This is a genomic window from Priestia sp. MDV22-iso46 (assembly GCF_058629175.1).
Map to the genome: position 1 here is coordinate 1611344 of NZ_JBZVWT010000001.1, position 115343 is coordinate 1726686.

Below are 115343 nucleotides of genomic sequence, written 5' to 3' on the forward strand. Positions count from 1 at the left end.
TTTAACACCTCGCGATGCTTTTTACGCTGAAACAGAAGTGGTACCTTTTCATGAGTCGGCAGGTCGTATTATTGCGGAATTTGTGATGGTCTATCCTCCTGGTATTCCTATTTTTATTCCCGGGGAAATCATCACTGAGGAAAATTTAACCTACATTGAAACAAACTTAGAGGCAGGTTTACCAGTGCAGGGTCCGGAAGATTTTGAATTAAAAACATTTCGTGTCATTAAAGAACATAAAGCAATTCAATAAAAAAAAGGTGCGAATTTCCGCACCTTTTTTTTATTGAATTAATCTAAATCTTCATCTGCTTTTTGACATTCTCCGCTTTTACATGTTGAGTATAATCGCGTCACTTTCTCATCTTCGAAATGATCAATTGTGCAGTTACATGTTTGACATACGATTGTTCCCATTTTGTAAACTCCCCTTTAACCGTCTTTTTTTGTAAGCGTTTTACAACTCTTGATATTATATTATTATGTCACATTAAATATGTCAACAACTAATTAGTATGTCACATTAAAAATATTTTTCTCATAAATGTTATATTTGTTTTCAAAAAGCTGAACGCTTAGCATCATCTCTATTTATATGAAAAAACAATGTCTAATTTCACATCTATTTCAGCACTTTAAAATAATTACGAAAAATAAGAATTTGGGTTCTTGCCGTTTTTTCTTACTAATAGGGTAGACATTTCATACAAACTTTACTAGAATGTATAACCATGTGGTTTCATGTATAGCTAAAAAGGTTATATGAGAAAACATGTTATGTAAAATAGAATAGGAAAGAAGTGATAATCGATGAAAAAACTGACTCCTGTTTTTATCATTTCGGTTATTATTGCTGCAGTATTTATCGTATGGGGTGTTATTCCGGAATCTGTGCTAGGAAGCGCAGCGCTTACACCTGTCACATCGGCAATACATAGTTTTATCATCGAGAAATTTGGCTGGTATTACTTATTAGCAGCTACATTATTCTTAGTTTTTACGCTGTACTTAATTTTTTCAAAGTACGGAAATATTAAACTAGGTAAACCTGACGAAAAGCCTCAGTATGGTTATGTCTCATGGTTTGCCATGTTATTTAGTTCTGGTATGGGGATTTGACTTGTATTCTGGGGTGTTTCAGAACCAATCAATCATTTTCATACTCCACCTTGTGGTGAAGGCGGTACAGCAGAATCAGCTCGCGCAGCTCTACGTTATTCGTTTTTCCACTGGGGTTTACATCCTTGGGCTATTTATTCCGTTCTTGCACTGGCCCTTGCATATTTTCAATTTAGAAAAGGTTACCCGTTCATAATCAGTAATATTTTACGTCCACTATTAGGAAAACGTGTTGATGGACCTCTTGGAACGATCATAAACGTCATCGCCGTATTTGCAACTGTTTTTGGGGTGGCAACATCTCTAGGACTGGGCGCTATTCAAATTACCGGTGGAGCCTCTTACTTGTCGCCAAGTATTGATAATAATTTCACGACTCAATTAATTGTTATTATTATCGTGACGTTCTTGTTCATGCTGTCAGCACAGACGGGTTTGAACAAAGGTATTAAGTATTTGAGTAACATTAATATTGTTTTAGCTATTCTGTTAATGCTATTCTTGTTATTTGCAGGTCCAACCAACTTTATTATGGACTTATTCGTTACAACAATTGGCAGCTACATTCAAAACTTGCCGTCGATGAGTTTTCGATTGAGCCCGTTTGATAACAGTACCTGGGTTCAAGATTGGACAATTTTCTACTGGGCATGGTGGATCGCTTGGGCACCGTTTGTTGGTACGTTCATTGCTCGTATTTCACGAGGTAGAACCATTCGAGAATTTTTAATTGGTGTACTAGCTGTTCCGACCGTATTTGGTGGATTATGGTTTTCCGTATTCGGAGGTTCTGGGGTCTGCTTAGACTTTTTTAAGGATCTTCCTGTTATGGATGTTATCAACAATAAAGGAACAGAAGTTGCTTTATTCTATGTACTTGAACAGTTTCCATTTGGTACGTTCATGTCCATTGTCGCTATTTGCTTAATTGCTACATTCTTCATTACATCAGCTGACTCAGCTACATTTGTTTTAGGAATGCAGACAACAAATGGTGATCTAAATCCTTCAGGCTCTATTAAGCTTACGTGGGGCTTAATTCAATCGTTAACAGCAATCATACTGCTTTGGACAGGTGGTTTGGATGCGCTCCAAACAGCTGCGATTATAGCAGCACTTCCATTCTCAATTGTGCTGGTGCTAACGGTCTTCTCATTAATGAAAGCATTTAAAGAAGAAGGCGCATTGAAAAGAGAAAAGAAATCTGTGTAAGACAAAAAAGCGTTAGCTTATATAAGCTAACGCTTTTTTTATGCAATCTTACGCCGTGCAAAATAAAATTAGTTGATAACATGTCAAGCAGACAGCTGAAGTTGTACCCGTCATCATAAGCGCCAGTCTTTTAGATTTGACGTTCATTTCTGCTATGCCGTAAGCTAAATAAGCAAATACTAAAAATAAAATAATTTTAGATGTCAACTGATCACGTTTTGATAGCAATTCAACCAGTGAATAACCCATCCAAATAACAATGTGTAAGCTCCAAACGAAATACGTCTTCATAGCTCCTTCGCCGCCTTTTCATTCGTTATCCAAAAGAGCAATTTTTTATCTACCTATAAAAAAGCACGTCCCACTTCATATGTATGCATCTAGAGCTCATTTAAGACTGCCTCAGCGCTTTTTACACGTTTCCTCTAAAAGAGTATACTCATCAGCAACAAAAACTGTCTGACAAGCATCTGATACTTTATGAAAACCGTTTTCTTCAAAAAAAAAAGCCGATGCATACGCATCAGCTTTTTAAAAACATTATTTTACAATGTGAATTGGGCTTCCAATAGCTACTTCAGCAGCTTCCATTGTGATTTCACCTAATGTTGGGTGAGCGTGAATTGTCAATGCGATATCTTCAGCTGTTACGCCAGCTTCGATAGCAAGACCAAGCTCAGCAATCATGTCAGATGCGCTAGGTCCAGCGATTTGAGCACCAACAACTACTCCGTCTTCTTTACGAGTGATAAGCTTCAAGAAGCCTTCTGCAGCGTTAAGTGCAAGCGCACGTCCGTTAGCAGCAAATGGGAATTTAGAAGCTTTAACAGCTAATCCTTCTTCTTTCGCTTGTGCTTCAGTATAACCTACAGATGCAAGCTCAGGCTCAGAGAATACAACTGCTGGAATTCCTAAGTAGTCAATTTCAGCAGGTTCGCCAGCGATTACTTCAGCTGCGATTTTACCTTCGTAAGAAGCTTTGTGTGCAAGTGGAGGTCCAGTTACGATATCACCAATTGCAAAGATGTTGCTTACAGATGTACGAGTTTGGTTATCGATTTCGATAAGACCACGGTCAGTCATTTTAACGCCAACTTGCTCAAGACCAAGCTCATCAGTGTTAGGACGACGACCTACAGTAACTAATACGTAGTCAGCATCGATTACTTTTGACTCTCCGCCTACTTCAAACGTAACTTGTACGCCGTTAGCAGTTTCTTCAACACCTTTAGCCATTGCTTTTGTATAGATTTCAACGTTTCCTTTTTTCTTAAGGTTACGTTTAACAAGTGAACTCATTTGTTTTTCAAAACCAGCTAAGATTTCATCAGCAGCTTCTACAAATGTAACTTCTGTACCGAAGTTAGCAAAAGCAGTACCAAGCTCAGTACCGATGTAACCTCCGCCGATTACAACTAATTTTTTAGGAACTTCTTTAAGCGCTAATGCACCTGTAGAGTTGATTACACGCTCAGAGAATTTGAATCCAGGGATCTCGATTGGGCGAGAACCAGTTGCAAGGATAGCATTTTTGAATTTGTACGTTTGTGCAGAATTTTCATCCATTACACGTACAGTTTCGCTGTCAACGAAGTAAGCTTCACCTTTTACGATGTCAACTTTGTTACCTTTAAGAAGGCCTTCAACACCGCCAGTAAGTTTGTTTACAACGCCGTTTTTGAATTCTTGAACTTTAGAGAAATCAACTGTTACATTCTCAGCGATAATCCCCATGTCTTCAGAATGTTTAGCGTGTTCAAAACGGTGACCTGCAGCGATTAATGCTTTTGAAGGAATACAACCAACGTTTAAGCATACGCCTCCAAGGTTACCTTTTTCTACGATTGTAACTTTTTGACCTAATTGAGCTGCACGAATTGCTGCAACGTAGCCACCAGGGCCAGCACCAATGACAAGAGTATCAGTTTCGATTGGGAAATCTCCTACTACCATTTATTACGCCTCCATTAATAATAATTCTGGATCATTTAATAAACGCTTGATTTGGTTAAGAGCGTTTTGAGCTGTTGCGCCATCGATAATACGGTGGTCAAAGCTTAGTGATAATGCTAATACTGGAGCAATTACAATTTCACCGTCGCGTACAACTGGTTTTTCAGCGATACGTCCGATACCTAGAATTGCAACTTCTGGGTGGTTGATAACAGGAGTAAACCATTGTCCACCAGCAGAACCGATATTTGTGATTGTACAAGAAGCGCCTTTCATTTCAGCAGGAGCTAATTTACCATCACGTGCTTTTCCAGCAAGGTCGTTAATTTGATCAGAAATTTCGAACACAGATTTACGGTCAGCATTTTTCACAACTGGTACTAAAAGACCTTTTTCAGTGTCAGCAGCGATACCGATGTTGTAGTAATGTTTTTGAATTACTTCATCTGTAGAGTCATCGATTGAAGTGTTAAGAGCTGGGAACTTCTTAAGTGCTGAAGTTAACGCTTTTACCACGTAAGGTAAGAATGTTAATTTAATACCTTGATCTGCTGCAACTGTTTTGAATTTTTTACGATGAGCAACAAGAGCTGTTACATCGATTTCATCCATTAATGTTACGTGTGGAGCAGTGTGTTTAGAGTTAACCATAGCTTTTGCGATTGCACGACGGATACCGCTCATTTTCTCGCGAGTTTCTGGTAAGTCGCCTTCAGGAATAGCTTGTGCTGCTGCTGCTTTTGGTTCAGCTGAAGCAGTTTCCTCTTTAGCTGGAGCTTCAGCAGTTGCTGTAGCTGTAGAACCACCAGATAGGAAGCTATCGATGTCATCTTTAACAATACGTCCGTTTTTACCTGAACCAGGAACAGCTTTAATGTCTACACCTTTTTCACGAGCATATTTGCGCACTGAAGGCATAGCAATTACTTTACGGTTAGGATCAACATCAGCTTGTGCTGCAGGAGCTGTTGCTTCTTCAGTCACTTCTTCAGTTGAAGCTTCTTCTTTAGCTTCTTCTGCTGGTGCATCATCATGATCGTCACCTTTGAATTTTAAGTCTTCGTATCCAGGAGCATCAAAAGTAACGATAACTTGTCCTACAGTAGCTACTGTACCTTCGTCAACTTTTACTTCTAATACTTTACCTTTTACAGGAGATGGGATTTCAACAACAGCTTTGTCATTTTGTACTTCTGCTAGTACATCATCCTCATCAATTTCATCTCCAGCTTTTACGAACCATTTTACAATTTCACCTTCGTGGATACCTTCACCGATATCCGGCAGTTTAAATTCAAATGCCACGTGTCTTCACCCTCCTAGTTAGTTGCGTTCAATTTGTTAGTGTTTATTTTATCTAAGACAGAAATCAGCACAAAGCTGATTTCTATCACAGTAAAATGCTAATTAAAATTCAAGTACTTTCTTAGCTGTTTCAACGATATCTTTGTGGTCTGGTAACCATACGCCCTCAGCTTGAGAGAATGGGAACACAGTATCCGGTGCTGTTACACGTAATACTGGTGCTTCTAAGCTTAAGATTGCACGATCGTTAATTTCAGCTACAACGTTAGCTGCGATACCAGCTTGTTTTTGAGCTTCTTGAACTACTACTACGCGACCAGTTTTTTCAACTGATGCAAGAATTGTATCGATATCTAAAGGTTGAACTGTACGTAAGTCCACTACTTCAGCAGAGATACCTTCTTTTTCTAGTTCTTCAGCTGCTTTTAATGATGAGTGTACCATTGCACCGTAAGCGATAAGCGTTACGTCTGTACCTTCACGTTTCACATCAGCTGTACCTAAATCAATTGTGTATGATTCTTCAGGTACTTCTTGACGGAATGAACGGTAAAGCTTCATGTGCTCTAAGTATACAACCGGATCGTTATCACGAATTGATGAAATTAAAAGACCTTTTGCATCGTATGGAGTTGAAGGAATTACAACTTTTAAACCAGGTTGAGATGCTACGATACCTTCTAAGCTATCAGCGTGAAGTTCTGGTGTATGAACGCCTCCACCAAATGGTGAACGGAATGTGATTGGTGCATTCCAGCGACCGCCAGAACGGTAGCGCATACGTGCAGCTTGACCTGATACAGAATCAAGTACTTCGTATACGAAACCAAAGAATTGAATTTCAGGAACCGGACGGAAACCTTGAGTCGATAGACCCACAGCAAGACCACCGATACCAGATTCAGCTAATGGCGTATCGAATACGCGATCTTCGCCGAATTCTTGTTGAAGACCTTCAGTCGCACGGAATACTCCACCGTTTACGCCAACGTCTTCACCAAAAACTAATACGTTTTCGTCGTTTTTCATTTCTGTGCGTAACGCATCAGTAATCGCTTGAATCATTGTCATTTGCGCCATGGCTTACTTCGACTCCTTCTCTTTGTAGATTTCATATTGCTCTTGTAAGTTTGAAGGCATAGTTTCGTACATGATTTCCATTAAATCTGTAACTTTTTGTTTTGGATAATCATCAGCCTTCTTAATAGCTTGTTTGATATCTTCTTTAGCTTGCTCGATTACTTTGTTTTCCTCTTCTTCATTCCAGATGCCTTTAGCTTCTAAGAATTTACGGAAGCGAACAAGTGGATCTTTCTTTTCCCACTCAGTGTCAAGCTCAGCTGTACGATAACGAGTTGGATCGTCACCAGCCATTGTATGTGGACCATAACGGTAAGTTAATGTTTCAATTAAAGTTGGACCTTCACCGTTTACTGCACGCTCACGAGCTTCGCTTACTGCAACGTATACTGCTAGTGCATCCATACCGTCTACTTGAACGCCTGGGATACCAACAGCCGCTGCTTTTTGAGCGATTGTACGTGCTGCAGATTGCTTTTCAACTGGTGTTGAAATTGCAAAGCGGTTGTTTTGTACAACAAAGATTGCTGGAGCTTTGAATGCACCTGCGAAGTTCATACCTTCGTAGAAGTCACCTTGTGAAGCTCCGCCGTCACCTGTATAAGTGATCGCTACTGCTTTTTTACCGCGCTTTTTAAGACCTAGTGCCACACCAGCAGTTTGCACGATTTGTGCACCGATGATGATTTGTGGAGAAAGTACATCTACACCTTCTGGCGCTTGGTTACCGTGGAAATGACCACGAGAGAATAAGAACGCTTGATATAGTGGAAGACCATGCCAAATTAACTGAGGCACATCACGGTACCCAGGTAAAATGAAGTCTTCTTTTTCTAATGCGAAATGTGAAGCGATTTGAGAAGCTTCTTGCCCAGCAGTTGGTGCATAGAAACCTAAACGACCTTGACGGTTCAATGAAATTGAACGTTGATCAAGAATACGAGTGTATACCATGCGAGTCATTAACTCTTTTAATTTTTCGTCAGATAAATCTGGCAACGCTGATTTATTTACTACTTCGCCCTCTTCATTAAGAATTTGGAACGTTTGGTACTGCTCAGCGATTTTATCAAGTTGCTTTGATACATCAATAATAGCCTTTTTAGTTTTAGCAGCCATCTAAGTCACCTCTTCCTTTCATTTAAGCCGTATAAATTCATTTTACTAATCAAACAAACATACACGCTTTTAGAATGTCCCAAATGGACAAGTAAAAGTCATATTTTGTCGAGTAGCTTTTTGAATTCGCTAATCCTTAACATTTCTATGTATTCCCCAGCGAATTCTGTGCAAACATTTACGTAAAAGGAAAGTTTAAGCGAAACGAACGTTTCGTTAAACTGTATTAATTATTTTGCAAAAATGATTAATACAACACTTACTACGCTACCTAGTTTACAATACACTAAAACAGTTCGTCAATGCATTTACATCAAGAAATTACGCTTTTTTAGTTTGTGAAATAAAACACATAAAAAAGACATGCTGTACTATTACACAGATACAAACTGTATTATATGTTTTATAATAACCTTCTCTTTTTTTACGTCTGCACATCTCCTATCTTGCCACAAATAAACGATTTTTTAAAACAATAACCTTTTGTAATTTTTACTTGAATCATGTCGAAACTCTTTCTTTATTTCAGAAAACCTTCCTTTTCAGCCAAAAAAAAAGACCTGTAAACTTCACAGGCCTTCTTATTTATCCTCGCTATTTTTCACCTTTAACTTCGTTTTGTTATAAAAATCCTCTTTGGCTTTGTTATAGTCAGCTGTTAATGTGTTAAACGTTTCTTTTTTCTTTTCAACTTCTTTATAAGTAGCATTGATCGAAGCGATTTGTGTTTCAAGATTCTCTAATTTCACATTGTCTTTTTCAAAGAGCGTATATAGCTGACGATCTAATTCAATGGAATGAAGATAGGCATCATGTAAGGACTGGTAGGCATTATAACGCTTCTTCATTAACGAAGATAGTTCAAGCGCCTCTTCTTTTGCTTTGCCATCCTCTAGTTTTTGGATCTTTGGCTCTGTCGCTTCAAATTGTTTTTGCGAAGCGCTGATGCTTTTTTCTTCTTTTTGTAATTTACTTTCACGCTCATCTAATAACTGCTGCGCTTTTTGTGCTTTATTTTTTATTTTCTTTTTATCTTTAATCCCTAGCTCAATAATTTGGTCGTATATCGCATTTTCTTGCTGTTCTAAATCAGCTAACGGTTTTTGCTGATCAGCAAATTGTTTTTCTTGTGCTACCACTTTTTCTAATCCATTATATACCTCAAGTTCAGGCGATGAGCCTTCTGCGCAGCCTGCTAGTGACATAGCAGCAATGCCGATAATTATATATCTTCCGACGCATTTCATATCTGGTAAATCCTCCCTTATTCATGGGTCATTATACAATTTTTGTAGGAAATTAGCAATTTCTCTACACCCTTTTTCCACCTTTTAATATATTATACTAACCCAATCGTGAAAAAAAGGGAGTTTATGACTTTTTACCTTGGGATTGATAACTACGGGAGGTTATATTATGTTGGGTTACGGTGGATATGGCTACGGCGGTTCTAATAAAGGGTTTGTTTTATTAATCGTACTGTTCATTTTATTAGTTATTATTGGCTGCAGCTGTGGCGGCTGGTAATTATACAATAAAAGCGGCTAACGGTCGCTTTTATTTTTTCTTATACATGTTTTTCCATATGCGTGATACATATAATTAGTAGAAACATTTATGTGTTCAAGGTCGAGGTAATGACTTTTTTATACGGATTTGGTACACTTTATACCTATAAAATAGCCTAGGGAGATGTGAAAGTTGATTACAATGAACGATATTATTCAAGACGGACACCCAACGCTGCGAGAAGTAGCAAAAGAAGTACCGTTACCTGCTTCTGAAGAAGACAAAAAGATTTTACATAGCTTATTAGAATATGTAAAAAACAGCCAAGATCCTGAAATTGCTGCTAAATATGGACTGCGATCTGGTATCGGGCTTGCCGCTCCTCAAATTAATGTATCAAAACGAATGATTGGGGTACACGTTACGGATGAAAAAGGCAAGCTATACAGCTATGCATTATTTAACCCTAAGATCATTAGCCACTCAGTTGAAAAGACATACCTTACAGGCGGTGAAGGCTGCTTATCTGTCGATCAAGATATCCCAGGATTTGTTCCTCGATATGCACGTATCACAGTAAAAGGCACAACGCTGGAAGGCGAAGAAGTGAAAATTCGTTTGAAAGGTCTTCCTGCTGTTGTATTTCAGCACGAAATTGATCATTTAGACGGCATTATGTTTTATGATTACATTAATAAAGAAAATCCATTTCAAGAACCTGAAAATGCTTTTCCATATGAACGCTAAAAAACGCGAGCTAGAGCTCGCGTTTTTCTTACTTTAATAATCCTACTAGCTCTAATCCGTGGAGAATACCATCTTCTGCTACATCTTTTGTAACAAGATTAGCAACTTCTTTCACGACTTCTTCCGCATTTCCCATCGCTACGCCATTTCCGACAAATTCCAGCATTTCGATATCGTTTAAGCCGTCTCCGAATGCATATACATCTTTTTTGTCAAAGCCAAGCTTTTCAATCATGGTCTCAATTCCTCGCGCTTTTGATCCACCTTTTGGCAGAACATCAGTTGAAAATTCATGCCAGCGAATAAAGTCAAATTTCTTAAATTTTTCTTCATAAGGAGCTTCTTCTCCCGCTGTACAGAATAAGAGGGATTGATAAATTTCACGCCCTTTGAAATAAGTAGGGTCGTGGTGAGGGTGGGTAAATCCAATTTTCAGCGTGCTGATGCTGGATTCGATATAGTCATGAAATTCAATGTTTGATTTCATATCTTCATGATCCATGTATACGACAGGGTGATCATGCTCAACAGCAAAAGCTGTTAAATCTTGAAGCTCTTCTTTATTTAACGGGTTTTTGTAAAGAACTTCTCCATTTAAAACAATGTACTGACCATTAAAGCTAATATATGTTTGAATATCCAACTCTTCACGCAGATCTTTAAACATAAAAGGAGCCCTTCCAGTTGCAATTGCCACTTCATGCCCCTGCTCTTTTAACAGCCGGACAGCTTTTTTTGTAGAAGCAGGTAGTTTTTTATCATGATCCAATAACGTTCCATCAATATCAAAAAAAATAATCTTTCGTTCCACGTTTATCACCTTATTTTTTATAATTTTTTATCTCTTTGTTAAGCCTTTCCAATTATATCAAACAAGCGCTGGTTTCTCTATAAATGGACGGTCCAATTTACATTTTTTCCATATTTAACCACGAGAAACCTCTCCCTTTTCATCATATAATAAAAGTACAGAGAGAGACAGGCAGGTATCGCAAAAAAACAAAGGAGCTGAAAAATCATGTTAAAAGATTTTCGAAAAAGGCTGCTAAAACGCTGGAATGAATTATTGCGTAAAAAAACGATGGCATAATCGATTTTTTTAGGGCTTTCTGTTGTAAAATTTGCAGAGTGTGTGTCTGCATCGTACAATGGAATAGCCCTTATTTTTTATACGCCCGGAAAATATAGTCTTGTATCCGTTTCCTATTAATATTATTCTATAATTAATTGACTTGTTATATTTAGATGACTAAAATGTAGTGAAAGCAAGTTTCTTTAGAAAATACATGAAATACATACACATTTTATAATATAATAAAATAAGTTATTTGAATTTCGGAATTAAGGAGAGATTTTTGTTATGATTTTTAAAGTTTATTTTCAAGAAAAAATGAGTGAAGTAGCTGTACGTGAAAATACAAAAACAGTGTATGTGAACGCAGATTCTGAGCGTGACGTTCGTAAAAAGTTAAAAGCGCGTTCAATTAATATTGAGTTTGTTCAAGCAGTGACTGGAGACTATCTAGAATATGAACAACAGCATGAAGATTTTAAAGTATTGGAGATATGATGAAAATGAAATTTGTAAAAAATAATCAAACGGCAGTCTTCGCCCTGGGTGGACTAGGCGAAATCGGTAAAAATACGTATGCCGTACAGTTTCAAGATGAAATTATTCTTATTGATGCAGGAATTAAATTCCCTGAAGATGAGCTTTTAGGAATTGACTACGTTATTCCTGACTACAGTTATTTAGTAAAAAATGCAGATAAAATCCGTGGCCTTTTCGTTACACATGGTCATGAAGATCACATCGGCGGAATTCCTTACTTATTAAGAGAATTAAACATTCCTATTTATGCAGGGAAATTAGCCCTTGGGCTTCTTCGCAATAAATTAGACGAGCATGGGTTGCTTCGTACAGCTCAGCTTCATGAAATTACTGAAGATGACGTAATTAAATTCCGTAAAACATCGGTAACGTTCTTCCGCACAACTCACAGTATTCCTGATTCTTACGGAATTGTGGTAAAAACACCAAACGGACAAATCGTACATACAGGAGATTTCAAGTTTGATTTTACACCAGTGGGCGAACCGGCTAACTTAACAAAAATGGCTGAAATCGGTAAAGAAGGCGTTCTATGCTTGCTTTCAGACAGTACAAACAGTGAAATTCCTAACTTTACGATGTCTGAGCGCCGCGTAGGTGACAGCATTCATGACATTTTCCGTAAAGTAGACGGCCGTATTATTTTTGCAACGTTTGCTTCAAATATTCACCGCTTACAGCAAGTAGTGGAAGCAGCCGTATTGCATAACCGTAAAGTTGCTGTATTCGGACGCAGTATGGAAGCAGCTATTGAGATTGGCCAACAGCTTGGATATATTTCATGTCCAAAAGATACGTTCATTGAGCCTTCTCAAATTAACCGAATTCCAGCTAACCGCGTGACTATTTTATGTACAGGCAGCCAAGGTGAACCGATGGCAGCGCTATCTAGAATTGCAAACGGTACTCACCGCCAAATTCAAATTATCCCTGGAGATACGGTTGTATTCTCATCTTCACCTATTCCAGGAAATACAGTAAGTGTTAGCAAAACAATTGATATGCTATTCCGTGCAGGAGCAGAGGTTATTCACGGTGCTCTAAACGATATCCATACTTCTGGACACGGCGGACAGGAAGAGCAAAAATTAATGCTTCGTTTGATGAAACCAAAATACTTTATGCCAATTCACGGTGAGTATCGCATGCAGAAGATGCACATCAAACTTGCAACAGACTGTGGAGTTCCTGAAGAAAACTGCTTCATTATGGATAATGGAGAGGTGCTAGCTTTAAGCGACAGCGAAGCTTCAGTAGCCGGCAAAATCCCTTCAGGCTCTGTATATATTGACGGAAGCGGAATTGGTGACATTGGAAATATCGTACTTCGTGACCGCCGCATTTTATCTGAAGAAGGTCTTGTTATTGTGGTTGTAAGCATCAATATGAAAGACTTCAAGATCGCTGCTGGTCCAGACATTATCTCTCGTGGTTTTGTTTATATGCGCGAATCTGGCGACTTAATTAATGATGCACAGTCCCTCATTACAAAACACTTGAACAAAGTGATGGAACGTCGTACGTCACAATGGTCTGAGATTAAAAATGAAATCACAGACACATTGGCTCCATTCCTTTACGAAAAAACAAAGCGCCGTCCAATGATTTTACCAATCATTATGGAGGTTTAATAAAAGAAAAAGAGCGGATGCAATTGCATCTGCTCTTTTTTATTAAGCACTGGCAAATTTATTTTCGAAGCGGTTAATATCTGCATCTGCTCCAATAACAATCAAAACGTCCTCTTCTTGAATCGTTTCGGACGCCTGAGGAGAAACGATGATATCTCGATCACGCTTAATGGCTACAATGTTAATGCCATATTTTGCACGAATGTCTAACTCAATCAGCGTATTGCCAGCCATTCTTTTGCTCGCTACTAATTCGACAATGCTGTGTTCTTCAGATAGCTCTAAATAATCTAGAACGCTGTTTGAAATCATGTTATTAGCAATTCTTCGTCCCATATCTCGTTCGGGATGCACGATAAAATTAGCGCCAATTTTTGATAATACTTTGGCGTGATAATCATTTTGCGCTTTTACCGTTATTTTTTCAACGCCCAGCTCTTTTAAAATAAGGGTCGTCAAAATACTTGCCTGAATATTGTCACCAATAGCTACGATAACATGATCAAAATTACGAATTCCTAAACTTTTTAGAACCCCTTCATCCATTGAATCGCCTACTACTGCATGGGAAGCAACGTTAGCATACTCATTTACCTTTTCTTCATCAATATCAATCGCCAGAACTTCCATTCCTTGATCGCTTAATGTTTTACAAATACTTCCTCCAAATCTACCTAATCCGATGACTGCAAATTCTTTTTTCATTTGAATTCCTCCATTATGTACAGGAAAAAATCTGAACTACCGTTATTTTACCACAATTCTTTTGTATCAACCTCATTTTCCCGTTAACACTTATATCTCTTTACTATTTCTCACACTCATAGAAAAACAGAAGGATCAGCTCCCTCTGTTTTTAAGCTGTAGCATGGGTTTGAACAAGGTAATAATATACGCCTTTTTGCTGCATTAGTTCCCCGTGATTCCCTGTTTCAATAATGCTTCCGTGATCTAATACAATGATGTTATCTGCTTCTCGTATAGTAGATAACCGATGAGCAATCATGATGGCAGTTCTGTTTTTTAACAGCGTTTTAAGCGCCTGTTGAATCTTCACTTCTGTTTCTGTATCGATGCTTGCTGTCGCTTCATCTAAAATGATAATACGAGGATCAGCCAACAGCGTTCGAGCAAATGAAATCAATTGACGCTCTCCCACGGATAAGACGTTTCCTCGCTCTTCTACTTCCGTATCATAACCTTTTTTCAGATGCTTTATAAAATCTGCAGCCCCTACCGCTTCTGCGGCCTTAATCACTTCATCATCAGTAGCATCCGGTTTTCCAAACCGAATGTTTTCCATAATGGTTCCTGAAAAAATAAAGGTTTCTTGCAGCACAATACTAATTTGCGCTCGTAAACTCGCTAACGTAATATCTTGAATAGGCATATTATCAATTAAAATCTGCCCTTCGTTTACATCATAAAAACGTGTGATTAAATTAGCAATGGATGTTTTTCCAGATCCAGTATGCCCCACTAAAGCAACCGTCTGGCCTTCTTTTATGTCAATTGATACGTTGTTTAGAGCTTTCCGCTTCCCATCATAAGAAAATGAGACGTGCTTGAACTCAACTTTTCCTTTCATATCCTCTAAAGACGTAGCGGTTTCCAAATCTGCGACGAGAGGTTTTTCATCTAGAAATTCAAAAATACGCTCGGATGAAGCCATTCCCATTAATAATTGATTATACACTTGCCCTAAACGAGAAATCGGTTCCCAAAACATTCCAAGATAAAAAGCAAATGATACAAAAATACCAATTGTTAGCCGTTCATCTTGAATAAGTACAGCACCGAACCAAATTAAAATAGCCGTTCCGACAGCATTTGTGAGTTCTACAAACGGTCGAAACATGGCATTTTTTCGAGTAGCTTGCCTCCAGCTCTCGTAATTTTCACTGTTTATGCGCTCAAAAAACAGCATATTTTCTTGTTCTTGAGCAAATGATTGAGTGACGCGAATGCCTTGAATACTCTCATTTAAATGTGAATTTAATACTGACTGCTTCATACGAACAACTTGCCACGACCGACGAATTCTTCTTCTCAGCTTTGTGGAAATCAAGAACATAATCGGTAAAATGATTAAAACAGCACATGTCAAAGCAGGACTGAGAGAAAATAATATAACTACAATCCCAACTAACAATAAGAGGTCCATAAACAGGTTAACTACCCCGTTAGTAAATAAATCTTGAAGAGAGTTAATATCATTCATGATCCTTACAAGAATAGAGCCTCCTGAACGCGTATCAAAAAACCGGTGCGACAGCCCTTGAATATGCGTAAATAAATGTTTTCTTAAATCATATATAACGTGCTGCCCGAGTTGGTTCATCCATTTAATTCGAAAGATATTCGAAATATAAGATAGTACATACAAGCTAAAGATTATGAAAACTAACTGCATGAGCAGCGTGCTATTCTTATCTTTTACAGCATGATCAAGCGTATATACACCTATCAAAATAGGAATAGCGAGTCTAATGACCGTCGTGATAATGACCATAAGAAACGAGAAAGGAAGCAAGTTTTTTCGATATGGATGAAGATAACGAAACAAGCGGGCCATTTGCTTCCAGTTAAACATCTTATCAATGATTTGATCTGTTTGATAATAAAAGCGCTCTCGCACAACTTTATTTTTTTCGGCTTCCATTCTATTCCTCCCTTGTTATACGTTCATCACTGACGTATTGCTTTCATATTGAATGTCATAAATATTTTTATAAATCCCTTGCTTTTGAATGAGCGTTTCATGGCTTCCTCTCTCTTTTATTTGACCTTCATGCAAGACTAAGATTTCATCGGCATGTCGCAAAGAAGAAAGGCGGTGTGCGATAATAAACGTAGTACGATTTTTCATCACTTCTTTTAAAGCCAATTGAATTTCTCTTTCTGTTTTCATATCAACAGCACTCGTGGCATCATCTAATACTAAGATGCTAGGGTTTAAGATAAGCGCTCGTGCAATCGCAATGCGCTGCTTTTGTCCGCCTGATAACCCCAGGCCTCTCTCTCCCAGCATCGTGTCATACCCATCTGGAAGCTCCATAATAAAGTCATGCGCCTGCGCTCGTTTTGCAGCATCAATAATGTCTTCTCTAGAAATACCCGGCACGCCATAGGAGATGTTGGTTCCTATACTGCTTGAGAACAAAAACGTTTCTTGAAGTACAAAGCCAATTTCTTTCCGAAGAACAGGGAGCGGATACTCTTTAATCGGACGATGGTTAACTAAGATTTTTCCTGAAGTTGGTTCGTAAAACCTCGTGAGCAGCTGTGTTAAGCTTGTTTTGCCGGCTCCAGTTGCTCCGATTAAACCTACTACTTTTCCTTTAGAAGCAGAAAATGATATATTCTCAAGCGACTTTTTTTCTTCGTTTGGATAGGATAAGCTAACATGTTGAAACTCGACCGTTCCATTAATAGAGAAACTTCCGGCATGCTCATGGACTTTTTCTTCTTCTTCTAAAATTTCTAGCAGCCTTTCACCTGAAGCTTTAGACTGTGAAAACATATTGATAACAAACCCTAGATTCATAATAGGCCACATTAAATAAGAGGTTAAGCTAAAGAAAGCAACAAGCTCTCCCGGACGTACACTTCCGTTCATAACAAGTGCTCCTCCGTACGCAAGGAGACCAACAATAGATAAGTTTCCTATAAACTCCATTAACGGGAAATAAGTTGCCCACACATTCGCGGTTTCAATGTTTCGATTTTTATAAACTCCGTTGGAGTCGTTAAATTTAGAAGTTTGAAATTTTTCTCTTGATAATGACTTAACCGTTTGTATGCCGCTTATATTTTCTTGAACATTTGTATTAAGTTCCCCAAACGATTGGCGAATTAAGCGAAACGCTGGATGAACGCGTTTATCAAAACGATAAACAGCTACACCCAAAAAAGGCAGCAGGAAGATTGTGACAAAAGTGAGTGAAATAGAGTAATAGAACATAACGGAAAAGCTGGCAGTAAGTAAAATAACGAAGCGAATTAATTCTGAGAAGCCAAAAGATAGAAAAAAACGAAATCCTTCTACATCAGCTGTCAACCTGGACATCAAGTCCCCTGTTTTAGCATTGTCATAGTAAGAAAACGGTAAATACTGAAGTTTGCGGTAAAGTTTATTGCGAAGAGTATACACGGACTTAATTCCAAATAAGTCGCCGTAATATTGCTGAATATATGTAAAGATTCCTTTGACAATCATCAGCCCAATAAAAATAAATGCTACATTATCGACTAGCTGATATTGTTTCCCTAACACAATATGATCAATCGTATATTGCAGCACAATAGGGTAAATCACAGTGATGGAGGTTACAAACAACAAGCAAATAGCAGAATAAAAAAAGTACATTCGGTACGGCAAATAAAAATCTTTTAGTTTTTTAAACGTTTCCATATACCCCGTCCTTCCTTTGGCTAAAATGTGGCACACATATTTAAATATATCGGTTCCCGAAATAAATTACCATAATTTTTAGATATTTTTTCAAAAAAAGGTAAATAGTCATAAAAAAAGAGGTTGGGATATAACTAAATGAATTCAATCTAAAGACGAACAAATGGAATACATTAGTTGAACTGCTTGTAATACCACAGTTGATTTTCTTGCAAGACTTCGCTTTCCCCCCAGGAGCCTTCGCCTTGCCCTCCCATCAACTGCTAGAAAGATCTAAACAGACGAAACTATTCACCATAACAAAAAAACGAACCACTAATCAAACATGTTGATCCATGGTTCGTTTTTCAATTCGTCTAAAATACGTTTGTCCCAGCCTCTTTTTTTATTGTTTTTCTACTGCATGTCCGCCGAACTCATTGCGAAGAGCGGCAACTACTTTACCTGTAAACGTATCGTCTTCAAGTGAGCGATAGCGCATCATTAACGATAGAGCAATAACTGGCGTTGGCACTTGTAAATCTAAAGCTGATTCAACCGTCCATTTTCCTTCACCGGAAGAATGCATAACTCCTTTAATACTGTCAAGTTTTGCATCTTTTGAAAATGCACGTTCCATTAATTCGATTAACCATGAGCGAATAACAGAGCCATTATTCCATACGCGGGCTACAGCTTCATAGTCATAGTCAAATTCACTTTTCTCTAACACATCAAAACCTTCAGCAATTGCTTGCATCATACCGTACTCAATTCCGTTATGAACCATTTTCAAGAAGTGGCCGCTTCCTGCTGCACCTGAATAGAGATAGCCGTTTTCTACGTTGATGTCGCGGAAAATAGGTTCGATTGTAGCAAATGCTTCTTTATCTCCCCCAATCATCATACAAGCGCCGTTTCGGGCACCTTCCATTCCGCCGCTTGTTCCAACATCAAAGTAGTGAATTCCTTTTTCAGCAGAAGCTGCAGCACGTCGTACAGAATCTTTATACTTGGAATTACCGCCTTCAATAATCATATCTCCTTCTTCAAGTAGTTCTTGGAGCTCAGAAATTACTTTTTCTGTGAGCTCCCCAGCCGGAACCATTACCCAAGCAATGCGTGGTTTTTCTAATTTGCTCACTAATTCTTTAATGGAAGAAGCGCCTTCTGCTCCCTTTTCTGCTACTTTCTGTACGGCTTCGTTGTTCACATCGAATGCTACCACAGAATGGTTATGATCTAGTAAATTCAATACTAAGTTTGCTCCCATTTTCCCTAAGCCAATCATACCTAATTTCATATGTAAATTACCTCCAATAGTAAGTTTCGTATCATGTTGTTAGTGTTAGTATGGTGTAAACTCACAAGAAAAAATCCACATTTTTATATTTCCTTTATCAGTTACTTCCTACACACAAAAAAGAAAAACATTCGATGCAAGTTCTACTAAGCATCGAATGCTTTTCACCTGTTACAACTGCCTGTATTTATTCGTTCTCGCCTAATACACGATTCACGCGCTTTTCAAGCATTTTCATACCGCTCCCACCAGCTTGGAAGTGGCGTAGCTGACCTGTTTTGTCAAATACATAATATGCCGGTACATATTGATTTTCAAATGCATCCGTTAATTTATGCTCACTGTCTACAAAAATTGGCTGCGTAATATCATGTTCTGCTGCGACTTCTTTAATTTTTGATAAGTCTAAATCATCTTCAGAGCGCGGCATATGAACTGCTACCACATTTAATTGATCTTTGTATTGGTCGCGAAATTCATTTACTTGAGGCATTGCTTCTTTACATAAATGACAGCTTACTGACCAAAAATGAATAAGCGTTGGCTTTTCGCCGATTAGCTGCTCTTTTGTAACCTCTCCGTTTAACCATTCTGTAGCGCCCGTTAACTCAGGCATTGGCTGACGTAATTTCATGAATAAAAGCCTCCCTTATTTTCACTATTATTGACTATATGTTCTTTATTATCCGATGAAAAAAAGGCCTAACGTGGACGTTAGACCTTTTAAACGTTGTGCTTACGCGTTTAAAGTAGCTTGACCTGGTTTCCAGTTAGCTGGGCAAAGTCCGCCAGTTTGTAACGCTTGAAGAACACGTAAAGTTTCATCAACGTCACGGCCAATATTGTTGTGGTTTACAACTGAATATTGTAATTCGCCTTCTGGGCTGATGATGAATAAACCGCGAAGTGCTACACCTTCTTCTTCAATTAAAACGCCGTACTCACGAGAAACAACGTGATTTGTATCAGCTGCTAATGGATATTTAAGATCACCTAAACCATTATCTTTACGATCAGTGTTGATCCAAGCTAAGTGTGTATGGATTGTGTCTGTAGAAACACCGATTACTTCTGCGTCAAGATCTTCAAACTCATCATAACGGTCAGAAAGTGCAGTGATTTCTGTTGGACATACAAATGTAAAGTCCATTGGATAGAAGAATAATACTGTCCATTTGTCATTTTTAATATTTTCTTCTAAGCTAACTTTACCGAATTCTTTGTTTGATAATACAGCTTCCATTTCAAAGCGTGGAGCTTGTTTACCTACCATACGTTCTGGCATACATGATCCCTCCAAATAATTATTAAATGAGAAAATGTATAAAACATTCTCACTTATGTACTGTTATAACGGTTTTCATTATAATGGATATTGTTTTTTTAGTCAATATTAATTAAGAATGAATTTAAACAACATCTTATAATGGTAACATAGTTGTTATGCCCGCCTTTAGGGCAAATTAAACCCTGATTCCAGCAAAAAAATGCTATAAAAGGGTTGCATTTATTTACCTTCTCAGTTTAGCATGTCTAATATCGGGAATAAACAAATGTGCTCATACTCTTACAAAATCTTTTCCACAGAATAAATTCCCACTTATTAATATTGAAACAGAACATAGGAAGGATGAACAACTAATGTTTAAGATGCAAGACATCAACTGGGAACAGCTTCTTACCAATGCTGGAGTTATTGTGTTAAAACTCATTGCCATTACCATTGTATTTTTACTTGTACGGGCAATTGGTAAAAAAGTTATTGAACGTTCCTTTGAAAAAATGAGTGAGCGCGAAAACGCTACGCGCGGACGTATGCTCACACTCAAAAGTTTAACCGTTAATGTGTTTTCATATGTACTTATTTTTATTTTTGTCGTTATGCTGCTTGAAGCAGTAAATATCCATGCCACGGCTCTATTAGCTGGTGCCGGAGTTGTGGGTCTAGCAATCGGGTTCGGTGCTCAAGGACTGGTTAGCGACGTTGTAACAGGTTTCTTTTTACTTCTTGAGAAACAGCTTGATGTTGACGACTATGTAACAACCGGAAGTTTTTCAGGAATTGTCGAATCAGTAGGTCTTCGTACTACTCAAATTCGCGGGTTTGATGGAACTCTGCACTATGTGCCTAACCGTGAAATTACAAGCTTAAGCAATCATTCCCGAGGCAATATGCGCGCGTTAATTGATATTGGCATTTCGTATGATGATGATATTGACAAAGCTATTTCCGTACTAGAAAAAGTATGCGAGCGCGTTGCTGCAACAAATGAAAATATTGTAGAAGGACCAAACGTGATAGGAGTTCAAGGTCTAGGCGCATCGGACGTTGTGCTTCGTGTAGTTGGCAAAGCTAAAAACGGTGAACAGTGGGGGATTGAACGTCAGCTTCGCAAAGAATTTAAAGAAGCGTTTGACGCAAACGGTATTGATATTCCGTTCCCTCATCAAGTAAATATTGATAAAAAGCAGCCTGAAGATGTCAAGCAGCCTCAGCATGCATAAAAAATAGCCGAAGGATTTATTCCTTCGGCTTTCTTTTATCCTTGTACCTTGTTGCCTACTTGCTGACAAATTTCTTCTGCCGTTAATCCGCTAGCTGTAATAACTGAGCCTTGCGTTACTGCATCAGAAATCCCCATTACGTTTGAATCCTGTCCTGTTACAACACAGCAATCGCACCCTTGTGCATCACTTTCGTTGCGTAATTGTACCACTTCATGTCCGAGCTGCTGAAGTGCAGCCTGTACATCTGTTAAACCGTATTCTACACCAATTCGTGCCATCGTTGCCCACCTCCTCATGGTATTAATTTAGCCATAAGGAAAAATGATTATACGATTTATTGATTGCCTTTATGTTCAAAATATTTTGTAATAAGTGAAATCGCAATATCTATTGCGCCTTCATGAGGCTGCAGCTTTGCATGATGAAGCCCATATTCAGACTGAACGCCAAGCCAAAACATAAATCCAGGAATATCTTTTAGCATATAGCCAAAATCTTCGCCTGTCATTGCTTCTTTGCACTCAATGACATCCACGTCCGTTTGCTCTTTGGCAAATTCCATGAACTCTCGCGTGACTTCATGGTGATTATATACTTGATGATACATACAACCATAATCAATGGCTGTTTCACACTGGTACCCTACTTCTACTCCTTTAACAATCGCTTCAATTCGTTCTTTAACACGCGTCATTGATTCAGGAGATAGCGTGCGAATGGTTCCTTCTATGCGAGCTCGCTCCGCAATAATATTTTGAACCGTCCCGCCTTGAATTTTTCCTACTGTAATTACAGCGCTGTCTAGCGGATCAACGTTGCGAGCAACAATAGTTTGAAGCTGTGAAACGAGCTGGCATGCCGCAACTACCATATCATTTGTTGTATGTGGATAAGCAGCATGGCCGCCTTTTCCTTTTAAATCAATAAATAGCTCAGACGTGTTAGCAAATAGTAACCCTTCCTTCAGCGCAATCGACCCAACCGGATATTCAGGCGCTACGTGAAGGGCGAAGATGAAATCTGGAAGCCATTCTTTCATGATGTCGCTTTGGAGCATTGGCTGTGCTCCTCCTGGACCTTCTTCTGCAGGTTGAAAGATAAACAGTACATTATCTTTGATTTCATGCTGAGCAAAGTAAGTCAATACGCCTAACCCAATGGCCATATGCATATCATGTCCGCAGGCATGCATGAGTCCTTCATGCTGTGATTGAAAAGAATAATTCGTTTCTTCCGTGATAGGAAGACCGTCAATATCTGCTCGGTAGCCTATTGTTTTAGTTGGATTTGTACCATGTACTTTAACAAAGAGTCCTGTTTTCCACGTCTTTACTTCTAAGCGCTCTTGTGGAAGAGTGTTAATATAATCAAGCAAAAAACGCTGTGTTTTCACCTCTTGAAACCCTAATTCAGGAATTTTATGTAGCTCTCTTCTTATTTTCACAAATTCATTTTCAGCCATGTGTATGTCCTCCTCACGAAATAAAGAAGAAAGCGTGGTTGCCCACGCTTCCAACTTGTCCATATGATACGTTCAAGGATTCAGTATCCCAATCGCTAAAACCTATTAATTCAGCAAAGAAAAAGCGCAAACTGATCGTTTTTCTTATTCTTCGTTTAATTGACGCAATTCTTGCTTGATTTCTGTTTTAGACTTTGTTTTTTCGTCAATTTCTTTAATAACGCGAGCCGGCGTACCTGCTACTACTGTGTAAGGAGCTACATCTTCTACCACAATTGCACCTGCAGCAACTACGGCACCTTTACCTACTGTTACACCTTCAAGAACAACAGCATTAGCACCGATTACTACATCATCTTCTACTACAACTGGTTTTGCAGAAGGTGGCTCAATAACACCAGCTAATACAGAACCTGCGCCGATGTGACAGTTTTTACCTACTGTCGCACGACCACCAAGTACTACGTTCATGTCGATCATTGTTCCTTCACCGATCACAGAGCCGATGTTAATAGATGCACCCATCATAATAACAGCGTTGTCGCCGATTTCAACTTGATCGCGAATAATAGCGCCTGGCTCAATACGAGCTTTAATTCCTTTCATATCTAATAAAGGAATCGCAGAGTTGCGACGATCGTTTTCAATTACGTAGTCTTCAATTTTTCCTTCGTTTGCTTCAATAGCAGCTTTGATTTCTTTCCATTCACCAAATACTACACCTGTGTTGCCCGTTACGAATGTTTTAGAAGATGAACCAAAGTCAATTCCTTCTACTTCACCTTTTACGTAAACTTTTACCGGTGTTGATTTTGTGCTGTTTTGAATAAATGAGATAATCTCATTAGCATCCATCATTTTCATTATGTATTCCTCCTAAGTAAGCAATGTCTCATTTAATGTAACAAAATGCTTTCCCAATGACAAGCATCATTATCGTTTTAATAAAAAGATAACGATTGCAAATAAAAAAAGCGAGCATCTAGGCTCGCTTTAGACCGTTTCTCTTACATATTCACGTACAATATCAACAAATGCTCGAACTTGCTTCAGTTTAAACGCTGATTCATATCCAACTAAAGAAGTGTCTCGAGTAATTGGCTCTCCATTTGCTTTTAGAAGCGGCGTCCGGTGAATATGGCTTCCAGCTTCTTTAATAGCAATCGATGGTAAAATAGCGAAGCCAAGACCATTTAAAGCCATTTGCTTACACGTCTCAATCTGATCCACTACAATCGTACGCTTCGGTGTAGTATGAAACTCTCGATGCCACCATTCTAAAATTTCTTGATAATACGTTGAGTCACTTTTAAATTGAATAAATGGTCGATGAGTATTTACTACTTCCGCTGCCCTTTCAATTTCTGAATCAACTAGGTAAAGAGGATCTGTAAACAAATGTTCTTTGACACCTTTCCAATCCGGATTTCCGCGTATGATTCCAATATGTACCTCATCTTCGTACAGATAGCGAAGCATTTCACTGCTCCAGCCGGTTACAAGAGAGATTTTAGCATGTGGGTAACGATCCATATAGCGTTTTAAAACCGCCGGCAGCCAGTGCTGTCCAATAATCGAAGCCACCGCTAATTTGAGTGTACCATATACTTCATTATCTAAATGATGCAGGTCCTCACGAACCCGATCTTCTTTTTCTACCACTTCTTTTGCAAATTGAACAATCTTTTCTCCAGCAGGCGTTAATGACAGTCCTTTTTGCGAACGAATGAAGATTTGTGTATCCCATGCTTTTTCAATGGTTTGCAGCCTCTGTGATAAAGCTGGTTGCGATACAAATAATCTCTCTGCAGCTTTTCTCATATTTAATTCTTGAGCTAATACAACGAGCATTCGACATTCTATTAATTGCATTCAGTTATTCCTTTCAAGCCTCTTTTTACTTTCATTTTACCTTTATCATATAAGAAAAAAACGGAGAAAGATAGGCTGAAACACGATTTCTTAAAAAAATTATTGAAATGACTCTTTCGGGAGAATGATGGACTGCCTTCTTAATGACTTTAACAAATTTCTTCGTGTTAAAATCCCTTCAAAAATGCCATCTTCATTCTCTACGCACAAAAAAGGATGGTTAATCATGGCATTTATGACTTTTAATACGGATTTTTTCATGGAGACACGAGGAACATTTTGATTCATAACTTCTTCTACTTTCATGGTTTCTAATCGTTCAAATTCAATGCGCTTTAATCCTAAAATCGAATCTAAAATAAGCGTCATGCTCACGAACCCCTGCAGCTGAAACCTTGGATTTAATACGGGAATGGACGTATAGCCAGTCTTTGTTAACACAAGCAAAGCATGTTCTAAATTATTTCCCACTTGAACATGAGCAACTTTATCAGAAGTGACAAGCAAATCTCGAAGTTCAATTTGATTTAACTGATTGTGATCAATATCAATCATTTATACATTCTCCTTCCATTTCTCATAACTTCCACGTGTGTAAAGAGAAAAAGAACAAGCTACAAAATGAAAATAGCTTGCTTACGTAAATGCGAACTTTTAAGAGCGAATAGAAGCAGACACACTCGATGTTCTCCCTTATATGTTAAGTCTAGATTTTTTTAAAACAAGTGTCAACGAAAGTTCATAATTATCTGAATTTTTTATTTTGATTTTTTTACAGCATTCGACCCGTTCCTTCCATTTATCAGAAAATCCGCTATGACTTTGTCGATATTTCTCGGGAAAATAGGGCAGAAGCCACCGCAAAAACTTCATACGCAGTAACAAAAAAATACCGCAAAGTATAAAATCCTTTGCGGCATTCGTTTTGCTTTATCCCTTAATGAATAAGTTCAAAAATTTCAATTGCAATCATATCAACGTTATCAAATTGATAAACAGCTGGCTTTTCACCATCTTGATATACTTCAAGTTCGTATGTTTCAGTTTTTGCATGATATTTCACGCTGCAAATTCTTTTTCCCTCTACTTCGAAGAAGCGTTGTGGCGCTTCACTTCCACTTGCTTGCTCACGGAGATTCACAAGACGAGTTAAAATACCTTGTAATTGTGACATATAATCTCTCCTTTCACCTATTACATCATTACGCATTCGACTTTTCTACAATATCAATTCAAATAAATACTTTATCTAAACTAATACTTAAAAGACACCATTTCACTATATGCCACATACTAAAAAAACACAAGTACTTTACGTGATTTTTCATAAGAAAATGCCTTATTATAGCGATATATGTCGTTTTTTATTATAATAACATAGCGATATACTATGTATCATACAAAACTTCATTCTACTTTAACACCATTCATTTTAATATAGGGAGGTGCTTTCATTGAGATCTATAGAGTTGTACACACAACCAGCTTGCCCACCTTGCGAAATTGTTAAACAGTTTTTACAGCATCATCACGTTTCCTATAAAGAATTTGACGTATCTAAAGATGCTTCTGCTCGAAAACGAATGACTACTGAGTTAGAGTCTTATTCCACTCCGACCATTCGTGTTGACCAGGAAATTATCAGAGGATTTGACCTTCAAGCGCTTGAGAAGCTTCTTAACATCGGGTAACAGAAACACTCAAAATAAGCTTTCCTCGGCTATTTTGAGTGTTACTTACTATATATAAACTTTTGCACTTTCCATTTCCCCTGTTCTTTTACTAACGTGATCATTTCATAATGATCTTGGTATTTTACCCGTTCATTATGCACAGCTGGAAAAAATTGATAGACATAAGCTTTGTTTTGGTCGGAATGAAGAGCTACCTTCGTCTGTTCATCAAAAGAAAAGAAAGGGATGTAGTGTGTTAAATATTCAGGTCCCTCTCCAACATACCCTTGAGCTTTTTGTAAGAGAGCCTCATTAAAAAACACAGATGCATACTCATCATCTAAAAACAATTTCAGCTCACGAACAACAGCGTCTTGATTAGTATGGGCAGACGCAGCTCTTAGCTGAGCCTGATAAGCGTCCTGCAAATTTATAAAGATTTCATGCCTAATCTCTCCTGATACTTCTGCATGAACAGATTTTCCTGAGTACAAGACAATCAGCAAAAAGACAAGTAAGCATATTTTCTTCAAATTAAATCAGCTCCTTAACTTCTTTTTTATTAGAATTCCGAAATTTTCTCTGCCTATGCATATCTCTATAACCGACTGTCGTTCTCCTCTAAAAAAACATAAAAAACCGGCAACCACTTTTGCGGGTTGCCGGTTTAACTTCAACTTATTTATTCTCTACAAAACGTCTCTTTCGTATAAAAAAGAATATGAAATATCAAGGAATATATAGTGCATATTATCAATCGGATACGAAAAAGTTCGGATATTCTCACCTGTTTCAATATCATTATACAAATCTGATAATATGCCTTTTTTTTCATAGCTCATTCGAATAATATTCTCAAGAAAATATGGGCGCCAGCTCCAATTTTTCTTTACATATTCAGGTTCAAGAATCCAATCCTCGTTTTTCTTTACATAGTTAGAAGACTTTTGAAATCCATTTTCATCGCAGATGTAAAGGCGAAAACACACGTTGGATAGTTCTTCTGCAATAACAGGCAGCATATCGTCATACGTTTCTAGCTTTCTGCACTTTGTCATTACCTGCTGCATTTTATCTTGAAAGCGTTCTGTCAGCTGGTAAACAGCAAGCAGCTTTTTCTTTTCGTGAGCGATATACATTTCAAAACGTTCCTTTAGTTTATCCTTTAAGATGTTCGGATCGACAAGTTCAGCAGCCGGCTTATGTAAATAATAACCTTGAAAATATCTGCCTCCGTTTCTCCATGCATATTGCAGCTGATAGGAGGCTTCTATATCTTCGTATAGAAGCGTAGCACCCATTTTTCTTGCTAACAGAGATAAAGAATACAATACGTCTTGATACGACTGCGCCATGTCCGTTTGTCTCAGAATATGTAAATCTACTTTTAAGATATCTGGTGAAAGCAACCCAATCCTGTCTAGATTACTACTTTCTTTTCCTATATTATCAATTGCAATCTTAATACCATATGTTTGATAATACTTTAGTAAGTGTTGAAGTGATTCCAAATCTCCACTAAAATTGTGTTCTGTAATTTCGAGAACAATTCGATCAAGAGATAATCCTTTATTTTCGAAAAGTTGCAATAATTCTAGCAAGGATTCTCCATGATCGTTCATTAATAAATTAGGGTTCTGATTAATAAAAATTAAAAATTGTTCTTCCTGGGTCAACATATGCTCGAGCGCTTGTGTTAAAACAGCATAATCAACTTCTATGCGATATTCATCCGGAATCGCATCATCATGAAAGAATGGGCCGAGACTTTCAATTTCCCCTTCATTTTGAAACCTGGCCAACACTTCATAGCCAATTACTCTATGTCCATCTGCACTAAAAATTGCTTGATAATACGGAAGAGTTTTCTCTATGTTTGTTAATACATCTAACGGGTCCACTCAACTCTCCCCTCTCCTTGTTCACTTTACGTTAGTATAATACGAATAGCATAATTTTGCTAGTCCTTCTCAGTTTGCTTTGTACTTTTTAGTGCGTACCCACCTTTAAAAAGGATGCTGATTTAGCCACTGTCCCCCGTCCATTGTAATGCATTCCCCATTGATATAAGACGCTTCATCGGAGAATAAGAAACTGGCTAATCCTGCTATTTCCTCAGGAGTTCCAAGGCGTCCTAATGGTACAGAATCTAATGTACGCGCTTTCATTTTTTCTGACTCAAATAATTTATCAGCTCCTCCTGTTCGCTCGATCGGTCCTGGCGCAATCGCATTCACCCGTATACCATATTTCTTCCCCCACTCTACTGCAAGCGTGCGCGTCATGGTTAAAACTCCTGACTTGGCACAAGCTGAATGAATAACGCCTGCTCCTGCGTTCCAGGCGTATGTAGCCACAATGTTTGTAATGACCCCTTTTGTACCTTTATCGATCCAATATTTCCCTACTGCGGAACTGCAATAAAATGTACCATTTAATACGATATTAATTACGCTGTTCCATCCGTTAATGGATAAGTCTTCAGCTGCACATATAAAATTGCCTGCAGCATTATTAACTAAAAAATCAATTTGTCCAAATGCCTTGTCTGTTTCTTGAACCATACGTTCCACATCTTCTGGATTGCGTACATCCATTACCACTGAAAGTACCTGTCCATCAAACGTTTTAATTTCATTTTCTGTCTCTTGTAATCGATCGGCTGATCTACCTGTGATTACCACATGAGCACCTTGTTCTGCAAATCGCTTCGCCATATGTTTTCCCATTCCACTTGAACCGCCAGTAACAATTACGACCTTGTTCTTCAATTTATCTTCCTCCCCAAAATATAAGTGTTTTACAACTATCATTTTACTATTTTTTCTGAATAAAGTGAAACTTTTATCTATTTAACTTAAAAGCAGACTTCTCGTTGTGATGATAAAAAAAACAATGCTATAATGAAAACTTGAAAACTATAAGGAATAGGTTGATTTTGCATGAAAAAGACGTATACAAGACGATCTTTTTTGAAAGGACTAGCGTCTATTTCGTTAGGGTCTTTGCTCACCACGTCTTTTGGGTATACATATGCCAAATATATTGAGCCTAGACGTCTGCAAATTGTTCGTCATACAATTACTTCTAAAAACATTCCGAAAAGCTTTAACGGAATAAAAATTTTACAATTTAGTGATATTCACCTTGGACTCTCTTACGATTTATTACAACTAGAACAGCTTATGGTGACCATAAATAATTTGAAGCCTAATATTATATTATTTACCGGAGATTTAATGGATGTACCTAATGAATACCCGCATCCAGAAAGAATCCCCCCAATTTTACAGAGGCTTCAGGCTCCTCTTGGAAAATACGCAATATATGGAAACCATGATCATGGAGGGTATGGAACAAATATCTACAAACAAGCCATTGAAGACGCAGGATTTAGACTTCTAGTAAATGAAGTTGATACGGTTTCCATGCCTGATAAAAGCTACATTCATATTTGTGGACTCGATGATATTATGCTTGGGAATCCACAATATGAGGGAACGCTAGGGCAATTACAGCCGAATATCTTTTCTATTGCTATGATTCATGAACCTGATGTTGCTGTCAAAGCAGCTCCTTTTCCAGTAGATCTTCAGCTCTCCGGCCATAGTCATGGAGGCCAAATTCAAATTCCTTTTTACGGTCCTTTGATTACACCGCCCTTTGGGACGGTTTACCCTGAAGGAATGTACGAAGTTGGAGATTCTAAAATGAAGCTTTATGTGAACAGAGGCTTAGGAACCACTCGCATTCCTTTTCGTTTTTTAGCTACGCCTGAAATTACGCTTTTCACCTTGCAAAAAACATAAAAACGCCCTTACGGGGCGTTTTTATGTTTTTTGTCTTTTTTTAGCTGATCATGACCGCCTAATTCCAGTCTTAAAGAAATAAACCAGGCTCAAAAGCTTCCGTTCAGCCATACACTACAAAGACAACTGACAAGGAGGTTAAATTATGTACTATCAATATCCCTATACAGGATATCGTAATATTCCAAATGGTGACGAGCGCTTTTTTGGATTTCCTTTTGTTGCTGGCTTAGCTGGTGGGCTGCTTGGAGGACTAGCTGTTGGCGGTTTTGGAGGCAGACCTGGGTGCTGTCCACCACCTTATCCTTATCCAGTTCCGTTTTATGGCGGTGGATTTCCTGGAGGAGGCTACCCTGGTGCCGGCTATGGAGGCGTTGGATTTCCTGGAGGAGGCTACCCTGGTGCCGGTTATGGAGGCGGTGCTCCTGTTTATAACACATACTACGGACCTGGATACGGTCCTGGTGGTCCCATTCCTAGATAATAACATGACTAAAAAGCCGAGCACTCGGCTTTTTTTATGTTATTCTTGGTCGTCGCAAAGAGCATATTGACAAAAGATCTCTTGACTGTTAATAGAGAGCTCATGTTCTTTTTTTATGACGTAATGATAATTCCCTTCTTGATCTTGTTCTCGTGCTTTTACATTATCAGCAAGCATAACTTCAAGCCACTTCCACACTTTTTTTTTCAAATGTGTATCCAAGATAGGAAATAAAATTTCTACTCGTTTCACCATATTTCTTGTCATCATATCTGCAGATGACAAGAAAAACTTTTCCTGTTTATTATGATGAAAATAATAGATTCGGCTATGCTCTAAAAATCGTCCGACAATGCTTCTTACCCTTATATTCTCGCTAACGCCTTGAATTTGAGGGCGCAAGCAGCACGTTCCTCTAACAATGAGTTCGATTGTCACACCAGCTATAGAAGCTTCATATAGCTTCATAATTAAAATTTTATCCGTCAATGAGTTCATTTTCCCAATGATTCTTCCATTGCCATACCGTCTGTGATAATGGATTTCCTTATCAATGAGATGCAAAAAATCATTTCTTATATCAAATGGTGCAACGGATAAATGATGATATACTGGTTTTTGCGTATAGCCACTTAAGTAATTAAAAAAATTGGCCGCATCTATCCCGATGTTTCGATTGACAGTAAAAAGACTTATATCCGTATAGATCTTTGCCGTCGCATCGTTGTAATTCCCAGTACCAAGATGAACAAACCGTTTAATATGCTCTCCTTCTCTTCTCACCACGAGCGTAATTTTACCATGCGTTTTTAAATGAGTCATTCCATATATCACGTGGCACCCTGCCCGCTCTAGCTCTTTAGCCCATTGCACATTATTCTCTTCATCAAACCTCGCTTTTAGTTCAACTAGTACTGTCACTTGTTTACCTTTTGAAGCCGCTCGTTTTAATGCTTTAATAACGGGAGAATCTCCGCTTACCCTGTATAACGTTTGCTTAATAGCGAGCACATTTTCATCGTCTGCTGCACCGTTAACAAAATCAAGTACCGGCTTAAACGATTCATAAGGATGGTGAAGCAAAATATCTCTTTGAATCATTTGGTCGAAAACATTTTGATCCGGATGTAACTCTGTTGTAAGCTTAGGAATAAAGGCTTTGTCAGCCAACTCTTCATGCGTAGATTTAAGTAATCTATAAAACGAAAATAAACTGGTTAAATCCAGCTGTCCTTCGATCTCATACACATCTTCATCGTCAATTTCAAGTACTGACTTTAAATACGCTAGTACACCCTGATCATATGGACTCTTAATCTCAAGCCGAACAGCCGCTCCCCATTTTCGCTTCTGTAACTCTTCTTCAATTTCTTTTAGTAAATCTTGAGCGTCTTCTTCGTGAATAGTCATATCTGCGTTGCGGGTAATTCGAAATTGAGAAACGGATGAAACGCGGTATCCCTTAAACAACTTTTTAATAAAATAGGCAATTACATCCTCTAGCGATACAAATAGACGGGTAGAATCTGACGTGGCTATTTCAATGTAGCGCGTTAGCACCGAAGGTACTTGAACGATAGCTAGTCTTTCTTTTATCTCGGCAATTTGCTGCTCATCATTTAAATTTTCTGAAAGGACGACTACTAAGTTCAAGCTTTTATTCATCAACATAGGAAACGGCCGGTAGGTATCAATAGCCATAGGAGTTAATACGGGAAAGATTTGCTCGTCAAAATACTGTTCAAGCTTATCTAGATTTGATTTCTCCAGCTTTTCAACCGTAATGATTTCCACGCCGTATTTCTGTAATTCGGGAAGAAGTGTATGAATATACGTATTATCCTGCTGCTTGACTAGATCGTGGTTTTGTTTGGAGATAGAAAATAGCTGCTGTTTAGGAGTTAAGCCTGCTTTGTTTTCAGGTTTGCTAAATCCAGCTTTCACTTGATCTTTTAATCCGGCTACCCGAATCATAAAAAACTCATCCAGATTTGAACTGAAAATTCCTAGAAATTTAAACCGCTCAAGCAAAAGGTTTTTCGTATCTACTGCTTCTTCCAGCACCCGCTTGTTAAAAGCCAGCCAGCTCAATTCACGATTATTGTAATAAGCTGAATCAGCCACTTGTATGGTTTGCTTATAAGTGCGATTACTTTCTAACATTAGCCTCACCTTCCAGGATAAGGGATTTAATCTAGTTAGCTATACTGAATATTCTAACCGATCCAGCGTTATTCTAAAGCTTAGTAAATTCAAGAACAATATTTTTTTTCACTACTTTTTCTAGATGCTTTTTCTGTTTTTCAGCCTGATATTGTTCAGGACGAAAGGTTTTTGTACATAATAGTTTAATCGTAACTGTGTTTTCATCGCTTTTCATGTCAATATGTTGAACAACATTTCGCTTTGTTGCATGTAAACCGTCAGCTATTTTTAAAACCGCACCGAGCAGCTGGACTTTTTTTTGTTCTTCTTTTGTTAACCACTTTTTAAAAGGAGCAACATATTGCCTAAAAGAAGACTTCCCTTTATATGAAGAAACAAGTGCCAGCTTTAAACGTTCTCTATGTGAAATTCCATCGATTGTACGATTAGCAAGCACATAAAACGTATGCTGGCTGCTTGATTCCGCATCAATATACTTTCCTATATCATACACTTGCGCAGCTTTTATAAGAAGCGCTAAGTCATCCTCTTTTAAATCAACCGGTCCCTGCTCCCTAAGATGCTGAAACATCATAATAGCTATGCGCGTAAGCTGTTTGACATAATCTTTATTTACTTCAAACTCTTCCATTATTTCTTGAAAACTTTGCTGTATGACATCGGGGTACATTGGCTGGATATTAGCATCAGAAGCCTCCTTAAATAACACCCCTTCTCTTAAGCCTTTGCGGCTTAAGATGAAACGAGTCGCGTTGACTGTTTCATATAATGATTGAAATACTTCAATCGCTGGCAAAATTGTATCCGCACGATCTTTTGACAAGTGGTCTAGCTTTTGAAGATTGTGATAAGACAATGAGCCTATAGCAGATTTCACATGCAACATATCAGCTAAATTCATTTCATATTGATGCAGCCCCGCGAGAGGATAGTGGATAAAACCTTGATGCACTTGCACCATACTTCTTGCACTTCCTCCAATTGCTACAATCGGAACTTGGCGATTTAAAAGCCACGGGACAGTATGGAAATGCCGGATCACGAAATCGCGGATTTTTACTTTTTCTTCTGCAGTGGGAATATTGCCTTTGACGAACTGCAGACGCAGAGATAAGGCACCGAACGAAAAGCTGTGGTACTGCACTAACTCTCGATTGCGAAAATACGTAACTTCCGTACTTCCCCCACCAATGTCAATTGTAATGGCTTCTTCGATCGAAGTGGAATGAATAACGGCAACAAAGCCGTAATACGCTTCTTCATATTCAGACAATAGTTGAATAGAAAAGCCCGTTTCTTTTTTTACAAGCGCTAGAACTTCTTTTGCATTAGCTGCTTGACGGATGGTAGCTGTGGCCACACAGGTAACGTGCGGCAGCTGCTGATGCTTGGTAATAACTCCAAACGTTTCAAGCGTATCAAGCAAGGTACGTATTCCTTTAGCCGTTAACACTCCTTCTTTACTTAAATAATTTCGCAGCCGTGCAGCTACTTTCACGTTTTCAATTTGCTTAAACCCTCTGCCTTTTTTGTATTCATAAATAACAAGGCGTATCGTATTTGAACCTATATCAATCAGTCCATGTTTATAAGTCAATGTAATTTCAACACCTTTTTCAAAATAACTTTATGCTCACAAAAGTCACTTTTACTTTTTTCAATCGTATACTGTTACAACATAGTCATATATCAAAGGAGCGAAGTTAATGAGATATATAGTAAAGCGCGGTGAAACCTGGCAAAGCGTTTCAGGTGACTACCGGATTCCGGTTGAAGACCTGTGGATGGCTAATCCTTTTGTAAGCCATAGTACGCTGAAGCCTGGGCAAGTAATCATCATTCCAAACCTCCCTGATAAAGAGCTCATTCCTTACACGATCCACGTGTTTATTGCTGAAAAGCAGCTTGAATTACGAAGAAATAATATCATACAAAAAGTCTATCCCATTGCAGCAGGAAAAATGCTGAGCGCAACCCCTACTGGAGACTTTATTATCGTTAACCGGGAGCCAAACCCCGGGGGGCCTTTTGGCACAATGTGGCTAAGCTTGTCTAAAAAGTCATATGGCATTCACGGAACAAATGATCCAAGTTCTATTGGAAAAGCCGTATCCAAAGGATGCATTCGCATGTATAATGCCCAAGTAAATGAGCTAGCTAAAATTGTGCCAAATGGGACTGGTGTTTATATTCGACCTTCTCGACGAATGGCTCAATAGTTCGGGATTTACTAATCAATAATTGTTTAACTGTGGGAGCAGCATTTTTTTTAAAATAGAAAGTATGGCTTGCTGTTCCACTTTACTTGTATAAGGAAGCGCAACAAAACAAACCCTATACATAGGAAATTTCATTAATTACCAAAATACTTCTTCGTGTAATTATTTTCAAATGGGACAAGACACGCTATAATGAACGTATCAGCTTTCACCTTATAGGTTGAACAGCTGATATGATAGAAAGGGAGTGAACGTATGTCTCAAGCAAATGGACAAGGCTCTTTGACCCCGTCTGTATCTGAGATTGCACAAGCTATTTTCACTGTAAATCGTCACGCAAAAGCTGCTCCTGACCCTAAGCAGTTATATACGTTAAAGAAAATTGCATTAGATCAACTAATTTTAGAAGGAAAAGCAAAAAAAGAAGGACTTCACTTTTCGCCAAACCCTGGTAAAAGTCAACAAAAATCAGATGTACTTGTATCAGTTGGAGACTACTTTTTCCATATGCCTCCAAAGAAAGAAGACTTCAAAGAGTTATCACACCTCGGCCATTTAAACCATCAGTATCGAAATCCCAAAACGACTATGTCATTATCTTATGCGAAGCGCTTATTATCTAAATATACGGGTCATCTCGTACAGCCGGCTAAAAGCCCTGTTTCGACTCCAAGAAAACGGCAAGCACCTGTGTTTAAACCGCTGGGTAAAAGTTATTTTTAAAAAAAGTGCCTGAAGTGGAGCGATCTGCTTTCAGGCACTTTTTGTGATTCTACAAAATATAAAGATCGATCAACTCAACAAGCTCTCCGATTTCTGGCTTACTTACTTGTCCTTCCGCTCCTACCATCTTTCCCTTGTGACGTAAATCTTCTGTGATAAGAGAAGAGAAGATAATGACTGGAAGTACAGAAAGCTGAGGATTTTCTTTTACTTTTTTAGTTAAATGATGCCCATCCATTTGCGGCATTTCTATATCTGTAATAAGCAGCTGGACTTGATCACTGATTTCCACTCCTTCATCGATCACCGAGCTTAGATAGTTCCATGCTTCCTCACCGTTCTCAAAAAATTCCGTGTTCTCATAACCTGCTTGTGCAAGAGTATCTTCAATCATTCGGCGCAGCAGCGGCGAGTCTTCAGCCACGACAATCTTTTTATTAGAGCGTTCCCTAGCCCCTAGCTTTTTTATTTTCGACTGATTAATACCCGCATCAGGGTTCACGTCAGAAATCAACTTTTCAAAGTCTAACAGCAGAATCATTTGACCGTTTAATTTCACCACTCCAGTAATCTGTGTTTCCAAACCTTGATACAAATCTGAAGGCTTCTCAATTTCTTTCCAAGAAATACGGTGAATTTGCGTCACAGCATGGGTATGAAAGACAATTTTTTGCTGATTGAACTCTGTAACAATTAACTTATCTTTTTCCGGCGTATTTGAAGGTTCCATTTTTAACGCTTTTGCTATGTCAACAACAGGAAGTACTTCCCCTCTTAGCTCTGTAATACCTTCTATGTAAGAATGCGCATTTGGAACAGGTGTAATAGATACGGGATTAATAATCTCTCTAACTTTTACTACATTGATGCCAAACCAAACATTTCCTATTTCAAATTCGACAATTTCCAGTTCGTTTGTGCCACTTTCCAACAAAATTCCTTTATCTCGATTCATATACTTACTCCTCTCATCTCACCTGCTTATCTAATAGTCCATATTTCCTATTATAGTGACCGCCTCTTATATCCGTAAAGAAAAATTTTCTTATTTTGGTATCCTTTTTTCCTAAAACATATACATAAAATATTGTTTTACGAATTGACAGAATATTATATACTATATAAAAACATGAGCGTTGATCCCTTTCGTCTCATCCTCTGCTCAGTTTTTTACTTGCTCTACTTTACTTCTCTATACTAGCTTATGAACTTGAGTCAAACGACTACTCCTATTAAAACGAGGTGTAATTTATGAACAGAGGATTACAAAAAGAAGAAACAAAAAAACGCATCCAAAAGGCCGCTATTTCTTTATTCCAACAGCAGGGATATCAAAAAACGACTGTGTCTCAAATTACCCATGAAGCGGGTGTAGCAAAGGGTACATTTTTTAATTACTTCAAAACAAAAGAAGAAGTTCTTCACTACCTTGGAATTAATTTTACAAACCGTATCTCCTATAAATTAGAACAGCTCCTTCAAACAGAAGAATCAACTGCTTCTATTGTTAAACAACTGTTTTTATTACTAGCGCAATCAAACGAAGAAGCGAACCCTCACCTAATCCGTTCTTGGTTTCATATTGCTATTACCAACAGTTCCTTTCAACAATCTGAAATTCTTCAAATTGAAAAAATGCGCGCTCATTTTACAAAAGTTTTTCAAACAGGACAAGACCGAGGTGAACTTATAGTCGATATCCCTGCCGAAGAAATGGCTTCCATTGCTATACTTAATTTTTTTGGCACACTTCTCTACTGGTGTACCAACCACCCCGACTCTACTACCCTTCAAGAAAGAATAGACAAGTCGGTTACTCTTCTATTTAGAGGGTTTCTTATTCATTCCTAAAAGCCTGTTCACAAATTTTTAACAAGAAATCGAAGATAGCTGTGGACTCTACAGCCAAAACGGTTTATACTACACAAAGTGAATGAATAATCTTAAAAGAAGGTGTTCGTAATATGAAAGGCTCCGTCATTCTTTTTAATGACGATAATGAAATGACCATTATTGAAAACGTAGAAGAAGCTGTATATCAAGATATTAAAGAACAAGAAGGCTCTGATCACTGCGTTGTAACATTGGACGATCATGAAGTTGATTTTGGCTACGTTTCCCCCGTTTATTGGCGTGAAGGCCAAATACACACTGACTAATATACAAGACCTGCATATATATGCAGGTCTTTTTATGCGCTTATTATTTTGAATCTAGAATTGAACGTGAAGCGAGGAACCTCTGATTTCCTAACACATACCTTAGCACATTCGCAGCTAAAAAACAGGGTTAACAACTATATAGAAAGGGTACATTTCAAGTAATAGAAGCTGCGTTTTATTTTAAAAAAGGAGGTTTATGTTATGAGTTCTTATCGAAAAAATATGAATCACTATCCTCACTCATCTCAGTACACACCTTACCAACACTATTACGCGAAAGAAGCTGATCGTATTTTAACGACTATGAGTACAAACTTTAATAAACAGCATTTGAAATCTCTTATCGACGATGCGTTAGATAACAGAGATGAAGAACAATTTTATGAACTAACAACAGCTTATAATAAGCTGTATAATACCTAACTTAAAACCACTATTTGCAAAATGCGCAAATAGTGGTTTTTTACCTATTTTCATTGTGATAAAATGAGTTGAAAATACGCGGAAGGATTTGAAACTATGGAGCACTTAATCAATAAACGTGTCAAAGAAATTGAATTATCAGGAATACGTACATTTTATAATATGGTCTCACAATATCAAGATGTTTTATCCCTCACAATTGGACAACCTGACTTCTTAACACCACAGCATGTAAAAGAAGCGGCAAAATCTGCAATTGATGATAACCAAACTTCTTATACCCACAATGCTGGAACGATAGAACTGCGCGAGGCAGCAGCTCAATTTGTCAAAGAAAAATATGACTTGCACTATAACCCAGCTGATGAAGTGATTGTGACCATTGGAGCTAGTCAAGCAATTGATATTGCTCTTCGCACCATTTTAGAAGAAGACTCCGAAGTTATTTTACCTGGACCTGTTTACCCAGGATACGAACCGCTTATCCGGTTAAACGGCGCTAAACCTGTACATATTGATACAACCGAAACAGGATTTCGACTAACAGCGGATTTAATCCAACAACATTTGACGTCTAAAACAAGATGCGTCATCTTACCTTATCCGTCTAATCCTACAGGCGTGACGTTGTCACAGCAAGAATTAGAAGAAATTGCTGCTCTTTTAAGCAATAAAAATATTTTTGTACTATCTGATGAAATATACAGCGAGCTCGTTTTTGATAAAAAACATCAGTCCATTGCCTCCATTTCATCTATGAGAGAGAAAACAATTGTTATTAACGGAGTATCAAAGTCTCATTCCATGACAGGCTGGCGAATTGGCCTTTTATTTGCTCCTTCTTATTTAGCCAAACATATTTTAAAAGTTCATCAATACAACGTGAGCTGTGCTTCTTCTGTCTCTCAAGCAGCTGCACTCGAGGCACTGACAGCAGGCAAAAATGATGCGGTAGATATGAAAAAAGAATACGAACAAAGACTGAATTATGTTTATGACCGGCTAGTAAACATGGGATTTGACGTAGAAAAGCCGACGGGTGCTTTTTATATCTTCCCTTCTATTCAGAACTTCCACAGTAATTCATTTGATTTTGCCCTGGAGTTAGTAAAAGAAGCGGGTGTTGCACTAGTACCCGGCAGCGCTTTTTCTTACCACGGTGAAGGATATGTACGCCTGTCGTATGCGTATTCCATGAACACGCTGCGTGAAGCCTGTGATCGAATTGAAGCTTATCTTACCTCTCGTCAATCACGTTAAGTCGATGGTAAGAAGTGTATGCATTTTTTTGTGAGTGATAGCACATAAGAGCGGGTATACTAGAAGCATATAAATTGACTTCAATAGTGTATCATTATAAAATGTGCATCGATTCACTAAAGAAATACATACTTTTAACGGAGGTTTTTATTATGACAAAAGATTTTTTTGATGTGGTAAATGAACGTACATCGATTCGAGAATATGACTCTTCAGCTAAATTAAGCAAAGAAGAATTAACGGAACTTTTAGAGGCAACAGTGAAGTCACCATCAGCTTGGAACTTACAGCACTGGCATTTCGTTGTTATTACAGACCAAGATGCGAAAGAACGTCTACTTCCAATTGCTTACAACCAAAAACAAATTACAGAAGCAGGCGCTGTAGTAGCTGTCTTAGGTGATTTAGAAGCCAATAAAAATGTAGATGAGGTGTACAATCCACTAGTCGAAGCAGGTCACATGACAGAAGACGTAAAAAATATTTTGTCAGGACAAATTAACGGCGCTTATAAAAACGGTGCTTTTGCCCGGGATGCAGCGTTTACGAATGCTTCTCTTGCATCTATGACATTCATGCTTGCAGCAAAAGCAAAAGGATTAGACACTTGCTCAATGGGCGGATTTAACGCTCAAAAATTTGTAGAAGAATTCAAAATTGAGGATCGATACATTCCGGTTATGCTTATCTCAGTGGGAAAAGCGGCTAAAGAAGCTCACGCTAGCGATCGTTTACCATTAGATCAAGTTACAACTTGGATTTAACAAAAAACCCTGCAACTGCAGGGTTTTTCTATGTAACTAAATGGATTTCACCATGCCTCCGTCGATTAGAAACGACTGGCCTGTCATATATGAATTCGCTCCCGAAACAAAGAAAGCAACGGCTTTAGCAAACTCTTCAGGCTGACCGTAGCGTTTAAGAGGAATTTGGTTTCTCATCTCTTCTTCAATTTCTGAAACGTCTACTCCCAGTTTTTCAGCACGAATGGTATCTAGCTCTTTCACTCGGTCTGTTGCAATTCTTCCTGGCGCAACCGTGTTAATTAAGATACCGTCCTCTGCTAGTTCTGAAGCAAGTGTTTTGGTAAGTCCCACGATTCCTGTACGGAAGGTATTTGACAGAATAAGTCCAGCAATTGGCTCTTTAATGGAAGAAGAAGCAATATTGACGATACGTCCTCCGCTCTTTTTCATAACGGGCACTACCTCACGAATAATACGAATATAGCTGAGGAGATTTAACTCAAATGCATGCTTCCAATCATCATCTGTTAACGAAAGGAAGTTCCCAGCTTTAGGACCTCCTGTATTATTAATTAAAATATCAATGGTTCCAAACGTATCTACTGTATATTGAATAACATCTTGAATGTCTTGAGTTTTCGTGACATCTGCCGTTTTATGTAACACTTGTCCGCTTCCAAGATATGAAATCTCTTCCGCTACTTGGATTAGTTTCTCTTCTGAACGACTTGCAATCATAACGTTTGCGCCTTCTTCTGCGAGCCTGGCAGCAATCGCTTTACCGAGCCCTTGGCTGGCCGCAAATACAAGCGCTGTTTTTCCTTTTAATTCAACATCCATTTCTTTCACCTCGTCTAATAGTTTGAATCTTTTTAACTTTATCACGTTCTCGTCAAATTCTTCAATAAATATGAAATAATTTCTTTTTTCCATATGGTATACTTAATTATCTGAAAATTATTTCTTAAAGGAGGCAAAAAAGCAGTGTATAAAAAGCAATGCTTTGTCTTTCATCAAAATAAGCCTGTAACATGTACGGTACGATCATATACATCAAATGACTTCGATGAGCTGATTCGGATTCAAGAAGAAAGTTTCCCCCCTCCTTTCCCTTCTGAATTATTATGGAGCAAAGCTCAGTTAAATAACCATGTTTCCCTATTTCCGGATGGAGCGCTATGCGTGGAGATAGACGGGACAATATGCGGATCTATCACAAGCGCGATTGTTTCAGTGGAAGGAAATGAGGCTCACACATGGGATGAAGTAACAGGAAGCGGATATATTCATACGCACGACCCTTCTGGTAATACGCTTTATGTAGTGGACGTATGCGTCATTCCTTCGCATCGATCGATGGGGCTTGGGAAGCTGCTTTTGCAGTCTTTATATGAAGTGGTGATTCATTACAAGTTAGAAAGGCTGCTCGGCGGGTGCCGCATCCCTGGATACGCATCAGTGTCTTCCTTGTACACGCCCGTTGAATACATGAACCTTGTATCAGCCGGAACTCTCTACGACCCGGTTATGACCTTTTTAATGCGCTGTGGCAGAACGCCTATTGGTCTCGCAGCAAACTATATTGAAGATGAAGATTCACACAACTACGCCGTACTAATGGAATGGAAAAATCCATTTTATACGGCTATTCAAAAAGAGGCTGGAGCAAAGGTATTTTAGCCCAAGTGAAAAACGAACCGTTAATCAACAGGTTTGATTAACGGCTCGTTTTTTTGTAATTGTGAATATAGTTTTATCTGTTTCGTTCCTTCTAGCAGTTGATTAGAGAGCAAGGTGAAGACTCCTGCGGGAAGTGAGACCCTATAGGGGCGGAAGCGACGAGGCTCAGCGGCCGCCCGCGGAAAGCGACGCCTTGCATGGAAATCCACTGCGGTGTAATAAGCAGTCCAGCTCATGTATCTCATGTGTTCGTCTTTAGGTTGGATTCATTTAGTTATGTCTCAACCTCTTTTTAGATTATTGAACTTCTTCAATGCTCCACTCTAGCTCTTTATGAGTGAGAACAAGATGCGCCTGCAATTTACTCATCTCTTTGTGCTCAAACCGATCATTATACATTTCATTCATGTCGTCAAAGTCACCGATTGTATACAAAGGAATTTTAATATCTCTACGGGATTGCACCATGTGTTCAAAATCAATAAACAAACCGTCATTCGTTAAAGTAAGAAGCGTATTTGCTAACACTAGAGGCAATATTGGATATTCTAACTTTTTCCTTCTAAATACAAATCTTTTTTGCTTAATTTCTGACATTTTCAACGGAATGATTCGGCTTAAAATATGCTTCATATCATACACGTCTCGAAAATAGATTTTGTTGTAAAATCCATCATCATGAGCTAAATAAACAAATTGATTACCGAGTTTATTATTAAATGGCGAGTTGAGCGGTTTTTTTAAATGACCTAAATACAGCAGCGCTGCAATATCTTGAGGTTCTAACAAATCCAACGAAGATACATCCTCAAAATCAATCCAACAAAAATCACCATAATTATAAACATCATCTTCTGCTAAAAGATGAATTTGTTCTTCTTCTACGTAGTCCATATGGGTTTGGTAATGGTAATCACTGTCTTCAAAACCGTGCTTTAACAATAATATATTTGCAAGCGGCGTAGGAAGGGAATGATAAAACTCTTTAAATTCAATTCCATATGTAATAAAGCATTTTTTATTTACATGGCCATTAATATAAACGATATCTCTTATTTCATCTGCTTTACTCAACCGTTCTAACCACCTTATTGATTGATTCTGTGATCGATATGTAACCGTTCTACTGATTTATATATTATACTTCTAAAATAAACAATGTGTAAATATATATTGTTGGCAATTTCTTTCGTATTCACTCCTCTTCTACTGATCATTTTATTTGATAGGAAAGAAAGGTATAGAGCTGATTGTGAATGTGGTAGAATGTGTGTATCTTATTAATTAGCATGTATGAACACGGAGGTATACAAAATGGATGTTCGCCATTTGCATTACTTAACAGAAGTGGCTAAACATAAAAATTTCACAAGAGCTTCTGAAGCGCTGCATATTTCGCAACCTTCTCTCAGTAAAATGGTTAAATCATTAGAAGAAGAGCTCGGCACACCTTTGTTTGATCGCGCTGGCAAACAAGTTCAGCTTACCGATGCAGGAATAATTGTGTACGAGCAAGCAGAAAGCATTTTATCTTCTCTCCGAGATTTATCGGATTCCCTCTATGATTTAATGCATTTAAAAAGAGGAACCATCAAAATAGGCATTCCCCCTATTATTGGTACATTGTTTTTTCCTACTATTATTAAAGCATTTCGAGAGCAATACCCTGAGATTCATATTCAATTAGTGGAATATGGCGCTAAAAGAATGCAAAAATTTGTGGAACAAGGAGAAGTGGATGTGGGCGTAGTTTTACTTCCAGTTGATGAAAACATGTTTTTTACGACTCCTTTAGCCCGAGAAACACTGCAGCTTGTTGTTCATAAATCTCATCCGTTAGCTCAGCATTCTACGATTTCATTAAAAGAGTTAAAAGACGAAACGCTTATTTCCTTTCATGAAGACTTCACCATGCATGAAATGGTCTATAACGAATGTTTAAAAAATGGATTTACACCTAATATTGCTTTTAAAAGCTCTCAGTGGGACTTCATTGGAGAGTTGGTAGCTGCTAATCTCGGCATTGCTCTTTTCCCTTATTCATTATGTGAAAAGCTTGATTTGGAGCATGTGAAAGTAATTAATCTCGAGAATGCTATTCCATGGGAAATTGCTTTAATCGTTAAAAAAGATCGCTATATCTCTTATGCTACACAGGCTTTTATTGATTATATTAAAAGTACAGTTTAACAAAGCTGAGACAAAAGTAGTTTAATTAAAAATCCAAATGAGTTTGATTCTTAATAGAAAATCAAACTCGTTCGGATTTTTTTATGGTGGTGAACGTAGGTTCCATATATGTAGCGGCTTTTAGCTGTTGATTGGAGAGCATGGCGAAGACTCCTGCGGGAAAAGCGGAAGCGACGAGGAGGCTCAGGGGCCGCCCGCGGAAAACGAAGCCTTGCACGGAAATCAACAACGGTGTAATAATTCATTCATACTAAATCATTTTTCCCATTGGTTCGTCTTTAGATTGAATTGATTTAAGCATGTCTCCATCTCTTTTTTTTAATTGCCTTTTATTAAATAATTAGACCTTATATTTCACAAACTCTTTTTTTGAAAAGGTTACCAACGCATTTGTAAAGAGATTTCTTCCAACTATAACTAAAAAGAATAGTTATCATAGTTATTATATATTTCATATTATAGTCGTTTTTTTGTAAGATAAGTGTGTAGCATTCATTTACTTAAGTTGTATCCCCATTTGCAAAATCCAAATAGTTTCTCTTTTCCCATGATGGAGTCGTCTTTTCAGCATAGACGACTCCATTATTGTCTCAACAAACTAGGAATGAATGAATAAAAACATAAATAAAGGAGGCTAATCATGAAACTGATTATGGTGATTTTACAGATTTTATTACTAACGGCTCTGTTTTTAATAGGAGAAAGTATTTCACAGTGGTTTGACCTCCCAGTGCCAGGTAGTATCATCGGATTTTTCTTACTGTTTTTCTTACTGTACTTTAAAGTAATTAAATTAAGCTGGGTTGAACAAGGTGGAACACTGTTAGTGGGAGAACTATTACTATTTTTCATACCAGCCGTCGTTGGACTCATCAATTATGGAGATGTATTGATGCATTTTGGAATCCAGATTGTGATTATTATCACAATCAGTACGATTATTGTGATGTCTATAACGGGAATCATTGCAGAACATATTTCAAGAAGAAAGGAAGGTTCGCTAAAATGACGTTACTCACATGGATTGCTCTTCCGCTTACACTGCTCGTTTATGTCGGCACAAAAGTGCTCTATAAAAAATATAAGTCTATGCTAGTTTCCCCTATTTTACTAGCCCCCATTCTTTTAATTGGTATCTTATTAGTAACGAATGGCTCTTATGATCATTATAAGCAAGGTGCCAGTGCTATTAGCTTTATGCTTGGACCAGCAACGGTTGCTTTTGCTGTTCCTATGTTTAAGTATTTTGATTTACTCAAAAAACATCGTGTTGAAATCAGCTTAAGCGTAGGGCTCGGCACATTTGCTGCCATGATATCTTCCATGCTGTTAGCATTAGTGTTTCATTTACAATCAACGCTGGTTCATAGCTTGATTCCAAGATCGGTTACGATTCCTATTGCTGTTAATGTATCTCAGAAGCTAGGAGGAGATCCAAATATCACCATTATGTTTGTGATTATAACCGGTGTAGTAGGATGTATGGTCGCTCCAAAACTGATTAAGCTCCTCGCACTGCACTCTTCTCTAGCAAGAGGTCTTCTTTTAGGAGTAGCTTCTCATGGGACAGGTACAGCAAGAGCTTTTGAATTTGGAAAAATTGAAGGTACTTTTTCTAGCCTTGGCATGATCGTAGCAGCACTTCTTACAATGCTGTTTGCGAATATGCTTCTGCCTACTATTTTCGCTTAAAAGATAAAAAAGGTGTGATCATATATGATCACACCTTTTTATTATCCAATATGAAAAGTTGATTTTACGAACTCAATAACTTCTTCCGTAGAAGACATTGATAGAATTGTATCTAAATGAGGTTCGATATCAGCTTTTGATAATTGACGGATTTGAGAACGAGCTTTCAGAATAGATGTTGCACTCATTGAGAATTCATCTAAGCCTAAACCTAAAAGAATTGGAATTGCAATCTCATCTCCTGCCATCTCTCCGCACATGCCTACCCACTTACCTTCTTTGTGAGCCGCTTTGATTACCATATTCACCAAGCGAAGAATCGCTGGGTTATACGGTTGGTATAAATAAGACACGCGCTCATTCATGCGGTCAGCAGCAAGCGTGTATTGAATTAAATCGTTTGTTCCGATAGAGAAGAAATCTACTTCTTTAGCAAATAAATCTGCGATTACCGCTGAGGAAGGAATCTCTACCATCATCCCTACTTCGATGTCTTCCGAAACTTGTACGCCTTCTTGTTGAAGTTTAGCTTTTTCTTCTAAAAGAATAGCTTTTGCTTGACGGAACTCATCAACAGTAGCAATCATAGGAAACATAATTTTCAGATTACCGTATACGCTTGCACGTAGAAGCGCACGAAGCTGTGTACGGAACATGTCTTGCATCTCTAGACATAAGCGAATGGCACGGAATCCTAAGAATGGGTTCATTTCTTTTGGTAGATTTAAATAAGGAAGCTCTTTGTCTCCACCAATGTCAAGAGTACGAACAACCACTGGTTTGCCTTCCATACGTTCAAGAACTGTTTTATAAGAAGTAAACTGCTCTTCTTCCGTCGGAAGATCTTCGCGGCCCATATATAAGAATTCTGTACGATAAAGGCCAACGCCTTCGCCGCCGTTTTCTAATACGCCTTTTACATCTTCTGGTGTACCAATGTTAGCTGCAAGTTCAACGTGATGATCATCAGCTGAAACCGTTTTTTCATTCACAAGCTTAGCCCACTCAGCTTTTTGTTCTGCATACTCAGCGGCTTTTTTCTCGTAAGCTTTTACTGTTTCTTCGCTTGGATCAACGATAACTTCGCCATCTAAACCATCAACAATTACTAATACACCGTTTTGAATGTCTTCCATAACTGTTTTTGTACCTACAACAGCTGGGATCTCCATTGAACGCGCCATAATTGCTGAGTGAGAAGTACGTCCGCCAATATCTGTTGTAAATCCTTTTACGAACTTACGATTTAACTGTGCTGTATCAGACGGCGTTAAATCTTCTGCGATAATGACAACTTCTTCTGAGATTAAGCTTGGATTTGAAACGTTTACACCTAAAAGATGAGCTAATACACGTTTTGTTACGTCACGGATATCAGCAGCACGTTCTTTCATATATTCATTGTCCATTGACTCAAACATATTAATAAACATTGCCGCTACTTCATCAAGTGCATGTTCAGCGTTTACATTTTCATTTGTAATTTTATCTTTAATTGGATTAATAAGTTCAGGATCGCTTAGAACTAATAAGTGAGCTTCAAAGATTTCTGCTTTGTCATCTCCAAGTTCTTTACGAGCGTGCTCTCTAATAATTTCAAGTTCTGATTTTGACTTTTCTAGCGCAGCTTCTAGACGTGCTACTTCTGCTTCAACTTCAGTTACTGATTTTTTTTCAACGGTTAATTCTGGATTTTCTAGACGAAATGCTTTAGCAATAGCAATGCCGCTAGAAGCGGCAATGCCTTGAATTTCCTTTGTCATTATTCGCCTAATCCTTCTTTGCTCATTGTATCTTCAAGAGCAGCAAGTGCATCTGCTTCGTCAGAACCTTCTGCAGAGATAGTGATTGTAGCGCCTTTTTGAATACCTAAAGACATAACGCCCATGATTGATTTTAAGTTTACAGTTTTACCGTTGAATTCTAAGTTGATATCAGAATCAAATTTGCTTGCTGCTTGTACTAAAGTTGTTGCTGGACGTGCGTGAATTCCTGAGTCTGCTGTTACTGTAAATGTTTTTTGTGCCATGTTAAATCAATCTCCTTTTTACTTTGAAATGTTAATAATATTTGCTTCTTGTTGAGAAACTTGGCCCTGCTTTAAGATATCAATTTTTTCATCAGCTTGTAAATTCGTGAAAATGATCGGCGTAATCGTCGATGGCGCATTTTCTTTTACAAAGTCTAAATCAATTTTCAATAGAGGCTGTCCTTTTTTCACTTCATCGCCTTGGGCAACTAAAGCTTCAAAACCTTCGCCTTTTAAATTAACTGTATCAATACCAACGTGAATTAAAATTTCACGTCCAGTCGTTGATTCAATACCTAAAGCATGTTTCGTCGGGAATAAGTTTACTATTTTTCCGTCCACTGGTGCAACTACTGTGCCTGTTTTCGGAATAATCGCAAAACCGTCACCCATTAATTTTTGTGAAAATACCTGATCTGGTACTTCCGATAAAGGTACCAATTCTCCCTCAATCGGTGAAACAATATCATTACCATTATCGCTTCCTACTTCAGATGTTGCAACAGGTTTTTCAATTGTTTTTGTCTCTTCTTTTGTGACAACCGGTGTTTTGCCATTCATAATGTCTTGAATTTGACCTTTTAACGTGTCAGATTTCGGACCGAAAATAGCTTGAATATTGTTACCAACTTCAAGAACACCAGCTGCTCCAAGTTTTTTCAAGCGGTTTTTATCAACATTACCTACATCATCTACTGATACACGCAAACGCGTAATACAAGCATCTAAATGTGTAATGTTTTCTTTACCGCCAAGTGCAGCTAAAACATTTGTTGGAAGCTCTGCTGCTTCTACTTTTACATCTTCTTCTCCTTCTTCTTTATCTTCACGACCCGGTGTTTTTAAGTTAAATTTACGGATTGCAAAGCGGAAACCGAAGTAGTAAATAACTGCTAGAACTAAACCTACTGGAATAACTAGCCACCATGCTGTACGGTTTTGCATAACTCCAAATAGAACGTAATCGATAACCCCACCTGAGAACGTCATACCGATTTTAACATTTAATAATTGCATAACCATAAATGATAAACCAGCAAATACTGCGTGAATTGCAAATAGTACTGGTGCTACGAATAAGAACGAGAACTCAAGCGGCTCTGTAATACCCGTTAAGAAAGATGTTAAAGCAGCTGAACCCATGATACCAGCTACATATTTTTTGTTTTCAGGACGAGCTTCGTGATAAATCGCAAGAGCTGCTGCTGGCAATCCGAACATCATGAACGGGAATTTACCAACTTGGAATGTTCCTGCTGTTAAAGGCACGCCATCTGCTAATTGAGCAAAGAAAATCTTTTGGTCACCGTGAATATGTTGACCTGCTTTATTAACGTAATCACCAAACTCAAACCAGAATGGAGAGTAGAATATGTGATGAAGTCCAAATGGAATTAATGAACGTTCAATCAATCCAAATACAAAAGCTGATAAAGTTGGGTTTGCATCAATCATGTTAGTAGAAAAAGCATTTAATCCGCTTTGAATTGGCGGCCAAATGAAAATCATAATAACACCTAAAACAATTGAAAATACCCCAGTAATGATTGGTACAAATCGTTTTCCTGCAAAGAACCCTAAATAAGATGGTAATTCAATATTGAAATAACGATTATACATGGATGAAGCTAAAATACCTACTATGATACCCCCGAATACACCTGTAGCTAACGTAGGAATTCCTAAGATGCTAGTATAAGCTGGATTGGCACCCATTTTGTCAGGATCTAGTTGTCCTGTAGCAACTAAGATTGTGCTCATCGTTTTGTTCATAATTAAGTAGCCTACAATTGCAGCAATACCTGCTACACCGTCACCACCAGCTAAACCAACGGCAACACCAACGGCAAACAATAGCGATAAGTTGTCAAATACAATTTGACCCGCTTGCGACAAAACATTTGAAACCAATTGAACCCAGTCTGCACCAAGTGCCGGTACTGCATCCAACAATGTAGGGTTTTGAAGCGCTGTCCCTACTCCAAGTAAAATCCCTGCTGCCGGTAAAATCGCAACCGGCAACATAAGCGCTTTTCCGACTTTTTGTAATACTCCAAAAAGTTTTTTAAACATGGCGCTTACCTCCTTTTATATATTTAGTGTGCAACAAGCTATTTATTTGATACGTGAATCATTAACGCGCTTTCATAAAACGCTTTCTTTAACTAGAAAACTCATTACATCTCCTGGTGTCCTGAAGCCTAAGCTTTAAATGATTGCGCTTTCTTATAACAAAAAAAGGCATGAGGAAAAAGAAACGATAAATGGATACACTCATCCAATTACACATCGCTTCATTTCTCACTCATGCCTGATCGTATCAGTAACACGTATTGAAATGATTTTATAAATCCGTTTTTGTTATAAGTCGCTGCAGATGCATCGTTAAGTAAACTGCTTCTGCTTCATATACAGGTAAATGTAACGCTTGCTGCATTACTTTTATCACTTTCCAAGACACATTGTAACACAGGGGATATTCTTCTTTCAATAGCAAAGCAATTTTTTTTGGCTCTTCTATTTTTTCTCCTGTTTTTACTCGATCAATAGCAAAATGCAAATGACGAATCAATCTCATATAGTGCACAGATTCTTTGTCTACCTGCAGATGAAGCGATTCTTCAATCACATTAATAATCGTTTGAATAAGCTGCGAGTCTTGATTCACTTCCAGCAGGTTTTTTTCAGTCAGCGCACTGTGGATATGAAGCGCAATAAAACCAATCTCTCCTACTGGAAGCTGCACGCCTATTTTGCGACTAATAATTTCTACCACTTCAGATGCGATCGTATATTCCTCTGGATATAAAGCTTTTGTTTCAAGTAAAAATGGATTTTTAAGCCCCATTCCCTGCTGAAAACGTTTTATCGCAAACGCGATATGATCCGTCAATGAAATGTGTATATGCTCATTCAAAGGAATGTTAACACGCTTTTGAATGTGCGTTACAATATCATTCATCATTTCAATCACGTCTTCATCTACCTGAGCTAAAAGCTGCTTGTACTGTTCTTGCTCTTCTTCACTCTTTAACAAAAACATTTTCTCCACGGCTTTTGCATCGATTTCATCGCCTTTTTTCTTATTGAACCCTATTCCTTTCCCAATTAGCACAACTTCATCATAGGTAAGGTGTTTAGCAATTAATACATTATTATTAAGTACCTTTTCTACAAAAAAGGACTCTTTCACGAATCCTTCACTCCCCTGTTTCGGCTTTCTATTATTTGCTTTCCTATCTTACAAATAATACGCATAACCGTCAATTCATTTTTCTTTGTTTCAAATATTATTGAACTAAACTATTTGAGTTACGTATTATCTTAGTAGTTCTTCGCTGGAAACGCAACGTCTTTTTTGCTCGTCCCATAACAATTTTTCATAATAAAGTTTTGAAGCATAACGCTCAGAATGAATGCACCCGCTTGTAAAAGCGTAAAAAGAACAAGTGAAGTGGTAATAGATACCAGCAAAACCCCATAGTGAATCAGCAAAATATCTACTATACGCAGCCCCGCTATAATCATTCCAGCTCCAACAAAAAATTCTTTGGCTACACTCCAAACGAGGAGAATCGTAACAATACAAACGTAAATCATCGTGGCATTTACGGAATCATGAGTAGCCGACGCAAACCATCCCGTATAAAACCAATTATTATGAAAATATGCTAACAGCATAAACATAATAGTAGAAGTAATGGCGAGCATCCCGAGAAAAAATGTAGCGTAATGCACAAATGTCATATACCGTTCTGTTAGCCATACATACCAAATCTTTGAAATGCTAAAGCCTATGGTCATTAAAACGCCTGTATAAATTGTTTTCCACCAGTGATGTGTATAAATATCCCAGTGTAAAAATAATTCTTCAATCCCCATAAATATAGCTGAAATGAATAAAATATAGCGGAATTTTAATTGATAAGCAGCTACCACCATAGCCATGATTGGAAAAGCAAACGCTTGAGAAGTTAAGGAACCAAACAAATTATCAAAATATTCATTGGTCATAAAATCAGGATCGTAATCGTAACTTTCAAACAACACAAATACAACATACTCTAGTACATAAGCCATTCCAATGATAAAAAAAAGCAAAACGACTAGCTTTTTATCTTTTTTACGTATGAATACTGTAAGCAAAACGGCTGTGCTGATAATAATCAATGCAAAAAAAGCAGTATAATGAGGCATAGACGTCTCCCTTTTACGACCTAATTATTACTTAGAGTAAGACGTTTTAGCCAAATTATACATAGCTAGCTTCTATTCAAAAGAGCTTGAGACATAACTACATCAATCCAATCTAAAGGCGAACAAACGGGATACATGAGATAGTTTGGATCGCTTTCTACACTGCAGTTGAGTTCCGTGCAAGACTTCGCTTTCCGCGGGCGGCCGCTGAGCCTCCTCGTCGCTTCCGCTTCTGCGGGGTCACACTTCTTCCGCTTTTCCCGCAGAAGTCTTTGCCTTACCCTTTAGTTAGAAGCCACTACATACCTGAAACCTACGTTCACCATGCCAATGAAAAAAATCCGAACGATTCATCGTTCGGATCTTCTTTCAACTAACATACTTTTGTTTCAGCCTCTTTTAACTCTTCAGCTTATAAAAACTGGAATGGTATCTATTATCCTTCAATCATTTTTGAAAGGTTAGCCATTTCGATAGCTGATGCTGCAGCTTCCCATCCTTTATTTCCTGCTTTTGTTCCTGCACGTTCAATTGCTTGCTCAATTGTTTCAGTTGTTAATACACCAAAGATAATTGGCACGCCTGTTTGTAAGCTTTGAGATGCAACGCCTTTTGCTACTTCATTACATACAAAATCAAAGTGTGGAGTAGCTCCTCGAATAACGGTTCCTAGCGTAATCACTGCATCATATTTTTTAGATTCAGCTAATTTTTTGGCGATTAATGGGATTTCATAAGCGCCCGGCACCCAAGCCACGTCTACGTCTTCATCAGCTACGCCGTGACGTTTGAGCGCATCTTCTGCTCCACTAAGTAAACGGCCTGTAATAAATTCATTAAAACGCCCTACCACGATTCCGATTTTTAATCCTGTGCCTACTAAATTTCCTTCATATAAATGATTCATCTTTTGTTCCTCCTGCTAGTATTAATATATAGTTATTTACATTTCTTTTCATGAATTAGCTTCATTTGTTATAACGAAAAAAAGTGTAAAATTATAAATGTAATAAATGACCTAATTTTTTAGCTTTTGTATCTAAGTATTTTTTATTGGCATCCACTGCCGGCATTTGAAGAGGCACTCGCTCGATCACTTCAAGGTCGTAGCCTTTTAGCCCAGTAATTTTACGAGGGTTATTCGTTAAAAGCTTCATTTGTTTGACTCCAAGGTCTTTTAAGATTTGAGCACCGATTCCATACTCTCGCAGATCCGCCGCAAACCCGAGTTTTTCATTCGCTTCTACGGTATCGTATCCTTCTTCCTGCAGCTTATATGCTCTTAGCTTATTTAGTAAGCCAATACCTCTGCCCTCTTGACGCATATACAGCAGAATGCCGCGTCCTTCTGCTTCAATTTGCGTAAGAGCTGCGTGAAGCTGAGGACCGCAGTCGCAGCGTTCAGAACCAAACACATCTCCAGTCAAACACTCAGAGTGAACGCGAACGAGAACGGGGCTATTATGATCAATATCACCTTTGATAAGAGCCACATGTTCTTTATTATCAAGTTTATTTGTATATCCTACAGCTTTAAACTCACCAAATGCCGTAGGTAAGCTCACTTCTACTTCACGGCTAATAAGCTGGTCATGTTTGCGGCGGTAGGCAATCAAATCTTTTATTGTAATCATTTTTAAATCAAATTGTTCTGCAATTTTTGTTAAATCTGGTACACGTGCCATTGTTCCATCTTCATTCATAATTTCACAAATAACACCCGCAGGCTTTCCTCCTGCTAATACTGCTAAATCAACAGCAGCCTCTGTATGACCTGCACGCTGCAGAACGCCCCCATCTTTTGCAATCAATGGGAAAATATGTCCTGGGCGTTGAAAATCACTTGCTACCGTCGCTTCATTTACAAGAGCCATAACCGTAGCAGAGCGTTCGTATGCACTGATACCTGTTGTACTTGAAATATGATCAATACTTACTGTAAATGCTGTTCCATGTACATCCGTATTGTTCGCTACCATCGGGTGAAGATTCAATTTATGCGCAATTTCTTCATTAACAGGTGTACAAATTAATCCTCTTCCATGAGTAGCCATAAAGTTAATAACCTCAGGCGTCGTTTTTTCGGCTAATGCAATAAAATCTCCTTCGTTTTCTCGATCTTCATCATCGCATACAATAACCACTTTTCCCTTTTTTAACTCTTCAATGGCTTCTTCTACTTTATGAAACATCTCTTTCACCTCACTGTTAATTTGTAAAACCATGCTGCTGCAATAAATCCTTCATGTTACCTAAACGATTCGAGGCGCCAGGGGTTGACTTATTTGTCATCATCTGATGCATATATTTAGCTAACATATCGCATTCAATATTCACCTTGTCTCCTCGCTGTTTGTCTCCAACGACTGTGTGAAGCACCGTATGAGGAATAAGAGAAATAGTAAATGATTGGTTGCTGACATCAAAAATAGTAAGACTTGTTCCGTCTACGGAAACAGACCCTTTTAACATCATAAATTCACGAAGTTCGGGATCGACTTGAATTTCATAATAAAAGGCATTTCCTTTACGTGTTTTGCTTACAATGGTTCCAATTCCATCAACGTGTCCGCTAACGAAATGCCCTCCAAATCGGCCATTTGCAGCCATCGCCCGCTCTAAGTTAACACGTGATCCAACGGTTAGAAGCTGAAGGGTACTTGCTTTAATCGTCTCCGGCATGACATCGACCGTAAATTCATTTTGAGAGTAAGCCGTTACGGTTAAACAAACGCCGTTAACTGAAATACTGTCCCCTAAGTTCACATCTTCTAACACGGTCTTCGCATCAATCGTAAGAACAATTGCTTCTGTGGCCTTTTGAATACGTTTTATTTTTCCAATCTCTTCAATGATACCTGTGAACATTTTCTTCACCTGCTTTGGCGCTATTCCAACTTCTTATACCGTTTTGAAATAGCAGCTGCTTTTTTTTCATATTTATCTTTCCCCCAACCACTGAAAATAAAAAAGCCCCTTGAACAAATGTCCAAGGGGTCGGCTGAGCTGAATCAGTTTTATCTATGCAAAATTCCGCTAATTGTATACGAAATAAACAGTTATATTTTGTGTACAAAAACAAGGGTAGCTTTAAAAAAGGCAAACGTGTCCCTTATTAATTCAACACAAAAAAACAACTGTGCTTCCTGATCCTTCTCCCATCCAGACTTTTACTGTCGGCTCTAGATTTTAACTAGATCCACCGCTAACATACATCGTATGAAAACGGGTCACGGGCTTAAAAGCATACGCTTTATCACCGCCGGTTGGGACTTACACCCGACCCCGAAGGATAATATATTCGACTGCTATAGTCTTATTTGTTTTACATTATAGCAAAGTAAAATCGACTTGTCACATCATTTAACTTCGTTTTTTCACATCTATTCTTTAAAATCCAGCTTTTAGCTTATTTTTTCTTTTTTAATACATAGCATCCATACAAAAGCTAGTCCAATATAGCCAAATATCGGATACAAAAACTCAAGAAGCTGGGCATATCCGAATTGCCCAATAATAAAGCAGGCCAAGATAATAAACGCAAAAGCTTGTTTGTCATTCAGGGGAAGAAATGACTGAAGCTGCTTAGCGATTCCAAATACATTTCCAATCAATGTAGTAAAAATCTCGCCTAACACAACTACCGTAAATAAAACATTCACCCACGCTGAGATATTTTTAACAACGGCACTCATCGGAATATCAAGTTGAAATGAATAAGGCAAATTGGAAAGGGCAAGATGAGTAGAAACAAGCATAAACGTAAGTACACACCCTCCTATTACGGCCCCTTTTTTAATCACGCTCCTATCCTTCACGGAGCTTCCTAATGGAACCAAAACGGCCTGAGCCAAAGCTAGATTTAGGGAAATATATAAAAAGGGACTAACCGCCCACTTCCACTGCGTGACGAGCGTTAAATCCGGCTTCGTTTGAATCAGTGAGAAATAGCTGATATTTGGCACAAAGATGATAAAAGCAAATGAAAGCATCATCGGCACAACAAGAGAATTAACCATTAAAATACCGTTAATTCCTTTTGCGATAAATATATAAGTTAAAACAATTGTAAAAATCATCCCAACAGGAGGCCACAGTCCAAACTGTTCTTTTCCTATTGCCCCCGTACTCGCTAGCATGACTGAAGTTACTCCAAATAAAATGACAATCATTACACCGTTTACCGCTTTTCCAAGCACATCACCAAATAAATATGTATTAAGCTGCTGATAAGAAGAAGCCCCAATTGCGTGCGAAAGCAGCATCATTTTTGAACCTAGCCAAATAAAAAACAAGCCGCTGACCAAAATTCCGACCATTCCAAGTTCCCCGTACTGTGTAAAAAATTGAACGATTTCCTTGCCTGTTGCAAAACCGGCTCCTACAACGGTGCCTACATACGTAGCAGCAACCTGCAGCGTGAGTTTCCACCTTTTCATGCCCATCACCCTTCTACCCTTCATAGTTCACTATATGTAGAAACGATTAAAAAAAGACGAGCCTTTTTACGTGTAAATCTACGCATATCCCAGCGCTTGTGCCTTTTCGTTTATTTTTTATTTTTCATTTTCTTTTTGTATTTCTCACAAAAAACTCCTTAACCCCTAACATAACAGTCATTTTTAAACAAAATATACGGATATTTTCCCTTTAGCTTTTAAATTTCCCTCAATATTTGCTGGAAATTCACAATTTACTGTTGTATAATTTCTAAAAATCAGATAAATTATTAAATAAGTATTCTTTCTATTTAAAAAAATATGTTTCAATTATATACAATTGATTCTTATCATGAGAGGTGGAGGGACTGGCCCTTTGAAACCTCAGCAACCAGTCGTTAGAGACATGGTGCTAAATCCAGCAAGCAATTTATTGCTTGGAAGATAAGAAGGCGAAAAAAGTCTTCTTCTTAAGAAGACTTTTTCTATTTTATCGGCATATTGCATAAAACGAATCACTCGTGAAATAGAAGCGGAACAATTTAAGGAGGTTTTGACATGGGGTTACTTGAAGATTTAAAGTCTAAAATTTTAATTGGGGATGGTGCCACTGGTACCCTCCTTTACTCACACGGTATTGACAGCTGTTTTGAAGAACTAAACATCACCAAACCAGAAGAGGTTTCTCGTATTCACAGAGCCTATGTAGAAGCTGGTGCAAACGTTATTCAAACAAATACGTACGCTGCTAATTATCAAAAACTTGCCCGTTATGGATTAGAAGATTCAGTCAAAGACATCAATGTTGCTGGTGTAAAATTAGCGAAACAAGCTGCAAAAGATCAGGCTTACGTGGTTGGTACACTCGGCGGAATTCGTTCTTTCCAAAAAAACGCTATTAGTTTAGAAGAGGTTAAGCGAAGCATTCGTGAACAAATGTTTTGGCTTTTAAATGAAGGCGTGGATGGCCTTTTATTTGAAACATACTATGATTTCGAAGAATTAAAGACCGTTCTTACACTGGCAAGAAAAGAAACGGATAAGCCTATTATTACCCACGTTTCCCTGCATGATATTGGCGTGCTGCAAGATGGCCGTCCTTTAGCAGATGCATTAAAAGAATTAGAAGCGTTGGGAGCAGATGTTGTCGGGCTAAACTGCCGCTTAGGTCCTTATCATATGATTCAGTCTCTTGAAGAAGTACCGCTTCCTGATCGTGCTTTCTTATCTGCTTACCCTAATGCCAGCCTTCCGGCGTATGTGGAAGGAAAGCTGGAATATGAAACTAATGAAGACTACTTTGTAGAAAGCGCGCGTTTATTCCGCGAACAAGGGGTTCGCTTAATTGGAGGATGCTGCGGTACAACACCAGCTCACGTACGCGCAATGTCATCTGCCTTAAAAGACCTGCCTCCGATTACAAGCAAAGTCGTTAAAATGAGACCAGCCGTTACGGTTCAAGAGCGTGAGCAGCAGGATAAACCTCATATGCATGAAATTGTGAAGAAGCGCCGCTCGGTTATCGTCGAGCTAGATCCGCCTAAACAGCTTGGTCCGACGAAATTTTTAGAAGGCGCAAAAGCACTTGATAAAGTCGGCGTAGATGCTATTACATTAGCTGATAATTCTCTTGCCTCACCTCGCATCAGCAACTTGGCAATGGCAACACTGATGCAGCAAGAAACAAAAGCACGACCGCTTATTCATATTACCTGTCGCGACCGAAATTTAATTGGACTTCAATCTCATTTAATGGGACTTCATACGCTAGGAATGAATCAAGTGCTTGCAATTACCGGTGATCCGTCAAAAGTTGGCGATTTCCCTGGCGCCACTTCGGTCTACGATTTATCTTCATTTGACTTGATTAGTTTAATCGCTCAGTTTAATGAAGGACTATCTTATTCCGGTAAACCGCTTGGTCAAAAAACCAATTTTTCCATCGCAGCTGCCTTTAATCCAAACGTGCGTCACTTAGACCGAGCCGTTCAGCGTTTGGAAAAGAAAATCGACTGCGGGGCTCACTATTTCATTACTCAGCCTCTCTATTCAACTAAGCAAATTGAAGAGGTATATGAAGCAACCAAACATTTAACAACACCGGTATACATCGGGATCATGCCGTTAACAAGCGCAAGAAATGCTCGATTTATTCACCATGAAGTACCTGGAATTAAATTATCAGAAGATATTCTAGAACGCATGGATGCAACGGGAAATGACCGGATTCGCGGTGAAGTCGAAGGTCTTGCGATTGCAAAAAACTTAATTGATACAGCATATGAGTTATTTGACGGTATTTACTTAATTACGCCGTTTATGCGCTATGAAATGACCGAGATTCTAACACGCTATATTCATGACAAGCAACTTGTTACATCAGAAAGGAAGATATAAATGAGCTCACTTATCGAACAACAACTAAAGAAGCGAATACTCGTCATCGATGGAGCAATGGGAACGATGATTCAAGATGCTGATTTAACCGCTGAAGATTTTGGCGGCGAAGAATATGAAGGCTGTAACGAATATTTGACTCGAACAGCGCCTCATGTGATTCAGCGCATTCATGAAGAGTACTTTGCAGCAGGTGCCGACATCATTGAAACCAATACGTTTGGCTCAACATCTACCGTACTTGATGAATACGATTTAGGTCACTTGGCTTATGAATTGAATATCGAAGCTGTGAAGCTTGCTTGTGCAGCCCGCGATAAATATTCAACTCCCGAATGGCCTAGGTTCGTAGCTGGAGCTATCGGTCCTACCACTAAAACTCTCTCTGTTACCGGAGGCATTACATTCCCTGAGTTAGTAGAATCGTACGAAGAGCAAGTTCGGGGTTTGTTAGACGGCGGCGTTGACTTACTTTTAGTCGAAACCTGTCAAGACATGCTGAACGTAAAAGCCGCGTTTCTAGGGATTACAGCGGCGTTTGAAAAACTAAAAACCGAAGTTCCTATTATGATTTCAGGAACAATTGAGCCTATGGGAACAACTCTCGCTGGTCAAGATATCGAATCTTTTTACTTATCACTGGAACACATGAAGCCTCTTTCAGTCGGACTTAACTGCGCGACAGGCCCTGAATTTATGACGGATCATATTCGCTCTCTTTCAGACCTAGCCACTTCAGCAGTTAGCTGTTATCCAAACGCTGGACTTCCCGATGAAGAAGGCAATTATCATGAATCCCCTGAGCTGCTTGCTCAAAAAATTAAAGGGTTTGCTGATAAAGGCTGGCTGAACTTTGTAGGCGGATGCTGTGGTACAACGCCTGCTCATATTAAAGCACTGGCTGAAGCGGTAAAAGAGGTTGCGCCTCGTTCGCTCGATCGCTCCGAGCATAACCATGCTGTAACCGGTATTGAACCACTTGTATATGACGATTCTATGCGCCCTCTTTTTGTGGGAGAACGTACGAATGTAATCGGTTCTCGCAAGTTCAAGCGTCTGATTGCGGAAGGAAAAATTGAAGAAGCATCTGAAATTGCGCGTGCTCAAGTTAAAAATGGTGCTCACGTTATTGATATTTGCTTAGCAGATCCAGACCGTGAAGAAATGGAAGACATGGAGGAATTTATTCAAGAAGTTGTAAAAAAAGTGAAGGTTCCTCTTGTAATCGATTCAACGGACGAGAAAGTTATTGAAAAAGCTTTAACGTACTCACAAGGTAAGGTCATTATTAACTCCATTAACTTAGAAGATGGTGAAGAGCGTTTTGATGCAATCTTACCGCTAGTAAAAAAATTCGGTGCAGCTCTGGTTGTCGGTACAATCGATGAAACAGGCATGGCCGTTACTGCAGAACGAAAAGTAGAGATTGCTAAACGCTCACATGATTTGCTTGTTGAAAAACATGGCTTTAATCCAAAAGATATTATTTTTGACCCTCTTGTGTTTCCTGTAGGGACTGGTGATGAACAATATATTGGTTCTGCTGAAGAAACAGTTAAGGGAATTAAAATGATTAAAGAAGCCCTGCCTGATTGCCTGACCATTCTTGGCGTAAGTAACGTGTCATTCGGTCTTCCTCCAGTCGGACGTGAAGTACTAAATGCCGTTTACCTTTATCACTGTACGCAGGCTGGACTCGATTATGCCATTGTCAATACCGAAAAGTTAGAACGCTATGCTTCTATTCCAGAAGCTGAAATTGAGCTTGCTAATGCGTTATTATTTAACACAACTGATGAAACGTTAAGCACGTTTACCGACTTTTATCGTGATAAAAAGAAAGAAGCAAAAGTAGAAATTTCTACGTTAACACTCGAAGAACGATTGGCAATGTATATTGTCGAAGGTACAAAAGAAGGATTGCTTCCTGATTTAGAACAGGCTTTAGCTCAATATGATGATCCGTTAGATATTATTAACGGACCGCTTATGAAGGGCATGGCGGAAGTTGGACGTTTGTTTAATGACAACCAGCTGATTGTAGCAGAAGTGCTTCAAAGTGCGGAAGTGATGAAAGCATCCGTTGCCTTTTTAGAACCTCATATGGAAGCAACTGAAAATGATTCTGGAAAAGGCAAAGTTATTCTTGCAACGGTTAAAGGCGACGTGCATGATATCGGTAAAAACTTAGTAGACATCATTTTAAGCAACAATGGTTTTAAAGTAATTGATTTAGGGATTAAAGTAACGCCGCAGCAGCTGATTGAAGCAGTAAAAGAAGAAAAGCCAGACATCATTGGCCTGTCAGGTCTTCTAGTAAAATCAGCTCAGCAAATGGTTTTGACTGCCCAAGATTTAACACAATCAAGCATTGATGTTCCAATTATGGTAGGAGGCGCTGCCCTTTCCCGTAAATTTACTGACTTTAAAATTGCCCCGGAATATGAAGGTGCGGTCCTCTACGCCAAAGATGCGATGGACGGATTAGCGTTAGCAAATAAGCTGCAGAACAAAGAAGAAGTTATTCAGCTTTTAGCAGATTTAAAAACGCGGCAAGAAAAGAAAGTAACGGTTCGAGAACGCCAGCCTCAAACCGCTCAAGCAGCTACGGCTGTTTTAGAAAGATCCGCCATTTCAACGGACGCTCCTGTTTTTGTACCGGCTGATTTAAAGCGGCACGTTGTCAAACACTACGATTTGGCACAGGTTCTTCCGTATATTAACTGGCAGATGCTTTTAGGCCATCACTTAGGACTAAAAGGAAAAGTGAATAAGCTGCTTGCTGAAAAAGACGAGCGTGCTGTTCAATTAAAAGAAACCGTTGATGACCTGCTCGAACTGGCACTAAAAGAAAACTTAATTAAGCCAGCGGTTATTTATCAGTTCTTCCCTGCTCAAGCAGACGGAAATGATTTAATTATTTATGATCCTGCTGATGAAAAAACAGAAATTGAACGCTTTACCTTCCCTCGACAAGCAAAAGGACAGTTCCTGTGCTTATCTGATTTTGCAAAGCCTAAAGAAAAAGAGATGGACTATGTATGTTTCTTCTCTGTAACAGCAGGAACAGGCATTCGCGAACGCGCCGCGAAATTCAAAGAAAACGGCGAGTTTTTAAAGAGTCACGTGTTCCAAGCTCTTGCGCTTGAACTAGCTGAAGGATTAGCAGAACGTGTTCATCAGCAAATTCGTGACCGCTGGGGATTCCCCGATTCGCCTGACTTTACAATGGCGGAGCGTTTTTCAGCCAAATACCAAGGTCAGCGTTTTTCATTCGGATATCCTGCATGTCCAGACCTTGAGGACCAAGCAAAACTGTTTAAATTACTTAAACCTGAAGACATCGGCATTCAGTTAACAGACGGTTTCATGATGGAACCAGAAGCTTCTGTTACAGCCCTTGTTTTTGCACATCCTGAAGCGAAATATTTTAACGTATTATAAAATATGGCCGCGGTCTTTTAGACCGCGGCTGTTTTTTCACAGTGAACAAATCTGAAAAAAAGGCTGCGACAAATGTATTTTAGCTGAAGAAAGATCCGAACGGTGAATTCAGATTCTTGACTGAGAATCAACTCCATTCGGATTTTTTCATTATGATGGTGAACTAGATTTCATGTAGCTGTTTCTAGCTGTTTATTGAAGGGCAAGGCGAAGACTCCTGCGGGAAAAATTGATGTAGTTATGTCTCAATCTCTTTGAATTCACCGCAGGTTTGAGCTTTTTTTATGAGTTTCTTGGGAAACACTGATAGAATAAGGAATGTAATAAATTTGTAACACTCTTACCACAGCAAATTTTTCAGGGAAAGGAATTTTCAAGAAATGATCAAATTATTTGTAAGCGACTTAGATGGCACTCTTTTACACGAAGAAAAATACGTAGAACAGCATAATGCAGACGCACTTAGTGAACTTCAGCGCCAAGGAGTAGAGGTTTGTCTTGCTTCTGGACGAATGGATACGGAAATTTTAAAAATTTCTACTGATATTAACAATACATTTCATCGCATAAGCCAAAACGGAGGATTTGTGTGGACCAAAGAAAATCAAGAACTTCATGGAAAAGTGTTTGAAGATGATTTAGCGGTTCAACTTTATAAAAAAACGATAGATCCTAACCGTATTACGCTTGTCTGTTCAAACGACACCAATTATGTAGAGCAGCGAAATGAAATTATTGAAGCAATTGAAACTCACATGTTTTTCCCTATCGAAGAACAAATTGAAATGACAGATTCATTTGGTCACGCTCTTTCTCCATCTAAAATCACGGTTCTTGGAGATCATGATGAAATGGTAGCTCTGCAAAAAGAAGTGAACGAAGAGTTTGGTGATTATATTGATACATATATTTCTGCCAAGCAGTGTTTGGATATTATGCCTAAACATATCAGCAAAGGAAATGCCATTGAAATTTTATTAAATCATCTTCAGCTAAAACCAGAGGAAATTGCATGTGTGGGGGATTCATTTAATGATATTCCTATGTTCCAATTAACGCCGAACAGTTTCGCTATGGCTACAGCTCCTGAAGCTGTTCAGCGCCACGCCTCTGCTGTTGTGTCATCAGTTAGTGAAGCAGCGCGTATTGTTTTAGAAAAAAATAAGCAAACAACCTAAAAAAAGCGGTCAACGTTTAAATTGACCGCTTTTATCTATTTAATAAGAAAACGGTAGTTATTTTTTTCGTAAAGAACGAAAAAATTCACCTAAGCTTTTTTGCTTCCCATCTGCATGCTCTCCGTGATTAACCAAGCTGCTGATTCTTTCTCGTCGAACAACAACCATAATAAGAGTGGCAAAAAAGATAATGGAAACGGCAATGACAACCAGTGCAAGAACGGATGCTACAATAGCTTCAGAAGTCGTTAGTGACGATAGCATCTGCCTCGTACACCTCCATTTCGTTTGTGGCGAAAAGGAGCCTAGCAATTAGAAATGCAAATAATCTTTTTTCTCAGCTTGATGCATGTTATTATACACCATTTTCATTTTAGAAGCTGTAGCTTTTAAAGACGTAGACGAATCCACATCTTCGGCTAACATAATGTTTACTAAGTCAACCACAGAACGAGACAACAACTCTACATTATTTTGCAACTCTAATTCGTCATAAGTCGTACGGTCTTGAAGACGAAGTCGAATAATTTCATTTGCTAGCTCCCTAACACGCACTAATTGTTGATGTTCTCCCATAGTATCTCCGCCGCAAGAAACTTATAATCAGCCCTTTTATTGGCTTTTATAAGAGCTAGAAATCCCTGCAGCTTACCCCTCCTTATAAAGATGCCTAGCACATCTTTATGTAAATCACACTTTCACCTTGTTTACATGTATATTCGCTATAGCTGGTTCTTTTTCCTTTTGAAATTAGCAGCCATCGTCAACGACCTTCTTCGTTCATCGTTCAGATTTCAAATTTTTAAGGATGTGATATACGAAAATTAAAACGCCAATAGCCGTAAGTGTTGCTCCTGCTGCCACTACGGGTGTAAAAGCTTGGTTTTCTAGTACGATCATGAAAAATAAACCAATCATCATGACCGGTAATCCTATATTATGCAACCATACGTGCAGTTTGGCTAATTTACTTTCGCTAAACGCAGGAAACAAATAATAAATAATTCCCGCTAACGTAAGCGATGTCCATCCTAATAAATTGATGTGCACGTGAACAGGTGTCAAAGCGTAGCTGTGAACAATTGACATATAATACCCCAATATGATGCCAATTCCAAAATAAACGGCTGATATTTTAATTAATTTAATTCCCATCGTTTTCTCCCCCTTATATCCCCCTACGACTTCTGTACTACTTTACGCAGGAAACGTCATTTTAGAAGCGGCAGATTAGCCAAAGGACACGAAATACGGAGTATGATATCTAAAAAGAGGATTCTTTACCGCAAACACAAAAAACAGCTGAGCAAAAGTACTCAGCTGTCTATTTTAAGCAATATAATGCAGCACAAAATTCAAGAAAAACAACAGCGCGCTTACATACATAAACATCGATACTTCACGCATTTTACCAAGGAATAATTTAAGCAGTGGATACGCAATGAACCCAAATGCAATTCCATCAGCAATGCTGTACGTAAGAGGAATAAGCGCAATAATTAAAAATGCAGGGAAACCTTCTGTTAAGTCCTGTAAATTGATGTTTTTGATATTTTGAATCATCAATGCTCCAATAACAATAAGAATAGGTGCAATAGCACTATCTGGCACCAGCTTGATAAATGGAATAAACAGAAGTGAACTTAAAAATAAAACTCCTGTAATCAGCGATGTTAAACCCGTTCGCCCTCCAGCTGCAATACCAGATGCTCCTTCTACAGAAGACACCGTTGGACTTGTTCCAAACACGCCGCTTAGCAAAGCTGAGGCGGCTGTTGCTTGAAAGGCCCGCGGAAATTTGCTATCTTGATTCATCATACCTAGCTGACCATGCAGCAAACCGATATTTTCAAAAATCAATACCATTGTTAATGAAAAGACAGCTGCCCAAAACGCAACGTCTCCAATAGCTCCAAAAGACAATGTGCCAAAGCTGCTAAAGAAGTCGTTCACGCTCCCAGCCGACTGTCCTTTTTCTGCACCGCTTCTTACACCAAGTAAGAAGGCAAGGACTGATCCAGCAATCATGCTTAACAAAAAGTTACCTTTCACATTTCGGATAAACAGTACGATTGTGATAATTAACGTCAACAGCGTACTGATCACAAACGGATCTGACAAGTCTCCAAGTGCTACAAAAGTGTTTTCGCTTGGAACTACAAGCTTCCCTTTTTGCAAACCGATAAATGTTAAAAATAAGCCAACACCGACTGTTATCGCTTCTTTTAGCGAATGCGGAATCGAAGAGACAATTTTGGCAGACAGTCGTGAAAAAGCTAATGCTATAAAAAGAAAGCCGGATATCACTACTGCTAATAACCCTTCTTGCCAAGATAACCCCATTGATTGAACCATCGTATACGTAAACAATGCATTAATCCCCATACCTGGCACCAGGATGAGAGGCGCATTTGCCCAAAAAGCCATAATAACACAGCCTACAAAAGCCGAAGCTACTGTTGCGAATATTCCTGCTTCAAGCGGAATACCGGCATCAGACAAAATGGTTGAATTAACAGCAATAATATACACGATGGAAAGAAATGAAATGACCCCAGCTAAGCTTTCTTTTCCGACAGTTGTTTGGTGGTCGTTTAAACGAAACAACTTTTCAAATAATGCGTTCAATCTAATTTCCTTCTTTTCATCTATCCCTCGCCCACCCAGTGACCAAAAATGCCACCGAAGTTATTATAGCAAAATCAACAATTGTTGCAAGGAAAACTTGTCTCCTTTAGCTTAAGCGTTCATTCCTTATTTAAAACTGTTATCATTTTCTAAACGTAACGTCTTGCATTCATTCTATATATACCTTGGACTGGACATAATAAAAGAGCGCTTTATCAGCGCTCATTGTTTTAATAATAATAAGGATAATATGGTGGGTACGGCGGATAATATGGTGCTGGATAACCGTAATAACCTGGACCTCCTAGTGCACTTCCAAGAACTAATCCTCCAAGAAATGGAGCTCCAAAGCCCCAACCCCAAGGGCGACCAAAGCCAAAGCCGAACCCCGGACGGCCGAAGCCAAAACCAGGACGACCGAAACCAAAACCTGGGCGCCCGAAACCGAATCCTGGACGACCAAAGCCTCCAAATCCTCCAAAACCACCGAATGGTCTTCTTATGTCATTAATATCAAATTCTTGCATGATACATGCCTCCTCAAATTATATTTCATTCTCTTTATTACATATGTTATTCACCTACTTCTTGCATAGGCAATCGCCTCTTTTTTTGTGATTTCTTAAAAAATATTCCTTTTCTACCACCTCATTAGGATTAAACAAGCGTACAGACATATATTTTTTAAGGCTTTGAAACATACTACATGTAGCTTATGTAAAATAAGAGAAATGCAATGAGAAATAAACATAATATGAACGCATAAAAAGAACGCTCAACAAAAATGTTGACCGTTCTTCTTATGAAAATACATAGCGATTTTTTATTAATTTATCTGACCCTTTGCTTGACCGTATATGCCCTAAAGCTATATAATCCCCTTTTTATACAATGCGCTTTGAACATAAAATCATAGGAGCGTCTCCCCAAACGCTGCTATGTATGTATATCTGTAATCGCTTACAAACCTTTAATAAAAAACCGATATGATTTTCTATCTATTTACATTAAACAATATTTCAGGCTAAATTTCAACACATTTTTTGTTTTTCTTTGTACTCAGCAAAAAAACAGGTGATATAGCACAGTGATTTTCCTTTTTTCCTAAGCCTTTTACTTATAGCCATAATCGTTTATAGTTTATAACGAAAGGAAGTGACGCAATGTCTGATCAACTAGAAGAATACTTAGAACGAGGAATGTACGGAGCAAAGGAAACAAAAAGAGACGAAAGAAGATATTTCCTAACTGCTCTACGTGAAAATATTGAAATTGCGCTAAAAAAAGGGCAAGTCATGAAAAAGGATGCAGCAAAAATAAAGCCTCTTTTAAAAAAAGTGAAAGACGGTCATTTGTTTTTAAATGGCTCCTTGTCTTATTCATACCTCTCCCCCTATATTCAAGCGGCTAACCAACATAAAGTGCCTTTTACTATCGTTCAGAACTTAGAAGCTGATACGGATATTGGTCTGGTTTTAACAGGTTCTGAAGGCAGTTTGGAACGAGATATCTTTTTAGACTAAAAAAAAGAGCCAGAACGGCTCTTTTTTATTTGGCAAATACATGATGATCAATTGTTTTAATTACAGCACGTGAACGAATCCAGTTATCGGTAGCTGTTTTTGGATTATAAAAGTAAATGGAATCGTCTAAACGATCTTTTCTAGTCAATGCTTGCTCTACTGCTTTTTTCGAATCTTCTGAAGCAGGTTTGTTAATTGATCCGTTTTGGACCGGTGAAAAAGCGTATGCTTTTCCGACAACTTGTTTAATAACTCCTGTTACCGTATCTGGAAACTTCGGAGAATCTACACGGTTTAACACCACTGTTGCTACCCCTACTTTTCCTTCATATGATTCGCCTTTTGCTTCAGCTTCTACTAAGCGAGCTAATAAATCTTTTTCACTTGCAGAGATCGAAACTGCAGGTGTTTCCTGCTCTGCGGGTTTTGCTTCTGGCTTAACCGTATTAGCCGGTGCTGCCGTTGAAGGTTCCGTTGTTTCAGCAGCCAGCACTTTTGTCTCACTCGGAATCGCTAATGTTTCACCAATATAAATCATATCTCCTTGACGATTGTTTATTTTTTTAATATCGTCAATTGTTACACTATATCTTTTACCTAACTTCCAAAGACTATCGCCTTTGACTACTTTATAATTAGTTGCAGCCGTAGCTGTTGCATTAAAACCTATAAATGAAAGAGTAGCTAAACAAGCTACTACCATTGATTTCATATAACTATGTTTCATAGGTAATACCTCCTGAAATTTCGTATGGTATTACTCTATCATAGCTATATAGGGGTTTCACCGAACGATTCAGTTACATTTCTTTAAGTTTGATGAACAAAATTACGTTCGAAACACAATTATGACATTGTACCTTGTTTTTTGTCATAATCACGGTAATTTTTCTAAAATGCAGGTATATTTTCCCGCTTTATTTCAGTTTAATCAGAAATTTCTTCATTTGTTTTTCCCTTATAATTCTTATGATAAACATTTAAATTCATCTACTTTTACACAAAAAAGCTGAATGTTGTAATCAACATTCAGCTCTTTTTAATCTTCGATCTCAATTTCTACAACATCATAGAAATCAATCACTAGCTTAGCACCCGTATCATCCATAAACGTAAAGACGTCTTGATCATCTGATAAATGTATCACGTATCCGCTCAACTGCTGTTCACTGTTGTCGTAAACAGTAGTAATTAGAATTTTTTTATGATCTACATATGCTTCTTCTAATAACGAATGGAGGTCATAGTCCCCGTCATCTTCGGGCCGGTTCGTTAACAGCATCCCATAAGTCGTCATTCCATTTTTATCTTTCCATATATGATCTGCAAAATAAAAAGGTGCTGTACTTTTTCGAAACTCATCCATAATATCCCTCCTATAACTAAACACGTTTATTCGCTCTTACCGTACGTTACTAAATAAACGCACAAGCACTTGTAACAGTATATTCTCTACTGTACAGGCTCATACATCCATTATATAAGGCATAATCAAATAATGCCATCATTTCGTTTAGCTCCTAGGAATTTCTAGATACGTATAGGTGAAATCTCCACCGCGTCCAGCTATTCCACGAAAATGTTTGAAATCAGGGCGATTTACTAAAAAAGGGCGAAAAGCAAGAAAGTCTTCTTTTTTAACTTTAATTTCGGTTACTTTTCCTTCACTTAACTCATTCAACATGTTTATCGCTGTTTGTTCATCCATTCAGTTTCACCTCGCTTTTAACTGTTCAGCCAATTTTGCAGAGATGCAAATTGAGCTTCAGCTTCTTTATATCCTTGGTTGTAAAGAGCGTCGAGACGCTCACGATTCTTCTCAATTCGCCCTACTACAAGAGGGGTTTGCGGACGAATCACAAAGATATTCCCCTGTCTTTCCTGTTCTTCAATATATGACAATGTTTCATTATACAATTTATAGCGGTTCTCAAGCGCACGAGTCAGCCCATCATAATGACGGTATTTGCGCTTCAATAACCAAAGCATATTTGATTTCTTTTTTCGATATCCTTCGTTTCGCGTTAGCACAACAATATTTTTTCTATATCCATCCTGCACTGCTTTTTTGATTGGAATCGGATCACTGATTCCTCCGTCTAACAGCTCTTTTCCTTTATATGTAACGACAGGTGCTAAAAATGGAAGGGAACTAGAAGCGCGAACCGCTGTCAAAATGTCCCGGTCATACTCATCAAAATAAACAGGTTCTCCCGTCACGCAGTCCGTTGCTCCTACTACAAGCTTCTCTGTACGCTCAGCAAATGCCTCAAAGTCAAATGGAAGAAGCTGATTAGGAATTTCATCAAAAACGAAATCCATTCCAAATATCTCTTTTGTTTTAAAATAATTTTTCCACGACAAGTAGCGAGGATCCTCTAAAAAATCTAAATTAGCTTTGCGACTTCTTCCTATTTGTCTAGATAAATAAGAAGTGGCATGACAAGCGCCGGCTGAAACGCCAATTACATACGGAAGATACAGATTTCTTTCCATAAAGTAATCTAAAACTCCAGTTGTATAAAGGCCTCTCATACCGCCTCCTTCGAGCACGAGTCCAGTATCTTTCAATTTCTACACCTTCTAATTCTTATAATTTATGACAAGATTATACCTCGTTTATTATAACGAAAGATGAACAAAGATGGAACTGTCCTGCTTCTCTCTTTCGTTAAAGCTACCAATTCCTTTTATTTCTCAGCACATTTTACTTATTTTTTCAATTTTATTTTATATTTTTTCAAAAAACCCTTTACTAATTCCCAGTTTTAAGGCAAAATTGTAAAAAAGAAAACGCTAACTAGTTTTACTATTTTTAAAATTAAAATTATTGAAAAAATTTATAATGAACTAATTTAAAACAAAGGAGCGATGAATCATGAAAATAGCAGAGGTAGGAAACTTGATAGAATTTAAAAATGGCTTACAGGGCATTGTCGAAAAAGTAAATGAAAACTCCGTGATTGTAGATTTGACTTACATGACAAACTACCGCGATTTAGACTTAGAACAGCGAACTGTTGTCAACCACAAAAACTACACCATCATTAATCCAGCTATGTAAAGGAAAAAAGCAGCCGGAAAGCAAAAGCGGTTGCTTTTTTATTGATTTTGAAAGAATTGATTCTTTTGTTCTTCTGTAATAATCCCCAGCTTATACATGAGGTAAATATACTGTTGCACCTTAACATCCTTCGAACTTTTTTTCACTGTACTCCCTCTTTTCTAAAATGTTTCTTTATACAATAATATATGGCTGAGATAAAAAAAGTTTCCTTAAAGAAACAAAAACAGGCCCCATTTTTTCTTGAAAGGGGCTTATTTTCGTGTGACAATAAGAACAAGCTACTACTATCTTCTTACCGAAAGGAATTACTAGCATGTTTGATACTGTATTGTTTATCGTTGCTCTTATTGTCATTCTTTTTTTCATCGTGCAGTTCGTTTTTAAACGCAAACAAACTTCAAATAAAAAAACATCCGTTGAACCCATGAATTATGCCGAAGAAGATTCTAACTCCTACACAAGCTGGAGTGAATCTGCTTCTAACCACGATCACGATGGCGATGGAGATGGCGGTGGAGATGCGGATGGTGACGGAAGATAGAAAAAAAGCCCCTTCTTATGAAGAGGCTTTTCTTTATTTTGATAATACTCGCTTACCGTTGGTAAACGAATAATAGCATTCACCTGTATAAATGTCTTGGCTTTCATGTACATGAACGCCACATTTATCTTCAAGGGCAGCTTTCATCATCGATTTGGCTACGTTATACGCTTTAATTGGACGATACTTTCTCCACTTTCCTACAAGGCAAAATGAACACGACTTTAACGTGTATCCCCCAATCTTTTCAAATAGGCGAAACTCTTGGCGCTTTCCTAATAATAACGATGGGCGGAAAAAGTGAGTAGAACGGATATACAAGCTTGCGATATCTTCTTCTACTTGCCCCTTTACTTTACTGTAAAAGAATGGCGAACGAAGATCAGCACCAATTGCTGTAATCGTTAAAAAGTTTTTGCAGCGATATTTTTCTGCACATTTAGCCGCTTTTAAAGGAAATTCGTAGTCCACTTTAATGAATTTCGCTTTTGTTTTTGCTTTTTTCATTGTCGTGCCTAAACAGCAATATACATCATCAACTGCAAAGCATTCTTCGTGCTTATCAAGCTCTGAAAAATCAATTTCAAGCTGACGTAGCTTTGTGTGTTCGATTGGTAGCTTTTTTCGAACAAACACTGTCACATGGTTATATAAGCTGTTGCTTAATAACATTTTTAAAAGTTCTTGACCAACAAGTCCGCTTGCACCTAATACTAATGCTGATCTCTGTGACATTCTTTCACCTTCTCACCTGTTGTTTTTGCAATGGAAAACAGGTTGCATACACAACCTGTTTGTTCGAATTAACGATTATCAATTGTTTCTGGGTATAAATCATGATTCATCAGGCGATAATTAGCCATTTCTTCATACTTCGTACCGGGACGCCCATAGTTTGTATATGGATCAATTGAAATCCCGCCGCGTGGTGTGAATTTTCCCCATACTTCAATATATCTTGGATTCATCAGTTTAATTAAGTCATTCATAATAATGTTCATACAGTCTTCATGGAAATCTCCATGGTTACGGAAGCTGAACAAATAAAGCTTTAACGACTTGCTTTCAACCATTTTTTCATCTGGAATGTAACTAATATAAATGGTTGCGAAATCCGGCTGACCTGTTTTTGGACATAAGCTCGTAAATTCTGGACAGTTGAATTTCACAAAATAATCACGATTTGGATGTTTGTTATCAAATGCTTCTAGAATCTCTGGTGAATATTCAAACAAATAGTTTGTTCCTTGATTTCCAAGGAGTGATACACCTTCTAATTCTTCATCTTTTCGACCGCTCATTTGCATTTCCTCTCTTTCTACGATTGTCATTCTAACAGCGTTTTTTTATTTTGTATATATCTGTTTTTATTTTTCTTTGTAAATTTTTTGCTATGCGCTTACACGCCTCGTTTATTTCCCCAAACAAGGGCGTGAACCTGCGGCAGAACTCTTACATCGTTCATGTTTTTAGCTGCCACTGCCTTATCGATTAACCACTCATACTTTTTAAGCAATTCTTGTGTTAACGACGCATTATCGATTGTCGTTAAGTCCTCGTTGCCTACCTGAACAAAAAATGGAACCTCAGGATAACGTTCATGAACAGAGGCTGCATACTCAAAGTCATCATCATTAAATACAACGACTTTTATGCTTATATGCGCCATGCGTTTTTCCTTTATTAATGTCTCTATAATATCGTCTAATACGGAGAAATTTGTTTTCATTAATGAACTTGGAGGCTTAGGAGAAATCGTTAAATCATCGATTTTTAGGAACCAATCCTGATAACGGCTTCCCTGTGTTTCAAGAGCTGCTTTTACCCCATGACTGTGCAAAAGCTCTACAAGTGAACCAATCGCCTTGATAAGCGCAGGGTTTCCTCCAGAAATGGTGACGTGATCAAAGCACTCTCCTCCAATTTCTTTTAGCTCCGTCCAAATTTGTTCTGCTGTTAGCTGACGAATATCGTTTTTAGCAGATCCATCCCATGTAAAAGCTGAATCACACCAGCTGCAGGAATAATCACAGCCCGCGGTACGAACAAACATCGTCTTACGTCCTACAACCATTCCTTCCCCTTGAATCGTTGGTCCGAATATTTCAAGTACTGGAATTGTATTAGCCACGTTTTTTCACCTTCTTTGGGCGGTAAACTACGTAACTTGTCGGCGTTTCCCGCACGAATACTTGTACGCAAGAAGGCTTATTTGGTAGTGTGTCTAGATATTCTTGAACCAACTCATAAATTTTACGAGCAACAACTTCAGTTGTAGGAAAATCATTTGGATTTTCTTCATTAAAGATAGAATGATCGTTCAATAATGTATGATCAAATTGACCAGAAACAATTTTTTTCAATAGCGCAAAGTTTACTAAAAAGCCCGCTTCGTCTAATGTATCTCCGGCAACAGTTAGGTTTACAAAATACGTATGTCCATGGACTTGACGGCATTTTCCTGCTTCTGTGTGAGGAACAAAGTGTGCCGCAGCAAACTGCATATCTTTGTTCAGTTCATATTCATAGTCATGAAATACTTGAGGATACATTTGTTGCAGCATTATTCCTCTCCTCCTTCTTTTGTTTGCATGTATTGATCTAACCCGCGTTTTCGCAATTGACATGCGGGACATTCGCCGCATCCATCAGCAACAATACCGTTGTAGCATGTTAATGTTTTTTCACGCACATACTCAAGCGCCCCTAGCTCATCCGCTAACGCCCACGTTTCTGCTTTATCAATCCACATAAGCGGCGTATGAATCACAAATTCAAAGTCCATTGATAAATTAAGCGTGACGTTTAACGATTTTACAAATACATCTCGACAGTCTGGATATCCCGAAAAATCAGTTTCACAAACGCCTGTTACGATATGACGGCCTCCGCTGTTTTTAGCCAGTACGGCTGCAAATGATAAAAATAACAGATTGCGGCCGTCCACAAACGTTGTAGGCAACTCTCCTTCTTTTTGCTCGATCTCAATATCATCTCGCGTTAAGGCATTTGGTGCTAATTGATTTAAAAGTGACATATCTAGTACGGTATGCTTCACACCTAAATCAGCTGCGATAGCTTTTGCTACCTCTATCTCTTGACTATGACGCTGACCGTATTGAAAAGTAACCGTTTCTACTTCTTTAAAGTTTTTCAAAGCCCAAAATAGACATGTTGTACTATCTTGACCTCCGCTAAATACAACAATAGCTTTTTCATTTTTCATCATTATTGTTCGTCTCCTTTTTGATTGAAATCAAAAGAAGAAGAAACTTTATTGAACCGTTCGTTCCCTTTGTGACTAATTTTATAACACAAAAAAGAGACTGCTCTTTTCCAGCAATCTCCCTAAAAAGCAACTAAGATACACGTCCTCGCCAACATACACGTCAAAAAGACGCGTTGATAGAAAAGCACGTGAAAGAAGACACGCTAAAACCGTGTCTTTTGTCATCAACGATGATCTTAGTTTTTTATAGAGGGAGTTTTCGAACCTCTCCCGTACATATACAAACGTGCACGGAGTTTCTTCTTGAATTGTCCTCGTATTATACCACATGCGTATAAATAATGCTATGTTTGTTGGCTTCTATCGCCTTTAGCTGCCTTATTTTTCTTTATATAAGAAAGCGCAATAAATAACAACGGAAAACAGACGCTTAGTACAAATAAATAAAACGGCCAGTAATATTTTTCAAAATAATTGAAGTACGCTGTATTGGGAATAATGTAATACGCCACGCCTGTAATAATTAGACCTAAAGGAAAGCTTAAAAAATTGCGCACCCGTAAATTACACAGTTGGACGATACTTAACTGAATAGCATAGAACACAATGACAACTTTAAAAAAGATAGATAACATCCAAATAATAGCTACTAATACTTCAACATGCTGAATCGTTGCACCTAACGAAATCATTTTTCCTAATAAATAAACTGGGTAGCTGTGCATCGATGCAATATTCGCGCCAAGAGCTAATATACAAGCCGCAACTGCAATCGTAATCGTCAAGCCCGATGCGACAGTGCCGATAACAAACATTCTTTTTACCTTTTTTCCACCTTTTACATGAGGCGTAATCATTAGAATAAAAACCAATTCCATAAACGGGTTTCCTAAAAAATAAGTGGTCCCTAATACTAAATCACCCATGCTGAATTCAAAAAAAGGATAAAGACGATCAATTTTCATTTGAGGAATATTTAAAACAATTAACAATAAAAAGGGGACCACAATCCACGGCAAAAAGATTTCCGCGGTTCTCCCTACCACTTCAATACCTAGATACCCTCCGTATATAACAGCTAAAAGAACAAGCGCATGAATCCACGTAGGCAGCGTTTCAGGGACAATTTGAGTCGTCATAAATGTACTGATGTCTCGAAGCGAAAACGTAGATTGAATGAACATAAAGAAAATGTAAATAAGAGAAATACACGTTCCGGCATAACGACCTAGCGCCTTTTTAGCTATTTGAATGAATGTTTGCTGAGGGTAACGCTGAATCAGCCATAAAAGCACCGCAACGATTAAAAGTGCAAAGCCAATAGCAAGCACACCGCAAAACCACGCATTTTGTCTATTCGTCTCTAATAATGTAGCCGGAACTGCCAAGATGGCGCTTCCGATACAAAAAACATAAATTAGAAAAAGAAATTGTTTCGGACTAATAAATTCTTTTATTTGCATCATACACACCTTCTCTCCTACATGCTTGCTCACGTGAATAACAGATGATGAACGGTTCTAGTAAGAGGCTTAATTAGTGCCTCTAAAAAGTACAGAGGCGTAGGAACTTCTTTACGGAGTGTAATCGCTCCCCAAAAGAATAGACCCAAACCTATGAGACAAAGGTAGACGACTATTTCACGATAATACTTTTCCTTTCGGAAGTTGATCATTATTTTTTTAGTCAAATAAGCAAGCAGTACAAGTAAGGCGATAAATCCCTCCATTTTCTTTCTCCTTAATGCTTCATTTGCTTCATATATGAGTTATTTAACGTGCCTAAGCGACGGATTTGAACTTTTGCATCTAAATCGACGGTTAAATCCTCTGCGTAAATTCTGTTCCAGTCTCTTTTCATTTTGTACCATCTCTTTACATCTTGTCTGTAAAACGCTTCGCCAAAACCAAAGATATCGCTTTTATAGGTTTTTTGAGCTTTTTCTACTGCATCATTCATTTTTTCTTTTACGTCGGCTGCTGTTTTTCGTTCGAGCATATTGATTACAGCTGGGTCCTGTAAATTTACTTGACACTCTACATCAGCTACGTTAGCTTCTCCTTTTAAATCAACGTGAATATGAGGTTTATGATTTTTCATAGTAGCTGTCACCTTGACATTCGTTCGAAGCATTTCTACTCCGATAATATCATGCTTTTTTTCTTTTTTTTCGCATGGAATAACAATCAACGTACTTTTTACATTTCCTGTAATATAGTTATATCCTTTACTTTCGTCTTCATTGAACCAGCCGATAAGCTTATCATTTTGAAAGACACCTAATCCTTTGAAATTGAGCAGTGTGGAAAGATTGGTGCGAGAAATGCTCGACATATCTCCTGCATTTTTTACATTGCCTTTCACCAATACTCCTGATAATACCGCCTGCTTTCCCTCGCTGGTTAAGTTGCTGATCAGTTCATTTAACTTTACTCCTCTAGTAGGTGCCCAAATACGCTGTGACACGTCTAATGAAGCAAACATATGGTTAGCTGGTATTTTTTCGATTGTTGTTAATACGTTCAGAACGCTCGATGCTTTCGTATTTTTAGCAACAACAACAAAATAATCGGTACGCACTTCATGATCCCGAGCAAAGAAATCAAGCACTTCAGCAATACCCTCTTCCGCCATGCTTTCGCTAATGACTAGCATTCGTAAATGAGAAAGATAAATTTTCCGCGGGGATTTCGTCGTTATTTTTCTTAGCCCTTCCATTACAGACGAAGCCTTAATAGAAAATGTGGTAACAGAAGGCCCGTTTGTAGGGGTTTTGGCCTGAATATCACCAGGGTTAATCAGCTGAACTGTAACAATGATGCCATCTTCTGCTTTATCAATTCCGACAGCAACCGTAATGGCTAGCTCATTCAACTCTCTACTGCTCCAGCAGCCGCTTAATAGCAATGAACAGATACATAACATTAGAAATGCTTTCATAGTAAACGGCCACCTTTACACAGTTTAGTTTTTTTGCGTCTTTTGACGTGAAATATTCTTCTCGTTAATCAGCTTTGGCCTTGTTTTCATTTTTTTGATCGAACGTCTAATCAGAACATCCTTTTGATCACGCTTCACAAATGGAGCCATAGGTGTCATATAAGGGACTCCAAATGACCTTAAGCTGCATAAATGTAAAATCATTAAAATTAACCCCAGGATAATACCAAACAAGCCAAAAGTAGCTGCTAAAACCATTAAAATAAAGCGCAGCATCCTTACTGCAATAGCCATATCATACACAGGTGACACAAAGTTACTAATAGCGGTGATGGATACAACGATAACCATTGCAGGTGAAACTAATCCCGCTTGTACGGCGGCTTCTCCTAAAACGAGTGCTCCCACAATCGAAATAGCTGAACCTACTGCTCGAGGCAATCGGACTCCAGCTTCTCGCAAAATTTCAAACGTGATTTCCATAATAAATGCTTCAATAATAGCAGGAAAAGGAACACCTTCCCTTTGAGCTGCAATACTAATTAACAAAGCAAAAGGAAGCATCTCTTGATGAAAAGTAGTTAAAGCAATATAAGCAGAAGGTGTTAAAAGGGCTAAGAAAAATGCTATGTAGCGCATTAAGCGAATCAATGTACTAATATCTGCGCGCTGGTAATAATCTTCGGCCGCTTGAAAAAATTGAATAAATAGGGCAGGAACCATTAATACAAAAGGTGTACCGTCTACTAAAATGGCTATTCGTCCCTCTAAAAGACCTGCTGCCACGGAGTCTGGACGCTCCGTGTTATGCATAGTAGGAAAAGGTGTATAATCTTCATCTTGAATCAACTCTTCGATATATCCGCTCTCCAAAATACCGTCTATATCAATTTTAGAAAGACGCTCCTTTACCTCTTGAATGACCTGTTCATCCGCAATGCCGTCTATATAAACGAGCGCAATATCCGTTTTTGTAAACTCTCCTATTTGCTGAGATTCAATCCAAATTTTTGGAGATTTTATTCGGCGCCGAATCAATGCGGTATTCGTTCGAAGTGTTTCTGTAAAACTGTCTCGAGGCCCTCTTACAACGGTCTGAGATTGTGGTTCAGAAACAGCCCTGTCTCTCCACCCTCTTGTACTTGCCACAATACACGTTTGATACCCTTCTAAAAACAGTACGGTATCTCCTGATAAAACATGAAGAAGAGCATCATCCAATGTCTTTGCTTCCATAATTTCACCCGCTGCCAAACTATAGCTTTTAATCAATTCGTACATATTAACGATGCCATCATCATGTGTTAAATGTTCATCGTGATAGTGCATAATGGAGTCCAGCGCATAGTGTTCAACTTCGTCTTTATTTACTAATCCGTCGATGTAAGCAACACCTAAAGTGAATTTTTCTTCAATCGAAATTCGAAACTCTCGCACAACTAAATCCGTGCTCTGCCCCAGTGCTTTTTTCATGCGGGATAAATTATCTCCCACCCTCTCCGATAATTTCTGCTCTTCCTGTGTAGAAGAAGCACTAGTTTCCTTAGAGTCCTTCGATTCATCAGCTTTTTCTTTCCGCTGCTTGGATTTATTCGTTAACTCAGATAGTTTTTTTATACGCATTGTTCATCCTCCACTACATTGAACGAAAAGAAACCGAATTTCTTCTTTTTAGTCTCTATAGTTTTTGTATGAAAAGGAAATTTATACTTGAAGCCATTTTAATAATCTTTATTTTTGACATCATTTGTGCATTTCTATAGGATAGTAATGGATAATTCTTTGTTATTATGAAGAATGTTTATGCGGAACATTGAAAGGAGTCTATACATGGCACAATCACTTAAAGGCAAAGTAGCTCTTATTACAGGAGCAGGAAAAGGTATCGGTCGTTCAACTGCGATTGAATTAGCAAAAGAAGGCGTAAATATCGGTTTAATTGCTCGTACAGAGTCAGATTTAAAGGCTGTTGCTTCTGAACTAGAAGCATTTGATGTACAAGTTGCTTATGCAACAGCAGATGTTTCTTCTATGGAAGAAGTAAACGCAGCAGTTGAGCATCTACATACAAAATTAGGGGCAACGGATATCTTAATCAACAATGCAGGAATCGGTAAATTCGGAAGCTTTTTAGAGCTAGACCCAGCTGAGTGGAAACAAATCATTGATGTGAATTTAATGGGCGTTTACTACGTAACGCGCGCCGTTCTACCTCAATTAATCGAAAAAAATGGTGGAGACATCATCAATATTTCTTCCACTGCTGGTCAAAAAGGCGCTCCCGTTACAAGTGCTTACAGCGCTTCAAAATTTGGTGTGCTCGGCTTAACTGAATCTCTAGCGCTAGAAGTGCGCAAACACAATATTCGTGTAACAGCGCTAACACCTAGTACAGTAGCAACGGAATTAGCATATAAAGAAAACTTAACGGATGGCAATCCTGATAAAGTGATGCAGCCTGAAGACCTAGCAGAAATTATGGTAGCACAATTAAAACTGCATCCGCGTATTTTTATCAAATCTGCGGGCATGTGGTCCACAAATCCATAAACAAACATAGAAAAAGGAGAGCTTCAGCTCTCCTTTTTTGTGTCTTCCTTTATATGATGGTTACCTTATTTACGTTTAGGCGTGATTTCTTGTGATAGTTCTTCAAAAGATTTTACTTTTCCATGCGATGGGTTTTGTGATTGTTTTCGTACATTCCACTGACGCTCTTTTTGACTTTTAGACTGAGTCATTTTGCTTCATCCCCTTTTTATATGCTTACATGTAGTAGGATAAAACAAGGTGCTCTTTTCCATTCATCAAAACTGCTTCCAATTTCTTTACTGCTTAGCTAAATGTACTTTAAACCATTTATCAATTTCCGCGTTATATTGATCATAATAAGCAGTTAGCGGATGGTCTCCGTTTTTGTACAGTACGTATTTGTATTCTTTTCCCTGCTCATCTAGTTGTTTCACAAGCTTTTCAGCCTGAGTGTGGTGAACTTTACGATCATGATCACCCTGTAAAATTAAAAGAGGTGAATTTACTTTATCGCTCCAATAGACAACAGAACGACTTTTATACCTCTCTGGATACTGCGCCGGATCTCCTACAATTGTCCGCAGCACTTGTTTCATTTCAGGCCCTCTTTGATCATAGAATTGAAACATGTCGGTAATACCTGATTGTACGACAACTGCATCAAATTTAACGCCGTTTTTCATCGTTAAATACGTCATCATGCCGCCGCGTGAATATCCTAGCGCTACCTTTTGCTGGTGATTTACATAAGGAAGCTGTTCTCCCCATTTAATAAGATTTAATACGTCGTCAATATCTTTACCGCCGTACGTCTCTGTTCCTTCACTTCCGCCATTTCCCCTGTATTGAGTCGCAACAACGACGTAGCCCTTACTTGCCCAGTATGACAAATACTGAAGTGTTTTTGCGCGAATCATGCCATGTTCGCGATTTCCTCCGCGATTATATACTAAAAGCGGATAATGTTTGTCTGCAATGTCTTTAGGCTGTACTAAAAACCCTTTTATCTTTAAATTATCACTAGGATACGTAATGCTATATACATCTACTTTATTTGAATAAGGCGATAATAAATTCAATTTTTCTTTATTTACATCATCACTTTCAGCTCGGTTGAAAACCGCTGTCACACCGAGCACAGCTACAGTGATTAATGCAATGATGCCCCATTTTTTCAACAGAAACCCTCTCCTCAATAAATATCTTTTCTCTTTTATAATGAGTGTTTTCATTTTGCTTTACCCTTCTTAAATGTTTGCTAAAAAGGGCATTCATCCCATCGCCAATACAGCTTATTTATCATACCGCAAAACCCAAATTTCTTCATCTGTAAAGAAATAAGAATTCATACAAATAAATTAACAAGAAAGACGTATAGTAAATTGTATTATTAAATTATAGATTTGAAAAGTGGAATGATACTTTTTTTGTCGTTTTTTACCTGTCCTTTTTCAAAAAGAAAAAAGCCCAGTTAAGACTGAGCTTTTTTCTTGGCAATACCAATGCCTGTATATGCTAAAATAACTGAAAAGATCGGACAGAGAATGCTAAAGAATGTAAATGGAATATAGTCAGCCGCGGGAATATTTAATGCAGTTGAAATAAAAGCGCCGCTGACACCCCACGGAATAATAGCATTAATAACCGTTCCACCGTCTTCAAGCGTTCGTGATAAGTTTTTCGGGTCTAAGTTCCACTTTTCATACAGTGGCTTAAACGTCTGCCCAGGCAGAAGAATCGATAAATACTGTTCGCCTGTAATAACGTTCACTCCAATTGAAGATAGAAGCGTAGCAAAAATAACGTCTCCGCTGCGGCGGATTTGTTTTGCTAATCCTTCTAATAAAGCATCAATAATTCCAACCGCTCTCATCAAGCCACCTAGCGACAAGGCAATCATGATAAGAGAAATAGAAAACATCATGGACTGTAATCCGCCTTTGTTTACAATCGCATCGATTACTTTATTTCCTGACTCTACTGCCGGCCCGCTTTGAAGAACGCCTAGCAATTGACTCAGCGTAAATTCATGCTGTGTAATCATTCCTGTAATAATGGCCGTGACAATCCCTAAAACTAACGTTGGCAATACATCGACTCTTCTCATGGAAAAAATAAGAACTAAAAGTGGAGAAAGCAACGTTAACACGTGTAAATTAAACGTATGCTTTAATGCGTCTTGAATTCCTTGGATTTCCCCGTAATTGACGCTTTCATGATTTCCGTTCATCCCAATGACCAATGCAATAATTGCGGTAATAACAATACTTGGAACCGTCGTCCACGTAATGTGCTGAATATGTTTAGGAAGCGGCACTTCAACGATACCAGAAGCAAAATTTGTTGTATCAGACAAGGGAGACATCTTATCTCCAAACACAGCTCCTGAAACAATCATCCCCGCTGCTAGCCCTGGGTGTACACCAATAGCAGTTCCTACCCCAAATAAAGCGACCCCTACCGTACTGACGGTTGTTAATGAACTTCCCGTGAATGTTGAAACTAATACGGTAATAACCAAAGCACTAATTAAAAAGTACTGCGGTGAAATCCAGTGGAAGCCGTAGGATAAAATCGTCGGTATCGTTCCTCCTACCATCCAAATCGCAATAAGCATCCCGATCAGCATTAAAATAAGGATAGGCTTAATGCCCAGTCTAACACCGTCTAAAATCCCTTTCTCCATTTCTGTCCACTTATATTTCAACAAAAAGCCAATCACACTAATAAATGCTACACCAAATATCAGCGGAATATGAGGCGGCAGCTTTAACGTAAATAATGAAACAAAAATAATAGCTAATAGCACCAAAACCACCGCTATTGATTGTATAAATGAAATTTCTTTTTTCATGAGGTATTCCCTTTCTATCTTTCTTTTTCACTTAAACGCTTTTATGCTTTTACGCAGTTAAGTGCAAACCTTCTTGAGTATAATTTTTATCCTTCTTGCTGTCAATAACTTATTTTATCCAACGGTAAGCTCTGCACTCATTTTGTCCACTTTTCTTCTTATTAATATTTGTTCTCTATCTAAGCAAATCATTGTACAAAATGCTTCTAATGTTTTTACATATATAAAACGGGTACACACAAAACACACGTTTTTTTTAATGTACTACCTTTTGTACATAAGAGAGGAACTTCCCTCAAAAATTTTTTAAGCAAAAGACTTGAAAGTCAAAAAAGGTCAAAGTATAATGAGATTACGAAAGGTCAATAAAGGTCAAATACCTGCTGATCTTCGATTAAAATCATTTAGGGAGGCTAATTAAATGATTTGTCAAAACTGTAATAAACGTGAAGCATCTATTCAATTAAATGTACAAACAAATAATCAAAAATCTCAATATCGTTTATGTCATACATGTTATCAAGCACTAATGAACGAACATAAAATCCCATCAGGTTTTGGAGGTGGCGGCTTTATGAACATCGATGATTTATTCAAGCAAATGTCACAAGAACAAGCTGCACCGGAACAGCCACAGCAAGGAAATGGTGGCAGCGGATTTTTAGACCAGTTCGGTCGAAACTTAACTCAAATTGCGAAAACGGGATTGATTGACCCGGTTATTGGCCGCGAAGAAGAAGTAGAGCGCGTCATTGAAATTTTAAATAGACGAAACAAAAACAACCCTGTACTAATCGGAGAACCCGGTGTTGGTAAAACGGCTGTAGTCGAAGGGTTAGCTTTAAAAATCGCGGAAGGAAAAGTTCCTGCCAAGCTGTTAAATAAAGATGTATATCTATTAGATGTAGCATCTCTCGTAGCTAATACGGGCGTGCGCGGTCAATTTGAAGAGCGCATGAAGCAGTTAATTTCTGAGCTTCAACAGCGAAAAAACGTAATTTTATTTATCGATGAAATTCACCTTCTTGTAGGAGCTGGTTCAGCGGAAGGTTCAATGGACGCAAGCAATATTTTAAAACCAGCTCTTGCACGAGGCGAACTTCAAGTAGTCGGAGCTACAACTTTAAAAGAGTACCGTTCCATTGAAAAAGATGCGGCTCTTGAACGACGCTTCCAGCCGGTTATGGTTCACGAACCGTCTGTAGAAGAAGCCGTTGAAATTCTAAAAGGAATTCAAAGTAAATATGAAGATTATCACGGCGTTAGCTATACAGATGAAGCGATCCGCGCTTGTGTAAATTTATCACACCGCTACATTCAAGATCGCTTCTTGCCTGATAAAGCAATTGACTTGCTAGATGAAGCAGGCTCAAAAATGAATTTACAGGCAGGCATTACAAATAAAGACGACGCGGCCGCTCGCTTAAAAGAAATTACAAAAGAAAAAGAGCAGGCGTTAAAGAATGAAAAATATGAAGTAGCGGCAAAACTGCGCGATGAAGAAGCTGCTCTTGAAAAACAATTGAACGAAGAACAGCAAAAAATGAATGTGGATATTGCTGACATTCAAGCAATTATTGAAAAGAAAACGGGTATCCCTGTTGGTAAACTTCAAGAAAATGAATCAGCAAAAATGAAGCATTTAGCAGAGCACTTAGCTCAAAAAGTAATCGGACAGCAGGAAGCTGTAGAAAAAGTAGCAAAAGCGATTCGACGTTCTCGCGCTGGATTAAAAGCGAAGCATCGCCCAATTGGTTCATTCTTATTTGTCGGTCCAACAGGTGTCGGTAAAACAGAGTTAACCAAAACATTAGCTGAAGAACTATTTGGCTCAAAAGATGCTATGGTTCGTCTAGATATGAGTGAATACATGGAAAAACACGCGGTGTCTAAATTAATTGGTTCACCTCCTGGCTACGTAGGTCACGAAGAGGCAGGACAATTAACAGAGAAAGTACGTCGTAATCCTTATTCCATCATCTTACTAGATGAAATTGAAAAAGCTCATCCAGACGTTCAGCATATGTTTCTGCAAATTCTAGAAGACGGACGTCTAACAGATAGTCAAGGTCGCACAGTAAGCTTTAAAGACACAGTTATCATTATGACAAGTAACGCTGGTGTAGGTGAAAAGAAAATTACGGTTGGATTTGACGCAAAAAATGACGCACTTAAACAGGCATCCGTTTTAGATTCACTTTCATCTTATTTCAAACCAGAGTTTTTAAATCGATTTGATACAATCATTGAATTTAATCACCTTGAAAAAGATAACTTGATTAAAATCGTTGACCTTATGCTTGCTGAATTAAAAGAAACATTACAAGAACAAAACATCACGCTGAGCGTAGCAGCTGAGGTAAAAGAAAAACTGGCTGAACTTGGCTATCACCCTGCATTCGGTGCTAGACCGCTCCGCCGAGCAATTCAAGAACAGCTTGAAGATCGAATTACAGACTTACTGTTAGATGACGCAGACGTATCTACAGTGAACGTAACGTTAAATGAAGCAAGCGAAATCACCGTGCAAAACTAATAGAAAAAGCGACTCTACTTGAGTCGCTTTTTTTTATAGAAATACTTACGTTTATTTACTTTCATCTGTTTTTTCGTCAGCACTATCCGTTGATTCTTCTTGATCATCAGCTGCTTCATCCCCAGATGAATCATCTGCTTCGTCTTGCTTCATTGTTTCCTGTGAATCATCTGTAGTTGTATCCTCCGCTTGAGTATCATCCGACTGTTCTGTTTGCTGTTCTGTGGCATCTTTTTCATCCGTTTGTGAGTTGCATGCTGTGATTAACATAATTGCTAGAAGTGATCCAAATAACTTGACTAATAAACTTTTGTTCATTTTACCGTCTCCTTTCGAATCATCTGAGCCTCTATGTAGTTACCATTCATATGGCTCTACTGGCAGTATAGCCTATCCAATTAGAAAAAAGTTCACTTTTACAAGGTTATCACAAAAGCTTTACATCCTCTTCATTTCGTCCATATTCCCCTCATATTTCCTTAATAGTTTATGACCAGCTACATTCTAGATCTATCTTCCTTGGTCTAAGTGCTCAATTCGGCTATTCACACAGTTGTAACTATGCTAATATGAGTGATATATTACTATATCGTGCAACTAGCTGACTATAAAGTTATTCTCCTATAAAATTATTCACCATTTAAGAAAGGGATTTTTTATGGAATCACACAACCTCATAAAAAAACGGAATTTTATTCTTTTACTTATTTTTTGGCTGCTATATTTTGTCCACATTGTGTTATACCACTTCATTGCAGCTGACCCTCATTTGATTGTTTTTATAAGCGGAGGAAGTTTATTATTGGTAGTGACGGCTATGTATTACTTTCGTTTTCATCCTACCATCATTATGTATTCTTTTTTTATATGCTATTATGCCTATATTGCGTACATGACATCTATTGAACCTGCTGTTATTAATTATTTATTTTTGTTTCTTGGAATTATTGTTAGCTTTATTTATTATAGCTATATCGCTATTGTAATTTCTACATTGATGTCTATTGTGATTGTTTTGTACTTTTATGTAAGCAACACTCTTTTTACATCTGTGACCTTCGTAAAATTAGATATTGTTTATTTTATTTTGTTTACGCTGATCACAATGATTATTTTGTTGTACTGTGCTCATTTCTCTAAAAAGCTGATTGCTATTACCACGATCAAAATGAACAAAACCGAAGATGAACTGTACTCAGCTCAAGAGTATTTACAATCTTTTTTTACATACAATCACGACGCCATTGCCGTGTTCAGCCTAGATGGCAAAGTGATTAAAGTAAACGATGCTTTTGAGCAAATATACGGATGGAAAGCGGAAGAAATTGTCGGAAAAGCCATTCCATTTATTCCTGCTGGCTCAAAAGGCGGCGCTGAAAGCCGATTGGAAAGGGTTAAAAAAGGAGAAAAGCTGGTAGCCTTTGAAACCCAAGATAAGCGAAAAGACGGAAAAATAATTGATGTAGAAATCACTGTTTCACCTATTTTTAATCGTGATAAACAGGTCGTTGCGCTTTTTGGTATTTCACGGGACCTTACCGAAGAAAAGGAAACAGAAAAATTTCTTCGCCAAACCGATAAGTTATCTTTAGCCGGCGAAATGGCAGCGGGAATCGCTCATGAAATTCGAAACCCGCTTACTTCTCTGAATGGGTTTATTCAGCTTATTCATGAAGACAGCAGCCGCTATCATTCTTATACAACCATCATGCTGAGCGAACTGAATCGTATTAACTCAATCGTTGGAGAATTTTTATTGCTCGCTAAACCTCATGATACGGTTATGAAAAAGCAGGCATTCTCTACTATTTTAAATGACGTTATTCTTCTGTATGAATCAGAATGTATATTAAAAAATGTCGTAGTTAAAACGCAGGTGGAAGCCCCGCATACATACATCTGCTGTGATGCAAATCAAATTAAGCAAGTACTCATTAATTTATTAAAAAATGCGCTCGAAGCTATGCCTAGCGGAGGAGAAATCCATTTAAACGTTACTCAGCATACTAAAGATCTTACTATTTTCATTAAAGATACAGGAGTCGGCATTCCTTCACATTTGCTTACGCACATTCAAAAGCCTTTTTTTACCACGAAGCCCTCAGGTACCGGTCTTGGACTTGTTGTGATTAAAAACATTTTGTATCAGCATAAAGGAACATTTGAGATTAAAAGCACTGTTGGCAAAGGAACCAGCGTTACCCTTACGATTCCTCTATGGAAAGAAGGAACATGTCAATAAAAAAAGCCGCAAACGCGGCTTTTTTTATAGCTTTTTATCATCAATACTATTTAAATAGTTTTCAATTTCATCTACTACAGACTGCACGCAGCCCTCTTCGAATGGAGAGATCAAATTCGCTTCCTCTACTAATTCTAAAAACGGCTTACTTCCGCCAAGCTTACACAAATGAACGTAATCTTGCCACGCTTGTTCGTGATTTTCTCGATCTTTTTTCCAAAATTGAAATGCACAAATTTGAGCGAGCGTGTAATCAATATAATAAAACGGAGACGTGTAAATATGAAGCTGGCGCTGCCAGAAGCCCCCGCTTTCTAGATAGTGATGGCCGTCATAGTTTTTAGAAGGCATATATTTCTTTTCGATTTCTCGCCACGTTTGTTTTCGTTCCGAAGGCGTCATCTCAGGGCGTTCGTATACAGCATGCTGAAATTCATCTACCGCTACCCCGTAAGGCAAGAAAGTTAAGCCTGAGCTTAAATGAGAAAACTGGTATTTATCTTTGTCTTCTTTAAAGAACAACTCCATCCAAGGCCATGTAAAATACTCCATGCTCATCGAATGAATTTCAGCTCCTTCATGCGTAGGCCAGTGATACTCATTGGTTTCCATATCTCGGCTGGAATACACTTGAAAAGCATGCCCTGCTTCATGCGTTAACACATCAATATCGCCTGATGTTCCATTAAAATTTGAAAAAATAAACGGCGCTTTGTATTCTTCAATAAACGTACAGTAGCCTCCGCCTGCTTTGCCTTTTTTAGCGACTAAATCCATCAAATTATTTTCAAGCATAAATGAAAAAAATTCGTCCGTCTCTTTAGAAAGCTCCTTATACATTACCCGTCCATTTTCAATAATCCACTTTTCATCACCTTTTGGCACTGCGTTTCCTGTTTCAAACTGAAACGGTTCATCATAATAAGTTAAGCTCTCTACTTGAATTCTTTCCTGCTGACGCTTTTTTAGTTTTTCAGTAAGGGGAACAATATACTCTTTTACTTGTTTGCGAAAAGCGGCAACCATGTCAGCATCGTAGCCTATTCTAGACATACGAGCATAGCCCACTTCTACGAAATTTTTATAGCCTAATTTTTCAGCAAGCTTGGTCCGCACTTTTACAAGCTTGTCGTAAATATCATCAAATTCCTCTTGGTGATCGGTGAAAAATTGAAACTTCGCTTCTGCTGCTTTTTTTCTCATTTCTCGATCAGGGGACTCCATAAACGGATCGAGCTGAGCTAACGTTCTTTCATCTCCTTCAAATAAAATTTTGGCTGACGCCACTAGTTTCGTATATTGAGACGATAGCTTATTTTCTTCCTGCAGCTCTTTTACTATTTGAGGAGAGAACGTTTTTAACTGCATTTCAGCAAGAGAAAATAGCTGCTTGCCCCACTTTTCTTCTAGTTTCTCTTTAAAAGGCGAAGAGATTAACGCTTTGTAAAATTTCTCTACATATCCTTCTAAAAGCGGCTGTGTTTCATCAAAATAGTCTTGTTCTTCTTTATAAAATTCATTCGCTGTGTCGATAGAATGACGAATATAGCAGATGTTCCCCATTGTGCTGTACTGAGAATACGCATCGTTTGCTAGACGAATTGCCTCGTTTTGCTGACTGACTGACGCTGCTTCCGTAAAATGTGTAATGGCCTTTTCAAACTGCTTTTCAATTTCATTCATATCAGGTCGCGTATATGTATAATTCTCAAATTTCATCATTTGTTCCCCTTCCTCTATTGTCTGTATGTAACCTAATTCGTTTTTATCCAGCTGTATTCCTGTTAATTTCAATTTTTTGTAACTTTTTATTTTTTATGTCGATTGGTTATGAAAGAAGTCATAGAAAAAACTCGTTTGTTCAACAGAAACAAACGAGCTTTCCTTAGTTAATTAGTCGATTCCGGTAAAAATTCATCTGCATAGTGCCCCAGTTTCTTAAGCATCGAAATAGCAACTTCCTTTTCTTCGCTAGATAAAACGGATAGAATATCATGAATTCTTTTTTCATGACTCGGAAACATACTTTCAATCATTTCCTTGCCTTGCGGAGTGATCGCTGCGTAGGTTACGCGGCGATCGTTCGGACAAGCAACGCGCTCTAAGAAGCCTTTTTTCTCAAGTTTGTCTACTACATAAGTAATACTGCCGCTTGCGAGTAGAATTTTTCCGCCAATTTGCTGCAGAGGCTGTTGACCTTTGTGATACAATAACTCTAGGACAGCAAATTCGGTTGGATTCATTCCATGCTGTTGAATAAATTTATGCACATGATCATTAATTGAACGATTGGCACGAGATAGTACAATAAATAATTTAAGAGATTGGTCTAACTCTTCTCTAGTTACATCATTCGTCATTTTAATCAGTTCCTTTAATATTATCTTGATATCAAGATAATACTAAAATTTCCCTTCAAAGTCAATCAAAGCAGGCTTATTTCATCGGTTATTCTCTCCGCTTGTACAATTTTTTTGATAAAAAATGTATATAAGTGGATTTATACATATGCTTTTAATACAATAAACATATGACCATTACATAAAAAGGTGAATGATTATGAAACCAACCCATTTATTATTTAATTCCGCGATTGGTTCACAAAAGCCTGAAACAATCGTTAACCGGCAAAATCCCTGTCCATTTTGTGACGTTGAATCTCTCACAGGCATCATTGAAAAACAAGGACCTATCATTTGGCTAAAGAATAAATTTCCTGTTCTGCAAGATGCTTATCAGACGGTTATTATTGAGACCGATGAATGTTCCTCGGAACTATCTGTTTATCCAAAAGAACATCTGTACACCTTGCTGAGCTTCGCTACTGAACGATGGATATCTATGATGAACAGCGGTGAATATGCTTCTGTTCTTTTCTTCAAAAACCATGGACCTATGTCCGGAGGATCGTTACGGCATCCTCATATGCAAATTATTGGTTTAAATGAGATGGATGTAAATGAAAATGTGAAGCTAGAGCAGTTTGAAGGAGTCACAATTGCCAAAAATGAACACGTCACATTTAATTTATCTGTAAAACCTAGAATGGGCTTTTTTGAATTTAACGTGATAACGGATAAGCTTGACAAAGAGCTGCACACATTTGCAGATTATCTTCAAACGGCTGCTCACTATTTATTAAATCATTTTCATCGTAGCTGCACGAGCTACAACTTATTTTTTTATAATCTTAAAAACGGCAAAATTGCGGCGAAAATCATTCCTCGCTTTGCCACATCTCCTTTGTATGTAGGATATGGCATTCCTCAAGTTTCCAATAAGCTTGAGCACATTGCTAACCAAGTTCAGGAGCTGTACTTTACCTAAAAAGTTGAACCTTCACTGGTTCAACTTTTTTTGTAAGGTTATTGCATAAAGCTATTCATTTTTAAAATAGTCATGCTCATAGAAAACAAAAAAACATACACTAAAAGAACGATGTGAATTGAGGATAAAAAGAAGAATACGTAAAAGGAGGCGGTTTATGACTGAGGTACTAATTGGAAGCATTCTTTCTGCACTATCGACTGGAGTAGGCGCTTTGCCTATTCTGTTTTTGAATCAAGAACTCACTCATCGGTGGAAAGATATACTTCTTGCGCTCACTGCAGGTATTATGACAGCTGCTTCTACTATGAGCTTGATTCCTGAATCTCTTCAAAGCGGCGGATTTTTTCCCTTAGCCATTGGCTTACTGCTTGGAGTTGTAACATTAACACTCTTGGAGCAGAATATTCCTCACATTGACCTTGAGCATTCTAAAACCGGCATTCAGTTTGACGAAAAAGCACTTTTAATTGTTTCCGCTATTACTTTGCATAACCTTCCTGAAGGACTGTCTGTTGGTGTTAGCTATGCTTCAAATGTTGAAAATACAGGGAACTTAATCGCCCTTGCAATCGGTCTTCAAAATGCACCTGAAGGACTGTTGGTCGCGCTATTTTTAGCTCAGCAAAATATCAATAAAATAAAAGCATTTTTAATTGCTACCCTTACAGGCTCCGTTGAGATTGTAACGTCTTTACTCGGGTTTTATTTAACTAATTTTGTTGATTCTCTCGTTTCATATGGATTAGCTTTTGCTGCTGGAGCCATGCTTTTTATTATTTATAAAGAGTTGATTCCAGAAAGTCACGGCGATGGAAACGAAAGATTTGCTACTTATTCGTTTATTTTTGGTATTTTGTTTATGATCTTTTTAATTAACATTTTTTAAAGGTGAAGAGAGGCCACGGGCAGCATAATTGTTTTACTGCCCGATCCCGAATGCTTGTCCTGCATTACAGCTTTGAAAAAGATAAAAAGCGGCTAATCAGTGTGGCAAACGATGTCTTTTCTTCCTCTTCTTTTAAACGCTGCTTTTGATAAACGAGTAAGAGCTGATCAAGCTCTTGACTACAGGTAACGGTTTCTTCATTAGTCAAACCTTTTTCTTCTCCGATCTGCACCATCTTTTGTCTTTTTTGGACGATTTCTACTAATAATCTCTCTGATTTCGTTCTATTTCTCACTCCAAACACAAAATCCTCTCCTATGACAAAAAAATTAGCTTATAACGCATTATTACAAATTCTACTAAATATGTAAATAGAGTCGCAATAATAGACATTTTTTTTGCAAAAAAATTATTTTGTCGGATTTTAAAAACGCTTACATTATTATAGGAATACCATTTATCTTTTTTTTACAACTTGTTTTTCGACAAAAGATGCTGCTTGTCGAATAGAAAAAAGATTGAGACATAACGAAATCAATACAATCTAAAAACGAACAAATGGGATACATGAGCTGAACCGCTTGTCTCGCAGGAGTTTTCGCCTTGCCCTCCAATCAACAGCTAAAAGCAGCTAAATATATGAAGCCTGCGTTCACCATCACCACAAAAAAATCCGAACGAAGTTGATTCTTAATCAAGAATCAATTTGTTCGGATCTTCATACTTTTGTCCCTGCATCTTTTTCTATTCAGCTTTCTGAGCAGCAATTTGTACAGCATCCCATACCGTAGCAAAAGGAGGAGCATACGAAAGATCTAGCATGGTTATTTCATCTGTTGTGAGGCGGCAAGTAATAGCTGTCGCAAATACATCGATTCGTTTTGCTACTCCTTCTTTACCAATCATTTGAACCCCCAAAATCTCTTTTGTTTCAGGATGATAAACAAGTTTTATTACAATCTTTTCAACTCCTGGATAGTAAGACGCATGACTCGGAGCTTCGGCCGTGATGGCTTTGTATAAAAGAGAATTTTCTCTTGCTTCTCTTTCTGAAATGCCGGTTTTCCCAATTTCATAGTCCATCACTTTGACAATACTTGTACCTACAACACCCGGAAATTCTCTATTTTCTCCCCCTAATCGGTAACCAAGAACCCTTCCCTGCTTATTGGCAATGGTTCCAAGAGCAATATGAACATCTTTTTTTAATACGCGGTGATAGCTCGTTGCACAATCTCCTGCTGCGTAGATATGAGGCACGTTGGTTTCCAACTTCTCGTTTACTAAAATAGCTCCATTTTCAAGCATCCTTAGTCCGTTTCTTTCTAAGAATTGCGTATTCGGACGAACTCCTACATTTACAATCACTAAATCTGTTTGATACGTTTGACGGTTTGTTTGAACGTGAGTGACGGAACCATCTGAATGCAGCAATGCTTCCACTTCTTCTTCGAAATGAAATAAAATATCGTCATCTAACTGCTTTTGTAAATGTTCTGCCATTTCTTGATCTAAAATAGATAGAATCTGCTTTCCCTGTTCAATAACCCGTACTTCTTTTCCCAAAGCCTTCATTGCTTCAGCTACTTCCATTCCGACATATCCTCCGCCGATAATGGTGACTTTCTCTACGGAGTGAGCCTGTAGATATGTATAGATTCTTTCGCTGTCTTCTAATGACTTTAATGTGCATACATTCGGCATGTTATCACTCATAAAATTGAGTTTAACAGCCGTTGTTCCAGTTGCAATGATGAGTTCATCATATGTTATCTCTTTTTCCGCTTGCGTCTTTACATTTTGCACTACTATGTATTTTTTTGTATGATTTACTTCTTTAACTTCGTGAAAAAGATGGACGGAGATGTTTCGCTCTTCAAATTCTTGTTTCGTCCGAGCAATCAAATCGTCTTTTTCTTTTACAACACCTGACAGATAGTAAGGCATGCCGCATGCGCTGTAAGAGATATCTCCACCTTTTTCAAACACAAGGATTTCCACTTCTTCTTTTTCTTTCATCCGGCGAAGCTGTGAAGCTGCGCTCATTCCGGCGGCTACTCCTCCTATAATGACGACACGTTTCATCTATACTCCCTCTTTCTACATAAATAATAGGCTATACTATTGTTTTTCCTTATTCTTCCCGATTTCAAACGAAAAAAAACGGCTGTTCACACAGCCGTAGATGTTTGTTTCGAGCGGTAATACGTCAAAGCCAAGGCTCCTGCTAATACAGCTCCTTTAATAATGTCTTGCATATAATACGGAACATTTAGCATCGTTAACCCATTTAACAGCACACCAATTAAAATAGAGCCAATCAGCGTCCCGAATACATTTGGTTTCCCTGCTCCAAATACGGAAAAGCCAATGTATGTAGCAGCTACGGCATCCATTAAAAATGGTGAGCCGGCGTTCACTTCTCCTACTCCAATACGGGCAGCTAAAACGACTCCTCCAATTCCAGCAAGCAATCCTGAAAACATATAGGCATACATACGGTAACGGTTAACCGGTACACCCGAAAGTCTTGCAGCTTCTATGTTCCCTCCTGTTACGTAGAAAAAACGCCCAAACTTCGTATAGGAAAAAACGATATGAACAAGCAGCACAGTCAGCAGCATAATGATAACAGGAACAGGAATACCTAGAAAGTGACCTTGCCCTAGCGCAAGGAAAGATGGAATAAAAATTCCCGGAGCTCTGTCTCCGCTTGGTAAAGGCATATTGGTATAAATAGCTGAGCCTTTTGTATACGTTAATAAAATCCCCTGTACGATGAACATCATTGAAAGAGTAGCTAAAATATCAGGAATCTTTACTTTCACTACTAAAAAAGCATTTACTAACCCGATAAGAAGCGATGCAATAATCGGAACAATGATAGCGACTGCAATTTCTTGTCTGTGTAAAACAAGCATAGAGGCTGATAAAATAGTGGCTAATCCAGCCGTAGACCCTACAGATAAATCGAGTCCGTTGACGGTTAACGATATCGTTACACCAAGCGCGATTAAGGTAACAATGGAAATAGAGCGCAGGATATCACTAATGTTTTCTCCTGTTAAAAAGTTAGGTGTGGCAATGGAAAAAATAATCATAATAATAAAAATCATTAAGACTGTCCCATATTTATAAAAAAAATCGAAAACGCTTATTTTTCTCTTTGGTTTCGCTACAGGTTCTGTTACATACTCCGCACTCATCCTTTTACTCCTCCTGCTGTATAATAAAATAATTTTTCACTAGTTGCTTCTTCTTTGGATAATTCTTTCACGATTTTTCCGTTGTACATAACATAAATTCGATCCGCTACCCCTAGCAGCTCCTCGAATTCACAGGTTGCATAAACAACTCCTTTTTGCTGTGACACAAGATTTGTAATTAAATCAAATATCTCTCGCTTGGAGCCTACATCGACCCCTTTAGTTGGCTCATCGAACAACAGTACGTCAGAGTCCGTAACAAGCCATTTTCCGATTGCTACTTTCTGCTGATTTCCACCGCTTAACGTTCCAACTGACTGCTCGATAGAATGAGACTTTACTCCAACTTGCCCAGTCGTTTTCTGCGCTTTTTCTTTGATCTTTCCTCGCTTTAGAAACGAATAATTTGTAAAGCGGGACAGACTTGGCAAAACTAAGTTATCCGCAATCGATTCATGAACAAAAATCCCTTCTTTTCTTCGTTCTTCAGGAACAAGAGAAAGACCTTGTGCAATATAATAATACGGCTGCTTATTCAACTTTAGTTTCTTGTCTTTTAACCGAACGCTGCCGCTCACATATTGCTCTAGTCCAAATAGACTTCGGCAAAGCTCCGTTTTTCCTGCTCCCACAAGCCCTGCAATACCTACTACTTCTCCTTCTTTTACATAAAAAGAGATATTAGAAAGCCGCCCTGGAAGAGATAATGCTTCTACGTGTAAAAGTTGGTTTCCTACTTCTACTGATTTTTTGACCCACTGCTTTACAGAAGCCGTTCCTAACATAAGTGTAATCACGTCTTCGATCGAGGTATGTGAAGTTTCTTTTGTGGCTACATAGCGTCCGTCTTTTAAAACCGTTAAGCGGTCACAAATATCTACCACTTCTTGAAGACGATGTGAAATGTAAATAATACCTACTCCATTTTTCTTCAGCTCTCTCATCACAGAAAACAATTGTTTCGTCTCTTCCACACTAAGAGGTGCGGTTGGTTCATCCAAAATTAAATAGTCAACGTTCTGTACAATTGCACGTGCAATAAGCACCTGCTGCTTCTCTGATAGAGTTAAATCAACAACATTTTTTCTAACGGATAGAGAAGAACCAAGTAAAGCAAGAGCTTCTTCCGCTTTTTTATAAATAGATTTCCAGTTTACAAATGTCTTACTTTTCTTAGAAGCCTGCACATCTAGCACGATGTTTTCAGCTACTGATAGCGAAGGAATCAGCGCTACATCGACTTCTTGATGCACAATGCCAATGCCGTGGCGCTTAGCTTCTTTAGGAGAAGAAATGGAGATTTCACCTCCGTCTTTGTAGATCTTTCCTTCGTATTCGTCGTAAGCTCCGCACAATATTTTCATCAACGTACTTTTACCAGCACCATTGGCTCCCAATAAAGCATGAATTTCCCCTTTTTGAACAGTAAAATCAACTTTGTTCAGGGCTTGAAAAGAACCAAAGTTTTTTATAATGTTCTTCATTGAAAGCTCGTTCGTCATCTCTATCCCTCCACTTCTATTCTTTTTTACCCCATTCTTCTACGTACTGACTAAGCTGATCCATATTAATCGTTTGATTAGGCAAATCTGTTTGTTTTACTAAAACGGGATCAAAGGAATAATAGCGAGGGATCTCTTGACCGGAAATCTTTTTAAGAAGCAGATCAACTTGCTTTTCTCCTACTGAAGCTGGATTTACGGCAGCTGACGCTTTCCACGGGCTGTTTTTTGCCTGCATCATTTGCAAATCTTCATCAGATAAGTCTACTCCGTACACTTTAATCTCGTCTCGTCCTGCTTCTTTAATCGCTCTCGTTACTCCTTTTGCAAATTCGTCCCAAGGTGCCCAAACGGCCGCAATGTCTCCTTTATTTGGATACTGCTTCAACACAGCTGCCATTTTATTTTGTGTGTCTAATGAGGTATTGTCCGTTGCGCTTCCGAACGTGGCAATTTGTTTTACATCTGGATAGCGATTCATCATAATTTTATAAATGCTGTCACGCTTTTCCATCGGCGCAAAGCCTCCAACAAACGCATATACAATGTTTCCTTTTCCGTTAATGTCCTGCATCATTTGTTTCAAGCCCTGGAGCGCAAGCATATAATCGTCTTGATCGATGGTTGTAACGCCTTCTACTTTTAATTCTACGTCTGTTGCAATAACGGGAATTCCTTTTGCAATCGCGCGCTTCACACCAGGTTCAAGAGTTTCAGCCCGGCCGTGGTCAATCATAATACCGTCAACATTTTGGTTAATAGCCGTGTCTAAATAAGCAGCCATTTTGGATTGATCATTGTTTGAATCAGAAACGGATAGCTGTACTCCTGCTTTTTTAGCCGCTTTTGTCACACCTGTTATATATTGAGCAGCATGAGTGCCTGACGTAAATTCAGAAATAAGCGCAATTTTTGTATCTTTCGTAACCTTTTTTCCTTCTTGCTGTACAGGCTTAGCAGAAGCCGCTTGCTGCGCTGGAGCTGCCTGTGCTTTCTCGTTTAGACTTGGCTGTTCTTTCGTGCAGGCAGCCAGCGCAAAGACTAGAAGCACGAGCAAAGTAAGTGGCCACAGCATTTTTTTACTCTTTTTCATGGTGTTCCTCCCATTAAACTTATTATTCACATAAAAATAGTTAGTTTTATAATAATCCAAAGAATACCCCGCTTTTAGATGTAAAAGCGGGGTGATGATGACCTATGCTTTACAAGTAATTGTTATGCGTAAATAGGTACCCATCCTTCAGTTGTCACGAAAATTCGGACAGCGACTACTTTACGATCTTCCATTAGTGTAAAGTAATGAAGAATGTTTTCTGGTACTGAAATTAAATCGCCCGGCTCTAATTCAACATCAAAAAATTCGCCGTCTTTTCCTTGAATAACAAAAATTCCATGACCACTTACAATAAAGCGAACTTCGTCATCTGTATGAATATGCTTGCGCTGAAAGTTTTTTAACAATTCATCAATATTTGGTGTAGATTCCGATAGCGAGATAACATCTTGAGCTTTATAGCCGCGGCGTTCAGAAATATCTTTAATATCCTCACCAAAAGCGTTTAAAATTTCTGTTTTTTCTTCATCAGTTAAATCATATTTTTCACGAAGATTTTCTGGAAGTTTTGTAATATCCCAGTTTTCATAAATAACTTCATTGTTTGCCAGAAAAGCTGATACTTCCTCTTGAGTTTCAATTCTTTTATTGTTTACATGTAAGCGAATTTGCGCCATTGTTGCTTCCTCCTTTTATAAATGCACTTTTGGCTTAAGGCCTTTAAGTGACAGTAGTTTAATATGGTAGCTAAATAAAAATTCATAGGCTTCTAGCGCTTTTTTTGTTTCAAATGCATTTTTCCCCCATACTGTAATTCCGTGGTTACGAATCAAAATCGCGCCTTGGTCGCCTTTTATATGGTGAGAAAACTCTTCTGCTAGTGTCGGAATATCTGCGTAATTCGGAATAATCGGAACAGTAATTTCCGCATCTTCTTCCCAAATGCCTAGCGCCTTAATAATTTCTTGACCTTTGAATGAAATAACGCCTTCATCTCCGTACAGTTCAGAGATCACGTTGTTGTCGATTGTATGTACATGAAGACTGCACCCAGCATTCGTTAAATCGTAAATCTTAACGTGCAAAAGCGTTTCAGCAGAAGGCTTTAAATGCGTGTCTTCTGCAGGCTTTCCGTATTGATCAACTAATAAAAAATCTTCATTTGTACGTTTTCTTTTGTCTTTTCCACTTGCTGATACAAAGAAAGTTGTCGGATTTTGATCCACTTTAATTGCTAAGTTTCCGCTTGTACCGAAGAACCAATCGCGCTCTGCCAGCTCATCTTTTATATCCGCAAGCTCATGCAATCTTTGCTGAGCCATGATACTCATGCTTTCACCTCTTCTGTTAATTCTTGTAAATGATGAATCACATCATAAAAAGTAGAAAAAGGACGATACGGTAGAGATAGCTCTTCACATTTTTTGATTAAAAAGTCACGTGCAATGACCGTATCAGCTAATTTGGCAGCCTGCAAATCCGTAATGGAATCGCCAATAACAACCGTATGATCTCTTTCATCTGCAAGATGGCGAATAATCGTTGGCTTACAGCAGCCGCAGTTATTTGTACACTGTTTATCACATGTATGAGGCCACGTAATGGAAATGCGCTCACCGGAAAAATCAGATCCGTTGCAGTAGAGCATTTCCTCTGCAACTCGATTTCCCAAAAGTGGTTTTACAAAAAAGTCAATTCCTCCGCTTACAATATAAAGCGGAATATGGTGCTCTTTTGTATAGGCAATAAAATCATCAAATCCATCTCGAATAGCAGACGTCTCTAAAATATAAGAAATAATATCTTCCTTTAATTCCACGGGGAGCAAGGCAAACATTTGCCCTACTCCTTCTTGAATGGAGACGCGCTGTGCCAACACGTCGTCTTTAATACTTTCCCACTCCGGAGGAGCAAATTGCTTCATAATAGCAATAATGTTATCGCTATTTGTGATTGTTCCATCAAAGTCACAAAAGATTTTTAACGATGTCATGCTTTCACCTCTACTGTTCCCCATAGTTCTAAGGCTTTTTGCAACTCTTTTGATTCTTCCGCTTTTTCGGCTAGTGTTTGATGAGAGAGTACTGCATCTATCGCCGCACGGAATGCCTTTCCTCCTCCGATAGCTCCGTCTGGATGACCGTGAACTCCGCCTCCTGCATTAATAATGCTGTCGATTCCAAAGTCCTTCATAAGCTGCGGTACCATTCCAGGATGAATTCCTGCTGAAGGAACCGGGAAAGACTGCTTATATTTGTATACAGGACGCGTTAATTCGTAGGCAATGCCTGTCGTATCTTCAAGAGAAAGCGCTACGCTTCCGTATGGTGATGGAAACAGTGAAAAATCTGCTCCGGCTAAGCGCAATAGCTTTCCAAGCAGTAATGAATTTGAAAAACCGTAAAATTCTGATGGCGTAAGCGCTCCGCTAACAGCTGGGTGTGCCATAATCGGCAAGTTAATTTCATCATCTTCTCGAAGTTCCTGCAGTACGTCTAACCCGTAAGCAAATGCGTTGAATAAAAGAGCATCGGCTCCTAGCTCAGCTGCTTTTCTCGCTTTTTCTTTTAATTCAAACGTTCGTCCCGTTAAATTAACAGCATACAGCGTGCGGTGTCCCGTTTTTTCGTATACTTCATTCAGTACTTTTTTCCCTTCTGTAACACGAGCTTCAAAAGGTGTTCGTTCACTATCAAACAAAATCTCGTCGTCTTTAACCAAATCCACTCCGCCAAGCGCTTGCTCACGCAGCTGAGTTGTTAAGTACGTCATATCTCTTCCAATCACGCCTTTAAAAATACTCATCACAAGCGGACGGTCATAAACGCCTAATTTCTCTCGGATACCTTCTATTCCAAAGCGCGGTCCTGGGAATTCAGCTAATAATTCATCAGGAAAATCCAAGTCTAATAATTTCACTTTTCCATCAAGTGATAGTTTTCCGAAAACCGTAACTAAAATAGCCGGTAAATCTTTTGAAAAGTTGGCAGTTGGATAAGCAATTTTGACAATAGCCTGCTTAATTTCTCCGCCTAAATATCCGTTTACACGTTCGCAATCTTGAAGCTCAGTTACTGACACGACGCGCCCTTTATGCTTTTGAAGCTGCTGTTGATCTAAAAGCGGCAGATCTGTCCATGAGCCGACGGTTAGTCCTAAAGCGATTCCTTCCGCTTTTTTATGAAAATTCCCTTTATTATCATGTAGTAAGTAGCTTGCAACGATTTCGCTCATTATGCTAAAAACTCCCTTGCTGTTTAATATCGTTAATAAAAAAGCCTCTTCTGTGATTAAGAAGAGGCTTTCGTTGCTCTTCTTATCTCTCAGCTGCTGCTGCAAGAATTAGCACCGTGCTTAACATGCGTTAAGTCGGTTGCCGGGCTTCATCGGGCTAGTCCCTCCACCTACTCTTAATAAGAAAGTTGCTATTTATTTAAATTGAATTCGTAGATTATATACTAAATAAAAAATACCGCTAGGATTTATAGGTTATTAATCTCGTTAACTTCTTACATATTAAGCCAACTCAAAAAGAGTTGTCAATGCGTTTTTAAAATAAATTCAATTTTTTTATTCGAGATACAGCTTCTCTCATGCGCTCTTCATCCGTCAGCAGTCCTACGCGCACATAGCCTTCACCATATGTTCCAAAGCCTACACCAGGCGCAACTACAACGTGCGCTTTTTCAAGAAGTAAATCTGAAAACTGTTCGGAAGTATATCCTTTAGGAACTTTTAGCCATGCAAAAAAGGAGCCTGCTGGAGATGTAACATCCCAACCAATTTCTCGAAGCCCTTGAATAAAGGTATTGCGTCTAGATTCATAGCGCTTAACTAAATCATTCACACATTGTTGAGATTCCAACAGAGCTGCGGCTGCTGCCTCTTGAACCGCCCCAAAGAGACTGACATACATATGATCTTGAAGAAGATTAATAGCTTCTACTACACTTTCATTTCCTACAGCAAATCCAACTCGCCATCCCGCCATGTTATACGTTTTAGAAAGAGTATAAATTTCAATTCCCGTCTCTTTTGCACCGGAAGTCTGTAAAAAGCTGATTGGCTTTTTACCATCAAATCCAATTGCTCCGTAGGCAAAGTCGTGTACCACACAAATATCGTGCTTGGCAGCAAATGCCACGGTGTCTTCAAAAAATTCTGCCGTTGCCACTGCACCAGTAGGATTATTCGGATAGTTTAAAAACATGAGTTTTGCCTGTTCTTTAGCACTTTCACTTATCTCTTCGTATACGGGTAGAAAATGATTTTCAGCCGTGAGCGGCATCACTTCCATCTTTGCCTTTGCAAGCTCTACTCCAGACCAGTAATCAGGATATCCAGGATCCGGAACCAGCACCGTATCTCCAGGGTTTAACAAGCACTGCGGGATTTCAACAAGTCCACCCTTTCCGCCAAATAAAATCGCTACTTCTTTTTCAGGATCCACATCAACGCCATATTCTCGCTTATAAAAAGTCGCCACGGCCTCTTTTAAAAACTGGTGCCCCCGAAATGGAGAATATTTATGATGCATAGGATTAGCACTTGCTTTTTGCAGTGTTTCTACAATATGTGAAGGAGTAGGCTGATCAGGATTTCCCTGCCCTAAGTTAATAACGTCGTGCCCTTGGGCCATTACTTTTCCTACCTTGCCTACAAGTGATGCAAAAAATTGTTTTGGTAAACTTTTTAATAGTTCCGATTGCTCAAATTGTTTCATCATCGCACACCTTCTCAAAAAATTCTTGAAATTCTAGTCACAAATAATATATTGTAATACTCAACTTGTAAAGTCATTTTTTTCAACTACTAAAAAAAGGACGGATGATAAAGTGAGTGTAAAAATTACGTGTTTGCAGCTTGATATTGCGTTTGGAAATCCAACTAAAAACCGAAAATATATCGAACAAAAAATGACGGAAGCCTTGAAAGAAAACCCTGATATCCTTGTGCTTCCGGAGCTATGGGATACAGCTTATGATTTGACGCGGCTAGACGAAATTGCAGATGATGAAGGGCAGCAAGCCAAGCAATTAATCTCTCAGTTTGCTAAAACAAACGAAGTAAATATTGTGGCAGGTTCGATTGCAAAAAAAACAGAGCAAGGCGTCACGAATACGATGTATATTTTTGACCGAAAAGGTCGTGAAGTATCACAATACAGTAAACTGCACTTATTTAAATTAATGGATGAACACCTCTATCTCGAAGCAGGAACAGCAAAAAATCTTTTTACACTTGAACAGTCACTGTGCGCAGGAGTTATTTGTTACGATATTCGTTTTCCAGAGTGGATTCGGGTTCATACTAGCAGCGGAGCAGAAGTCTTGTTTGTTGTCGCTCAGTGGCCGGCTCCAAGACTTGCCCACTGGAAAGCCCTGCTCATTAGCCGTGCAATCGAAAATCAATGCTATGTAATCGCGTGTAATCGTGTAGGCCAAGATCCTAATAACACATTTGCCGGACATTCCTTAGTCATCGATCCGTGGGGAGAAATAATCGCTGAAGCTGGCGATAGCGAAGAACTTTTAAGTGCTGACGTTAACCTGGAACTTGTAAAAGAAATTCGTAAACAAATTCCTGTCTTTACAGATCGCCGCACAGAATTTTATTAATTATGTATTGACAGCCGTTTTTTTGCATGATACGATTTTCACCAGATATCATAAAATATTCAAACAAATCAAAATTGAATAAGTAATCGTACTCTTATCAAGAGTTGGCTGAGGGATTTGGCCCTGTGAAGCCCAGCAACCGACCGTCATTCCATCCTAAGATGGATCACACCCGTAAAACATGTTTTACAAAGGCACGGTGCTAATTCCAACAGAAAGTAATTCTTTCTGGCAGATAAGAGGTTTGAACACTACAATCAAGCCTCTTTCCAACGAAAGAGGCTTTTATATTTTCTAAAATTATAAAAGCCTCCATATATTCTTAAACCTATTAACTTAGTAAACAAATCAGTTTAATAAACTATGGAGGGATTCCGATGTCAACAACAAAAACAGAGAAGTATCAGCCTTTAACAGAAATTTCAGCAATCAAACTTGTGAAAAAGCTAGGTCTTTTTGATGCCACAGAAGCGCTGACTGCCCGTGAAATTGGTGACGGCAACTTAAATCTCGTCTTTCACATCATAAATGATCAAACGAATAAATCCATTATCGTCAAACAAGCACTTCCCTATGCAAAAGTTGTAGGCGAAAGCTGGCCTCTATCATTGAACCGTGCCACAATTGAAAGCAATGCGCTCAAGCAATTTGGTGCATTTACGCCAGAACTTGTGCCCGCTGTTTATTACCACGATGAAACGCTTGCTGTTACGGTCATGGAAGATCTGTCTCATTTAACGATTTCTCGCGCCGGACTTATTCAAGGTGAAAGTTATCCTCTGCTCTCACAGCATATCGGTTCTTTTTTAGGACATATTGCGTTCAAAACGTCTGATTTCGCCTTAAAGCCTCAGGATAAAAAAGAAGAAGTTGTTAAGTACAGCAACCCGGACTTATGCAATATTACGGAAGATTTAGTGTTTACAGATCCTTTTTTTGATATTGATACAAATGAATTTGAAAAAGCGCTGCGTCCTGATGTAGAAGAATTGTGGAATGATGGTGATGTAAAGCTACAAGCAGCAAAATTAAAATATAAATTTTTAACAAATGCGCAAACGCTAATCCACGGTGATTTACATACAGGCAGCATCTTTGCTAGCAGTCAAGAAACGAAAGTGATTGATCCAGAGTTTGCTTTTTACGGTCCGTTTGGATTCGATTTAGGGCAATTTGTTGCGAATTTATTTTTAAATGCTCTTTCTCGAGAAACAAATCGCGAACCGTTATTTGCACACATTACGAACACATGGAACGTATTCAAAGATACCTTTACTGCGCTTTGGCATTCTGAAAACACTGAACCTTTCGCTAAAGATGAGCGCTTATTACATGAAATTTTAACGCAAACGTGGCAAGATGCTGTTGGATATGCAGGATGTGAAATCATTCGACGTACGATTGGCTTAGCTCACGTGGCGGACTTAGACGAAATTTCTTCAGAGGAAAGAAAAATTAACGCTAAACGTACTGCGTTAAAAATTGGACGTTATTTGCTTCTGCACCAACAAGACGTTTCACCAAATGAATTTGAACATTTACTTCGATAACGAATAATGTACACAATGAAAGGATCGGTATCAGCATGACAAATACACTATCACTTCCGCGCTCAGTGGAATGGAATGAATCATATATTACTTTATTAGATCAGCAGCAGCTTCCTGGCAAAGTTGAATATATTAAGCTGCAAACCATTAAAGACGTATGGGATGCTATCACTACCTTGAAAGTACGCGGAGCCCCTGCAATTGGCATTACGGCGGCTTTTGGTCTTGCTCTTTCTGCGCTTAGCTATGACACAGATTCAGTCAAGGAATTTAACAAAAAGCTAGCTCTTGATCAACAGTATTTAGCTAGTTCACGCCCTACTGCCGTCAATTTATTTTGGGCATTGGAGCGCGTAGCGAAAAGCGCTGAATCCGCTTCTTCCGTTAATGAAGCTAAAACAAAAGTTGTTCATGAAGCTATTCAAATTCAAGTAGAAGATGAAGAAACGTGCTACCGAATTGGAGATCATGCTCTTTCTTTATTTAAAAAGAAAGATAAAATCATGACAATATGTAATGCTGGTTCAATTGCTACAGCTTATTATGGAACAGCATTAGCACCTTTTCACTTGTCTAAGCAGCGCGATATTCCGCTTGAAGTATTTGCCTGTGAAACAAGACCCGTTCTTCAAGGTTCTCGCTTAACAGCATGGGAACTTCAGCAGTCGGGAGTGGACGTGACGCTGATTACGGATAATATGGCTGCTCATACAATTAAAACAAAAGGAATTAATGGGATTATTGTAGGTGCTGACCGCATTGCAGCAAATGGCGATACGGCTAACAAAATTGGAACATATGGACTTGCTCTTTTAGCGAAAGCATTCGGTATTCCATTTTACGTAGCAGCGCCGCAGTCCACATTTGATTTATCTATTCAAGACGGCAGCAGCATCCCTATTGAAGAACGTTCACCTAAAGAAGTAACGCACATTGGAGATACACAAATTGCTCCAGACGGAATCTCTGTGTACAATCCAGCTTTTGATGTGACGCCAAGCGAACTGATTACGGCCATTATTACAGAGCATGGAATTATCCATTCTCCGTCTTTTGAATCCATTCAAAAAGTTTTGCTGCAATCTGCTCAATAAAAAAAGCCGCTGCTATGCGGCTTTTTTTGTTGAGCACTGGTTTTCAACTGCATTTGTAACACAATTGTAACAGTACTCTCTTCTTTTTCTACATATATTATAGGGGATTCTTTTTGAATAAGGGGGAGTAAATATGAGTTCAGAGCAAAAAACGGATAAAAACAAAGCGCTGAATCGTAAGCAGCAATATCAGCTATTCGATTTATCCAAAGATGAAGAACTAAATTCCCTCCCTTCTCCTCAACAAATTGACGGTGTTTTTGTGCAAGGAGAAGGCTGGAAATTAGACGGTGAATAGTTATTTCAACTCCAGAGCGCCTTTTGCTACATTTCTTTCAAGCATTAATAGTTTCTCTTTTATATGAGTTTGGGAGCCTGCATAACCTGTTAATGCTCCATTTTTTCCAATCACACGGTGACAAGGTAAAATAATAGGCAGTGGATTTCGACGATTCGCTTGTCCCACAGCCCTTACGGCTTTAGAGCGATTAACAGACTCCGCTACCTCACTGTAAGACCACGTTTGTCCATAAGGTATACCTTTAAGCGTTAACCACACTTCTTTTTGGAAGTCTGTTCCTTTTACATCCAAAGGCAAATCAAATGTTAGCGTGCGCCCTGTAGCATAATCCTGCAGCTGTCTCTTTGCTTCTTTCACATGGTGATAATCCTCATCATGGACAAGTTTTTTAAGCTGCTCGTTATGATCATCGCTATCAAACCAAATATGTTGAACCCCTTTTTCCGAGGCTACAATATAAATTTTTAAATCAGAAAATAAATTCATTTCTCCGTAGTACATATTTTTTATCCTTTCTAATTAAGCTGGAAGAATAACATGAAAAGCTGTGCCTTCTCCTATTTTGCTTTCCACTTCAATTCGCCCTTTATGTTCTTCGATAATTTTATATGAGACCATCAAACCGAGTCCCGTTCCTTTTTCTTTTGTCGTATAAAATGGTTCTCCTAAGCGCTTGATGCGCTCTTCGGGCATTCCGTCTCCTTGATCTCGAATGGAGACCGTCACGTAGTGCGGCTCTGTAGAGTAAACTTCAACAATAATTCTTCCTCCGTTTGACGTGACTTCAATTGCATTTTTAATTACATTTATTAGTACTTGCTTAATCTGGTTCGGCTCGCAGTACACCATTGGCAGCTGAGGAGACACACTTAGTTCAAACTGAATATTTTCTAAAAGCGCTTGAGCATTTAATAAATCAATCGTTTCTTTAACAACCGCAGCTAGATTTTTCTTTTCAAACTTTACAGCCTGTGGCTTAGCGAGTACTAGAAACTCTGTAATAATGGTTTCAATTCTTTTTAATTCAGATTTAATAATATCAAAATAAAGAGAGTGATCTTCTTGAATGCTGCTTTCTAACAGCTGAACAAACCCTTTTAAAGCCGTCATCGGGTTGCGGATTTCATGCGCAATCCCAGCTGCTAACTGTCCGACTACTTGAAGCGTATCCGATTTCCGAATCTGCTCTTGCATTTGATTTCGTTCCGTTACGTCTCTTAAAAGCGTCATATATAGACCTGGCAAGATATCTTTTTTCGTAGAAAATTCGATATTTTTAACTTTTTCGTTCCCCGTAACGTACGTAATCTCTCCTTCAGCTTCCCCTTTTTGCTCAATCGTTTCTTTATGCTCAATGACCACATCTAAATTCGCTGAAGAAATAAAATCCTCCATGGAGTGCGCACAAATCTCCTCTTTGCTGAGTTCTAGAATATCACAAAGAGAAGAATTTACATCAATAATATTTCGCTTGCCGTCCCATAAAACTAACCCATCGATCGAACCATTAAAAATCTGTCTGAATTTCTCTTCGTTATTCCGAAGCTCCTGTTCGATTTTTGTACGTTCACTGATGTTTCGAAAAATCGTTAAATGGTCTCCTTCTATAATGCCTTTTTTCCCTGTGAATTCCAACTGTTTGATTTCTCCATTTGGCATGTAAAAAGGAAGCTGATTGCGAATTTCTCCTTTTGTTTGAAACGTTTGGAGCACCTTTAACGCACTAAAGCTTTTTGTATCGATAAACGTATACAAATTGCTTCCAATTAATTTGTTTAACGGCAGCTCAAATGTACGCGAAGAAGCAAGATTAGCGTTCAAGATTTCACCATCGTCTCTCCAAATCAAGATCGCTTCAATCGCATTTTCAAAAATAGCCCTGAAATTTTTTTCGCTTCTCAACAGCTGCTGCTCCATCAGCCGTTTTTCCGTCACGTCTCTCATAATGGACATATAGTATTGACTGTATATATTAGCCGTTGTGGTAAATTCAAAAAAAGTAACGTCTCCATTTTCGAGCCTGATCGGTAGCTCACCGCTTGTCTTTCCTTCTTGATGCAGAGTTCTCCATAATTTTTTCACCTTATAATGATAAGTAGGTTCTACAAGCTCTTCTAATGTTTTGGTTAGAAGCTGTGCTCTTGTATAATTTAATCGTTCGCAAAATGAAGGGTTCGCGTCGATAAGCTGACCCGTTCGATCAAAAATGACAATTCCGTCTACCGCTTCATTAAATACATCCATAAACATATGATGACTAATAAACCGTTCATTTTCCATCATTTTGTGCTGCGTAATATCTCGAAATGTACACACAATAATGCCCGACATGTGACTATGTTTGTGTGAAGTAAATTCAACATGTTTCATCATGCCGCTTCGAAGCGTCATCGCGCCTTCATATTTGAAATAGCTTTCTTCTAAGAGTGCAGGATAATACGCTTCAATCATGTCATACGGAAAATACATCAGAAAATCTTTCATTTGATGCGTTAATAGCTCATCCTTTGTTTTTTCAAACAGCCCGCAGGCTGATTCATTTGCATTTATAACTTGAAAATACTCATCAAATACGACAATGGCATCTAATACGTCATTAAAAATAGCTCGTAGCTGCTGTAATTCACCTTGCTGCTTTTGCGCAGCTTCAGATGTTAATTCTCTATGTGGTGACATGCTCATTGCTCCTTTCTTTTGCACTTCCCATTTCCCCACCTTTTATCTATAGACTTAGTATTCTACAAGATTTGCTTTTTACCTTTTTAAAATTAGGCACGTTTATTCAAAATGCGACATTTCTTCACATTATCCCGCTATTTAGAAAGAAAGTATGAATAAAAGAGGCTGGGACATAACTACACCAATCTAATTTAAAAACGAACAAATTGGATAAGCGCCCTAGTATAGATCAATTGTTACACCGCCGTTGATTTCTGTGCAAGGCTTCTCTTTCCGCGGGCGGCGGCTGAGCCTCCTCGTCGCTTGCCCTCCAATCAACTGCTAGAAGGAACGAAACAGATAAAACCTACGCTCAACATAACAAAGAAAACGAACCATTAATCAAACACGTTGATTAATGGTTCGTTTTTCACTTGGGCTAAAATACTTTTGTCCCGGCCTCATCGATCATTCACTACAATATAAGTTGCTTGAATAGGCCCATGCACACCAACTACTAAATTCATTTCAATATCAGCTGAATTACTCGGTCCCGTAATAAAGTTAATGCAAGAAGCAATCGTTTCTCCTCGCTCTACTTTTTCATGAATCATTTCAGCGGCTTGTGTCATGCGAGGGACAATTGAGCTTTGAGGTATGATTGCAATATAAGTGGCGGGCAGCAAGCTTACCGCTCGTCCCTTTGCAGCACTGCTGAACAAAACAACTGTTCCAGATTCCGCTAGCGTCAAATCACTGAACGTGATGCCGACGTTTGCTTGTTCAGCTAGTTTAACATTCTCATCGCCTTTTACTGAATTCCATACGTGAAGGTTACGGTTTGTTTCCCATTTCTCCATCAGCGGATTCAATCCATATTCGGAAAACCTGGGATCATTCCACGTGCAGACAAGACCATTTCCATAGTTCGCTACGGCTTCCTCAAGGGCATCTGGTAAGTGTTGTGATGAGGTTTCTACATAGCGAGTATGAATACGTTCGCAATGGTTTTCAAGCTCTTTCTTTAATTGATCCGGCGAATAGTTGCGGTAGACCTCATGCTGAGGAGCATGCTTCCATTGTGGCTTTACTACACCGCCTGTTCGCCTGCTTCGCTTAAGATTAGCAGCAACATTGTCTAAAAAACTGTCTCTATTTTGAATGCTTCCGTTCATCATCATCACTCCTTTTATCAAACCAATCTCGTAAGCGCTCTTTTGTAGGCGCTGGAAACTCTCTGCTTTCCGTCCACGCTTTTAATGGACCAGGCCCTTTGGAAATACTACTTCCTGACATAAAAGGAGTAAGAGCTGCCGGTGCTACTTTAGCGCCCACTGTATATAGAGAAGAAGAAGCTGCTCCCAAGCCAAATGCTTTCATCGCCAGCTTTTCCGAAATAGGTGCTTTTCCTTCTTTTTCAACAATTCGCTGACGATGCTTGTGCAATAGCTCATGCAGCGGAATTTTGACCGGACAGGCATCTGTACAGGCTGCGCATAGCGTTGAGGCATATGGAAGCTCTTTGTAGTCTTCATAGCCTCCAAGTAAAGGAGATAATACAGCTCCAATCGGCCCTGAATAAATAGATCCATATGAATGTCCTCCAATATGGCGATACACGGGACATACATTCACACATGCCGCACAGCGAATACACTGTAAAACAGATTGAAACTCAGTTCCTAAAATCGCAGATCGTCCGTTATCTACAATCACTAGGTGAAATTCTTCCGGTCCGTCTACTTCCCCTGGAAGTCTAGGTCCCGTAAGTGCCGTTACGTAGCTTGTAAGCCGCTGACCTACTGCACTTCTAGTTAACAGACTTACCAACACTTCAAACTCTTCAAATGTTGGCACAATTCGTTCCATTCCCATAACCGTAATTTGCGTTTTAGGAAGGGCGGTCGTTAGCCTTGCATTTCCTTCATTGGTAACAAGTGAAATAGATCCAGATTCTGCAATCGCAAAATTACATCCTGTAATGCCAATATCTGCTGATAAAAATTCTTTTCTCAGCATTTCCCGGGCATGAAGAGCTAGTTCTTCAGGTTTTTCTGTCTTTTTATAAGAAAGCTTTTCCTGAAATACATCTCTAATTTGTTCTTTATTTTTATGAAGCGCAGGAGCTACGATATGAGAAGGCGGATCGTGATCATCTACTTGCAGGATATATTCTCCTAAGTCCGTTTCAATAACTTCACAGCCTAGTTCTTCTAAAGCAGCGTTCATATGAATTTCTTCTGTAACCATTGACTTGGATTTAACCACTTTCTTTGCCTGTTTTTTCCTCGCTACATTTTTTATGTACTCATTCGCTTCTTCAGCTGTTTGAGCGAAAAAAACGTGGCCTCCGCGTTTAGCTACATTATCAGTGAGCTGCTCTAAATAGTAATCTAAATTTTCAAGCGTATGCTGACGAATTTCTTCGCCAAGCGCTCTCCATTCTTCCCAGTTTCCTAGCTCTTCTGCCGCATCTAATCTACGGCTTCTTAAGCGCTCTTGAGCACTTGAAACTGCAAAGCGCATAAACGCATTATTGACTCCATCATCGACGCGTTTTTTAAACTGATCATTTCCTATTTTCATAGACATTCGGTATTCTCCTTTCTTTACATTCTGCTATTTAATACTTCAGCGATATGCATCACTTTTACAGGCTGTCCTTTTCGTTCAATTCTTCCTCCAATATTCATAAGACAGCCGCAGTCAGCTCCAATTAAGTACTCTGCGTTTGTCTTAGCTATACAGCCTACTTTTTCATCGACCATTTGTTCAGAGATTTGCCCCATTTTAACCGAAAACGTCCCACCGAATCCGCAGCAGTTATGACTGTTTTCAAGGTTCTCCATTTCAAGACCCTTTACATTGTTTAATAGTGTAAAAGGTTCTTTTTTTACGTTTAGCAAACGCGTCATATGACAGGAAGAATGATAAGTGGCTTTCCCATTTAAGCTGGCTCCTACATCTTCCACTTTTAAAACGTTTACAATAAAATCTGTTAGCTCATACGTTTTATCAGCAAGCTTCACGGCAGGTTCATGCCATGCAGCATCACCTTCAAAAAGATGAGGATACTCTTTGAACATTGTCACACACGATCCAGACGGAGATACAACGTACTCTGCATGCTCAAACGCTTTTATCATGTTTTTCATCGCTTCTTTTGATTCTTTTACGTAACCGCTATTATACGCAGGCTGCCCGCAGCAAACTTGACTCTTTGGAAAATCCACTTCACAGCCTAATCGTTCTAACAATTCTACCGTCGCTTTTCCTACATTTGTTTGAAACATATCAATCAAACATGTGGCAAATAAAGATACTTTCATCATTTGCTCCCTCCAAGCTGATCATTTTACTTCTTTTTAGTTAACAGGTCATCAGATGACTTAATGCTATTATACTCCTATGTTTTTCTAATTTCACTAGTTTTTCAAAAATACCTTTCTTTGTTTGCTATCTTTTTTTCATAAAAACTAGGAAATTGAGGCATAACTAAATCATTTCAGTCTAAAGACGAACAAATTGGATAAATGATTTAATGTGAATTACTTGTTACACCGGGGTTGATTTCCGTGCAAGACTTCGCTTTCCTCGTCGCTCCCGCTCCTGCGGGGTCTCATCCCTTCCGCTTTTTCCGCAGGAGTCTTCGTCTTGCCCTCCAATCAACCGCTAGAAGAAACGAAACACGTGAAACCTACGTTTGCCATAACATTAAAAAAATCCGAACGGTGAAGATTCTCTATCAAGAATCTTCACCGTTCGGATCTTCCTTCAACTAAACTACTTTTGTCTTAGCTTCTTACTTATTTATTTCCAAAAATCATCAAATACTGTGATTGGCAATTGGCGTTTATGCTGCGTTTTTAAGAAGTGACCTTCAATGACGTTACTTGCATGTTCACCTACATCTTTACCTTCTAAATAATCGTCAATTTGCTCATACGTTACGCCAAGCGCTTCTTCATCCGGAAGCTGTGGACGATCTTCTTCCAAATCAGCCGTTGGTTTTTTCATATATAGATGCTCGGGACAGCCTAATTCTTTTAGCATTTGTTTTCCTTGTCGCTTGTTCAGACGGAAGATAGGGACTAAGTCAGCTCCTCCGTCACCGAATTTTGTATAAAATCCTGTAACAGCTTCAGCAGAGTGATCCGTTCCGAGTACGACTCCACTGTACATGCCCGCTACCGTATATTGCGCAATCATTCGTTCACGTGCTTTTACATTTCCTTTGTTGAAGTCGGAAACTTTATCATCTGCCGCTTCTTCAACAGCAGAAAGCATAGCATCTACTGCTGGTTTTACGTTAATAGAAATAGATTTTGTTGGTTGAATAAAAGCAAGTGCATCTTGACAGTCTGCTTCATCTGCCTGCACACCGTATGGAAGACGAACAGCAATAAACTGATAGCGCTCTTCTCCGGCCTCTTCATTCAACTCATTAACCGCTAGCTGCGCCAGCTTTCCAGTTAACGTAGAATCTTGGCCGCCGGAAATACCTAGTACAAACGAACGTAAAAAAGGATATTTGTTCATGTAGGATTTCAGAAAATCAACGCTGCGGCGAATTTCTTCCACGGGATTAATTTCTTTTTGTACGTTCATTTCTTCAATAATTTGCTTTTGTAGCTCTTTCATAAAAAAACTCTCCTCTCATTACTAGCTGATGGAATCTACACAAGCACTGTATCAGATAGTAACTTGCTTCTAGTCTCTTCGATATTTTGCATTTTGTTATCCCAGCAGCTCGTACTCAAGTCTACCGGATACTCTGTAGGACGAAATACATCTTCGTTCGACTTTGTAATAACTTTATAGTCATCCCATAGATGCTTTAAGTTTTGTAAGCAGTAGGCTCTCATTTCTTCAATGGTAGGCTGCTCATACACAAGCTTTCCCTGTGCAAAGATTGGCTGGTGAATTTTACGTGCGTTAAAGTTCGTTACAAACTTGCTGACGTGCGTATGAATCGGATGAAACATTTTTAAATGCTGCTCTTCGTTCGGCACTTCGTCCTGCATCGTAATATAATCGCCTTCCCATTTGTGGTTCACTTGATTTACAATTCGATATACTTCTTTTAGGCCGGGAGTTGAAATTTTCTCCGGATTTTCTGACAGCTTAATCGTATCCACCATGTTTCCATAATCATCTTCAATAGAAACCAGCTTGTACACAGCTCCTAGCGCAGGCTGATCAAAAGAGGTCATGAGCTTTGTTCCAACTCCCCATCCATCAATTTTGGCACCTTGCGCTTTCAAATCTAGAATGCTGTACTCATCAAGGTCATTCGAAGCAAAAATTTTCACATCATGATAGCCAGCTTCATCAAGCATTTTTCTTGCCTCTTGAGAAAGATATGGAAGTCTTCCGCTATCTAATCGAATACCGATAAAATTAATGCGATCTCCCATTTCTTTTGCTACTTTAATAGCATTGGGAATACCTGATTTTAACGTATTATATGTATCTACTAAAAAGATACAGTTACGGTGTGATTCCGCATACTTTTTAAACGCGCTGTATTCATCACGATAGACTTGAACAAGCGCGTGAGCATGAGTACCAGACACGGGAATTCCAAATACTTTCCCCGCTCTTACATTACTGGTTGCATCAAAGCCTCCAATATAAGCAGCTCTTGCCCCGTAAAATGCAGCATCCATCTCGTGTGCTCTTCTTGAACCAAATTCCATAAGCTGATTCGTACCCGTATGCTCATATAAATTATCTTCTCCCGCGGCTAGGCGAATACGCGATGCTTTTGTCGCAATCAGCGGGTGGAAATTTAAAATATTTAAAAGCGGTGTTTCAATAAGCTGCGCTTCCGCTAAAGGAGCGTCAATCTGCAGAATTGGTTCGTTAGCAAAAATCATTTCGCCTTCTACAACCGAACGAACATTACCGCTAAAGCGAACTTGCTTTAAATAGTCGATAAACTCCGCTTCATAATGCAATTCTTCATATAAATAATCTAAGTCCGTTTCGCTAAACCTAAAATTAGCAATAAAATCAATTACTCTTTCTAGCCCGGCAAACACAGCATAACCGCTTTCAAACGGCATCCGACGAAAGTAAGCTTCGAATACAGAACGGCGTTTATGAATATGGTCTTTAAAATACGTATGTGCCATATTCAGTTCATATAAATCTGTATGCAAAGCTAAACTATCATCTCTATATTGCTTTTTCATACTTTGTAACCCTCCATTTGACAATCCTAGTTTCTATTATGTAAATCTTTTCACAATAGAGCAAGCATAAATTATCAGAAGGTGCTTGAATTTTAGTTTTTCTGTTATTTGGTGCACAC

At 38.5% G+C, this 115343-nt stretch carries 113 protein-coding genes, 1 pseudogene and 5 riboswitches (1 of these 119 cut by a window edge); of the genes and pseudogenes, 36 read left to right on the forward strand and 78 right to left on the reverse strand.

The features are described 5' to 3' along the window. On the forward strand, nt 1-253 hold the final stretch of the coding sequence (locus AC4NPH_RS08295) for an aminotransferase class I/II-fold pyridoxal phosphate-dependent enzyme (RefSeq protein WP_013056060.1). Its footprint begins 1223 nt before the window's first position; 253 of the gene's 1476 nt are visible here — the last part of the coding sequence; the start codon falls outside the window, past its left edge; the stop codon is at nt 251-253. Nucleotides 254-291: 38 nt separating this feature from the next. On the opposite strand, the gene AC4NPH_RS08300 is transcribed toward AC4NPH_RS08295, so the two are convergent. Further along, the gene (locus AC4NPH_RS08300; RefSeq protein WP_013056059.1) at nt 292-417 is read right to left on the reverse strand and encodes a GapA-binding peptide SR1P; all 126 of its coding nucleotides are present in this window, start codon (nt 415-417) and stop codon (nt 292-294) included. A gap of 393 nt (nt 418-810) precedes the next feature. Here AC4NPH_RS08300 and AC4NPH_RS08305 point away from each other — a divergent pair. After that, nucleotides 811-2331, forward strand: a pseudogene (locus AC4NPH_RS08305) (glycine betaine uptake BCCT transporter). 48 nt (nt 2332-2379) lie between these two features. Here the strand turns inward: AC4NPH_RS08305 and AC4NPH_RS08310 are convergent. From AC4NPH_RS08310 to AC4NPH_RS08335, 6 genes are all read right to left on the reverse strand, one after another. Next, on the reverse strand, nt 2380-2622 hold the full coding sequence (locus AC4NPH_RS08310; RefSeq protein ID WP_016763437.1) for a hypothetical protein: 243 nt from the start codon (nt 2620-2622) through the stop codon (nt 2380-2382). A 249-nt stretch (nt 2623-2871) separates the two neighbouring features. Next, on the reverse strand, nt 2872-4284 hold the full coding sequence (lpdA, locus tag AC4NPH_RS08315) for a dihydrolipoyl dehydrogenase (protein ID WP_013056057.1): 1413 nt from the start codon (nt 4282-4284) through the stop codon (nt 2872-2874). Nucleotides 4285-4287: 3 nt separating this feature from the next. Further along, nucleotides 4288-5589: a dihydrolipoamide acetyltransferase family protein gene (locus AC4NPH_RS08320; protein WP_028407941.1), complete on the reverse strand. Its 1302-nt coding sequence runs from the start codon at nt 5587-5589 to the stop codon at nt 4288-4290. 102 nt (nt 5590-5691) lie between these two features. Continuing rightward, nucleotides 5692-6669 carry an alpha-ketoacid dehydrogenase subunit beta gene (locus AC4NPH_RS08325; protein ID WP_013056055.1) on the reverse strand — a complete coding sequence of 326 codons (978 nt, stop codon included), beginning with the start codon at nt 6667-6669 and terminating at the stop codon, nt 5692-5694. 3 nt (nt 6670-6672) lie between these two features. Further along, complete coding sequence (gene pdhA, locus AC4NPH_RS08330) at nt 6673-7788, reverse strand: pyruvate dehydrogenase (acetyl-transferring) E1 component subunit alpha (protein ID WP_013056054.1); 1116 nt, start codon at nt 7786-7788, stop codon at nt 6673-6675. Nucleotides 7789-8369: 581 nt separating this feature from the next. Next, nucleotides 8370-9035, reverse strand: coding sequence for a YkyA family protein (locus AC4NPH_RS08335; protein ID WP_013056053.1), 666 nt, complete (start codon nt 9033-9035; stop codon nt 8370-8372). Nucleotides 9036-9204: 169 nt separating this feature from the next. Between AC4NPH_RS08335 and AC4NPH_RS08340 the strand changes: the two genes are divergently transcribed. Both AC4NPH_RS08340 and def read left to right on the forward strand, forming a co-directional pair. After that, entirely contained in the window at nt 9205-9315 is a 111-nt protein-coding gene (locus tag AC4NPH_RS08340; RefSeq protein WP_078081608.1) for a YjcZ family sporulation protein, read from the forward strand. Between the two features lie 174 nt (nt 9316-9489). Then, a complete protein-coding gene (gene def, locus AC4NPH_RS08345; RefSeq protein WP_013056051.1) occupies nt 9490-10044 on the forward strand; it encodes a peptide deformylase in 555 nt (184 codons plus the stop codon). Between the two features lie 28 nt (nt 10045-10072). On the opposite strand, the gene AC4NPH_RS08350 is transcribed toward def, so the two are convergent. After that, the gene (locus AC4NPH_RS08350) at nt 10073-10855 is read right to left on the reverse strand and encodes a Cof-type HAD-IIB family hydrolase (protein ID WP_013056050.1); all 783 of its coding nucleotides are present in this window, start codon (nt 10853-10855) and stop codon (nt 10073-10075) included. Nucleotides 10856-11404: 549 nt separating this feature from the next. Between AC4NPH_RS08350 and AC4NPH_RS08355 the strand changes: the two genes are divergently transcribed. Next, on the forward strand, nt 11405-11614 hold the full coding sequence (locus AC4NPH_RS08355) for a DNA-dependent RNA polymerase subunit epsilon (RefSeq protein WP_013056049.1): 210 nt from the start codon (nt 11405-11407) through the stop codon (nt 11612-11614). 5 nt (nt 11615-11619) lie between these two features. Continuing rightward, nucleotides 11620-13287: a ribonuclease J1 gene (rnjA, locus tag AC4NPH_RS08360; protein ID WP_013056048.1), complete on the forward strand. Its 1668-nt coding sequence runs from the start codon at nt 11620-11622 to the stop codon at nt 13285-13287. A gap of 42 nt (nt 13288-13329) precedes the next feature. On the opposite strand, the gene AC4NPH_RS08365 is transcribed toward rnjA, so the two are convergent. The 6 genes from AC4NPH_RS08365 to AC4NPH_RS08390 form a co-directional block, all read right to left on the reverse strand. Further along, nucleotides 13330-13992 (reverse strand): potassium channel family protein, encoded by a 663-nt coding sequence (locus AC4NPH_RS08365; RefSeq protein ID WP_063670976.1) that lies wholly within the window; start codon nt 13990-13992, stop codon nt 13330-13332. Between the two features lie 151 nt (nt 13993-14143). Continuing rightward, nucleotides 14144-15949, reverse strand: coding sequence for an ABC transporter ATP-binding protein (locus tag AC4NPH_RS08370; RefSeq protein ID WP_013056046.1), 1806 nt, complete (start codon nt 15947-15949; stop codon nt 14144-14146). Nucleotides 15950-15964: 15 nt separating this feature from the next. Beyond that, nucleotides 15965-17701, reverse strand: a complete 1737-nt coding sequence (locus tag AC4NPH_RS08375) for an ABC transporter ATP-binding protein (RefSeq protein WP_013056045.1) — start codon at nt 17699-17701, stop codon at nt 15965-15967. Between the two features lie 385 nt (nt 17702-18086). Beyond that, entirely contained in the window at nt 18087-18983 is an 897-nt protein-coding gene (gene gnd / locus AC4NPH_RS08380; protein WP_013056044.1) for a phosphogluconate dehydrogenase (NAD(+)-dependent, decarboxylating), read from the reverse strand. A 187-nt stretch (nt 18984-19170) separates the two neighbouring features. Next, entirely contained in the window at nt 19171-19617 is a 447-nt protein-coding gene (locus AC4NPH_RS08385; RefSeq protein ID WP_013056043.1) for a redoxin domain-containing protein, read from the reverse strand. Between the two features lie 102 nt (nt 19618-19719). Then, nucleotides 19720-20268 carry a peroxiredoxin gene (locus AC4NPH_RS08390; protein WP_014461006.1) on the reverse strand — a complete coding sequence of 183 codons (549 nt, stop codon included), beginning with the start codon at nt 20266-20268 and terminating at the stop codon, nt 19720-19722. 356 nt (nt 20269-20624) lie between these two features. Between AC4NPH_RS08390 and AC4NPH_RS08395 the strand changes: the two genes are divergently transcribed. After that, a complete protein-coding gene (locus tag AC4NPH_RS08395; protein ID WP_013056041.1) occupies nt 20625-21488 on the forward strand; it encodes a mechanosensitive ion channel family protein in 864 nt (287 codons plus the stop codon). Nucleotides 21489-21523: 35 nt separating this feature from the next. Here AC4NPH_RS08395 and AC4NPH_RS08400 read toward each other — a convergent pair whose 3' ends face one another. The 6 genes from AC4NPH_RS08400 to AC4NPH_RS08425 all read right to left on the reverse strand — a co-directional run bounded on the left by AC4NPH_RS08400 (nt 21524) and on the right by AC4NPH_RS08425 (nt 25999). Beyond that, nucleotides 21524-21769, reverse strand: coding sequence for a YkuS family protein (locus AC4NPH_RS08400; RefSeq protein WP_013056040.1), 246 nt, complete (start codon nt 21767-21769; stop codon nt 21524-21526). Nucleotides 21770-21825: 56 nt separating this feature from the next. After that, a complete protein-coding gene (locus tag AC4NPH_RS08405; RefSeq protein ID WP_013056039.1) occupies nt 21826-22953 on the reverse strand; it encodes an N-acetyldiaminopimelate deacetylase in 1128 nt (375 codons plus the stop codon). A 144-nt stretch (nt 22954-23097) separates the two neighbouring features. Further along, a complete protein-coding gene (gene dapD, locus AC4NPH_RS08410) occupies nt 23098-23817 on the reverse strand; it encodes a 2,3,4,5-tetrahydropyridine-2,6-dicarboxylate N-acetyltransferase (RefSeq protein WP_013082280.1) in 720 nt (239 codons plus the stop codon). Between the two features lie 129 nt (nt 23818-23946). Next, a complete protein-coding gene (ccpC, locus tag AC4NPH_RS08415; protein WP_013056037.1) occupies nt 23947-24825 on the reverse strand; it encodes a transcriptional regulator CcpC in 879 nt (292 codons plus the stop codon). Nucleotides 24826-24924: 99 nt separating this feature from the next. After that, a complete protein-coding gene (cbpB, locus tag AC4NPH_RS08420; protein WP_013056036.1) occupies nt 24925-25380 on the reverse strand; it encodes a cyclic-di-AMP-binding protein CbpB in 456 nt (151 codons plus the stop codon). A gap of 382 nt (nt 25381-25762) precedes the next feature. Next, nucleotides 25763-25999 (reverse strand): YkuJ family protein, encoded by a 237-nt coding sequence (locus AC4NPH_RS08425; RefSeq protein WP_013056035.1) that lies wholly within the window; start codon nt 25997-25999, stop codon nt 25763-25765. A 280-nt stretch (nt 26000-26279) separates the two neighbouring features. Here AC4NPH_RS08425 and AC4NPH_RS08430 point away from each other — a divergent pair, with 280 nt between their 5' ends. Beyond that, the gene (locus AC4NPH_RS08430; RefSeq protein ID WP_013056034.1) at nt 26280-26516 is read left to right on the forward strand and encodes a glutaredoxin domain-containing protein; all 237 of its coding nucleotides are present in this window, start codon (nt 26280-26282) and stop codon (nt 26514-26516) included. Nucleotides 26517-26557: 41 nt separating this feature from the next. On the opposite strand, the gene AC4NPH_RS08435 is transcribed toward AC4NPH_RS08430, so the two are convergent. The 3 genes from AC4NPH_RS08435 to fadH all read right to left on the reverse strand — a co-directional run bounded on the left by AC4NPH_RS08435 (nt 26558) and on the right by fadH (nt 29269). Then, the gene (locus AC4NPH_RS08435) at nt 26558-27031 is read right to left on the reverse strand and encodes a DUF3993 domain-containing protein (RefSeq protein WP_013056033.1); all 474 of its coding nucleotides are present in this window, start codon (nt 27029-27031) and stop codon (nt 26558-26560) included. 156 nt (nt 27032-27187) lie between these two features. Continuing rightward, nucleotides 27188-28399, reverse strand: coding sequence for an EAL domain-containing protein (locus AC4NPH_RS08440; protein WP_013056032.1), 1212 nt, complete (start codon nt 28397-28399; stop codon nt 27188-27190). Nucleotides 28400-28504: 105 nt separating this feature from the next. Further along, entirely contained in the window at nt 28505-29269 is a 765-nt protein-coding gene (gene fadH / locus AC4NPH_RS08445; protein ID WP_013056031.1) for a 2,4-dienoyl-CoA reductase, read from the reverse strand. A 171-nt stretch (nt 29270-29440) separates the two neighbouring features. On the opposite strand from fadH, the gene AC4NPH_RS08450 reads away from it, so the two are divergent. Beyond that, nucleotides 29441-30307 (forward strand): metallophosphoesterase, encoded by an 867-nt coding sequence (locus AC4NPH_RS08450; RefSeq protein WP_013056030.1) that lies wholly within the window; start codon nt 29441-29443, stop codon nt 30305-30307. Nucleotides 30308-30452: 145 nt separating this feature from the next. Then, the gene (locus AC4NPH_RS08455) at nt 30453-30791 is read left to right on the forward strand and encodes a hypothetical protein (RefSeq protein ID WP_491938687.1); all 339 of its coding nucleotides are present in this window, start codon (nt 30453-30455) and stop codon (nt 30789-30791) included. 39 nt (nt 30792-30830) lie between these two features. Here AC4NPH_RS08455 and AC4NPH_RS08460 read toward each other — a convergent pair whose 3' ends face one another. Both AC4NPH_RS08460 and AC4NPH_RS08465 read right to left on the reverse strand, forming a co-directional pair. Next, nucleotides 30831-32954, reverse strand: a complete 2124-nt coding sequence (locus AC4NPH_RS08460; protein ID WP_097813229.1) for an RNA degradosome polyphosphate kinase — start codon at nt 32952-32954, stop codon at nt 30831-30833. A 73-nt stretch (nt 32955-33027) separates the two neighbouring features. Next, nucleotides 33028-34554 carry a Ppx/GppA family phosphatase gene (locus AC4NPH_RS08465; protein ID WP_098886403.1) on the reverse strand — a complete coding sequence of 509 codons (1527 nt, stop codon included), beginning with the start codon at nt 34552-34554 and terminating at the stop codon, nt 33028-33030. A 109-nt stretch (nt 34555-34663) separates the two neighbouring features. On the opposite strand from AC4NPH_RS08465, the gene AC4NPH_RS08470 reads away from it, so the two are divergent. Then, the gene (locus AC4NPH_RS08470; protein WP_013056026.1) at nt 34664-35176 is read left to right on the forward strand and encodes a L,D-transpeptidase family protein; all 513 of its coding nucleotides are present in this window, start codon (nt 34664-34666) and stop codon (nt 35174-35176) included. Nucleotides 35177-35431: 255 nt separating this feature from the next. After that, nucleotides 35432-35899: a YkyB family protein gene (locus AC4NPH_RS08475; protein ID WP_013056025.1), complete on the forward strand. Its 468-nt coding sequence runs from the start codon at nt 35432-35434 to the stop codon at nt 35897-35899. A gap of 49 nt (nt 35900-35948) precedes the next feature. Here the strand turns inward: AC4NPH_RS08475 and AC4NPH_RS08480 are convergent, their stop codons facing one another. Beyond that, nucleotides 35949-36854 carry a chemotaxis protein gene (locus AC4NPH_RS08480; RefSeq protein ID WP_013056024.1) on the reverse strand — a complete coding sequence of 302 codons (906 nt, stop codon included), beginning with the start codon at nt 36852-36854 and terminating at the stop codon, nt 35949-35951. Between the two features lie 296 nt (nt 36855-37150). On the opposite strand from AC4NPH_RS08480, the gene AC4NPH_RS08485 reads away from it, so the two are divergent. From AC4NPH_RS08485 to AC4NPH_RS08505, 5 genes are all read left to right on the forward strand, one after another. Further along, nucleotides 37151-37750: a TetR/AcrR family transcriptional regulator gene (locus tag AC4NPH_RS08485; RefSeq protein ID WP_029325105.1), complete on the forward strand. Its 600-nt coding sequence runs from the start codon at nt 37151-37153 to the stop codon at nt 37748-37750. Between the two features lie 113 nt (nt 37751-37863). Beyond that, nucleotides 37864-38058, forward strand: a complete 195-nt coding sequence (locus AC4NPH_RS08490) for a hypothetical protein (protein ID WP_013056022.1) — start codon at nt 37864-37866, stop codon at nt 38056-38058. Between the two features lie 204 nt (nt 38059-38262). After that, the gene (locus tag AC4NPH_RS08495; RefSeq protein WP_013056021.1) at nt 38263-38484 is read left to right on the forward strand and encodes an IDEAL domain-containing protein; all 222 of its coding nucleotides are present in this window, start codon (nt 38263-38265) and stop codon (nt 38482-38484) included. Between the two features lie 96 nt (nt 38485-38580). Next, complete coding sequence (locus tag AC4NPH_RS08500) at nt 38581-39744, forward strand: aminotransferase A (protein ID WP_063670963.1); 1164 nt, start codon at nt 38581-38583, stop codon at nt 39742-39744. 152 nt (nt 39745-39896) lie between these two features. Beyond that, the gene (locus AC4NPH_RS08505) at nt 39897-40508 is read left to right on the forward strand and encodes a nitroreductase family protein (protein WP_013056019.1); all 612 of its coding nucleotides are present in this window, start codon (nt 39897-39899) and stop codon (nt 40506-40508) included. A gap of 36 nt (nt 40509-40544) precedes the next feature. Here the strand turns inward: AC4NPH_RS08505 and AC4NPH_RS08510 are convergent, their stop codons facing one another. Continuing rightward, nucleotides 40545-41330, reverse strand: a complete 786-nt coding sequence (locus AC4NPH_RS08510) for an SDR family oxidoreductase (protein ID WP_029325103.1) — start codon at nt 41328-41330, stop codon at nt 40545-40547. Nucleotides 41331-41474: 144 nt separating this feature from the next. Between AC4NPH_RS08510 and AC4NPH_RS08515 the strand changes: the two genes are divergently transcribed. After that, entirely contained in the window at nt 41475-42170 is a 696-nt protein-coding gene (locus AC4NPH_RS08515) for a GNAT family N-acetyltransferase (RefSeq protein WP_063670961.1), read from the forward strand. Between the two features lie 297 nt (nt 42171-42467). Here AC4NPH_RS08515 and AC4NPH_RS08520 read toward each other — a convergent pair whose 3' ends face one another. Then, entirely contained in the window at nt 42468-43244 is a 777-nt protein-coding gene (locus tag AC4NPH_RS08520; protein ID WP_013056016.1) for a hypothetical protein, read from the reverse strand. A 240-nt stretch (nt 43245-43484) separates the two neighbouring features. Between AC4NPH_RS08520 and AC4NPH_RS08525 the strand changes: the two genes are divergently transcribed. From AC4NPH_RS08525 to AC4NPH_RS08535, 3 genes are all read left to right on the forward strand, one after another. Beyond that, nucleotides 43485-44360: a LysR family transcriptional regulator gene (locus AC4NPH_RS08525; RefSeq protein ID WP_013056015.1), complete on the forward strand. Its 876-nt coding sequence runs from the start codon at nt 43485-43487 to the stop codon at nt 44358-44360. A 640-nt stretch (nt 44361-45000) separates the two neighbouring features. Then, complete coding sequence (locus AC4NPH_RS08530) at nt 45001-45369, forward strand: CidA/LrgA family holin-like protein (protein ID WP_013082263.1); 369 nt, start codon at nt 45001-45003, stop codon at nt 45367-45369. Then, a complete protein-coding gene (locus AC4NPH_RS08535) occupies nt 45366-46052 on the forward strand; it encodes an LrgB family protein (protein ID WP_063670959.1) in 687 nt (228 codons plus the stop codon). The genes AC4NPH_RS08530 and AC4NPH_RS08535 overlap by 4 nt, the downstream gene beginning before the upstream one ends. A 41-nt stretch (nt 46053-46093) precedes the next feature. On the opposite strand, the gene ptsP is transcribed toward AC4NPH_RS08535, so the two are convergent. From ptsP to AC4NPH_RS08580, 9 genes are all read right to left on the reverse strand, one after another. Continuing rightward, entirely contained in the window at nt 46094-47815 is a 1722-nt protein-coding gene (gene ptsP, locus AC4NPH_RS08540; protein WP_013082261.1) for a phosphoenolpyruvate--protein phosphotransferase, read from the reverse strand. Then, complete coding sequence (locus AC4NPH_RS08545; protein WP_013056011.1) at nt 47815-48081, reverse strand: phosphocarrier protein HPr; 267 nt, start codon at nt 48079-48081, stop codon at nt 47815-47817. Before AC4NPH_RS08545 ends, ptsP begins: the two co-directional genes overlap by 1 nt. A gap of 18 nt (nt 48082-48099) precedes the next feature. Then, a complete protein-coding gene (gene ptsG / locus AC4NPH_RS08550; RefSeq protein ID WP_013056010.1) occupies nt 48100-50154 on the reverse strand; it encodes a glucose-specific PTS transporter subunit IIBC in 2055 nt (684 codons plus the stop codon). A 271-nt stretch (nt 50155-50425) separates the two neighbouring features. Then, complete coding sequence (gene glcT, locus AC4NPH_RS08555) at nt 50426-51274, reverse strand: glucose PTS transporter transcription antiterminator GlcT (protein ID WP_013056009.1); 849 nt, start codon at nt 51272-51274, stop codon at nt 50426-50428. A 131-nt stretch (nt 51275-51405) separates the two neighbouring features. Then, nucleotides 51406-52278 (reverse strand): hypothetical protein, encoded by an 873-nt coding sequence (locus AC4NPH_RS08560; RefSeq protein WP_013056008.1) that lies wholly within the window; start codon nt 52276-52278, stop codon nt 51406-51408. Between the two features lie 436 nt (nt 52279-52714). Further along, on the reverse strand, nt 52715-53185 hold the full coding sequence (ribH, locus tag AC4NPH_RS08565; protein ID WP_013056007.1) for a 6,7-dimethyl-8-ribityllumazine synthase: 471 nt from the start codon (nt 53183-53185) through the stop codon (nt 52715-52717). A 91-nt stretch (nt 53186-53276) separates the two neighbouring features. Beyond that, a complete protein-coding gene (locus tag AC4NPH_RS08570; protein ID WP_013056006.1) occupies nt 53277-54470 on the reverse strand; it encodes a bifunctional 3,4-dihydroxy-2-butanone-4-phosphate synthase/GTP cyclohydrolase II in 1194 nt (397 codons plus the stop codon). A 16-nt stretch (nt 54471-54486) separates the two neighbouring features. Next, the gene (gene ribE, locus AC4NPH_RS08575; RefSeq protein WP_098900756.1) at nt 54487-55146 is read right to left on the reverse strand and encodes a riboflavin synthase; all 660 of its coding nucleotides are present in this window, start codon (nt 55144-55146) and stop codon (nt 54487-54489) included. Nucleotides 55147-55424: 278 nt separating this feature from the next. Continuing rightward, nucleotides 55425-55575, reverse strand: a riboswitch (FMN riboswitch). Between the two features lie 107 nt (nt 55576-55682). Further along, complete coding sequence (locus tag AC4NPH_RS08580) at nt 55683-56717, reverse strand: YkvI family membrane protein (protein ID WP_013056003.1); 1035 nt, start codon at nt 56715-56717, stop codon at nt 55683-55685. A 344-nt stretch (nt 56718-57061) separates the two neighbouring features. Next, nucleotides 57062-57168, forward strand: a riboswitch (SAM riboswitch). A gap of 107 nt (nt 57169-57275) precedes the next feature. On the opposite strand from AC4NPH_RS08580, the gene AC4NPH_RS08585 reads away from it, so the two are divergent. From AC4NPH_RS08585 to AC4NPH_RS08595, 3 genes are all read left to right on the forward strand, one after another. Next, nucleotides 57276-59114, forward strand: coding sequence for a bifunctional homocysteine S-methyltransferase/methylenetetrahydrofolate reductase (locus tag AC4NPH_RS08585; RefSeq protein ID WP_013082256.1), 1839 nt, complete (start codon nt 57276-57278; stop codon nt 59112-59114). Beyond that, a complete protein-coding gene (gene metH, locus AC4NPH_RS08590) occupies nt 59115-62558 on the forward strand; it encodes a methionine synthase (RefSeq protein ID WP_057274553.1) in 3444 nt (1147 codons plus the stop codon). A 380-nt stretch (nt 62559-62938) separates the two neighbouring features. Further along, the gene (locus AC4NPH_RS08595) at nt 62939-63736 is read left to right on the forward strand and encodes a Cof-type HAD-IIB family hydrolase (RefSeq protein ID WP_013056000.1); all 798 of its coding nucleotides are present in this window, start codon (nt 62939-62941) and stop codon (nt 63734-63736) included. 57 nt (nt 63737-63793) lie between these two features. Here AC4NPH_RS08595 and AC4NPH_RS08600 read toward each other — a convergent pair whose 3' ends face one another. From AC4NPH_RS08600 to ymaG, 5 genes are all read right to left on the reverse strand, one after another. Next, nucleotides 63794-64000 (reverse strand): hypothetical protein, encoded by a 207-nt coding sequence (locus AC4NPH_RS08600; RefSeq protein ID WP_013055999.1) that lies wholly within the window; start codon nt 63998-64000, stop codon nt 63794-63796. A 48-nt stretch (nt 64001-64048) separates the two neighbouring features. Further along, the gene (locus AC4NPH_RS08605) at nt 64049-64312 is read right to left on the reverse strand and encodes a hypothetical protein (RefSeq protein ID WP_013055998.1); all 264 of its coding nucleotides are present in this window, start codon (nt 64310-64312) and stop codon (nt 64049-64051) included. Nucleotides 64313-64516: 204 nt separating this feature from the next. After that, on the reverse strand, nt 64517-64891 hold the full coding sequence (locus AC4NPH_RS08610; RefSeq protein ID WP_029325096.1) for a cbb3-type cytochrome c oxidase subunit I: 375 nt from the start codon (nt 64889-64891) through the stop codon (nt 64517-64519). 174 nt (nt 64892-65065) lie between these two features. Beyond that, nucleotides 65066-66364, reverse strand: a complete 1299-nt coding sequence (locus AC4NPH_RS08615; RefSeq protein WP_013055996.1) for an NCS2 family permease — start codon at nt 66362-66364, stop codon at nt 65066-65068. A gap of 230 nt (nt 66365-66594) precedes the next feature. Next, nucleotides 66595-66891, reverse strand: a complete 297-nt coding sequence (ymaG, locus tag AC4NPH_RS08620; RefSeq protein WP_029325095.1) for an inner spore coat protein YmaG — start codon at nt 66889-66891, stop codon at nt 66595-66597. Between the two features lie 636 nt (nt 66892-67527). Here ymaG and AC4NPH_RS08625 point away from each other — a divergent pair. Then, entirely contained in the window at nt 67528-67887 is a 360-nt protein-coding gene (locus AC4NPH_RS08625; RefSeq protein WP_014461047.1) for a YueI family protein, read from the forward strand. A gap of 25 nt (nt 67888-67912) precedes the next feature. Here AC4NPH_RS08625 and AC4NPH_RS08630 read toward each other — a convergent pair whose 3' ends face one another. The 4 genes from AC4NPH_RS08630 to AC4NPH_RS08645 form a co-directional block, all read right to left on the reverse strand. After that, entirely contained in the window at nt 67913-68614 is a 702-nt protein-coding gene (locus tag AC4NPH_RS08630; RefSeq protein WP_053487018.1) for a cell wall hydrolase, read from the reverse strand. Nucleotides 68615-68926: 312 nt separating this feature from the next. Next, on the reverse strand, nt 68927-69253 hold the full coding sequence (locus AC4NPH_RS08635; protein WP_013055991.1) for a hypothetical protein: 327 nt from the start codon (nt 69251-69253) through the stop codon (nt 68927-68929). A 147-nt stretch (nt 69254-69400) separates the two neighbouring features. Beyond that, complete coding sequence (gene ykzS / locus AC4NPH_RS08640; RefSeq protein ID WP_013055990.1) at nt 69401-69595, reverse strand: protein YkzS; 195 nt, start codon at nt 69593-69595, stop codon at nt 69401-69403. Nucleotides 69596-69612: 17 nt separating this feature from the next. Continuing rightward, the gene (locus tag AC4NPH_RS08645) at nt 69613-70458 is read right to left on the reverse strand and encodes a patatin-like phospholipase family protein (RefSeq protein ID WP_013055989.1); all 846 of its coding nucleotides are present in this window, start codon (nt 70456-70458) and stop codon (nt 69613-69615) included. Nucleotides 70459-70765: 307 nt separating this feature from the next. On the opposite strand from AC4NPH_RS08645, the gene AC4NPH_RS08650 reads away from it, so the two are divergent. Both AC4NPH_RS08650 and AC4NPH_RS08655 read left to right on the forward strand, forming a co-directional pair. Continuing rightward, nucleotides 70766-70951 (forward strand): YkvS family protein, encoded by a 186-nt coding sequence (locus AC4NPH_RS08650; protein WP_013055988.1) that lies wholly within the window; start codon nt 70766-70768, stop codon nt 70949-70951. 316 nt (nt 70952-71267) lie between these two features. Next, nucleotides 71268-71495, forward strand: coding sequence for a hypothetical protein (locus AC4NPH_RS08655; protein WP_063670951.1), 228 nt, complete (start codon nt 71268-71270; stop codon nt 71493-71495). 33 nt (nt 71496-71528) lie between these two features. Here AC4NPH_RS08655 and AC4NPH_RS08660 read toward each other — a convergent pair whose 3' ends face one another. The 9 genes from AC4NPH_RS08660 to AC4NPH_RS08700 all read right to left on the reverse strand — a co-directional run bounded on the left by AC4NPH_RS08660 (nt 71529) and on the right by AC4NPH_RS08700 (nt 79287). Further along, nucleotides 71529-72230, reverse strand: a complete 702-nt coding sequence (locus AC4NPH_RS08660; RefSeq protein ID WP_013055986.1) for an NAD(P)H-binding protein — start codon at nt 72228-72230, stop codon at nt 71529-71531. Nucleotides 72231-72298: 68 nt separating this feature from the next. Further along, a complete protein-coding gene (queF, locus tag AC4NPH_RS08665; RefSeq protein ID WP_013055985.1) occupies nt 72299-72796 on the reverse strand; it encodes a preQ(1) synthase in 498 nt (165 codons plus the stop codon). Nucleotides 72797-72894: 98 nt separating this feature from the next. After that, entirely contained in the window at nt 72895-73626 is a 732-nt protein-coding gene (gene queE, locus AC4NPH_RS08670) for a 7-carboxy-7-deazaguanine synthase QueE (RefSeq protein ID WP_013055984.1), read from the reverse strand. Next, nucleotides 73619-74059 (reverse strand): 6-carboxytetrahydropterin synthase QueD, encoded by a 441-nt coding sequence (gene queD, locus AC4NPH_RS08675; RefSeq protein ID WP_013055983.1) that lies wholly within the window; start codon nt 74057-74059, stop codon nt 73619-73621. Before queD ends, queE begins: the two co-directional genes overlap by 8 nt. Continuing rightward, on the reverse strand, nt 74059-74724 hold the full coding sequence (gene queC / locus AC4NPH_RS08680; RefSeq protein WP_013082241.1) for a 7-cyano-7-deazaguanine synthase QueC: 666 nt from the start codon (nt 74722-74724) through the stop codon (nt 74059-74061). The genes queD and queC overlap by 1 nt, the downstream gene beginning before the upstream one ends. Before the next feature lie 230 nt (nt 74725-74954). Continuing rightward, a riboswitch (PreQ1 riboswitch) is annotated at nt 74955-74998 on the reverse strand. A 70-nt stretch (nt 74999-75068) separates the two neighbouring features. Next, nucleotides 75069-76190 (reverse strand): GerAB/ArcD/ProY family transporter, encoded by a 1122-nt coding sequence (locus AC4NPH_RS08685; RefSeq protein ID WP_029325092.1) that lies wholly within the window; start codon nt 76188-76190, stop codon nt 75069-75071. A 26-nt stretch (nt 76191-76216) separates the two neighbouring features. Continuing rightward, nucleotides 76217-76453: a hypothetical protein gene (locus AC4NPH_RS08690; RefSeq protein ID WP_013055980.1), complete on the reverse strand. Its 237-nt coding sequence runs from the start codon at nt 76451-76453 to the stop codon at nt 76217-76219. A gap of 11 nt (nt 76454-76464) precedes the next feature. After that, nucleotides 76465-77664, reverse strand: a complete 1200-nt coding sequence (locus AC4NPH_RS08695) for a Ger(x)C family spore germination protein (protein WP_029325090.1) — start codon at nt 77662-77664, stop codon at nt 76465-76467. A gap of 24 nt (nt 77665-77688) precedes the next feature. Next, nucleotides 77689-79287 (reverse strand): spore germination protein, encoded by a 1599-nt coding sequence (locus tag AC4NPH_RS08700; protein WP_491938688.1) that lies wholly within the window; start codon nt 79285-79287, stop codon nt 77689-77691. Nucleotides 79288-79494: 207 nt separating this feature from the next. Here AC4NPH_RS08700 and AC4NPH_RS08705 point away from each other — a divergent pair, with 207 nt between their 5' ends. Then, on the forward strand, nt 79495-80214 hold the full coding sequence (locus tag AC4NPH_RS08705) for a 3-ketoacyl-ACP reductase (protein ID WP_013055977.1): 720 nt from the start codon (nt 79495-79497) through the stop codon (nt 80212-80214). A gap of 65 nt (nt 80215-80279) precedes the next feature. Here AC4NPH_RS08705 and AC4NPH_RS08710 read toward each other — a convergent pair whose 3' ends face one another. The 3 genes from AC4NPH_RS08710 to nhaC all read right to left on the reverse strand — a co-directional run bounded on the left by AC4NPH_RS08710 (nt 80280) and on the right by nhaC (nt 83050). Continuing rightward, on the reverse strand, nt 80280-80405 hold the full coding sequence (locus tag AC4NPH_RS08710) for a DUF6254 family protein (RefSeq protein ID WP_013055976.1): 126 nt from the start codon (nt 80403-80405) through the stop codon (nt 80280-80282). Between the two features lie 87 nt (nt 80406-80492). Continuing rightward, complete coding sequence (locus tag AC4NPH_RS08715; RefSeq protein WP_013055975.1) at nt 80493-81374, reverse strand: alpha/beta hydrolase family protein; 882 nt, start codon at nt 81372-81374, stop codon at nt 80493-80495. A 293-nt stretch (nt 81375-81667) separates the two neighbouring features. Then, on the reverse strand, nt 81668-83050 hold the full coding sequence (gene nhaC, locus AC4NPH_RS08720) for a Na+/H+ antiporter NhaC (protein WP_097813237.1): 1383 nt from the start codon (nt 83048-83050) through the stop codon (nt 81668-81670). A 421-nt stretch (nt 83051-83471) separates the two neighbouring features. Between nhaC and AC4NPH_RS08725 the strand changes: the two genes are divergently transcribed. Next, nucleotides 83472-85586: an ATP-dependent Clp protease ATP-binding subunit gene (locus AC4NPH_RS08725; RefSeq protein ID WP_013055973.1), complete on the forward strand. Its 2115-nt coding sequence runs from the start codon at nt 83472-83474 to the stop codon at nt 85584-85586. 51 nt (nt 85587-85637) lie between these two features. Here AC4NPH_RS08725 and AC4NPH_RS08730 read toward each other — a convergent pair whose 3' ends face one another. Further along, nucleotides 85638-85904, reverse strand: coding sequence for a hypothetical protein (locus AC4NPH_RS08730; RefSeq protein WP_013055972.1), 267 nt, complete (start codon nt 85902-85904; stop codon nt 85638-85640). 340 nt (nt 85905-86244) lie between these two features. Here AC4NPH_RS08730 and AC4NPH_RS08735 point away from each other — a divergent pair, with 340 nt between their 5' ends. Further along, nucleotides 86245-87828 (forward strand): PAS domain S-box protein, encoded by a 1584-nt coding sequence (locus tag AC4NPH_RS08735; RefSeq protein ID WP_491938689.1) that lies wholly within the window; start codon nt 86245-86247, stop codon nt 87826-87828. A 24-nt stretch (nt 87829-87852) separates the two neighbouring features. Here the strand turns inward: AC4NPH_RS08735 and AC4NPH_RS08740 are convergent, their stop codons facing one another. Next, on the reverse strand, nt 87853-89547 hold the full coding sequence (locus AC4NPH_RS08740; protein ID WP_098197103.1) for a M3 family oligoendopeptidase: 1695 nt from the start codon (nt 89545-89547) through the stop codon (nt 87853-87855). A gap of 170 nt (nt 89548-89717) precedes the next feature. Then, on the reverse strand, nt 89718-90188 hold the full coding sequence (locus tag AC4NPH_RS08745; RefSeq protein ID WP_013055969.1) for a MarR family winged helix-turn-helix transcriptional regulator: 471 nt from the start codon (nt 90186-90188) through the stop codon (nt 89718-89720). A gap of 199 nt (nt 90189-90387) precedes the next feature. On the opposite strand from AC4NPH_RS08745, the gene AC4NPH_RS08750 reads away from it, so the two are divergent. Both AC4NPH_RS08750 and AC4NPH_RS08755 read left to right on the forward strand, forming a co-directional pair. Further along, nucleotides 90388-91155 (forward strand): DUF4931 domain-containing protein, encoded by a 768-nt coding sequence (locus tag AC4NPH_RS08750; RefSeq protein ID WP_063670938.1) that lies wholly within the window; start codon nt 90388-90390, stop codon nt 91153-91155. A gap of 157 nt (nt 91156-91312) precedes the next feature. Beyond that, entirely contained in the window at nt 91313-92044 is a 732-nt protein-coding gene (locus AC4NPH_RS08755) for a ZIP family metal transporter (RefSeq protein ID WP_029325085.1), read from the forward strand. A gap of 64 nt (nt 92045-92108) precedes the next feature. On the opposite strand, the gene AC4NPH_RS08760 is transcribed toward AC4NPH_RS08755, so the two are convergent. The 10 genes from AC4NPH_RS08760 to AC4NPH_RS08805 all read right to left on the reverse strand — a co-directional run bounded on the left by AC4NPH_RS08760 (nt 92109) and on the right by AC4NPH_RS08805 (nt 102529). Then, the gene (locus AC4NPH_RS08760; protein ID WP_013055966.1) at nt 92109-92348 is read right to left on the reverse strand and encodes an aspartyl-phosphate phosphatase Spo0E family protein; all 240 of its coding nucleotides are present in this window, start codon (nt 92346-92348) and stop codon (nt 92109-92111) included. A 440-nt stretch (nt 92349-92788) separates the two neighbouring features. Further along, complete coding sequence (locus AC4NPH_RS08765) at nt 92789-94129, reverse strand: CoA-disulfide reductase (RefSeq protein WP_097813241.1); 1341 nt, start codon at nt 94127-94129, stop codon at nt 92789-92791. Between the two features lie 86 nt (nt 94130-94215). Beyond that, on the reverse strand, nt 94216-95250 hold the full coding sequence (locus AC4NPH_RS08770) for an ABC transporter permease (RefSeq protein ID WP_013055964.1): 1035 nt from the start codon (nt 95248-95250) through the stop codon (nt 94216-94218). Then, entirely contained in the window at nt 95247-96752 is a 1506-nt protein-coding gene (locus tag AC4NPH_RS08775; RefSeq protein WP_097813242.1) for a sugar ABC transporter ATP-binding protein, read from the reverse strand. Before AC4NPH_RS08775 ends, AC4NPH_RS08770 begins: the two co-directional genes overlap by 4 nt. Nucleotides 96753-96768: 16 nt before the next feature. Continuing rightward, nucleotides 96769-97845 (reverse strand): sugar ABC transporter substrate-binding protein, encoded by a 1077-nt coding sequence (locus tag AC4NPH_RS08780; protein WP_063670932.1) that lies wholly within the window; start codon nt 97843-97845, stop codon nt 96769-96771. 122 nt (nt 97846-97967) lie between these two features. Further along, nucleotides 97968-98483, reverse strand: a complete 516-nt coding sequence (locus tag AC4NPH_RS08785; protein ID WP_013055961.1) for a 1,2-dihydroxy-3-keto-5-methylthiopentene dioxygenase — start codon at nt 98481-98483, stop codon at nt 97968-97970. Between the two features lie 15 nt (nt 98484-98498). After that, a complete protein-coding gene (locus tag AC4NPH_RS08790) occupies nt 98499-99137 on the reverse strand; it encodes a methylthioribulose 1-phosphate dehydratase (RefSeq protein WP_013055960.1) in 639 nt (212 codons plus the stop codon). Next, nucleotides 99134-99799, reverse strand: a complete 666-nt coding sequence (locus AC4NPH_RS08795) for a 2-hydroxy-3-keto-5-methylthiopentenyl-1-phosphate phosphatase (protein ID WP_013055959.1) — start codon at nt 99797-99799, stop codon at nt 99134-99136. Before AC4NPH_RS08795 ends, AC4NPH_RS08790 begins: the two co-directional genes overlap by 4 nt. Continuing rightward, complete coding sequence (gene mtnW / locus AC4NPH_RS08800) at nt 99796-101040, reverse strand: 2,3-diketo-5-methylthiopentyl-1-phosphate enolase (protein ID WP_013055958.1); 1245 nt, start codon at nt 101038-101040, stop codon at nt 99796-99798. The genes AC4NPH_RS08795 and mtnW overlap by 4 nt, the downstream gene beginning before the upstream one ends. A gap of 79 nt (nt 101041-101119) precedes the next feature. Further along, a riboswitch (SAM riboswitch) is annotated at nt 101120-101226 on the reverse strand. A 130-nt stretch (nt 101227-101356) separates the two neighbouring features. Then, on the reverse strand, nt 101357-102529 hold the full coding sequence (locus tag AC4NPH_RS08805) for a pyridoxal phosphate-dependent aminotransferase (protein ID WP_053487010.1): 1173 nt from the start codon (nt 102527-102529) through the stop codon (nt 101357-101359). Between the two features lie 112 nt (nt 102530-102641). Between AC4NPH_RS08805 and AC4NPH_RS08810 the strand changes: the two genes are divergently transcribed. The 4 genes from AC4NPH_RS08810 to AC4NPH_RS08825 all read left to right on the forward strand — a co-directional run bounded on the left by AC4NPH_RS08810 (nt 102642) and on the right by AC4NPH_RS08825 (nt 106366). Continuing rightward, entirely contained in the window at nt 102642-103424 is a 783-nt protein-coding gene (locus AC4NPH_RS08810; RefSeq protein ID WP_013055956.1) for a carbon-nitrogen family hydrolase, read from the forward strand. Nucleotides 103425-103515: 91 nt separating this feature from the next. After that, nucleotides 103516-103666: riboswitch (SAM riboswitch) on the forward strand. Between the two features lie 135 nt (nt 103667-103801). Then, the gene (gene mtnK / locus AC4NPH_RS08815) at nt 103802-104974 is read left to right on the forward strand and encodes an S-methyl-5-thioribose kinase (RefSeq protein ID WP_029325077.1); all 1173 of its coding nucleotides are present in this window, start codon (nt 103802-103804) and stop codon (nt 104972-104974) included. Nucleotides 104975-105009: 35 nt separating this feature from the next. Beyond that, nucleotides 105010-106068, forward strand: coding sequence for an S-methyl-5-thioribose-1-phosphate isomerase (gene mtnA / locus AC4NPH_RS08820; RefSeq protein ID WP_013055954.1), 1059 nt, complete (start codon nt 105010-105012; stop codon nt 106066-106068). Nucleotides 106069-106201: 133 nt separating this feature from the next. Then, nucleotides 106202-106366: a hypothetical protein gene (locus AC4NPH_RS08825; protein ID WP_013055953.1), complete on the forward strand. Its 165-nt coding sequence runs from the start codon at nt 106202-106204 to the stop codon at nt 106364-106366. Here the strand turns inward: AC4NPH_RS08825 and AC4NPH_RS08830 are convergent, their stop codons facing one another. The 7 genes from AC4NPH_RS08830 to AC4NPH_RS08860 form a co-directional block, all read right to left on the reverse strand. Next, nucleotides 106367-106870 carry a methylated-DNA--[protein]-cysteine S-methyltransferase gene (locus AC4NPH_RS08830; protein WP_029325075.1) on the reverse strand — a complete coding sequence of 168 codons (504 nt, stop codon included), beginning with the start codon at nt 106868-106870 and terminating at the stop codon, nt 106367-106369. Between the two features lie 18 nt (nt 106871-106888). Further along, a complete protein-coding gene (locus AC4NPH_RS08835; protein WP_213019893.1) occupies nt 106889-109045 on the reverse strand; it encodes a PAS domain S-box protein in 2157 nt (718 codons plus the stop codon). Nucleotides 109046-109488: 443 nt separating this feature from the next. Further along, nucleotides 109489-110205, reverse strand: a complete 717-nt coding sequence (locus AC4NPH_RS08840; RefSeq protein WP_041816513.1) for a LutC/YkgG family protein — start codon at nt 110203-110205, stop codon at nt 109489-109491. Further along, a complete protein-coding gene (locus AC4NPH_RS08845; protein WP_013055949.1) occupies nt 110180-111619 on the reverse strand; it encodes a LutB/LldF family L-lactate oxidation iron-sulfur protein in 1440 nt (479 codons plus the stop codon). Before AC4NPH_RS08845 ends, AC4NPH_RS08840 begins: the two co-directional genes overlap by 26 nt. Before the next feature lie 17 nt (nt 111620-111636). Next, nucleotides 111637-112356, reverse strand: a complete 720-nt coding sequence (locus AC4NPH_RS08850; RefSeq protein WP_029325071.1) for a (Fe-S)-binding protein — start codon at nt 112354-112356, stop codon at nt 111637-111639. A gap of 481 nt (nt 112357-112837) precedes the next feature. Further along, nucleotides 112838-113668 carry an NAD(+) synthase gene (gene nadE, locus AC4NPH_RS08855; RefSeq protein ID WP_013055947.1) on the reverse strand — a complete coding sequence of 277 codons (831 nt, stop codon included), beginning with the start codon at nt 113666-113668 and terminating at the stop codon, nt 112838-112840. Between the two features lie 35 nt (nt 113669-113703). Further along, the gene (locus tag AC4NPH_RS08860) at nt 113704-115224 is read right to left on the reverse strand and encodes a nicotinate phosphoribosyltransferase (RefSeq protein ID WP_013055946.1); all 1521 of its coding nucleotides are present in this window, start codon (nt 115222-115224) and stop codon (nt 113704-113706) included. Nucleotides 115225-115343: the final 119 nt, after the last annotated feature.

What these genes read in the sequence shown, in the direction of transcription:
- AC4NPH_RS08785 (WP_013055961.1), bottom strand. Translation starts at nt 98,483, where the DNA reads ATGGCGCAAATTCGCTTACATGTAAACAATAAAAGAATTGAAACTCAA.
- AC4NPH_RS08745 (WP_013055969.1), bottom strand. Translation starts at nt 90,188, where the DNA reads ATGACGAATGATGTAACTAGAGAAGAGTTAGACCAATCTCTTAAATTA.
- AC4NPH_RS08310 (WP_016763437.1), bottom strand. Translation starts at nt 2,622, where the DNA reads ATGAAGACGTATTTCGTTTGGAGCTTACACATTGTTATTTGGATGGGT.
- metH (WP_057274553.1), top strand. Translation starts at nt 59,115, where the DNA reads ATGAGCTCACTTATCGAACAACAACTAAAGAAGCGAATACTCGTCATC.
- ymaG (WP_029325095.1), bottom strand. Translation starts at nt 66,891, where the DNA reads ATGCAAGAATTTGATATTAATGACATAAGAAGACCATTCGGTGGTTTT.
- mtnA (WP_013055954.1), top strand. Translation starts at nt 105,010, where the DNA reads ATGACAAATACACTATCACTTCCGCGCTCAGTGGAATGGAATGAATCA.
- AC4NPH_RS08450 (WP_013056030.1), top strand. Translation starts at nt 29,441, where the DNA reads ATGAAAAAGACGTATACAAGACGATCTTTTTTGAAAGGACTAGCGTCT.
- AC4NPH_RS08340 (WP_078081608.1), top strand. Translation starts at nt 9,205, where the DNA reads ATGTTGGGTTACGGTGGATATGGCTACGGCGGTTCTAATAAAGGGTTT.
- AC4NPH_RS08530 (WP_013082263.1), top strand. Translation starts at nt 45,001, where the DNA reads ATGAAACTGATTATGGTGATTTTACAGATTTTATTACTAACGGCTCTG.
- ribE (WP_098900756.1), bottom strand. Translation starts at nt 55,146, where the DNA reads ATGTTCACAGGTATCATTGAAGAGATTGGAAAAATAAAACGTATTCAA.
- AC4NPH_RS08770 (WP_013055964.1), bottom strand. Translation starts at nt 95,250, where the DNA reads ATGAGTGCGGAGTATGTAACAGAACCTGTAGCGAAACCAAAGAGAAAA.
- queD (WP_013055983.1), bottom strand. Translation starts at nt 74,059, where the DNA reads ATGCTGCAACAAATGTATCCTCAAGTATTTCATGACTATGAATATGAA.
- AC4NPH_RS08390 (WP_014461006.1), bottom strand. Translation starts at nt 20,268, where the DNA reads ATGCCAGAACGTATGGTAGGTAAACAAGCTCCACGCTTTGAAATGGAA.
- AC4NPH_RS08495 (WP_013056021.1), top strand. Translation starts at nt 38,263, where the DNA reads ATGAGTTCTTATCGAAAAAATATGAATCACTATCCTCACTCATCTCAG.
- AC4NPH_RS08825 (WP_013055953.1), top strand. Translation starts at nt 106,202, where the DNA reads ATGAGTTCAGAGCAAAAAACGGATAAAAACAAAGCGCTGAATCGTAAG.
- AC4NPH_RS08630 (WP_053487018.1), bottom strand. Translation starts at nt 68,614, where the DNA reads ATGAAACATAGTTATATGAAATCAATGGTAGTAGCTTGTTTAGCTACT.
- nhaC (WP_097813237.1), bottom strand. Translation starts at nt 83,050, where the DNA reads ATGAAAAAAGAAATTTCATTTATACAATCAATAGCGGTGGTTTTGGTG.
- AC4NPH_RS08480 (WP_013056024.1), bottom strand. Translation starts at nt 36,854, where the DNA reads ATGAATCGAGATAAAGGAATTTTGTTGGAAAGTGGCACAAACGAACTG.
- AC4NPH_RS08595 (WP_013056000.1), top strand. Translation starts at nt 62,939, where the DNA reads ATGATCAAATTATTTGTAAGCGACTTAGATGGCACTCTTTTACACGAA.
- AC4NPH_RS08300 (WP_013056059.1), bottom strand. Translation starts at nt 417, where the DNA reads ATGGGAACAATCGTATGTCAAACATGTAACTGCACAATTGATCATTTC.
- AC4NPH_RS08835 (WP_213019893.1), bottom strand. Translation starts at nt 109,045, where the DNA reads ATGTCACCACATAGAGAATTAACATCTGAAGCTGCGCAAAAGCAGCAA.
- mtnK (WP_029325077.1), top strand. Translation starts at nt 103,802, where the DNA reads ATGTCAACAACAAAAACAGAGAAGTATCAGCCTTTAACAGAAATTTCA.
- AC4NPH_RS08860 (WP_013055946.1), bottom strand. Translation starts at nt 115,224, where the DNA reads ATGAAAAAGCAATATAGAGATGATAGTTTAGCTTTGCATACAGATTTA.
- ribH (WP_013056007.1), bottom strand. Translation starts at nt 53,185, where the DNA reads ATGAATCATTTATATGAAGGAAATTTAGTAGGCACAGGATTAAAAATC.
- mtnW (WP_013055958.1), bottom strand. Translation starts at nt 101,040, where the DNA reads ATGAGCGAAATCGTTGCAAGCTACTTACTACATGATAATAAAGGGAAT.
- gnd (WP_013056044.1), bottom strand. Translation starts at nt 18,983, where the DNA reads ATGAAATTAGGTATGATTGGCTTAGGGAAAATGGGAGCAAACTTAGTA.
- AC4NPH_RS08560 (WP_013056008.1), bottom strand. Translation starts at nt 52,278, where the DNA reads ATGCCTCATTATACTGCTTTTTTTGCATTGATTATTATCAGCACAGCC.
- AC4NPH_RS08730 (WP_013055972.1), bottom strand. Translation starts at nt 85,904, where the DNA reads ATGAACAAAAGTTTATTAGTCAAGTTATTTGGATCACTTCTAGCAATT.
- AC4NPH_RS08830 (WP_029325075.1), bottom strand. Translation starts at nt 106,870, where the DNA reads ATGTACTACGGAGAAATGAATTTATTTTCTGATTTAAAAATTTATATT.
- AC4NPH_RS08490 (WP_013056022.1), top strand. Translation starts at nt 37,864, where the DNA reads ATGAAAGGCTCCGTCATTCTTTTTAATGACGATAATGAAATGACCATT.
- AC4NPH_RS08635 (WP_013055991.1), bottom strand. Translation starts at nt 69,253, where the DNA reads ATGGATGAGTTTCGAAAAAGTACAGCACCTTTTTATTTTGCAGATCAT.
- AC4NPH_RS08505 (WP_013056019.1), top strand. Translation starts at nt 39,897, where the DNA reads ATGACAAAAGATTTTTTTGATGTGGTAAATGAACGTACATCGATTCGA.
- pdhA (WP_013056054.1), bottom strand. Translation starts at nt 7,788, where the DNA reads ATGGCTGCTAAAACTAAAAAGGCTATTATTGATGTATCAAAGCAACTT.
- AC4NPH_RS08455 (WP_491938687.1), top strand. Translation starts at nt 30,453, where the DNA reads ATGTACTATCAATATCCCTATACAGGATATCGTAATATTCCAAATGGT.
- lpdA (WP_013056057.1), bottom strand. Translation starts at nt 4,284, where the DNA reads ATGGTAGTAGGAGATTTCCCAATCGAAACTGATACTCTTGTCATTGGT.
- AC4NPH_RS08705 (WP_013055977.1), top strand. Translation starts at nt 79,495, where the DNA reads ATGGCACAATCACTTAAAGGCAAAGTAGCTCTTATTACAGGAGCAGGA.
- AC4NPH_RS08725 (WP_013055973.1), top strand. Translation starts at nt 83,472, where the DNA reads ATGATTTGTCAAAACTGTAATAAACGTGAAGCATCTATTCAATTAAAT.
- AC4NPH_RS08485 (WP_029325105.1), top strand. Translation starts at nt 37,151, where the DNA reads ATGAACAGAGGATTACAAAAAGAAGAAACAAAAAAACGCATCCAAAAG.
- queC (WP_013082241.1), bottom strand. Translation starts at nt 74,724, where the DNA reads ATGATGAAAAATGAAAAAGCTATTGTTGTATTTAGCGGAGGTCAAGAT.
- AC4NPH_RS08470 (WP_013056026.1), top strand. Translation starts at nt 34,664, where the DNA reads ATGAGATATATAGTAAAGCGCGGTGAAACCTGGCAAAGCGTTTCAGGT.
- AC4NPH_RS08510 (WP_029325103.1), bottom strand. Translation starts at nt 41,330, where the DNA reads ATGGATGTTGAATTAAAAGGAAAAACAGCGCTTGTATTTGCGGCCAGC.
- AC4NPH_RS08695 (WP_029325090.1), bottom strand. Translation starts at nt 77,664, where the DNA reads ATGAAAGCATTTCTAATGTTATGTATCTGTTCATTGCTATTAAGCGGC.
- AC4NPH_RS08700 (WP_491938688.1), bottom strand. Translation starts at nt 79,287, where the DNA reads ATGCGTATAAAAAAACTATCTGAGTTAACGAATAAATCCAAGCAGCGG.
- AC4NPH_RS08580 (WP_013056003.1), bottom strand. Translation starts at nt 56,717, where the DNA reads ATGAAAAGGTGGAAACTCACGCTGCAGGTTGCTGCTACGTATGTAGGC.
- AC4NPH_RS08370 (WP_013056046.1), bottom strand. Translation starts at nt 15,949, where the DNA reads ATGGAAGCCGAAAAAAATAAAGTTGTGCGAGAGCGCTTTTATTATCAA.
- queF (WP_013055985.1), bottom strand. Translation starts at nt 72,796, where the DNA reads ATGAGCGGTCGAAAAGATGAAGAATTAGAAGGTGTATCACTCCTTGGA.
- AC4NPH_RS08740 (WP_098197103.1), bottom strand. Translation starts at nt 89,547, where the DNA reads ATGAAATTTGAGAATTATACATATACGCGACCTGATATGAATGAAATT.
- AC4NPH_RS08690 (WP_013055980.1), bottom strand. Translation starts at nt 76,453, where the DNA reads ATGGAGGGATTTATCGCCTTACTTGTACTGCTTGCTTATTTGACTAAA.
- AC4NPH_RS08375 (WP_013056045.1), bottom strand. Translation starts at nt 17,701, where the DNA reads ATGGAAACGTTTAAAAAACTAAAAGATTTTTATTTGCCGTACCGAATG.
- AC4NPH_RS08405 (WP_013056039.1), bottom strand. Translation starts at nt 22,953, where the DNA reads ATGGCTGAAAATGAATTTGTGAAAATAAGAAGAGAGCTACATAAAATT.
- cbpB (WP_013056036.1), bottom strand. Translation starts at nt 25,380, where the DNA reads ATGATTGATATTGATCACAATCAGTTAAATCAAATTGAACTTCGAGAT.
- AC4NPH_RS08755 (WP_029325085.1), top strand. Translation starts at nt 91,313, where the DNA reads ATGACTGAGGTACTAATTGGAAGCATTCTTTCTGCACTATCGACTGGA.
- AC4NPH_RS08710 (WP_013055976.1), bottom strand. Translation starts at nt 80,405, where the DNA reads ATGACTCAGTCTAAAAGTCAAAAAGAGCGTCAGTGGAATGTACGAAAA.
- AC4NPH_RS08805 (WP_053487010.1), bottom strand. Translation starts at nt 102,529, where the DNA reads ATGAAACAATTTGAGCAATCGGAACTATTAAAAAGTTTACCAAAACAA.
- AC4NPH_RS08655 (WP_063670951.1), top strand. Translation starts at nt 71,268, where the DNA reads ATGTTTGATACTGTATTGTTTATCGTTGCTCTTATTGTCATTCTTTTT.
- AC4NPH_RS08335 (WP_013056053.1), bottom strand. Translation starts at nt 9,035, where the DNA reads ATGAAATGCGTCGGAAGATATATAATTATCGGCATTGCTGCTATGTCA.
- AC4NPH_RS08780 (WP_063670932.1), bottom strand. Translation starts at nt 97,845, where the DNA reads ATGAAAAAGAGTAAAAAAATGCTGTGGCCACTTACTTTGCTCGTGCTT.
- AC4NPH_RS08385 (WP_013056043.1), bottom strand. Translation starts at nt 19,617, where the DNA reads ATGAAATTACGTCAGCCAATGCCTGAGTTAACGGGCGCTACAGAATGG.
- ptsP (WP_013082261.1), bottom strand. Translation starts at nt 47,815, where the DNA reads ATGACAAAGGAAATTCAAGGCATTGCCGCTTCTAGCGGCATTGCTATT.
- AC4NPH_RS08365 (WP_063670976.1), bottom strand. Translation starts at nt 13,992, where the DNA reads ATGAAAAAAGAATTTGCAGTCATCGGATTAGGTAGATTTGGAGGAAGT.
- AC4NPH_RS08425 (WP_013056035.1), bottom strand. Translation starts at nt 25,999, where the DNA reads ATGTCACAATTACAAGGTATTTTAACTCGTCTTGTGAATCTCCGTGAG.
- AC4NPH_RS08355 (WP_013056049.1), top strand. Translation starts at nt 11,405, where the DNA reads ATGATTTTTAAAGTTTATTTTCAAGAAAAAATGAGTGAAGTAGCTGTA.
- AC4NPH_RS08525 (WP_013056015.1), top strand. Translation starts at nt 43,485, where the DNA reads ATGGATGTTCGCCATTTGCATTACTTAACAGAAGTGGCTAAACATAAA.
- AC4NPH_RS08795 (WP_013055959.1), bottom strand. Translation starts at nt 99,799, where the DNA reads ATGACATCGTTAAAAATCTTTTGTGACTTTGATGGAACAATCACAAAT.
- ykzS (WP_013055990.1), bottom strand. Translation starts at nt 69,595, where the DNA reads ATGGATGAACAAACAGCGATAAACATGTTGAATGAGTTAAGTGAAGGA.
- AC4NPH_RS08605 (WP_013055998.1), bottom strand. Translation starts at nt 64,312, where the DNA reads ATGGGAGAACATCAACAATTAGTGCGTGTTAGGGAGCTAGCAAATGAA.
- AC4NPH_RS08570 (WP_013056006.1), bottom strand. Translation starts at nt 54,470, where the DNA reads ATGTTTCATAAAGTAGAAGAAGCCATTGAAGAGTTAAAAAAGGGAAAA.
- AC4NPH_RS08750 (WP_063670938.1), top strand. Translation starts at nt 90,388, where the DNA reads ATGAAACCAACCCATTTATTATTTAATTCCGCGATTGGTTCACAAAAG.
- AC4NPH_RS08840 (WP_041816513.1), bottom strand. Translation starts at nt 110,205, where the DNA reads ATGATGAACGGAAGCATTCAAAATAGAGACAGTTTTTTAGACAATGTT.
- AC4NPH_RS08660 (WP_013055986.1), bottom strand. Translation starts at nt 72,230, where the DNA reads ATGTCACAGAGATCAGCATTAGTATTAGGTGCAAGCGGACTTGTTGGT.
- AC4NPH_RS08460 (WP_097813229.1), bottom strand. Translation starts at nt 32,954, where the DNA reads ATGTTAGAAAGTAATCGCACTTATAAGCAAACCATACAAGTGGCTGAT.
- AC4NPH_RS08325 (WP_013056055.1), bottom strand. Translation starts at nt 6,669, where the DNA reads ATGGCGCAAATGACAATGATTCAAGCGATTACTGATGCGTTACGCACA.
- AC4NPH_RS08585 (WP_013082256.1), top strand. Translation starts at nt 57,276, where the DNA reads ATGGGGTTACTTGAAGATTTAAAGTCTAAAATTTTAATTGGGGATGGT.
- ccpC (WP_013056037.1), bottom strand. Translation starts at nt 24,825, where the DNA reads ATGCAATTAATAGAATGTCGAATGCTCGTTGTATTAGCTCAAGAATTA.
- AC4NPH_RS08650 (WP_013055988.1), top strand. Translation starts at nt 70,766, where the DNA reads ATGAAAATAGCAGAGGTAGGAAACTTGATAGAATTTAAAAATGGCTTA.
- AC4NPH_RS08625 (WP_014461047.1), top strand. Translation starts at nt 67,528, where the DNA reads ATGTCTGATCAACTAGAAGAATACTTAGAACGAGGAATGTACGGAGCA.
- dapD (WP_013082280.1), bottom strand. Translation starts at nt 23,817, where the DNA reads ATGAAAATGATGGATGCTAATGAGATTATCTCATTTATTCAAAACAGC.
- AC4NPH_RS08790 (WP_013055960.1), bottom strand. Translation starts at nt 99,137, where the DNA reads ATGAGTATCATGGCTCAGCAAAGATTGCATGAGCTTGCGGATATAAAA.
- AC4NPH_RS08600 (WP_013055999.1), bottom strand. Translation starts at nt 64,000, where the DNA reads ATGCTATCGTCACTAACGACTTCTGAAGCTATTGTAGCATCCGTTCTT.
- AC4NPH_RS08735 (WP_491938689.1), top strand. Translation starts at nt 86,245, where the DNA reads ATGGAATCACACAACCTCATAAAAAAACGGAATTTTATTCTTTTACTT.
- AC4NPH_RS08395 (WP_013056041.1), top strand. Translation starts at nt 20,625, where the DNA reads ATGTTTAAGATGCAAGACATCAACTGGGAACAGCTTCTTACCAATGCT.
- AC4NPH_RS08845 (WP_013055949.1), bottom strand. Translation starts at nt 111,619, where the DNA reads ATGTCTATGAAAATAGGAAATGATCAGTTTAAAAAACGCGTCGATGAT.
- AC4NPH_RS08850 (WP_029325071.1), bottom strand. Translation starts at nt 112,356, where the DNA reads ATGAAAGTATCTTTATTTGCCACATGTTTGATTGATATGTTTCAAACA.
- AC4NPH_RS08535 (WP_063670959.1), top strand. Translation starts at nt 45,366, where the DNA reads ATGACGTTACTCACATGGATTGCTCTTCCGCTTACACTGCTCGTTTAT.
- AC4NPH_RS08475 (WP_013056025.1), top strand. Translation starts at nt 35,432, where the DNA reads ATGTCTCAAGCAAATGGACAAGGCTCTTTGACCCCGTCTGTATCTGAG.
- nadE (WP_013055947.1), bottom strand. Translation starts at nt 113,668, where the DNA reads ATGAAAGAGCTACAAAAGCAAATTATTGAAGAAATGAACGTACAAAAA.
- AC4NPH_RS08545 (WP_013056011.1), bottom strand. Translation starts at nt 48,081, where the DNA reads ATGGCACAAAAAACATTTACAGTAACAGCAGACTCAGGAATTCACGCA.
- AC4NPH_RS08610 (WP_029325096.1), bottom strand. Translation starts at nt 64,891, where the DNA reads ATGGGAATTAAATTAATTAAAATATCAGCCGTTTATTTTGGAATTGGC.
- AC4NPH_RS08775 (WP_097813242.1), bottom strand. Translation starts at nt 96,752, where the DNA reads ATGACGAACGAGCTTTCAATGAAGAACATTATAAAAAACTTTGGTTCT.
- AC4NPH_RS08400 (WP_013056040.1), bottom strand. Translation starts at nt 21,769, where the DNA reads ATGGCACGAATTGGTGTAGAATACGGTTTAACAGATGTACAGGCTGCA.
- AC4NPH_RS08500 (WP_063670963.1), top strand. Translation starts at nt 38,581, where the DNA reads ATGGAGCACTTAATCAATAAACGTGTCAAAGAAATTGAATTATCAGGA.
- ptsG (WP_013056010.1), bottom strand. Translation starts at nt 50,154, where the DNA reads ATGTTTAAAAAACTTTTTGGAGTATTACAAAAAGTCGGAAAAGCGCTT.
- rnjA (WP_013056048.1), top strand. Translation starts at nt 11,620, where the DNA reads ATGAAATTTGTAAAAAATAATCAAACGGCAGTCTTCGCCCTGGGTGGA.
- AC4NPH_RS08765 (WP_097813241.1), bottom strand. Translation starts at nt 94,129, where the DNA reads ATGAAACGTGTCGTCATTATAGGAGGAGTAGCCGCCGGAATGAGCGCA.
- AC4NPH_RS08685 (WP_029325092.1), bottom strand. Translation starts at nt 76,190, where the DNA reads ATGATGCAAATAAAAGAATTTATTAGTCCGAAACAATTTCTTTTTCTA.